Here is a 115343-nt window from a genome sequence, read left to right as displayed (position 1 = left end):
CGAGCCCCCGGTACAGCTCGTCCAGCGCTCGGCCCGTCTCCTCCGGGTCGGCGTCCGGGTCCAGCCGGGCGGGGTTGGACATCGCGGTGTCGATCGCGCCCGGGCAGATGGCGTTGACCCGGATCCGCCGCGGGGCCAGCTCCAGCGCGGCCACGCGGGTCAGCCCGAGCACGGCGTGCTTCGTCGCCGCGTACGCGCCCACGGCCGCCATGCCGGTCAGCGCCGTGTAGGAGGCGGTGTTGACGATGGTGGCGCCGGCCGCGAGTTCGGGCGCGACGGTCTTCATCCCGAGGAAGCAGCCGACCTGGTTGACCTGCACCACCTGCATGAACTCCGCCAGCGGGGTGTCCACCAGGGCGTTGAAGCGCAGGACGCCCGCGTTGTTGACGAGCCCGTCGAGGCGCCCGTACGCCCGCTTGACCTCGGCCACGGCCCGCCGCCAGCCGTCCTCCGTGCCCACGTCGAGGTGGACGTAGAGCGCGCCGATCTCCTCCGCGAGGGCCGACCCCCGCTCGTCCAGCACATCGGCCACGGCCACCCGGGCGCCCTCCGCTCGGAACAGCCGCGCCTCCTGCTCGCCCTGTCCGCGCGCCGCCCCGGTGACGAGGACGACCCGCCCGTCCAGCTTGCCCATACCGTCTCCTCAGTCCAGCCGGGGCGCGACCTCGTCCCCGAACACGCCTATCTGGTCGATGAGTTCGGCCCGGCTCCGGCTGCGCAGCCGGACCTGCACCTGGTGCGCGCCCAGCGCCCGGTAGGCGCGCAGCGACACGGCGATCTCCTCCGGGGGTCCGGCGAGGGTGCGCGGGCCGACGTCCCAGCCGGGCCGGCCGACGTACAGCGGCCCGGCGAGGGCGCCGACCGTGTACGGGCCGTCGCGTCCGGCCTCCTCGCGCAGCCGCCGGATCCGGGCGGCCCGCTCGGCCAGCCGTCCGGGCGGGTCCCCCTGCGGCAGCCAGCCGTCGCCCTTCAGCGCGGCCCGGCGCACGGCGGCGGGCGAGGAGCCGCCGACCCACAGGGGGACGTGCGGCTGCGCGGGGCGGGGGCGCTGGCCGAGCCCGGCGAAGTCGTAGTACGTCCCGTGGTGCTCGGGGAACTCCTCGGGGCCGAGCGCGGCCCGCAGGGCGTCCATCGCCTCGTCCAGTACGGCCCCGCGCCGCGCGAAGTCCGCCCCGAGCGCCTCGAACTCCTCCCGGACGTGCCCGGCGCCCACTCCGAGGATCAGCCGTCCGCCGGAGAGGTGGTCCAAGGTGGCGTACTGCTTGGCGGTCGGCAGCGGATGGCGCAGTCCGACCACGGCCACATGGCTGAGCAGCCGGATCCGCGTGGTGACGGCGGCGAGGTGGGCGAGGGTGGCCACCGGGTCGTACCAGACCGTGCCCATGGCCCCGGCGAGGCGGCGCGGGATGGCCACGTGGTCGCAGCAGGCGACGTAGGCGAACCCCGCCGCCTCGGCCGCGCGGGCGACCGCGACCAGGTCCCCGGGGCCGGCGGCGGCCTCCCACGGCTCGGCGTACAGGGTGCTCTGCGACTGCACGGGCAGCTGGATGCCGTACGCCAGGGCGCTCACCGCCACAGCCCCCCGGGGGCGAGCCCCAGCAGCTCGATGGCGTTGCCCCGCACGATCCGCTCGACCACGTCCGGCGCGAGATGCCCCATCTGCGCCTCGCCGACCTCGCGGGACTTCGGCCAGGTGGAGTCGGAGTGCGGGTAGTCGGTCTCGTACAGGACGTTGCCGGCGCCGATGGCGTCCAGGTTCCGCAGCCCGAAGGCGTCGTCGAAGAAGCAGCCGTAGACGTGCTCGGCGAACAGTTCGGACGGCGGCCGGCGCACCTTTTCGGCGACCCCGCCCCACCCCCGGTTCTCCTCCCACACCACGTCCGCGCGTTCGAGGATGTAGGGGATCCAGCCGATCTGTCCCTCCGCGTACATGACCTTGAGGTTCGGGAAGCGCTCGAACTTGCCGCTCATCAGCCAGTCGACCATCGAGAAACAGCAGTTGGCGAAGGTGATGACAGAGCCGACGGCGGGCGGGGCGTCGGCGGAGGTGGAGGGCATCCGGCTGCTGGAGCCGATGTGCATGGCGATCACCGTGCCGGTCTCGTCGCAGGCCGCGAGGAACGGGTCCCAGTCGTCGGTGTGCACCGACGGCAGGCCCAGGTGCGGGGGTATCTCGGAGAAGGCGACGGCCCGCACCCCGCGCGCGGCGTTGCGGCGCACCTCCCGGGCGGCCAGCTCCGCGTCCCACAGGGGGACGAGGGTCAGCGGTATCAACCGCCCCTTTGCCCGCGGCCCGCACCACTCCTCCACCATCCAGTCGTTGTAGGCGCGCACGCACAGCAGGGCCAGCTCCTTGTCGGCGGCCTCGGCGAAGGTCTGCCCGCAGAAGCGGGGGAAGGTCGGGAAGCACAGGGCGGACTGCACGTGGTTGACGTCCATGTCGGCGAGGCGCGCGGACACGTCGTACGACCCGGCCCGCATCCGCTCGTACGTGATGACCTCCAGCCGGACCTCGTCCCTGGGGTATCCGACGGCGGTGTCCAGCCGGGTCAGGGGCCGGCGCAGGTCCTCGTAGACCCACCAGTCGCCGACCGGCCCGTCGTCGCCCGGGGTGCCCATGACGGGCTTGAAACGGCCGCCGAGGAAGGTCATCTCCTTCAGCGGCGCCCGCACGATCCGGGGCCCGGCCTCGCGGTACCGCGCCGGCAGCCGCTCCTGCCACACGCCGGCGGGCTCCACGGTGTGGTCGTCAACGGAGATGATCGGCGGGAACTGTGTGGTCTCCATGCGGTTCACGGTAGCGCCGATCTGACGGACCGTCAGCTACGCGTACGGGCCGTTCCCGGCGCGCCAAGGGGTGTGAGAACCCTGTGGAACGCGTGAGGGCCTTGTGTCCCGTGGCCGTGCCCTTGTGATCGGTGTCTCGCACGGCTGACGCAACCGCCCGGAACAAGGCAAACTGACGGGGTTGTTCGTGATGCCGAGGGGGACGAACGCATGGACGGTGGGCCGCGAGTACCCGAGCAGCGGCGCGCCGGCTCCGCGGCCACCGCGGAGACCGGAACGCTGCGCTTCGGCGTGCTCGGTCCGGTGCGGGCCTGGCGCGGCGAGAAGGCGCTCGGCACGGGCTCCCCGCAGCAGCGCGCCCTGCTGGCCGCGCTGCTGCTGCGGGAGGGCCGTACGGCCACGGCGGCCGAGCTGATCGACGCGCTCTGGGGATCGGAGCCGCCGTCCCAGGCGCTGGCGGCGGTGCGCACGTACGCGTCCCGGCTGCGCAAGGTCCTGGGCCCCGGGGTCCTGGTCAGCGAGTCCGGCGGATACGCCGTACGCGGACTGGGCGAGGGCGCGCTGGACATGTCGGTGGCGCAGGACCTGGCGGCGGAGGCGGAGAAGGCGCGGGGCGCCGGCGACCTCGGCACGGCCCGCGGGCTGCTGCGGCGGGCGCTGGAGCTGTGGGACGGCGAGCCGCTGGCCGGGGTGCCCGGCCCGTACGCGGAGAACCAGCGGGCCCGCCTGGAGGAGTGGCGGCTGCAACTCCTCGAATCCCGCCTGGACATGGACCTGGAGCAGGGCGGCCACGCCGAGGCGGTCTCGGAGCTGACCGCCCTGACCGCGGCGCACCCGCTGCGGGAGCGGCTGCGCGAACTCCTCATGCTGGCGCTGTACCGCAGCGGCCGGCAGGCGGAGGCGCTGGCGGTGTACGCGGACACCCGCCGCCTGCTGGCCGAGGAACTGGGGGTCGACCCGCGCCCGGGGCTCAGCGACCTCCAGCAGCGCATCCTGCGGGCGGACCCGGCCCTGGCGGAGCCCTCGGCGCCGGTGCCGGAGCAGGCGGCGGCGCCGGTCCGGCCGGCCCAGCTGCCCGCGACGGTGCCCGACTTCACCGGCCGCGCGTCCTTCGTCGCGGATCTGAGCGCCGTGCTGTCCTCCGCGTCCGAGGCGGAGGGCCGGGTGATGGCGGTGTCCGCGCTGGCCGGTATCGGCGGCGTCGGCAAGACGACCCTGGCGGTGCACGTGGCCCACCGCGCGCGGCCCGCCTTCCCCGACGGACAGCTGTACGTCGACCTCCAGGGCGCGGGCCCCCGTCCGGCCGAACCGGAGACGGTCCTCGGCTCCTTCCTGCGGGCGCTGGGCACGGCGGACTCGGCGATCCCGGACTCCCTGGAGGAGCGGTCGGCGCTGTACCGGTCGGTGCTGGACGGCCGGCGGGTGCTGGTGCTGCTGGACAACGCCAAGGACGCGGCCCAGGTACGGCCACTGCTGCCCGGCACCGAGGGCTGCGCGGCCCTGGTGACCTCCCGGGTCCGGATGGTGGACCTCGCGGGTGCCCAGCTCGTCGACCTGGACGTGATGTCCCCCGACGAGGCCCTGTCCCTGTTCACCAAGATCGTGGGCGAGGAGCGGGTGGCGGCGGAGCGGGAGGCCGCGCTCGACGTCGTCGCGGCCTGCGGCTTCCTGCCGCTGGCGATCCGCATCGCCGCGTCCCGCCTGGCGGCCCGCCGCACCTGGACGGTCTCGGTGCTGGCGGCCAAGCTCGCCGACGAACGGCGCCGGCTGGACGAGCTCCAGGCAGGCGACCTCGCGGTCAAGGCCACGTTCGAACTCGGCTACGGCCAGCTGGAGCCGGCCCAGGCCCGCGCCTTCCGCCTGCTCGGCCTGGCCGACGGCCCCGACATCTCCCTGGCCGCCGCGGCGGCGGTCCTGGACCTGCCCCCGGAGGACACCGAGGAACTCCTCGAGTCCCTGGTCGACACGTCCCTCCTGGAATCCGCGGCCCCCAACCGCTACCGCTTCCACGACCTGGTCCGCCTCTACGCCCGCGCCTGCGCGGAACGCGACGAGGCCCGGCCGAGCGAGCGGGAGGCGGCGATGTCGCGGTTGCTGGACTTTTATCTGGCGACGGCCGCACGGGTGTACGCGATCGAACGCCCGGGGGACCGGACGGTGGACCACTTGGAGCCCACCTCGTATCGCGGACTCGAGTTCAGCAGCAGATCCCAGGCTCTGGACTGGCTCTTCGCGGAGGCCCAGTCCCTGCTGGCCTGCGCCCAGCAGCAACAGGCGCACGGACGCCTACGGCGCGCGGTCGACCTGCTGTGGGCCGCCAAGGACCTTGCCGAATCGGGAGCGAACGGAAAGCAGTACGAGTCTGCCGCCCTGGCGCTTCGGGACGCGGCCCGGGCGGCAGGTGACACCCGCGCGGAGGGGCGAGCGCGTACCGCGCTGTCGAACGTCCATCTCGCCGCGGGCCGTTACTCGGAAGCGGATCAGGAAGCCCGGCGCGCCATGGAACTCGCCGTGGCGGCAGCCGACACGACTCCGATCAGCTGGGCCTCCACCGATCGGGGGATCATCGCCCTCAACCGGGGCCGCTATGAAGAGGCCGAACAGCTGCTGACCATGGCGCGAGACGGATACCGCAGCGACGGCAACCGATCCGGTGAGGCCGGCGCCCTGTGCAACTTGGCACAACTCCATCAGCGTATGAACCGCACGCACAGCGCCATCGCCCTCGCCGAAGAGGGCGTCCAGATATACCAGCAGCTCGGGTTCAATCTCCGGCTCGCCAACGCCAGGTACTCGTTGGGCGTCGCGCTGACGCGAGCAGGGCGCCTGTCGGAAGGTCTGGCCGAACTCAGCGACGCGTTGTCGATGTTCGCCAACAATCGTCAGCGCTTGTGGGAGGGAACGACCCACTTCCGCATCGCTCAACTTCACCTGGCTGCCGGAAGTCCCGCCGAAGCCGCTCAGCACGCCGAACAGTCCCTGGCCATCGGGTTCATCGGTGGTGATCTCATCCGCGGCAGCGTCCTGAACACCCTGGGCAAGGCCCTGCACGCCTTGGGCCAGACCGACCGGGCGCGAGCCTGCTGGCACGAGGCGCTCCTTCTTCTGGAGGAGTCCCAAGTACCCGAAGCATCCGAGGTGCGGAGACTGCTGACGCCTTTGAACACGACGTGATCCACTTCTCGGGCGCGTTCATCGAACGTTTATGACGAACCGGCATGCTCAAACCAACGATCCGTCGCGTCGGGGGGCAGGCGGGTCGGGTGAGCCCACCCGGGCTCTGGCACATTCCTCTGTCCGGCGATACTCGGGGGAATCGCCGGACAGAGGCGCCACACGACTTGCACGTCTTTTCAGGGAGCGTGACCATGAGCAACGCCGAGAAGCAGCCGACGGACATCACGACGGTGGAGAACCACTCGCCCGCACCGCCGGTCGCCATCGACGCGACGAAGCAGCAGGGCATCCAGCCCGACCAGGCCGCCGATACGGACATCACCGTCCTGGAGAACCACTCGCCGATTGCGCCCGCTCTGGACCTGAACGCCAAGTAAGCCACCAACCCGACGGGGGATCGGCCGCGGCGGCGCGGAGGGGGAGCCGTCGCGGCCGAGGTGAGCACGGGGGGCCGAGGGGCCGGGCCTGGGGGGCTCGGCCCCTTGGCATGTCGGGGTTCGGGGGTGGGTGGTCAGGGGTGCGCCCGTAGGTTTCTCAGGTCCCCCTTCAGCACCTTTCCGCTCGCGTTCCGGGGCAAGGACCGCAGGAATCGCACCGTTCTCGGGACCTTGTAGTTCGCCATCTCCCGGCGGGACCAGGTGATCAGGGCGTCGGGGGTCAGACGGGAGCCGGGGCGGGGGACCACGTAGGCCCTGGCGACCTCGCCCAGGCGGGGGTCGGGGACGCCGATGACCGCCGCTTCCGTCACGTCGGGGTGGGTCAGGAGGAGGCGTTCTATTTCGGCGGGGTAGGCGTTGAAGCCGCCGACGACGAACATGTCCTTCAGGCGGTCGGTGATGCGCAGGTTGCCCGAGGGGTCCAGGACTCCCACGTCGCCCGTGCGCAGCCAGCCGTCCGGGGTGACGGCCTCGGCGGTGGCCCGGGGATCGCCGTCGTAGCCGCGCATGACGGTGAAGCCGCGGACCAGGACCTCGCCGGGAACGCCGGGCGGCAGTGGTGTGCCGTCGGTGTCGGCCACCCGCACCTCGGTGCCGGGGATCGCCCGGCCGGAGGTGGCGGCGATCACGGCCGGGTCGTCGCCGCGGCGGCACATCGTGACGAGGCCGGACGCCTCGGACAGCCCGTAGGCGGTGAGGACCGTCGCCACGCCCAGCTCCGTACGCAGGCGTTCCACCAGCGACAGCGGCACCACCGACGCGCCCGTCACCACCAGCCGCAGCGTCGACAGGTCGTGGGCGTGCCGGGCCGGGTGGTCCAGGAGCTGCTGGTGCAGGGCCGGCGGGCCGGGCAGGACGGTGACCGCTTCCGTCGCGATGTTCGCCAGCGCCGTCTCGGCGCCGGACACCGGCTGCGGGATGATCGTCGCCCCGCGGGTCAGGCACGCGATCACCCCGGCCTTGTAGCCGAAGGTGTGGAAGAAGGGGTTGACGATCAGGTAGCGGTCGCCGTGGCGCAGGCCCGCGAGGTCGGCCCAGATGTCGTAGGCGCGCAGGGTCTGGCCGTGGGTGGTCACCACGCCCTTCGGGCGGCCCGTCGTGCCCGAGGTGTAGATGATGTCCGACGGGGTCGTGCCCGTCAGGTGCCCGCCGCGGGCGCGGACCTCCGCCGCGGGCACGCACTCCCCGGCCGCCAGGAAGTCCTTCCAGGTGCGGAAGGACGGGGGCGCGTCCGGCGCGAAGACGATCACCTGTTCCAGGTCGGGCAGGGCCGGCAGGGGGCGGTCCGCCGCCGGGCCGGTGCCGGCCGCCCGGCGCAGGGCCGCCACGTAGGACGTGCCGAGGAAGGTGCCCGTCACGAACAGCAGCCGGGCCCGGCTGCGGCGCAGCACGTCCGCCGCCTCGGCCCCCTTGAAGCGGGTGTTCAGCGGGACCAGGACGGCACCGGCGCAGACCGCGCCGAGGGCCGCGACGATCCACTCCGCCGAGTTGGGGGCCCAGACGGCCACCCGGTCGCCGGTCCGTACTCCGCTCGCCAGGCAGGCCGCCGCCGCGCGCTCCACCCGGGCGCCCAGTTCGGCGTAGCCGATCCTGGTCCGGCCGTCGGCCACGGCCTGCGTGTCCGCGTACCGTTCGGCCGCCGACCGGACCAGTTCCGGGATGGTCTCCCACTCGCTCACGGACCGCCCTCCCCCGTGCGGAGACATCTGCTGACAGTCCGTCAGGTTAGCTGTAATCTGACGGACTGTCAGGAGAGGGGTTTCCCATGGCAGCACCAGGGAGAGCACCGGGGATCAAGGACGCCGTCGCCATCGTCGGGATCGGGCAGACCGCGTTCGCCCGGCGCCTCGCCGAGGACGAACGGACGCTCGCCTGCCGGGCCGTGCTCGCCGCGCTCGACGACGCGGGGATCGCGCCCGGCGAGGTCGACGCGCTCGCCTCCTACACCATGGAGGACACCGACGAGGTGGAGCTGGCGAAGGCCGTCGGGTTCGGGGACCTGACCTTCTTCGGCAAGGTGGGCTACGGAGGCGGCGGTTCCTGCGCGACCGTCGCGCACCTGGCCGCCGCCATCGCCTGCGGGCAGGCCACCGTGGGCGTGGCCTGGCGGTCGCGCAAGCGGGGCAGCGGGCCCCGGCCGTGGACGAACACGACCGCGCAGCTGCCCACCCCGGCCCAGTGGACCCGCCCCTTCGGGCTGCTGCGGCCCGCCGACGAGGTCGCCATGCTGGCCCGGCGCTACATGCACGAGTACGGCGTCACCCGCGACCACCTGTTCAACGTGGCGCTGGCATGCCGCAACCGGGCCAACCAGAACCCGGCCGCCGTCATGTACGACCGGCCGCTGACCCGCGAGATGTACATGACCTCCCGGTGGATCAGCGAGCCGCTGTGCCTGTACGACAACTGCCTGGAGACGGACGGGGCGCTCGCCTGCGTGGTCGTCGGTCGGGAGCGGGCCCGGGACTGCCGGCAGCGGCCCGTGTACGTGCACGCCGCCGCCCAGGGGCTGCCCGCCCAGCACCACGGCATGGTCAACTACTGGACCGACGACCCGCTCACCGGCCCCGCCTGGACCGCCGCCCGGCACCTGTGGAGACAGTCCGACCTCACCCCGCGGGACGTCGACGTGGCGCAGATCTACGACGCCTTCACCCCGCTGATCCCGCTGTCCCTGGAGGGCTACGGCTTCTGCGCGCGCGGCGAGGGCGGCGCCTTCACCGAGCGGGGCGCCCTGGAGACCGGCGGCCGGCTGCCGGTCAACACCGGCGGGGGCGGGCTCGGCGAGGCCTACGTGCACGGCTTCAACCTGATCACCGAGGGCGTGAAGCAGCTGCGCGGGACCAGTACCGCCCAGGTGCCCGGCGCCGCCACCTGCCTGGTCACGGCCGGTGAGGACGTGCCCACCTCCGCCCTGCTGCTGAGGAGCTGACCGCCATGCTGACCCCCGTCACCGACGCCGACGGCGCGCCTTTCTGGGAGTACGCGGCCCGCGGCGAGCTGCGCGTCCAAGCGTGCGCCGACTGCGGCGAACCCCGCTTCCCGCCCCGGCCCTGCTGCCCGCACTGCCGGTCCTTCGCGAGCGAGTGGCGGCCGGTGCCGGGGCGCGGGCGGGTGTGGTCGTACGTCGTGCCGCATCCCCCGCTGCTGCCCGGCTACGCGGAGCAGGCGCCGTACAACGTGGTCGTCGTGGAGCTGGCGGAGCACCCGCGGATCCGGCTCGTGGGGAACGTGGTCGCGCACGCCGGGGCCCGGCTGGACTCCGTCGATCCCGGCCGGCTGCGGATCGGCGCCCGGGTGCGGGCCGTCTTCTCCGGCGGGCTGCCGCAGTGGGTGCTCGCGTGAACGGCGTCCGCCTCGATGTCGACGAGGACACCCGGGTCGCCGTCGTCACCCTGGACCGGCCGGACCGGCTCAACGCCATCGACCTGGAGACGGCCGACGGGCTGAGGGACATCTGGCGGACGTTGCGGTTCGCGGAACGGGTGCGGGCCGTCGTGCTCACCGGGGCCGGCGAGCGGGCCTTCTGCACGGGGATCGACCGGGACGCCGTGGTGCCGCAGCCCCCGTCGCCGTACATGCAGGACGATCCGCTGCTGGACGTAGGGCCGAAGGCGAACGGGCTGTGGAAGCCGGTGGTGGCCGCCGTGCGCGGGATGGCCTGCGGCGGGGCGTTCTACCTGCTGGGCGAGAGCGACTTCGTCGTGGCCGACCCGACGGCCGTCTTCTTCGACCCGCACACCACGTACGGCATGGTCAGCGCCTACGAGTCCGCGCTGATGGCGCTGCGCATGCCGTACGGGGAGGCCGCGCGGATGATGCTCATGGGGACGGCCGAGCGGATCTCCGCACGGCGGGCCCACGAGACCGGCCTGGTCTCCGAAGTGACCGAGGAGGGCGGCGCGCTGGCCGGTGCGGTGCGCTGTGCCGCCGTGCTCGCCGGGTATCCGCCCGAGGGGGTGCAGGGGACCGTGCGGGCGCTGTGGGCGGCCCGGGAGGCGGCGCTCGCGCAGGCGTTCGCGCAGGCGCCGCACCTCGTCGCGCTGGGCAATCTGCCGGCCGCGCGCCAGGCGGAGCTGTTCGCCGGCCGGCGGCGGGAGTACCGGGTGCGCTAGCCGGCGTCACGGGGTGCGCGCCGGCCGGTGCCCGGGTGCCTCACGCGGTCCGGCCGGTGCCCGGGTGCCTCACGCGGTCCGGCCGGTGCCCGGGTGCCTCACGCGGTCCGGCCGGTGCCCGGGTGCGTCACGCGGTCCGTGCCGTGCCCGTGCCCTTCTCCGCGTCCAGCGCGTACACGCACCGGTCCTTGCTGCACGCGTAGACCACGCCGTCCTTGACCACCGGGGAGCCGGTGATCTCGCCGCCGGTCGCGAGCTTCCAGCGCAGCCGGCCGTCGTCGGCCTTCAGGGTGTACAGGAGGTGGTCGGTGGAGCCGAAGTGGATACGGCCCTCGGCCACGGCGGGCGCGCCCACGACGTCGCCGCCCGCCTGGAAGCGCCACTTGGGGGTGCCGGTGACCGCGTCCAGGGTGTACAGGCCCTTGCCGCTGCCGACGTGCACGTGCCCGGCGGCGACCAGCACCGGCTCCACGGAGGAGCGGGCCTCGGTGGCGATGCGCCAGCGGTCGCGGCCGTCGGCGGCGTCGAGGGCGTAGACCGTGCCGAGGTAGTCGGCGAGGTAGACCCCGCCGCCGGTGACGGCCGGGCCGGGGGCGAAGGCGGGCGGGCTGAGGAAGACCGCCGGGGCCTCGAAGTGCCAGCGCACCCGGCCGCTCACCGCCTCCACGGCGAGGACGCGGGTGCCGGCGCTGATGTAGACGCACCCGTCGGGCGCCGGGGCCAGGCGCACCGGGACGCCGCCGCAGGAGGCCGCGTCGCCGATGGGGTACGACCAGCGCTCCTCGCCGGTGCGGGCCTCAAGGGCGCGCAGCCGGGCGTCCTGCCAGACGTAGACCGTGCCGTCGTGCACGACCGGGCCCGCCTCGGGGGACTCGAAGTCGGTCTGGCAGCCGGTGATCTCCCACAGCTTCCGCCCGCCGGTCGCCTCCCACGCCTGGACGCCGCCGCCGCGGGTGCCGGTGACGACCGTGCCCCGGTCGGCCTTGAGGCAGTACACCCAGGCGTCCGTGGGCAGCCGCCACAGGTCGGTGCCCTCGCGGGCGTCCAGCGCGTACAGGGTGGGGCCGTCGGAGGCGTGGATGCGGCCGTCCGCCACCGCCATCGACCAGGCGACGTCCCGGGTCTTGAAGCGGCGGCGGCCGGTGGACACGTCCAGGGCGTGCACCTCGAAGGAGGTGACGTAGACCAGGTCGCCGGCCACGGCCGGGGTGCCCCACACGTCGTTCGACATGCGGAACCGCCAGGGCCGCCAGCCGCTCGCGGGCTCCGGGGGCGCCGGCGGGACGGGCGGTACGGCGGGGTCGGCGGTGGCCACGCCGGGGCGGGGCCGGGACCAGCTGGCCACCAGGCCGGCCTCGGGCGGCGGCGCCTTGACGGCGGCGGCGCGGGCGTCGGCGACCCGGGGGCCGGGGCCGATGGGCACCGAGGCGCCGGCCAGCCGGACCGGGCCGGTGTCGGGGGCGCCGGCCGGGACCGGCACGGGGGCCGAGGGCGCCACCGGCATGGGCACGGGGGCCGAGGGGGCCGCCGGTACGGGCGCGGGGCCCGGCATGGACACGGGCGCCGGGGGCGGTACGGGGACCGGGGGGTCGTACGGCGGGGGCGGGGGCGCCGTCTGCCGGACGGCGCCGCGCGGGCCGCCGGCCGGGGCCGGGGCGGGCCGGCCGGCGGGGCGTCCGCCGCGGCGGGCCTCGATCAGCGCGACGGCCTTCTCCGGCAGCCAGGCGGAGGCGGTGCCGCTGTCGTCGGAGCCGGAGCCGAACAGGTGCGGGGCGAGCTGGGCCTGGAGGTCGGCCGGGGTGGGCCGGGCGGTGGCCTCCATCTGCATGCACGCCTCGATCAGCGGGCGCAGCTCCTCCGGCAGGCCGGTGAGGTCGGGGCCCTCGCGCAGCAGCATGAAGACGGTCTCGACCGGGTTGGCGCCGTGGAAGGGCGGGTGTCCGGTGGCGGCGAAGACGAGGGTGGAGCCGAGGGAGAAGACATCGCTGGCGCCGGTGACGCTGCGGGAGTCCTTGGCCTGCTCCGGAGACATGTAGGCGGGGGTGCCGACGGCGACGTTCGTCATGGTCAGCCGGGTGTTGGAGACCCCGGAGGCGATGCCGAAGTCGATCACCCGGGGGCCGTCCTCGACCACGAGCACGTTGGAGGGCTTCAGGTCGCGGTGGACCAGCCCGGCGCCGTGGATGGACTGCAGGGCCTCGGCCACGCCCGCCGCGAGCCAGCGAACGGCCTGCGCCGGCAGCGGCCCGCACTCGTTCACTATCTCTTCCAGCGAGGGCGCGGGGACGTAGGCGGTGGCCAGCCAGGGCACGGCGGCGCGCGGGTCGGCGTCGACCACGGCCGCGGTGTAGAAACCGGAGACCGCGCGGGCCGCCTCCACCTCACGGGTGAAGCGGACCCGGAAGAGCTGGTCCTCGGCCAGTTCGGTACGCACCGTCTTGATCGCCACGCGCCGGCCGGACGCCGAGCGCGCGAGATAGACCAGCCCCATGCCGCCGGCCCCCAGCCGGCCCAGCACCTCGAACGGCCCGATCCGCCGCGGATCGTGCTGCGTCAGCTGATCCACCACTTGCCTGCCACCTCCCCGTACGAGCCGCGCCACCCCATATGTACGCGACCGAAGTGCAGCGTCTCACCACCGCACCGCCATGGCGGCACGCACCCCGATTCTTCCTGGCCGGGCGGCTGGTTGCGAACCCGGTGACAGTCGGGGTGTCTCACATTAATTCATCCCAAAAGCGGATGGATCACCGCTGGAGCAGCGCGAACGAAGCCCCCTGATTGTCGGTGACGACGGCCACCGTGCCGTACGACGTCGTGAAGGGCGGCGCCTGCACCCGGCCGCCGAGCCGCTGGACGGCCCCGAGGGCGCCGGCCAGGTCGGTGACCCCGAAGTGGGCGACGAAGTGCGGGGGCATCTCGGCCGGGAACACCTCGGTGACGTCCGCGCGGCCGAAGTCGGGCGCGGCCCCGGAGCCGAACAGGGCGTCGTGGAAGAGGTCGCCGTAGAAGGCGTTGGCGGCGGCCGTGTCCCGGGTGTACAGCTCGGCCCACACGAAGGCGCCCGGCGCGCGCCGCCGCCCGAAGCCGCGGTGTGTGCCGGGCTGCCACAGGCCGAACACCGCGCCCCCGGGGTCGGCGGCCAGGGCGGCGGTGCCGAGGTCGCCGACCGGGTACGGGTCCGTGATCATCCGGCCGCCGGCCGCCGTGAGCCGCCGGGCGAGGGCCCCGGCGTCCGGGGTGGCGAAGGAGACCGTCCAGACGGTGGGCATGCGGCCGTCCGTCTTGGGGGCCAGCGCGGCGACCCGGTCCCCGTCCAGCAGCGCCCACACCGCGGAGCCGTACGCCTCCTGGAAGGTCCACCCGAAAAGCTCACCGTAGAACCGCTTGCCCGCCTCGACGTCGGGCAGTTGGGCGTCGACCCAGCAGGGGACGCCCTCCCCGTATGTCTCTTCGTTCGTGGATGCCCTGTTTTCGGCCATGCGGCAAAAGTAACCGGGACACGCGCACGCCGCAGACCAGGCACACCACCCCCGATCCCCCCGCGCACCCCATTTGCAGTCGGCCGAATCGCGCTCCCATCACCCCTCGGTAAGCTGACGGCATGACAGGACAAGTGCGTACCGTCGACGGCCGCGTGGCCGGCCGGCGTGGGCAGGCGACCCGGCAGAAGCTGCTCGACTGCCTCAGCGAGATGCTCAGCTCCTCCCCCTACCGGGACGTCAAGGTCATCGATGTCGCCCGGAGGGCGGGCACGTCGCCCGCGACCTTCTACCAGTACTTCCCCGACGTCGAAGGCGCCGTCCTGGAGATCGCCGAGCGGATGGCGGCCGAGGGCGCGGGGCTGACCGAACTGCTCGAAGGTCGCACCTGGACCGGCAAGTCGGGCTGGCAGACCGCGCAGGAACTCGTGGACGGGTTCCTGGACTTCTGGCGCCGCAACGACGCGATCCTGCGGGTGGTGGACCTGGGCGCGGCCGAGGGGGACAAACGGTTCTACAAGATCCGCATGAAGATCCTGAACTCGGTCAACAACTCCCTGGCCGACTCCATCGCGGAGCTCCAGGCCAAGGGCCGGGTGGACAAGGACGTGAACCCGGCGGCGGTGGCCGGTTCGCTGGTCGCGATGCTCGCGGCGGTGGCGGCCCACCAGAAGGGGTTCACCTCCTGGGGCGTGAAGCAGGCCGAACTCAAGCCGAACCTGGCGCTGTTGGTGCACCTGGGCGTGACCGGCAAGAAGCCGTCCAAGTAGGCGTCCGCGCCCCTCTCACCCCTTTGTGAAGATCCAAGTCCTGTCTCGCGGGCGGTGGTTCATCCCCTGAACCACCGCCCGCCGCCTATGCGGGCAGCGGACGGTCCCGCACCACGTGCTTCATCACCAGCGTCGAGGTCAGCCGCTGCACCCCCGGCAGGGTCGCCAGCCGCTCGTCGTACAGCCGCTGGAAGGCGGCCAGGTCGGCGGTGGCCACCCGGAGCAGGTAGTCCGGTTCGCCGAACAGCCGCTGGGCGTCCAGCACATGCTCCAGTTCGCCGACCGCCCGCTCGAACTCGGCGACCGTGTCCCGGTCCTCCTGACGCATCGACACGAAGACCAGCGCCTCGAAGTTCAGGCCGAGCGAGGCCGGGTCCACCACCGCGCGGTAGCCCTGGATGGCGCCGGCCCGCTCCAGTTCGCGCAGCCGCCGGTGGCAGGGGGAGACGCTGAGCCGCACCCGGGCGGCCAGCTCGGTCACGGTCAGCCGCCCGTCCTGCTGAAGCTCGGCAAGGATTTTCCGGTCCACGTCGTCCATGAGGAAGATTTTTGCGCACAACTCGTGATCACGAGCAAACTTCGGAAACACTTTCGGGTAATTCGCGCCTAATGTGCCCGACATGGACTCGGGACTGCTCTTCTCCTTCCTCGCCGTGGACCTGCTGCTGGTGTGCGTACCGGGCGCCGACTGGGCGTACGTCATCACGACCGCCCTGCGCGGCGGCCGGATACCGCGCGCGGTGGCGGGTCTGGTCTGCGGCTACGCCCTCCACACCGCCCTGGCCACAGCGGGCCTGGCGGTCCTGGTGGCCGGCTCCCCCGGCCTGCTGACGGCCGTGACGGTGGCGGGCGCGGGCTACCTGCTGTGGCTGGGCTGGGGAGTGCTGCGCCGGCCGGCGGTGCCCGGGGCGACGGGACCGGCATCCGCCCGGACGGATGCGGGCGCGGCACCGGCGACCGACGCCCGCCCCTTCCTGCGCGGTGCGACGATCAGCGGTCTCAACCCCAAGGGCCTGCTCCTCTATCTCTCCGTGCTCCCCCAGTTCCTCACCCTGCGCGGTGCGCACCTCCCCGTCCCGGCACAGACGGCGGTGCTCGGCCTGCTCCACATGGCCTGCTGCGCGGCCGTCTACCTCACCGTCGGTGCCCTCGCCCGCGCCCTCCTCGCGGCCCGCCCGGCGGCGGCCCGCGCGGTGACCCGCACGTCGGGCGCGGCGATGCTGGGCATCGGAGCGTTCCTGCTGGTGGAACGGCTGGCGACGCTCTAGCGTTCCCGTGCCTCGACGGCCGCTCCCGGCACACGCGGGGTCAGCCGGAAGAGGCGGATCTCCCGCTCCACCCGGGACTGGTACACCGCGTACGGCGGCCAGAGGGCGAGGGCCGCCTGCCAGGCCGCCATGCGTTCCGCTCCGGTGAGGAGGCGGGCCGTGACCGGGATGTCCCGGCCCCGCCAGTTGACCGTCGCGTCGGGGTGGGTGAGGAGGTTGCGGGTCCAGGCGGGGTGGGCGGGGCGGCCGAAGTTGGAGCCGATCAGCAGCCAGCCGCCGTCCGCCTCCGGTACGCAGGCCAGCGGGGTGCGGCGGGGCAGTCCGCTGCGCGCACCGGTGGAGGTGAGGATCACCCCCGGCAGCATCCGCGCACTGAGCAGCACCCGGCCCCCGGTGAGCCGGTGCACGGCCCGGTCGAGGGCGGGGATCACCCGGGGGGCCGCCTTGGCGAAGAGCCGGGTGGAGGACACCTGCTGGACGAGGCGGAGACCGAGGGGTCGTTCACGCTGGGCGAGTGGCTCGGGGCCGGTGGCGCGGGGCTCGGGGCCGGTGGCGCGGGCCATCAGACGACCACCTCGCCGCCCGCGCAGGGCCCCGCGGGCAGGCCGTCCGGCTGCCACCTCCCCGGCATCCCGACCGCACCCGCGCCCGCCGCCCCACCAGCCGAAGGCGTCCCCACCACCGCACCGCCCACCCACGCACCAGCGGCCCCTCCCCCCACGCGCGACCCCGCTCCCCCACCGCCCATGAGCAAGCCCGTCCCCTCACCGCTCATGAACAACCCCGCCCCCTCGCCCCCCGTGAACAACCCCTCCCTCTCGGCCGCCCGGGCGCGCAGGCGGTGGGGCGGTCCGAAGAGGAGTTCGTCGGCGGCCGCTCGTTTGAAGTAGAGGTGGGCGTCGTGTTCCCAGGTGAAGCCGATGCCGCCGTGCAGCTGGACGGCCTCGGCGGCGGCGTGCCGCAGGGCCTGAAGGCACTGGGCGAGGGCGAGGCCGCCCGCGCCCGGACCGCGGGCCGCCGCCCACGCGGCGTGGTACGCGGTGGAACGCGCCGCCTCCACGGCCACGTACACGTCCGCCAGCCGGTGTTTGACGGCCTGGAACGAGCCGATGGGCCGCCCGAACTGCCTGCGCTGACAGGCGTGTTCCACGGTCCGCTCCAGCACCCGGCCGGCCGCCCCGACGGCCTCGGCGGCGAGGACGGCGGCCACGGTGTCCCCCGTCGCGGCGAGGGCGGGGAGCACGTCGGTCTCCTCGGAGCCCAGCAACTCGGCCGGCACGTCGCGTAGTTGGACGCGACCTTGCGGCCGGGTGGCGTCCAACGCGGTCTGCCGGGTCCGGGTCAGGCCCGTCGTCCCGGCCGGCACCAGGAACAGCAGGGTGCGCGAGCGGGCGAAACCCCCGGTGTGCGCGGCGACGAGCAGCAGCCCCGCGCTGTGCCCGTCCAGTACCTGTGCCACCTCGCCGTACAGCCGCCAGCCGCCGCCCGCGCGCCGCGCCTGCACCCCGCCGGCCCGGCCGCCGCCCGCACGGTAGCCGTCGTTGGCGCCGGTCAGGTCCAGGGCGGTGGCGAGGGCGGGCCCGGCGACGGCGAGGGCGGCGGTGAGGGAGCCGGTGGCGAGGCGCGGCAGCAACTCCGCGCGCTGGGCGTCGGTGCCGAGGGCGAGGATCAGCGGGGCGGCGAGGACACAGGTGGCGAGGAGCGGGGAGGGGGCGAGCGCCCGGCCCGTCTCCTCGCAGGCCAGGGCCAGTTCGGTGACCGAGCAGCCGACACCGCCGCAGACCTCCGGGAGGGCGAGGCCGGGCAGGCCGAGGCCGTCGGCGAGGGCGGACCACAGCTGAGGGTCGTAGCCGGACGGGGAGTCGACGGCGGCCCGGACCGCGGCCGGACCGCAGCGGTCGCCCAGCAGCTCCCTCAGGGTCCGGCGGATCTCCTGCTGCTCGGCGGTGAGGCGCGTGTCCATGGCCTTCCCTCCTCATCTGACGGGGCGTCATATTAGGTGGGTCGCGGCGAGAAGCCCAGAGGGAGGAGTCCGCTCATGAGCCACGGGAGCCGGAGGGTGGCGGTGGTCGGCGCGGCCCTCGCCGACTGCGGGCGGCTGGACGACGCCACGCCGTACGCCCTGCACGCCCAGGCGGCCCGCCGGGCCCTCGCGGACGCCGGTCTGGACCGCGCCCGGGTGGACGGCTTCGCCTCGGCGGGCCTCGGCACGCTGGCGCCGGTGGAGGTCGCCGAGTACCTGGGCCTGCGCCCCACCTGGGTGGACTCCACCTCGGTCGGCGGCGCCACCTGGGAGGTGATGGCGGCGCACGCGGCGGACGCGATCGCGGCGGGCCACGCCCGGGCGGTGCTGCTGGTGTACGGCTCGACGGCGCGGGCGGACATCAAGGCGGGCCGGCGTACCGGCACGCTGTCCTTCGGTGCCCGCGGCCCGCTCCAGTTCGAGGCACCGTACGGCCACACGCTGATCGCCAAGTACGCGATGGCGGCCCGCCGGCACATGATCGAGTACGGCACGACGGTCGAGCAGCTGGCCGAGGTGGCGGTGCAGGCGCGGGCGAACGCGGCCCTGAACCCGGAGGCGATGTTCCGCGACCCGGTCACGGTCGACGACGTGCTGTCCGGCCCGCTGATCGCCGATCCCTTCACCCGGCTCCACTGCTGCCTGCGCTCGGACGGCGGCGCGGCGGTGCTGCTGGCGGCCGAGGAGTACGTACGGGACTGCCGCACCGCCCCGGTGTGGGTCCTCGGCACCGGCGAGCACGTCTCCCACGCCACCATGTCCGAGTGGCCGGACTTCACCCTCTCCCCGGCGGCGGTCAGCGGGCGCCTGGCCTTCGCGCGGGCGGGGGTCGGACCGGCGGAGATCGACTTCGCGGAGATCTACGACGCCTTCACCTACATGACCCTGGTGACCCTGGAGGACCTGGGCTTCTGCGCCAAGGGCGAGGGCGGTGCCTTCGTGGCGGGGGGCCGGCTGCGGGTACGGGGCGGGGAGCTGCCGGTGAACACCGACGGGGGCGGCCTGGCGGCCCAGCACCCCGGGATGCGGGGACTGTTCCTGCTGGTGGAGGCGGTACGGCAACTGCGCGGCGAGGCCGGGGAGCGCCAGGTGCGGGCCCGGGACGGCGCCCTGCCCCGGCTGGGCGTGGCCTCGGGCACCGGCGGCTGGTTCTGCTCCTCGGGGACGGTGGTGCTGGGCCGCGAGTGAGCACGGGACAGTGGTGCCGGGCCGGGAGTGAGCAGGGGACGGTGGTGCCAGTCGGGGGGAGCACGGGACTGTGAGGCGGTCCACCGGTGCCTGCGGGACTGGGCGCGGCACCGGCGGTGATACTCCCCCCATGGCACAGTACGATCTTCACGAACTGCTCCGCTCGCTGCGGGTCTGGGACCCCGAGGTCACCCGGCTGCCGCCGTTCGACCCGGACACCGCCCCGCCCACCCCGCTCGCCCTGTTCACGGACTGGTTCGCCGACGCGGTGGCGGCGGGGCAGCCGGAGCCGCACACCATGTCGCTGGCGACCTCGGACGAGGAGGGCCTGCCGGACGTGCGGATCGTGATGCTGCACGGTGCCGACGCGGACGGCTGGTCGTTCGCCACGCACGCCACCAGCCGCAAGGGCCGTGCGCTGGCCGCCCGGCCGCATGCGGCCCTCGCCTTCTACTGGCCGGTGCTGGGCCGCCAGGTACGGCTGCGCGGACCGGTCGCCGCCGCGCCGGCCGAGGAGAGCCAGGCCGACCTGCACGCGCGGTCCACGGGCGCGCTGGCCGCCGCGCTCACCGGCCGGCAGAGCGAGGAACTGGACTCGCTCACGGAGCTGCACCGGGCCTCCGAGGCGGCCTGGGAGCGGGCCCGGGAGAACCCGGCGGAGCCGTCGCCGACCTGGACGCTGTACCGGCTGCGCCCGCAGACCGTGGAGTTCTTCCAGGGCGACCCGCAGCGGCGGCACGTACGCCTGGAGTACCGCAGCACCGGGTTCGGCTGGAGCCGGGCGCTGTTGTGGCCGTGAGGGGCCCGCGTCCCAGCGACCGATGGGCGCGCGTGCTCCGTCAGAGCGGTGGCACCGCCGGCCGGAACACCGGAATGCCCTCCCGGAAGGTCACCGTCAGCGGCATCCCGGCCCGTACCGCGTCCGGTGGGCAGTCCACCAGTTCCGTCATCATCCGGGGGCCCTCGGCCAGGTCGACCACCGCGGCCAGGTAGGGGGTCCGGGCGGTGAACGGCGGGAGGTCGTTGTGGTGGACGGCGGACCAGGTGTAGAGGGTGGCCCGGCCGGCCGCGTCCTCCCAGGTCACCTCCTCGCTCCAGCAGTGCGGGCAGAACTCCCGGGGGTAGTGGTGGGCCCGGCCGCAGACCCCGCAGCGGCGGATCAGCAGCCGGCCCCGCGCCGCCGCTTCCCAGTAGGGGCGGGTGAGGGCGTCGGGCTCGGGCAGGTCGGGGCGCGGGCCGGTCGTCACAGCCACCCCAGCGCCGCGTCGAGCGACCAGGTCTGCCAGGACACGCCGAAGAGGCCGACGGCGGAGATCAGGGCCATCATCGAGTTCTGGCCCTGTTCCGCCCAGTCGTGGATCATCAGCACGAAGTAGACGGCGTTCAGCAGCAGGCCGCCGATCAGGGCGGCCGGGGTCAGGAACCCGGTGATCAGGCCGAGTCCCAGGGCCAGTTCGGCGTAGGCGACGACGTAGGCCATCAGCTTCGGGCGGGGACCCACCACCGTCTCGAAGCCCGCTCGGACCGGCGCCCAGCGGTGTCTCGCCGCCACGTCCGCGGCCCAGGCGATGCCGCTGCCCCGCTCGAACCACGCCTTCTTGTCCTTGTGCCGCCAGCTCTCCAGCCACCACAGGCCGAGACCGATCCGCAGCACCGCGAGCCACTGCGCGCCGTCGAGCCATATCGAGTCCATGAATCTGACGGTACGTCAGACCGCTGAGGATGCCCACCCGCGAGTCGGCCCGCTCCAACGGTCTTGCGGGGCCGGTTCGTTCACATCCGGCGCCCCCTTCCCGTACACCCGTGATCAATCCGCAACCAATTCCGGGCTTGACCGAGACCCATCAACCGGGTGGGTGGTTACGCTCCCGCTCATGGCCGCCTCCCACCCCGCCGACGTCCCCCGTCCGCCGGTCCCCGCCGACCCTCCGGTCTATGTGATCGGCGCCGGACCGGGCGGCCTGGCCGTCGCCCGGGAGCTGCGGGAGCGGGGCGTGCGGGCCGTGGTCCTGGAGAAGTCCGACCGGGTCGGCGCCTCCTGGCGCGGCCACTACGACCGGCTGCGGCTGCACACCACCCGGCGGCTGTCCGCGCTGCCCGGCCTGCCGATGCCCCGCAGGTTCGGGCGGTGGGTGTCCCGGGACAACGTGGTGCGCTACCTGGAGAAGTACGCCGAACACCACCGGCTGGAGATCGTCACCGGGGTCGAGGTGCACCGCGTGGAGCGGACCGCGGACGGCGCCGGGTGGCTGCTGCGCGCCTCCGGGGGGCGGGAGCTGACCGGCAGCGCGGTGGTCGTCGCCACCGGCTTCAACCACACCCCGCGGCTGCCCGACTGGCCGGGCAGCACGGAGTACGCCGGGGAACTGCTGCACGCCGCCCGGTACCGCGACGCCACTCCCTACCGGGGGCGGGACGTGCTCGTCGTCGGCGTCGGCAACACGGGCGCGGAGATCGCCGTGGACCTGGCGGAGGGCGGGGCCGCGCGGGTGCGCCTGGCGGTGCGCACGCCCCCGCACATCCTGCGCCGCTCCACCCTCGGCTGGCCCGCCCAGTACACCGGCGTCCTCGTCCGGCGGCTGCCGGTGCGGCTGGTGGACCGGCTCGCGGGGCCCGTGGGGCGGCTGAGCACTCCCGACCTGTCCGCGCACGGGCTGCCGCGCCCGGACACCGGCCTGTACAGCAGGGTGAAGCAGGGCGCGATCCCGGTGCAGGACGTCGGCCTGGTCGACGCCGTCCGTACGGGCAGGGTGGAGGTCGTGGCCGCCGTGGAGGCGTTCGAGGGCGACGCGGTGGTCCTCGCCGACGGCAGCCGGATCACGCCGGACGCGGTGATCGCGGCCACCGGGTACGTCCGCGCGCTGGAGGGTCTTGTCGGACACCTGGGGGTGCTGGACGGGCGCGGCCGGCCGGTGGTGCACGGCGGCCGCACCTCCCCGCGGGCGCCCGGCCTGTACTTCACCGGGTTCACCAACCCGATCAGCGGGATGCTGCGGGAGCTGGCGATCGACGCGGGACGGATCGCGAAGGCGGTGGAGAAGTCCGCCGGGACGACGGCGGCGAAGGCGGTGGAGACATCTGCCGGTACGCCGGCCGCGAAGGCGGTCGTGAAGCCGGCCGCGAAGGCGGTCGTGAAGCCAGTCGTCAAGCCGACCGTGAAAAAGCCGAAGTAGCCCGCCGGTAACTTTGCCTCCCGGGCCATTCCTGACTCCTCGTCAGTTCAGTAACCTGACACAGCGTCAGTTAGTGCTGTCTCACAGGGAGGCGGGCGGAACGATGCTCGGATCGACCCACGGCACCCTCACCACCGACTCCCGCCAGGCCCGGGTCATCGCCTGCGGTGAGCAGCGGCCCGGCCCCGCCGTCCACGACCGGGTGGCGGACCTCGACGTCAGCGGACGCCCGCTGCACGCGGACGTACCCGACCTCGCCCGGTTCTTCCGGCCCGGGTCCGTCGCCGTGATCGGGGCCTCCGACGCCGAGGGGCGGCCCAACACCGGCATCACCCGGCAACTGCTCGACTGGGCCGGCCGGGTCGGGGCCCGGGTGCACCCGGTGCACCCGACCCGCGGGTCCGTCTTCGGCCTGCCCTGCGTCCCCTCCGTCGCCCGGCTGCCCGAACCGGTCGACCTGGCCGTGCTGCTGGTCGCCGACCCGCTGCCGGTGATCGGTGAACTCGCCGATGCCAAGGCGCGGTTCGTGGTCGTCTTCGCCTCCGGGTTCGCCGAGACCGGGCAGGCCGGCGCCGAGGCCCAGGAACGCCTCGCCGAGGCGGCACGGGACGCCGGGGTGCGGCTGCTCGGCCCCAACACCAACCTCAACGCCTTCGAACGGTTCCGGGAGGACCTGACCGGGCCCGCCATCGCGCTGATCACCCAGTCCGGGCACCAGGGCCGGCCCGTCTTCGCCCTCCAGGAACTGGGCATCCGGCTCTCCCACTGGGCGCCCACCGGCAACGAGGCCGACCTGGAGACCGCCGACTTCCTGTCCTGGTTCGCCGAGCGGCCCGAGGTCGGCGCGATCGCCTGCTATCTGGAGGGGCTCAAGGACGGCCGAGCCTTCCTGCTGGCCGCCGACCGGGCCGCCCGGCGCGGGGTGCCGGTGGTCGCCGTGAAGGTGGGCCGGACCGAGGCCGGCGCCCGCACCGCCGCCTCGCACACCGGCAAGCTCACCGGCGCCGACGACGTGGTGGACGCGGCCCTGCGGCAGTACGGCGTGATCCGTGTCGACGCCCTGGACGAACTCCAGGACACCGCCGCGCTGCTGGCCCGGGCCCGGCCGCCGCGATCGGACGGGGTGGTCGTCTACTCCATCTCGGGCGGCACCGGAGCGCACGTCGCCGACCTCGCCACCGGCGCGGGGCTGCGGCTGCCGACGCTGTCGGCGGAGAAACAGGCCGAGCTGCACCAGTGGATACCGGACTACCTGAACGTGGCCAACCCGGTGGACAACGGCGGCCACCCGGTGGGCGACGAGCGAGGCCGGAAGATCATCGACGCGCTGCTCGCCGACCCGGCCGTCGGGGTGCTGGTCTGCCCGGTCACCGGCCCCTTCCCGCCGCTCAGCGACCGGCTGGTGCGCGACCTGGCCGACGCCGCCGAGGAGACCGACAAGCTGGTGTGCGTGGTGTGGGGGTCACCGGCCGGGACCGAGCCGGCGTACCGGGAGGTGCTGCTCGGCTCCTCCCGCGTGGCCACCTTCCGCACGGTCGGCAACTGTCTGCGCGCCGTCCGCGCCTGGCTGGACCACCACCGCTTCACCGGCGGCTACCGCTCCCCGTTCGACACGGCCCCGCGCACCCCCTCCCCCTCGTTCCGCAAGGCGGAGGCACTGCTGCGGCCGGGCGCCCGGCTCAGCGAGCACGCGGCCAAGCAGCTGCTGCGGGCCTACGGCATCCGGGTGCCGCGCGAGCAGCTCGTGACCAGCGCGGCGGCGGCCGTGCGGGCGGCCGGGCAGGTGGGCTACCCGGTGGTGATGAAGGCCTCCGGCGCGCGGATCGCGCACAAGACCGAGCTGGGCCTGGTGAAGATCGGCCTGACCTCGGCGAGCCAGGTCCGCGACGCCTACCGGGAGCTGACCGACATCGCCCGCTACGAGGACGTCGGGCTGGACGGCGTCCTGGTGTGCCAGATGATCGAGCGGGGCGTGGAGATGATGGTCGGCGTCACCCACGACGAGCTGTTCGGGCCGACGGTGACGGCCGGGCTCGGCGGCATCCTGGTGGAGGTGCTGCGCGACACGGCGGTCCGCGTCCCGCCCTTCGGCGAGGAGCAGGCCCGCGCCATGCTGGACGAGCTGCGCGGCCGGGCCCTGCTGGGCGGGGTGCGGGGCCGCCCGCCGGCCGATGTGGACGCGCTGGTGGAGGTCGTCCTGCGGGTCCAGCGGATGGCCCTGGAGCTGGGCTCGCACCTGGCCGAGCTGGACATCAACCCGCTGATGGTGCTGGACCGGGGGCAGGGCGCGGTGGCGCTGGACGCGCTGGTGGTGTGCCGGTGACGGGCGACGTGCGGCACGAGGTGTGCGACGGGGTCTCGTACCTCACCCTGGACCGCCCCGAGGCGCTGAACGCCCTCACCCCGGACATGCGGGAGCGGCTGATCGGGCTGCTGGCCCGGGCGTCGGCCGATCCGGCGGTACGGGCGGTGGTGCTCACCGGCACCGGACGCGGCTTCTGCGCGGGCGCGGACCTGCGGGGCGGGGCCGGTGCGGGTGGGCGGGCGACGGGGGGCTCGACGCCGGTGCCGGGGGACGGAGCGCGGACGGCGGAGGACTCGACGCCCGTGCCGGGAGACGGAGCGCAGGGAGCGGGGGCCGCGGCACCGGGAGACGGGGCGCGGGTGGTGGGGGATGTGGCGCGGGTGCTGCGGCTGGGCGCACAGCGGCTGATCGCGGCCGTGCTGGACTGCGAGAAGCCGGTCCTGGCGGCGGTGAACGGCACGGCGGCCGGGCTCGGCGCGCATCTGGCCCTGGCCTGCGATCTGGTGCTGGCCGCCGAGTCGGCCCGGTTCATCGAGGTGTTCGTGCGGCGCGGCCTGGTCCCGGACGGCGGCGGCGCCTATCTGCTGCCCCGGCTGGCCGGCCCGCACCGGGCGAAGGAGCTGATGTTCTTCGGCGACGCGGTGGACGCGGGACGGGCCGAGCGGCTGGGCCTGGTCAACCTGGTCGTCCCGGACGCCGAGCTGGCGGCGACGGCCCGCGCGTGGGCGGCCCGGCTGGCCTCGGGGCCGACGCGGGCACTGGCCCTGACCAAGCAGCTGGTGAACGCCTCCCTGGACGACGGCCGCGCCGCCGCGTTCGCCGCGGAGTCCTGGGCCCAGGAGATCAACATGACGACGCGGGACGCCCGGGAGGGGCTGCGGGCGTTCACGGAGCGCCGGGCGCCGCACTTCGACGGCCGCTGACCTTCCCATCTCACGGTCCGTCAGTTTCAATGAGGCAATGATGGGTCACGCGGGGGCGGCGGCGGCCGCCGTGCGGTACCTGGGACCCGGGCCGGTGGAGCCGCCGGCCCGGCCGCGGTTGCGGTGCGTCCCGGCGGACGAGCGGGCATCGGAGGACGGGCGGGCGCCGGTGGACGAGCGCGCCCCGGTGGACCCGGCGGAGTTCCGCCGGGTGCTGGGGAACTTCGCCAGCGGTGTCACGGTCGTCACGGCCCCGGCGACGCGGGAGACGCGGGACGGTCCGGGACCGGCCGGTTTCGCCTGCCAGTCCTTCGCCTCCCTCTCCCTCGACCCGCCCCTGGTCTGCTTCATGGTCGGCCGCGCCTCCACCACCTGGCCGCGCATCGCCCGCGCCGGGGTGTTCTGCGTCAACGTGCTCGGCGCCGGGCAGGACGAGCTGTGCCGGGCGTTCGCGGTGAGCGGCGCGGACAAGTTCGCCGGGGTCGCCCACGACCCGGCGCCCGTCTCCGGCGCGCCCCGGCTGGCCGGCGCCGTCGCCTGGATCGACTGCGCCGTGCACGCCGTGCACACCGGGGGCGACCACCTCATCGTCGTCGGCCGGGTGACCGCCCTCGGCACCGACGGCACGGACCGGCCCCTGCTGTTCCACCGGGGCCGGTTCGCCCGGCTCGCCGACGACTGAGCCCCGGTCAGCGCGGCACCAGCCGCCACAGGGACGTGACCTCGGCGGCGCGGGCCGCGTGCAGCGGGTCGCGCGGGTCGGCCGCCCGGGGGTGGCGCGGGCGGGTGCCGATCCGGCCGGCGATCCGCAGCCCCGCCGCCTCGATCGCCGTCAGCAGGTCGTCCCGGGTGCGCAGACCGAGGTGTTCGGCCAGGTCGGAGAGGATCAGCCAGCCCTCCCCGGCCGGCTCCAGACGCTCCGGCAGGCCCGTCAGGAAGGCGCTCAGCATCCTGCCCGACGGGTCGTACACGCCCTGCTCCAGCGTGGAGACGGGGCGGCCCGGCAGCCAGGGCGGGTTGCAGACGACGAGACCGGCCCGGCCGGGCGGGTAGAGGTCCGGGCCGGTGACCGTGATGCGGTCCGCCAGCCCCAGCCGGTGCGCGGTGTCCCGGGCGCAGGCCCGGGCCCGGGGGCTGATGTCCGTGCCCACCACCCGGCCGACCCCGCGCCGGGCCAGGACGGCCGCGAGGACACCGGTACCGGTGCCGAGGTCGAAGGCGGTGCGCACGGGCGGCAGCGGGGCCCGCGCCACCAGGTCGACGTACTCGCCGCGCACCGGCGCGAAGACGCCGTAGTGCGGGTGGACCCGGGCGCCCAGCGCGGGGACCTCGACGCCCCGCTCCCGCCACTGGTGGGCGCCCAGGACGCCCAGCAGTTCGCGCAGCGGGATCAGGCGCGGGCCCTCGGGCGGGCCGTAGGCGGCGGTGCAGGCGGCCCGGACGTCGGGGGCGCGGCGCAGGTCCAGGCCGTGGTCCGGCTCCAGCAGGACGGTGAGCCGGCCCAGTACCCGGGCGCGGTGCGCGCGGAAGCGGCGCTGGAGGCGGAAGGTCTCGGCCGGCGCGGCGGCGGGACCGGGCGCCGTCCGGTCGACGCGGCGCTCCAGGGCGCGCAGCAGGTGGCGCGCGCCCGGGTAGTCGCCCCGCCACAGCAGTGCGGTGCCCTCGCAGGCGAGCCGGTAGGCGGTGGCGGCGCGGATACGGTCGTCGGCGACGACCAGGCGGCGGGGTGCGGGCAGTCCGCTCTCAGAGTGCCAGCGGGCGGGCAGGGGTTCGTCGGTGGTCCGGTCGGTCTTCGACACGGTGTGCTCCTCGGGGTGTTCCGGCGTGGGCGGGCACGAGGAACACGTCGAAGAGGACCATGCCGAGTGTCACGGGACTTTCCTTTCGCTGCTGGTGCGTTCAGGATACGGCGGGCGCGACGGCCGGGGCCGTGCGCCGTATGACCAGGGACATCAGGGCGGCCGCCGCGCACAGCGTGCCGGAGGCGTACCAGACCAGGTCGTAGGAGCCGAAGACGTCCCGGGCGACGCCGCCGAGGTAGGCGACGAGGGCCGCGCCGATCTGGTGGGCGGCGAGCACCCAGCCGAAGACGATGGCGCTGTCCTCGCCGAACTGCTCGCGGCACAGGGCGAGGGTGGGCGGGACGGTGGCCACCCAGTCCAGTCCGTAGAAGATGATGAAGAAGATCATCGACGGCTTTATGGAGGGGCCGAGCAGCATCGGCAGGAAGAGCAGGGACAGTCCGCGCAGGGCGTAGTAGACGGCGAGCAGGCGGCGGGGTTCGAACCGGTCGGTGAACCAGCCGGAGGCGATCGTGCCGACGACGTCGAACACGCCGATGACCGCGAGCAGCGAGGCCGCCGTCGTCACGGGCATGCCGTGGTCGTGCTCGGCGGGCACGAAGTGGGTCTGCACCAGGCCGTTGGTGGAGGCACCGCAGATCGCGAAGGTGCCGGCCAGCAACCAGAAGGTGCCGGTGCGCACGGAGCCGGACAGCACGGTGAGCGTACGGCGGGCGGCGCCGGTGACCGGCGGCGGCTTGGGCACGAACTCCCGTGCCCCGTAGGGCTTCTCGCCCAGGTCGGCCGGGTGGTCGCGCAGCAGCAGCCAGACCAGGGGGACCACGGCCAGCGCGGTCAGCCCGACCGTGACCGCGGCGGGCCGCCAGCCGTGGTCCTCCACCACCCAGGACAGCACCGGCAGGAAGACCAACTGGCCGGAGGCGGAAGCCGCGGTGAGGATGCCGCTGACCAGGCCGCGCCGCTCGGTGAACCACCGGTTGGTGACCGTCGCGGCGAACGCCAGCGCCATGGACCCGGTGCCCAGCCCCACCAACAGTCCCCAGCACAGCAGAAGTTGCCAGGGGGCCGTCATCCACACGGTCAGCAGGGAGCCGAACGCGATCACGGTGAGCGCGGCGGCGACCACCCGGCGGATGCCGAAACGATCCATCAGAGCCGCGGCGAACGGCGCGGTCAGCCCGTACAGGGCCAGGTTGATGGAGACGGCCGCGCCGATCGTGCCGCGCGACCAGCCGAACTCCTGGTGCAGCGGGTCGATGAGCAGACCGGGCAGCGAACGGAAGGCCGCCGCGCCCGTGATCGTGACGAAGGTGACGGCGGCGACGAACCAGGCGCGGTGCACTCGGCGGCGCGGGGCGGGCGGGGCTTGGACAGGGGTGGCGGCTGGGCTTGTCTGAGTCACGTCACGAGATTCCGTTTTTCGCACCTGTCACATCGAGTGGCCCGAAGGACAGCATTCGCTAGGATCGGGCCATGACCTCCGAAGGGGATTTCCGCCCGCACCGGGTCGCCGTCCTCGCTCTGGACGGCCTGCTGCCCTTCGAACTGGGCATCCCGCACCGGATCTTCGGCCGGCCCCGGGACGCGCTGCGGCGCCGCCTGTACGAGGTCGTCACCTGCTCCGTCCGCCCGCCCGGCCGGGTCGACACGGACGCCGACTTCACCCTCCACGTCCCGCACGGCCCGCAGGCGCTGGCCACCGCCGACACGGTGATCATCCCGGCCTCGTACGAGCTGGGCCCGGTCTACGAGGAGGGCCGGCTCACCGACGAACTCGCCATCGCCCTCTCCCATGTCCGCCCCGGCACCCGGCTCGCCTCCATATGCACCGGCGCCTACGTCCTCGCCGCCGCCGGCCGTCTGGACGGCCGCCCGGCCACCACGCACTGGGCCGACGCCGAGCGGTTCCAGCGGATGTTCCCGAAGGTCAAGGTGGACGCCAACGTGCTGTTCATCGACGACGGCGACGTGCTGACCTCGGCCGGGGTGGCCGCCGGGATCGATCTGTGCCTGCACATGGTCCGGCGCGACTTCGGTTCGGCGGTCGCCAACGAGGTCGCCCGGATCACGGTCGTACCGCCCCACCGCGACGGCGGCCAGGCCCAGTACGTGCAGCGCCCGGTGCCCGATCCCCAGCTCGCGACGACGGCGACCGCCCGCGCCTGGGCGCTCGGCCGGCTGCACGAGCCGATCCAGCTGCGGGACATGGCCGCACAGGAGGCGATGTCGGTGCGCACCTTCACCCGGCGCTTCCGCGAGGAGGCCGGCATCAGCCCCGGCCAGTGGCTCACCCAGCAGCGCGTGGAGCGGGCCCGGCAACTGCTGGAGTCCACCGAGCTGTCGATGGACCAGGTGGCCCGGGAGTCCGGCTTCGGCACGGCCCAGTCGATGCGCCAGCACCTACAGGCCGCGCTGGGCGTCACCCCCACCGCCTACCGGCGCACCTTCCGCACCGCCGGCGGCACCGAGCGCCCCGTCCGCACCGGCCCCGGCACCGGCACCGCCACCGGCACCCCGCGCTGACCGGCCGACGCGTATCTCACCCCACCACCCGACCGCCGTCAGCAGCAGGGTCAGGGACACGCCCGCCAGGATCGCCGTCGAGGGCGTGGTGTGCGGCAGCAGGGCGCCGGCGAGCGAGCCGGTGGCCGCGTACCCGGCGCCGACGGCGGCGTACATGACCGAGTAGCCGGCCGCCAGGGCGTGCGGCGGGAGCGCCTCGCGCAGGGACAGGTTGCGGGTGAGCAGCGCTCCGGACTGGAGCAGTCCCGCCACGGCCAGCGCCACCGCCATGCCCGGTGCCGCCGGTATCAGGGCGACCAGGCACACCGCGGCCGACATGCCCGCCATCAGCACCACGCTGCGGGTGGCGAGCCGGCCCGGCCAGGACCGCAACCCGTACGCGAAGGCGCCCGCGGCGGAGGCCACCGACATCACCGTCAGCAGCGGGCCCGCCCAGCCCACGCCGATCCCGCGCTGTTCGAGCAGGGCGGGCAGGACCAGTTCGGCCAGCGACAGCAGGGACAGCCCGGCCGCGCCCGTGACGTACACCGGCCAGGCGCGGGCCAGCACCCGCAGCTTCGAGGCGCCCCGCCCGCCGGCCCCGTCCGGCTCCGCCGCCCAGCCCGCCGGCAGCAGCCACAGGCCCAGCGCGGCGGCCGCCATCAGGGCGGCTTCGAGCAGCAGCGGCAGGCGGGGGCCGACGCCGAGGGCGAGGCCGGTGACGGCGGCCGGGGAGACGGCCCAGACGCCGAAGGTGAGCATCGACTCGACGGACAGCGCCTGGGCCGCCGCGTGCCGGGGGACCAGGGAGGTGAGCAGGGCTCGCAGCCCGCCGGGCACCGCGGCGGGACCGGCCCCGGCGAGGAAGGCGAAGGCGGCGAGCAGCGCGGCGGGCGCGGCCGCGAACGCCCCGAGGCCGGCGAAGCCGACGGCGCCCGCGACCAGACCCGCGGCCAGGTGCGGGCGGGCCCGGCCGGGGTCCAGGCGCATGCCGAGCACCGGGGCACCGACGATCTCGCCGATGACGTAGGCGGCGGCCAGGGCCGCGCCCAGCGCGTAGCCGCCGGGGCGCTCACGGACCAGGAAGACCAGCGCCAGCGGGGCCATCGCCACCGGCATCCGGGCGCCGACGGCCACCAGGGCCCAGGTCAGGACCCGCCGGGAAACGACTTCGCGGTAGCTCATGCCTCGACGGTAGGGGGCGGCGCCGACAACCGCCTCCCCCATTTCCGGCGCCTGTGGATAACTCCGCCCGGCCGCTCCGCCATTGTCCGGTCCGGCCCTCGCGTCCGCGCACAAAGCGCACTGCCCTTCCGCGACCTGACGCCCCGCAAGGCCGCCTCAGAACGTCAGTACCACCCGTGCCACCCGTCCCTCCTCCGCGTCCGTGCGGGCCTTGGCGAAGTCCTCCACCGGGTGGACGGCCGTCACGAGTTCGTCCAGCAGCAGGTGGCCCTGGCGGTACAGCTCGGCGTAGCGGGCGATGTCCCGTTGCGGGCGCGAGGAGCCGTAGCGGCAGCCGAGGATCGACTTGTCCAGGTAGAGGGCGGAGACCGGGAAGGACGCCTCGGCCCCGGCGGGCGGCACGCCGAGCAGGACGGCCTGGCCGTGCCGGTCGAGCAGGCCGACGGCCCGCTCGACCAGCTCCACCCGTCCGACGCACTCGAAGACGTGGTCGGCTCCGGTCGGCAGCAGGTCCCGGACGTCCTCCGCCGAGGTCAGGAACTCGGTGGCGCCGAACCGCCGGGCCACCGCCTCCTTGGCCGGGTCGGCGTCCACGGCCACGACGGCGGCGGCGCCCGCGAGCCGCGCGCCCTGCAGGACGTTCAGCCCGACCCCGCCCGCGCCGATGACGACCACGCTGTCCCCGTGCTCCACCCGGGCCCGGTTCAGCACCGCGCCGACGCCGGTGAGCACCCCGCACCCGAGCAGCGCGGCGGACGTCAGGGGGATGTCCGGCGGTATCCGCACCGCCTGCACGGCCTTGACGACCGTACGTTCCGCGAAGGCGGAGCTCGCCGCGAACTGGTGCACCGGGCCGGTGCCCCGCCGGAACGGGGTGCCCGGGCGTCCGATCGCCCGCCGGCACATGGTGGGCCGGCCCCGGTCGCAGTCCGGGCAGGTGCCGCAGTTGGCGAGCGTGGACAGGGCCACGTGGTCACCGGGGGCGACATGGCCGACTCCGGCGCCCACCGCCTCCACGATCCCGGCGCCCTCGTGCCCCAGCACCACCGGCACCGGGAACGGAATGGTGCCGTCCACCACCGACAGGTCGCTGTGGCACAGCCCGGCCGCCGCGATCGCCACCAGCACCTCGCCCGGCCCGGGTTCCCGGACCGCGAGATCGCCGACGACCTCGGTCCGGCTGCCGTCGAACACCACCGCGCGCATCACACGGCCCCCTTCGCCTCAGCCGGCAGGCCGAGCACGCGCTCGGCGATGATGGTGCGCTGGATCTGGTCCGAGCCGCCGTAGATGGTGTCGGCGCGGCTGAACAGGAACAGGTGCTGGGCCGCGTCGATCTCGTACGGCGCCCCGGCCGACCAGTCGGCGGGCCCGACGGCCGCTCGCGCTCCCCTGACCTGGACCGCCAGTTCGCCCAGCCTCTGGTGCCAGTTCGCCCACAGCAGCTTGGCGACGCTGGGCGCCCCCTGATCGCCCGGGCCGCCGAGGGTGCGCAGGGCGTGCAGCCGCATGGCGCGCAGCTCGGCCCACTGCCGTATCAGCCGGGCGCGCAGCACGGGGTCCGCCGCGGCCCCGGTCTCGACGGCCGTGGCCACGACCTCGGCCAGCTCCCGGGCGAAGCCGATCTGCTGGGCCAGGGTGGACACCCCGCGTTCGAACCCGAGCAGGCTCATCGCCACCCGCCAGCCCTGGCCCTCCGCACCGACGACGTGCTCCACGCGCGCGCGTGCCCCGTCGAAGAAGACCTCGTTGAAGTCGCTGGTGCCGGTCAGCTGGCGGATGGGCCGCACCTCGATCCGGCCGGGCTGGTCCATGGGCACGAGCAGGAAGCTCAGCCCGTGGTGGCGGCGCGAGCCCGGGTCGGTCCGGGCCAGCACGAAGCACCAGTCGGCCTCGTGGGCGAGCGAGGTCCAGGTCTTCTGCCCGCTGATCCGGTAGTACGCCCCGTCCCGGACCGCTGCCGTGCGCACCCCGGCGAGGTCCGACCCGGCGCCGGGTTCGCTGTAGCCCTGGCACCACAGTTCCTCGCCGGCGGCGACGGGCGGCAGGAACCGCCTCTTCTGCCCGGTGTCGCCGTGCGCGAGGAGGGTGGGGGCGAGCAGGTTCTCGCCGATGTGCCCGGAGCGCGGCGGGGCGCCGCAGCGGGCGTACTCCTCGGCCCAGACGACCTGTTGGGTGAGCGTGGCGGTGCGGTTGCCGTACCCGGCCTCGGACCAGCCGAGCCCGATCCAGCCGGCCGCGCCGAGCGTCCGCTCCCAGTCACGGCCGCGCGTGGCCGCGCCCCGGTGGGCGGTCAGCCAGGCGCGGGCCTCGGCGCGGAACGCCTCGTCCCGCGCGCCGAAGTCGAAGTCCATGCCGCCGCCTCAGGCGTTGGGCCGCGCGCCGCCGCGCGCGGCCCGCTCCATGGCCGCCACCTCGTTCAGCAGCGGCATCGGGTCGGTGCCCACCGTCCCCGGCAGGAACTCCGCGATGCGCTCCGGGGTCCAGTGACCGTCCTCGGCGTAGGCGGCGCGCAATTCCCTGGGCTGGGCCCACACGGCGATCTTCGGCCCGGCCACGGTGTACACCTGCCCGGTGATGCCCTGGGCGGCGGCCCGCTCGGACAGCAGGTACACCACCAGCGCGGCCACGTCCTCGGGCTCGCCCAGTTCGGCCAGGCGCGTGGGCACGCCCGCCGACATCCGGGTACGGGCCACCGGCGCCACCGCGTTGGCGGTCACCCCGTACTTGTGCAGGCCGAGCGCGGCGCTGCGCACGAGCGAGATGATCCCGCCCTTGGCCGCGCTGTAGTTGGCCTGGGAGACGGAGCCCTGGTGGTTGCCGCTGGTGAAGCCGACGAGGGTGCCCGAGCGCTGTCCGCGCATGACGGCACTGGCGGCCCGGAACACGGTGAACGTGCCCTTCAGGTGGGTGGCGAGGACCGGGTCCCACTCCTCCTCGGTCATGTTGAACAGCATCCGTTCCCGCAGGATGCCCGCCACGCACACGGCTCCGTCGAGGCGGCCGTAGGTCTCCACGGCCGTGTCCACGACCCGCTGTCCGCCGGCCATGGTGGAGATGTCGTCGGCGACCGCGACGGCCTCGCCGCCCGCCGCCGCGATCTCCTTGACGACGGCCTCGGCGACCTCGCTGGTGGGCGAGGCGCCGTCCACCGCCACGCCGTAGTCGTTGATGACGACCTTCGCGCCCTCGGCCGCCGCCGCCAGCGCGACCGCCCGGCCGATCCCGCGCCCGGCACCGGTCACGGCGACCACCTTGCCTGCCAAGAAGTTCCCCACGCCCGGCCCCTTCCCGCGGTTTCTGACGGTCCGTTAGATTCTATGGCCCGGCGGACGCGCGGACACAAGCCCCGGGGAGGCACCGGATGGCACTGCCCAAGGAGTTCCACGAGATCGCCCGGCGCGTGAACAACTGGGGGCGCTGGGGGGCCGGCGACGAGACCGGCACCCTGAACCTGATCACCGACGAGGTGGTGCGGGCGGCGGCCGGCGAGGTGCGCACCGGCCGGCGGGTCCCGCTGGCCCTGCCGCTGCGGCAGGACGGGGTGCAGACCGGGGTGATCCCGGGCCGGGTCAATCCGCTGCACGCGATGGTGCAGCTCAACCAGGAGCTGTTCGGCCCGGGGACCGTGGCGTGCAGCGACGACGTGGTGACGATGGGCCTCCAGGCGGGCACCCACTGGGACGCGCTGCCCCATGTCTCGCACTCCGGGACGCTGTACAACGGGCGCCCGGCGGACACGGTCACCGCGCACGGCGGCGCGGAGTTCGGCGGCATCGACAAGGTGCGGCACCTGGTCTCGCGCGGGGTGCTGCTGGACGTGGCGGGCGCGCGGGGCGTGGAGCGGCTGGCCGGGGGCCACGCGGTGACGCCGGAGGACCTGGAGGAGGCCGAGGAGTTCGGCCGGGTCCGGGTGCGGGCCGGGGACGTCGTACTGGTGCGGACCGGGCAGGTGCGGGTGTATCTGGCCGGGGACCGGCACGGGTACGGTCATCCGTCGCCGGGGCTGTCGGTGCGCTGCCCGGAGTGGTTCCACGCGCGCGATGTGGCCGCGGTCGCGAACGACACGCTGACGTTCGAGATCTTTCCGCCCGAGATCGAGAATCTGTGGCTGCCCGTGCACGCGCTGCATCTGGTGGAGATGGGCATGCCGCAGGGCCAGAACTGGAATCTCGAAGAATTGTCCACAGCCTGTGGAGAAACCGGCCGGTACGCGTTCCTGCTGTCGGCGATGCCCGAGCCGTTCGTGGGCGCGACGGGCACGCCGGTGGCACCGGTGGCGGTCCTGTGACCGGCGGCACCGGTGCGCCAGTGGGCATCTCAAGAACGTCGGTGCGCCGGCGGCCGTCTCGTGAACGGCGGGGTACCGGTGGCCGTCTCGTGAACGGCGGGGTACCGGTGCGCTCGCGGCCCCCGTCCCGTGAACGGCGGCACCCGGGCCGCTACACCGCTTCGAAGGCGAAGCCCTCGTACGCGGGCAGTCCGCCCCCGTACGCCAGCGCGGCGTTCCGCCGGGGCGGTGAACAGCGGTCCAGTTCGCACCAGATGCTCTTGCCGGCGCCCTCGGGGCTCCAGCCCCAGCGGTCGGCGAGACACTCCACGAGGGCCAGGCCCCGCCCGCCGGTGGCGTCGTCGCCGGCACACCGGGGCTGGGGCGCCCGCGAGCTGGTGTCGGCGACCTCGACCCGCACCGGGGCCGGCGTGCCGTTCCCGGCCGCCGCGCCCGGCAGGCACAGCCGCAGCACGGCCGGCCGGCCGGTGTGCACCACGGCGTTGGTCACCAGCTCGGAGACGAGCAGGATCAAGGTCTCGGCCAGCGGCTCGTCCGCCGTTATGCCCGACCCGGCGAGCCGCGAGCGGGCCCACCGCCTGGCCCGCCCCACCTCCGCGGGGTCGGGCCGGATCTCCAGCTGCACTCGAAGCACCTGCACCGCTCACACCATCCGAACCGGCGGACACATGACCCCGCACCGTCCGCGCGCCACGGCGTCCGCCGCGGCGACGATCACGACGAGGGCCACGATCGTAGCCATTTTCTGCATGGCCAGAACAACGACCAGAGCCGGGAGTCACGGACTGTGACTCCCTTACTGCACAGCATGGTTGACTGACAGTCACGCCAACAAGCGCTTCGGGCATATTCCCGCGCGAAGGAGTACGTATAGGGGATACTGTGCGACGCTCGTGACGCCGAGTCGAACAAACCCGGGGCCGAATCCCCAACCGCCGTGCGAGCAGCGGCGGGCGCCACTTGGCCCGAAATCGACCCGGGGCGGCACCGGCCCGGCCCGCTCGCGCGGTCCCGCGCCGCGCCCCCACCGTACCGGAGCGGCCGGGCGACCACGCACCGTGACGAGCCCGCCGGAGGTCGTCACCGGTTGTCGCGCAGCGTTACCTATGAGCGCCACGACCGAAATATCATTGGCCAACGCTTCACCGTCGACGACCGGCGGAAACCGCCACCGGCTCAGTCCGCCAGCGCGGCGGCCAGCCGTTCCTCGCTCCACGCGCTCCCTCCGGCCCTCCGCGCCCGCACCCAGGCCCGCTTCAGGTGCAGGTGCACATCCGCCTCCCAGGTGAACCCCATGCCGCCGTGCACCTGGAGACAGTCCCGGGCCCCCCGCACGGCGGCCTCGTCGGCGAGCAGCCGGGCGGCGGCGATGTCGGCGGGGTCGGCGGTCACGGCGGCGGCGTAGACGGCGGCCCGGGCGGTCTCGGCCCGCACCAGCAGCTCCGCGCACAGGTGCTGCACGGCCTGGAAGGCCCCGATCGGCCGCCCGAACTGCTCCCGCGTCCGCGCGTACCCCACGGCCAGCTCGCACACCCGCCCGGCCGTCCCCAACTGCTCGGCGGCGGTGAGGAGAACGGCGACCGGATCGGGCGCGGGAGAACGGGATTCCGGTAGCCGGTGCAGTGGTGTCAGCGGGTCGACGGACCGCAGGGGCACGGCGTCCCGGGCGTCCCCGCGCACGGTGTCCGCCGCGTCCAGCCACTCCACCAGCTCCCCGTCCACGGCCGTCACGACCGTCTCTCCGTGCGCCGCGCCGGGTACGGCGTCCGCCGCGAGGTGGGTGGCCACGAGGGGGCCGGGCAGCAGGGCCCGGCCCGCCTCCTCGAAGACCAGGACGGCCTCCGGCAGGCCCCCTCCGGCCCCGCCGTCCGCCTCCGGCAGCCGCAGCGAGAAGAACCCGGCGGCGCCGAGGGTGCGCCACAGCGCCCGGTCCAGCCGGCCCGGCGCGTCCACGGCCGCCCGCAGCCGCTCCCGCCCGAAGCACCGCCCCAGCAGCTCCCGCACCCCCGCGCGCAGGGCGAGTTGGTCGTCGTCGAGCCGGAATCGCACGGTCATCTCCCCCTGGGCAGGCCGAGGATGCGCTCGGCGACGATGGAGCGCTGGATCTGCGAGGTGCCGGCGGCGATGGTGTACGCCAGCGCCGACAGCCGGTCCGGCACCCAGGGCCGGTCCAGGTCGAGGGCGTCGGCGCCCAGGACGTCGGCCGCGGTGTCGTACAGCTCCTGACGGGCGTGCGAGTAGCGGAGCTTGAACACCGAGCCGCCCGCGCCCGGGACCCCGCCGCTCGCCTCCGCCTCGCTCACGTTCCACTGGACCAGCCGCCACAGCGCCCGGAACTCCGCCTCCAGCCGGACGAGCGCGCGGCGCAGCACGGGATCGTCCCAGCGGCCGTTCTCCCGGGCGGCGCGGGCGAGTGCGGCCAGCACCCGGCGGCAGGCGACGACCTCGCCGGCGAAGGCGGTGCCGCGCTCGAAGGAGAGGGTGACCTGCGTGACCCGCCAGCCGTCGTTCTCCTCCCCCACCCGGTGGGCGACCGGCACCCGCACCTCGTCCAGGAACACCTCGGCGAACTCCGCCGGCCCGGCGAGCGTGCGCAGCGGCCGTACGGTGACCCCCTCGGCGTCCATGGGCAGCGCCAGCCAGCTGATGCCCCGGTGCCGGGGGGCGTCGGGGTCGGTGCGCACCAGCAGTTCGCACCAGTCGGCGACCTCGGCGTGCGAGGTCCAGATCTTGGACCCGGTCACCACGTAGCAGTCACCGTCCCGCCACGCGCGCGTGCGCAGCGACGCGAGGTCGGAGCCCGCGCCCGGTTCGCTGAACCCCTGGCACCACACCTGCTCGCCGCGCAGGATCGGCGGCAGCCAGCGCGCCCGCTGCCCGGCGGTGCCCTCGGCGGCGATCGTGGGCCCGGCGTGCAGCAGCCCGACGAAGTTGGCGCCCACGTAGGGCGCGCCGGCCCGTTCGGTCTCCTCCAGGAAGATCAGCCGCAGGACGGGCGAGGAGTCCCAGTGCACACCGGCGTACCCGGCGTCGTACAGCATCCGCTGCCAGCCCAGGTCGTAGGCGCGGCGGGCGGGCCAGTCGTCCGGGGGCGGCTTGGCGGGCAGGCCGGGCAGGGCCGTGGCGAGCCACGCGCGCAGCCGGGCCCGGAACTCCTCTTCCTGCGGGGTGTAGGAGAGGTCCATCAGTCCAGGTCCAGGCCGAGCATGCGGATGGCGTTGCCCCGCATCAGCTTGTGCACGGTCTCGTCGTCCAGGTCCTTCACGTGGTCCAGGGCGACCTCCTTGGTGTGCGGGAAGGTCGAGTCGACGTGCGGGTAGTCGGTCTCGAAGGTGGCGTTGTCGCGGCCGACGGCGTCCAGCGAGGCGACACCGTGCCGGTCGCGGAAGAAGCAGCAGTAGATCTGCCGGTAGTAGTACGTCGACGGCGGCTCGGGCACCAGGTCGCGCACCCCGCCCCAGGCGCGGTGCTCCTCCCACACGTCGTCGGCGCGTTCCAGGGCGTACGGGATCCAGCCCATCTGGCCTTCCGAGTAGGCCAGCTTCAGCCGCGGGAAGCGCACCAGGACGCCGCTGAAGAGGTAGTCCGTCATCGAGGCCATCGCGTTGTTGAAGCTCAAGGAGGCCTGCACGGCGGGCGGCGCGTCCGGGGAGGCGGCGGGCATCTGGGAGCTGCTGCCGATGTGCATGGCGACGACCGTCCCCGTGTCCTGGCATTCGGCGAAGAAGGGGTTCCAGTAGCCGGAGTGGATGGAGGGCAGCCCGAGGTGGGTGGGGATCTCGGAGAAGGTGACGGCCCGCACCCCGCGCGCGGCGTTGCGCCGGATCTCCGCGACGGCCAGCTCCACGTCCCACAGCGGGACCAGGCACAGCGGGATCAGCCGGCCGCCGCTGTCCCCGCACCACTCCTCCACCATCCAGTCGTTGTAGGCGCGGACACAGGCCAGGGCGACCTCCTTGTCGTGGGCCTCGGCGAAGGTCTGCCCGCAGAAGCGCGGGAAGGTGGGGAAGCAGAGGCTGGCCTCGACGTGGTTGAGGTCCATGTCCGCCAGCCGCGCCCTGGGGTCCCAGCAGCCGCGCCGCATCTGCTCGCGGGTGATGCCCTCCAGGGTCATCTCGTCCCGGTCGAAGCCGACGGCGGCGATGTTGCGCTTGTACGGGAACTTCAGGTCCTCGTAGATCCACCAGTCGGTGGGCGGGCCCTCGGGGTCCATGGTGATCTGGTACTTCCCGCCCACGTAGGCGAGTTCCCCGATCCCGGCGGTCAGCGGCCGGGGTCCGCGGTCCCGGTAGCGGGCGGGCAGCCAGGTCTCGAAGAGGTGGGCGGGTTCGATCACGTGGTCGTCGACGCTGATGATGCGGGGCAGTTCTCTCGCCATGGTCCCCTCCGCCGGACGGTACTTATCTGATGGTCCGTCAGTTAGCATCTCAGCTGACGAGTCGTCAGCCAAGCAGGGGGCAGCCATGAACGAGACCCCGCACACCCTCGCCTCCGCCCGCACGCTGTGGGAGCTGGTCACCCGCCGCGCCGCGCTCACGCCCGGCCGCCCGGTGCTGCTCCAGGAGGACCGGGCGCTCACCTTCGGCGACCTGCGCGTCCGCGCCGAGCGCGTCGCGGCCGGCCTGTACGGCATGGGGGTGCGCCCCGGCACGGTGGTCGCCTGGCAGCTGCCCACCCGCGTCGAGACCGTCCTGCTGTCCCTGGCGCTGGCCCGCCTGGGCGCCGTGCAGTCCCCGCTGATCCCCTACTACCGGGACCGGGAGGCCGGCTTCGCGCTGCGCGCCACCGAGGCGGAGTTCTTCGCCGTACCGGGCGTCTGGCGCGGCCACGACCACACCGCGATGGCCCGCCGGCTCGGCGCGCCGGGCGTGTTCGAGGCGTACGGCACCCTTCCCGACGGCGACCCGTCCGTGCTGCCCCCGCCGCCCGCCGAGGGCACCTCGGTCCGCTGGATCTACTGGACCTCGGGCACCACCTCCGACCCCAAGGGCGTGCTGCACACCGACCGCTCCCTGATCGCCGCCGGCTCCTGCCTGGCCCACGCGCTGCGCCTGACCCCGCACGACGTCGGCTCCATGGCCTTCCCGTACGCCCACATCGCCGGGCCCGACTACACGGTGATGCTCCTGCTGTACGGCTTCCCGGCGGTGCTGTCCGAGCGGTTCGCGCTGCCCGGCGCGCTCGCGGAGTACCGGCGGCACGGGGTGACGGTGGCGGGCGGCTCGACGGCCTTCTACTCGATGTTCCTGGCCGAGCAGCGCCGGCGGCCGGGCGAGCGGCTGCTCCCCTCGCTGCGGCTGCTCGCGGGCGGCGGCGCGCCCAGGCCGCCCGAGCTGTACCACGCGGTGGTCCGCGAACTGGGCGTGCGGCTCACCCACGGCTACGGCATGACCGAGGCCCCGATGATCACCATGGGCGATCCCGAGGACACCCCGGAGAACCTGGCCACGACGGAGGGCCGGCCCGGCGAGGGCATGGAGATCCGGATCGTCGACGGCGAGATACGGCTGCGCGGGGAGGCCGTCTGCCAGGGCTACCTGGACCCCGCCCAGACGGCCGCCGCCTTCGACGCCGACGGCTTCCTGCGCACCGGCGACCTGGGACACCTGACCGCCTCCGGGCACCTGGTCCTCACCGGCCGCCGCAAGGACGTGATCATCCGCAAGGGGGAGAACATCTCCGCCAGGGAGATCGAGGACCTGCTGGCCGCGCACCCGGCGGTGACCGACGCGGCGGTGATCGGCCTGCCCGACCCCGAGCGCGGGGAACTGCTCTGCGCGGTTCTCGAACACCGGCCGGGCACCGCGCGGCCGACCCTCGCGGAGATCGTGTCCTTCCTCCGGGCGGCCGGCCTGTCCGTGCACAAGCTCCCGGAACGGCTGGAGGTGCTGGCCGAGCTGCCGCGCGACGACACCTTGCGCAAGGTGCTCAAGTACCGCCTCAGGGAACGGTTTTCGCACTCCTGAGGAAGACGCCGCGACACCGGTCCCGGTTGTCCTCCTCCGGGACCATTCGCCGCGCGCCGTCTCCGACCCCAGGCGTGCCGAACGCGACTTCAGGGAGGATTCGCCCGACTCCCGTGCGCGCGAGGGTGGATGGGACTTCTGTCCACCTACCCGAGGACGTCCTTCGTGCGAAGCAGTAGAACCGCCTCCCTGCTGGCGGCCGGTGCCGCCGCCGTCATGGTGCCCGTGCTCCTCCCGGCCACCGCCTCCGCCGCCCCGTCCGCCGCCGGCGATCCCCTCGGCCGGTACCTCGCGCAGAAGCCCGCCTGGCACCGCTGCGACCCGGAGACGCCGGCCTCCTTCCAGTGCGCCACGATCAAGGTGCCGCTCGACTACAGCCGCCCCGGCGGCAAGAAGCTCGACCTCGCGATATCGAGGTGGAAGACGAGCACCAAGAAGCAGCACCGGGGCTCGCTGCTGCTCAACCCGGGCGGCCCGGGCGGCTCCGGCCTCGACATGCCCCTGTACATAGGGGGCGAACTGCCCGCATCCGTGAAGAACACCTACGACCTCGTCGGCTTCGACCCGCGGGGCGTCGGCGCGAGCTCCCCCGTCGGCTGCGGTCTGACCGCCAAGGAGCAGGACTGGCAACGCCCGTACAAGAAGGCCACGTTCGCCAAGGACGTGGCGTGGGCCCGGACCGTCGCCGAGAAGTGCTACGCCAGGCAGGGCGACAAGCTCCGCCACATCTCCACCCGCGACACCGCCCGCGACATGGACGTGATCCGCGCCGTGCTCGGCGAGAAGAAGATCTCCTACCTCGGCTATTCGTACGGCACCTACCTCGGCGCGGTCTACACGCAGCTGTTCCCCCACCGCACCGACCGGATCGTCCTGGACAGCGCCGTCGACCCGGCCCGGGTCTGGCGCGGCATGATCCAGGTCTGGGCGGAGGGCGCCGAACCCGCCTTCACCCGCTGGACCGAGTGGACCGCCGAGCGGAACTCCGCCTACGGGCTGGGCGCGACCCCGAAGGCCGTCCGCAAGACCTTCTACGACCTGGTCGCCCAGGCCGACCGCAAGCCGATCGACGTGGAGGGCACGCGGATGACCGGTGACGACATCCGCCTCACCAGCCGCGCCGCGTTCTTCAGCGTGCGGGACGCCGCCGAGTGGGTCGTCACGCTGAAGAAGGCCGCCGCGGGCACGCCCGCCGGCCGGGGCCTGAGGACGCCGGCGCCCGTTCCGCCGTCGTTCGCCCGTGCCACGCCCGAGGACAACGGCGAGGCCGCCTTCTGGTCGGTCCTCTGCGCCGACCAGCGCGACTGGCCGCGCGACCCGGAGCAGTACCGCGCCGACGCGATCCGCGACAAGAAGAAGTACCCGCTCTACGGCGACTTCGGCTCCTCCATCAAGCCGTGCGCCTTCTGGAAGACCGGCGGCGAGCCCACCACCAAGGTGGACAACAAGGTCCGCGCGCTGATCCTGCAGAACGAGTGGGACTCCCAGACGCCGCTGACCAGCGGGCAGGGCCTGCGCCGTGCCATGAAGGGCGCGAAGATGGTCACCGTCGCCGGGGGTGTCGGACACGGCGTCTACGGCAACAAGTCGTGCGCCGACAAGACGGCCACCACCTACCTGACCACCGGCAAGCTGCCGTCGAAGGACATCACCTGCAAGGCCACGCCTCAGGCGGCCGAGCGCGGCAGCCTGCTCCCGCTGCCGCTCCCGGGCTCCCGCGGCCTGCCGGGTCCGGACAGCCGGTTCTGACGCCGGCCGTTCCGGCGCCGGTCACATCCGGCTGAGGCTCGCGGCCGCGTACAGCACGTCCCGGATCGCCCGGCGGTCGCCCGTCTGGCCCGCCGCGGCGTCCTCCGGGGACACGTGTCCGGCCGCGAGCTTGCAGAACTCGGCGCCGTCGAGCACCACACGGGCCACCTCCAGTTCCGCGGAGCCCTGTGCCGCCGGTGAGTCCAGCGGGATCAGCCACTCGCCTCCGGCGTCGCCCTCGATCTCCAGCCGCAGGCTGCGGCCGGGCGCCCCGGCCGGCACCAGGTGCGGGGTGTGGCGGGCCGGCTCGGACAGGCCCGCGCGGCGGCGCTCGGCGAGCACCGTCGGCAGCACGCGGGCCGCGAGGCCGATCATCCGGTGCAGGTGCCGGGGCGTCGGCGCCGCGTACGGGTAGTCCACCGCCTTGGCGATGTCCTCGGCGTGCACCCAGCACTCGAAGGCCCGGTCCAGCATCGCGTCGTGCAGGGGCAGCGTGAACTCGCCGTAGGACACCGGCAGTCCGCCCGTGCGGCCGCCGGTGAAGGACACCGTGCGCACCAGGGCGTGGCTCTGCTCCCGCCAGGCTCCGCGCACCGCGTGCGCCGGCGGCAGGTGCGCGGACCGCCAGTAGGCCTCCGTGCGGCCGGCCGGTCCCGCCGCGCCCGCTCCGGTCGGGCCGGCGGACCGGCCCAGCGGGTCCGCGAGGCCGAGCGCGGCGGCGATCAGCCCGTCCACCGCGAGCAGGTGCGCTATGACCCCGGCGACGGTGGTCCGGCGGACGACCGGGACGTCGTTCTCGAACCAGCGCAGTTCCACCGGCGCCTGCCACTCCGCGTCCTTGAAGTCCTGGAGCAGCGCGTCCAGCCGGGCGGTCTCGGCGTCGTACGGCGCGGCCCAGTCGGGGACCGGGATGCGCGGCGGCCGGCGCCGCAGGCAGCTCTCCAGGACCCGGGTGCGCAGACCGGGGTCCAGGTCCAGGCTCTCCGGCTGGTGCAGCAGGCCGACCGCCTCGCGCAGCCGGCGGGCCTCGTCGGCGCAGGCACCGCAGCCGCCCAGGTGTTCCTCCACGGCCGCCGTCTCCGCGGCCGAGCAGGCGGCCAGCGCCCAGGCGCCGAGCAGCGACTTCAGGACGTCGTGCGACAGGTCGAGCGGCGGCACGGGTACGCGGTCCCCCAGGTCGGCGCGGCCGGACGGCGGAAACCCGCCGTCCTCCACGGAGGTTCGGGGCGTGGGTATGCGCGGAGCGGGCCCGGCCCCGGAGCGTCCGGAGCCCGCGGCGGCACCGCCCGGCGGCCCGAAGCGCCCTCCGGAGCCGGCCGGGCCGCGGTGCACACCAGTGCCGCTTTCGCGGTGCTCCCCGGGCCCGTCCTCGTCCCGGCGGCCGTCGTCCGCCGCGCCGTGGGCGTTCTCGTGCGCCTCCTCGAAGCGGTGCGGGCCGTTCACACCGCACCCCGGTATCCCGGCGGGGTGCCCGCGTCGTGGGCGGTGGCCAGGAGCTGGAGGCCGAGGCGGAGCCGGCGGCGGGCCTCGTCCTCGGTGACGCCGAGGTCGGCCGCGGTCTGGCGGTAGTCGCGGCGCTGGTTGTAGGCCAGGTCGAGGGCGGCCCGCAGCGGGGCGGGCATGGAGTGGACGATGTAGTCGGCGCGGGCGGCGACCGAGGCGCGCCGGACCGTGCTCTCCCGTGCCTCGCGCAGCGGCTGCTCCAGTTCCTCCCGGGCCCGCAGCCGCTGTACGGCGAGCCGCTGGGTGACTTCCGCGAGCCAGGAGCGCAGCGGGCCCTCCTTGGGGTCGTAGGTCTCGGGATGCTCCCAGACGTGGGCGAAGACCTCGCGGGTGACGGAGTCGGCGGCCCGCTCGTCGTCCAGGACGCGGTGGGCCAGATTGTGCACGAGGGAGGCGAACCGGTCGTACATCTCGCCGAGGGCCGCCGCCTCACCACGGGCGAGCCGCTGCTGCATCTTGCGGTCCCACCGGGGCGACAGGTCGTTCCTGGCCATGCGGTCCCCTCCCCTCACCGTCTGCCGGCCACCGGGCCGGTCGGCCCGCCCTCTCGAATGTAGACGGCCCCTCCGACAGCGCACGCCCCTTTGTGCCAATGTGCGCCCCTGAAGCCACCTCCCGTGATAGTGCCCTCTTCACACAACCTTCACGCGAGACACGCGCACACTTGATCAAAGACGATCGTTGATGACTGAAATAAGCCCCTTATTGATCACCCGCCGTTTGCGGCTTCACGTTTCAGGGAACGGCCGCTGGGCAGCCGCGCGAAAGGAAACGTAGGAACTGCTTCCGTTTCCGGGCGGTTCCGGGACATCCCGCGAGCGGAGGGGCATGGCCGTGGCATTCAAGGTGACCGGCGTCGAGCAAGGCCGGTGGGCCGTGCTCCGGGTCTCCGGGGAACTGGACCTGATGACCTCGCCGGTGCTGCGCCAGCACGTGCACGACGCCGTCGCCGAGGGACACCACAGCCTCGTCGTCGACCTCTCCGACGTGTTCTTCTGCGATTCCAGCGGGGTCGGCGTCCTCATCGCCGCCCGCCGGCTCATCCGCTCCTGCCAGGGCCGGCTGCGGCTGATCCTGCCGGACCGGGGCGCCGTCGACGGCTCGCACGTCAACCGCGTCCTCGGCGCGCTCGGCGTCCGCCGGCTCTTCGACGTCCACCCCGACCTCGACTCCGCCACCACGGACGAGGCGGGACCGCTGTCCGCCTGAGCACCCGCCGGGTGTGACGACGTCCCGGTCCGGCCACGGCGTTGTCGCGGGATTCACCCGGTCTTGGCACAGTCGTCGGTTTTCCGCCATCCGACGGCCACCGGCGTCGTACGCTCCCAGCCAGGCCCCACGGACCCACCGGTCCCGCGGCCCCCCTGTACGACGCACACGTAAGGCGGCCCCCACACATGGTCAGCACCGAGTACGAACGCCGGATCGCCGCCCGGTTCGCCGGCCTCGACCAGGACGGCAACGGTTACATCGACCGCGAGGACTTCAGCGCGGCGGCCAAGGCCCTGCTCACCGAGTTCGCCGTGCCCGCCCGCTCCGCCACGGGCCAGGCGCTGTACGCCGGCGCGGAGGCGTTCTGGCAGGGCATGGCCGGCATCGCCGACCGGGACGGCGACCAGCGCATCACCCGCCAGGAGTTCGTCACCGGCGCGGTCAAGCGGCTGCGCGACAACCCCGGCCGGTTCGCCGAGATCGCCCGCCCCTTCCTGCACGCGGCCCTGGCGGTGGCGGACACGGACGCCGACGGGCGGATCACCGTCCCCGACGCCGCCCGCGTCCTGCGCGCCCTGCGCGTGCCGGCCGGGCCCGCCGGGACGGCCGCCGCCGCGCTCGACACCGACGGCGACGGAAGGATCGACGAGCGGGACGTCGTCCCGGCCTTCGCCCGCTACTTCACGGTGCCCGAGCAGGCGTGAGGGCCGCCCTCAGCGCCCGGGTTCAGGCGAACACCACGGTCCGGCGGCCGTTGAGCAGGATGCGCCGCTCGGCGTGCCACTTGACGGCCCGCGCCAGCGCCTGGCACTCCACGTCCCGGCCGATGGCCACCAGCTGGTCCGGCGTCACACCGTGCCCGACCCGCTCGACCTCCTGCTCGATGATCGGCCCCTCGTCCAGGTCCGCGGTGACGTAGTGCGCCGTCGCACCGATCAGCTTCACGCCCCGGGCGTGCGCCTGGTGGTACGGCTTCGCGCCCTTGAAGCTCGGCAGGAACGAGTGGTGGATGTTGATGATCCGGCCGCTGAGCTGCTTGCACAGGTCGTCCGAGAGGACCTGCATGTAGCGGGCGAGGACGACCAGTTCGACCCGCTCCTCGCGCACCAGCTCCAGCAGCTGGGCCTCGGCCTCGGGCTTGGTGTCCTTGGTGACCGGGATGTGATGGAAGGGAATGTTGTACGAACCCACCAGCTCTTCGAAATCGGTGTGATTCGACACCACGCCGGCGATCTCCACCGGAAGCGCGCCGATCCGCGCCCGGAACAGCAGGTCGTTCAGGCAGTGCCCGAACTTGCTGACCATGAGCAGGATGCGCATCTTCTCGTCGGCCCGGTGGATCTGCCAGTCCATGTGGAAGGAGTCCCCGACCGCGGCGAAGCTCGCCCGCAGCTTCTCGACCGTCACCGGGGCCTCGGCCGAGAAGTGGACGCGCATGAAGAACAGGCCCGTGTCGTGGTCGCCGAACTGCTGGCTGTCCTCGATGTTGCAGCCGGTCATGAACAGGTAGCTGGACACGGCGTGCACGATGCCCTGCTTGTCCGGGCAGGAGAGCGTCAGGACGTACTGGTCGGCCGGGGCGGCGGCGGAAGCTGACTGATTTGTCATGCACTACAGGTTCCCATACCGGCCACCCCGCGCGTGCCGCCATCCGCTAAACAGCGCGTGCCGCCATCCGCTAAACAGAACGCGTGAGAATGCGCAGGACCTCCAGGCTCTTCGGGGCCGTGTCCGGGTCGTCCCCGTCGCTCACCGACATCCGCACGTGCGCGTCCCGCGCCGCCCGCACCGCGTCCGGCCAGCCGGGGTGGTCCAGGTACGCGGCGACCGGCGCGTCCGGGCCGACCTGGTGCATGATCCGCAGCAGCCGCAGCACGGCGGTGTCGACGAGCGCCGCCTCCTGCGAGTCCCGGAATATGGTGCCGACGTACTTCTCCGCCGACCAGTTGTCCAGCCAGGTGTCCTCCACCAGCCGGTACACGGCGTCCGTGACGTCGCCGTAGCCGTCGACCCCGGCCAGCCAGACCTCGCGCTGGAACAGCGGGTCGGAGAGCATGTGCAGCGCCGAGCGCACATTGCTGCGCCACCGCCACCACGGCATGTCGTTGAGGGGCATGCCGCCCATGGTGGAGGAGCGGCGGCCACGACGGGAAGAGTTCTCCGAACCTTGCACGGTCACCGATCGTACGTTCCGCGCCCGCCACCGCCCACCGGCCCCCGTAATTCACCCCGCCGTCACCCGTCGTTGACCAAGGGTCACTCAGGGGTTAGCGGTGTGAGGGAATCGTGCGTGTCCATGACCGGCAGGCGACGCACTCGCTCCCTCCCCGTTCCCGCCCCTTCCCGCTCCTCCCGCCCCGTCCGGGCCGGCGCCCTCGCCGCGTGCGCCGTGGCCCTGTGCGTGTCGCTCACCGCCGCGTGCGGGCTCGTCCCCGGTGCCACGGGGGGCTCCGGGGACGCGCCGGTCACGGTGATGACCTGGGCCCCGCAGGACACCGACGCGACCAACAAGCCCGGCATGCCCGCCATGGCCCTCGCCTACGCGAAGTGGGTCAACGCGCACGGCGGCGTGGGCGGTCGCGAGCTGAAGGTGCTGACCTGCAACGACCACAACGACAGCGTGGGCGCCGCAAGGTGCGCCAAGCGCGCCGCGGCCGAGCACGTGGTCGCCGTCGTCGGCTCCTACAGCCAGTTCGGCGACTCCTTCCTCGCCCCGCTGGAGGGCGCCGGCATCCCCTACATCGGCGGCTACGGCGTCACCAACGACGAGTTCACCGGCACCATGTCCTACCCGGTCAACGGCGGCCAGCCCGCTCTGCTGGCCGGCCTCGGCAAGGCCCTCGCGGCCGGCTGCGGCAACGTCGCCCTGGTCCGCCCCGACAGCATCGCCGGCGACCAGCTGCCCGCGCTGCTCGACGCCGGCCTCAGGGCCGGCGGGCACGCGGACGCCGGCGACCAGCTCGCCGCCGAGGACGCCACCGAGTACGGCGACCAGGCCGAGCGGGCGCTGCGCCACGCGACCGCGGACCCGGCCCGCGAGGGCTGTGTGGTGCCCGCGCTCGGCGACCGCACGGACACCTTCATGGACTCCTTCCGGCGGGTCCGCGCGAGCCACCCGGACGTGCGCACGGCGACCGTCCTCGGCAGCGTCGACCAGACGGTGATCAACGCCACGGGCGGGGCCTTGGGCCCGTACGAGGGGGCGTACGTCACCGGCTGGTACCCGGCCGCCTCCGATCCGCGCTGGGCCCCGATGAAGAAGGTGATCAGCGAGGCCGCCTTCGACGACGACCGCATCGACCCCGCCGACGCCGGGGTGCAGACCACCTGGATCGCCTACACCGTGCTCCGGGCCGTCCTGGAGGAGATCGGCGACGGCGAGGTGAGCCCCGACGCCGTGCGGCGCACCCTCAACGACGGGCTGCGGGTCTCCACCGGCGGCCTCACCCCGACCCTGAGCTGGCCCTACGCGGGCAGGCTCGCCGCGGTCGGCTTCCCGCGGCTGGTCAACGCCGACGTCACCCTCCAGGTGGTCCGCGACGGCAGGCTGGTCTCGGCCGGGGAGCGCGTCGGCGACAAGAACGGGGTCTTCGACATGACGCCGGTCCTGGCGCGGGCCGAGGTGCCCTGACGGGTCCCGGCGCCGGGCCCCGCCGGGGGCGTCACAGCTGGGTGGGCTGGCGCTGGGTCAGACCGTACTGCCGGGCGATCGCGTTCCACAGCGGGGCCGCCTTGCCCTTCTGCTCGGTCGCGGTCTTGCTCTGCTGGTTGCCCGCCTGGGTCTCGCCGGTGGAGCGCGCCTGCCCCTTGTGGCAGCCCTTGCGCCCCTTGACCTGGTCGGCCCAGGCCGCGTAGTGGTTGTCGGCCGCGGCGGACGCCTGCCAGGCCCTGGTCAGCGCGTCCCGCAGGTGGCCCTGGGCGTGCAGCTTGTCCGTGGGCAGCTTGTTCAGCCGGGTGACCAGCTCGCCGCGCTGCCGGGCCGCGTCCCGCAGGTCGGCCGCGGCCTGGTCGAGGTTGTCGCACTTGCGGACGTCGGCCACCGCCTGGATCACGGCGGCCCGGCTGCTGCCGCTGTCCGCGAGCAGCTTGTCCAGTTCCACCGCCTGCTGCCGGGCGGGGTCGGCGCTGGGCGAGGGGGAGTCCGAGCCGGCCGGGGACGCGGCCACGACCGGGGTGTCGTCCCCGCCCGCGTCCTTGGTGTCGCCGCCGCCGGCGCTGAGCAGGGCGCCGGCGCCCACGCCGACCACGATCAGGCCCACCGCGGCGGCGGCGATCAGCGGCACCCGCGACCGGCCACGCCGTCCGCCGCCGTCGTCCGGCCCGCGGTCGTACGACGGCGACGCCGGGCGGTACGCGGACGGCTCCGGGCCGGGGTAGGCGCCCGGCTGCTCGACGACCGGGAGCTGCTGGGTGGAACCGGCCGGGCCGTCGTCGCCCGCGGGGCCGCCGCGGAAGAGGTTGTCGAACTCGGCCGGCGGCTGCCGGTCCGCGGCCGGCACCGGCGCCTGGACCTGGGTTTCGGCGGCGTAGGGCGGGATGTACTGCGTGGCCTCCGCGTCGGAGGGCGCGGGCCCCGGCTGCCGGGGCGTCCGGCCGAGGTAGCGGGTCTCCTCGGCGCCCGACTCCGGCGGCAGCGCGCCGGAGGCCACCGGCGGGATGTACTGGGTGGCCGCCTCGTCACCGGGGCCTGCGGGAGCCGCGCCGACCGGCGGGAGGTACTGCGTGGCGCCGTCGGCCGGCGCGGCCTGCACGGGCGGTATGTACTGGGTGGCGCCCTCGTCGGCGCCGCTCCGGGCGGTGACCGGCGGGAGGTACTGCGTCGCGGCGTCGGCCGGCGGGGGCAGCGGGCCGCCCGCGGCGGACGGCGTCGGCGGGGCGGGCGACGCCGGATACGGCTGCCCAGGGTACGGCTGCTGGTTCTGCTGCCCGGGATGCGCCTGCTGAGGCTGCGGGTTCTGCTGTGCCTGGTACGGCTGCTGGGGCTGCTGGGGCTGCTGACCCGGATACGACTGCTGGGGCTGCTGGGGCTGCTGACCCGGATACGACTGCTGGGGCTGCTGGGGCTGCTGACCCGGATACGGCTGCTGGGGCTGCTGGTACGGGCCGGGCGCGCCGTAGCCGGGCTGCGGGGGCGTGCCGTAGGCGCCGGGGGCGGCCTGGGAGTCGCCGTAGCCGGGTGTCTGGCCGCCGTAGGACGGGGCCGGGGCCGGGGCGCCCTCCGGGGGCAGCGGGCCGGGGCCCGCGGCGGACGGCGGCTGCTGCCCCTGGCCGGTCCACTGCGGGGCCGCCGCCGCGGGCCAGCCCTGGCCCGGCGCCGGCGCCTGCTGCCCGGGACCCCAGGAACCGTCCCAGGACTGTCCGCCGGCCGGGGCGGAGGGCTCGGGCGGCGCGGTCGTGCCCGGCAGCAGGGGCTCGCCTCCGTCCGAGGGCAGCACGATGCCTTCGCGCGCGGGCCGCGCCGAGGGCTCCTCGCCCTGTCCACTCTGCGTCACCGGGACTCCTACTAATGGGGGACCTTGTGAATCGTCGGCACACGCTACCGGGTCCCCCGAGCCGGGTGCCAAGCAGCTCAGGACGTGATCTGCCGTGCTGTGACGGCGATAACAGCGCCGGCCCCGCGGCGCGCCGCGCACGGCACCCGGCGCCCACCGGGTGCCGTTCCCGTGCGTTCACCGTGCCGCGGGGCCGTTGTTCACGCGGCCTGCTGGAGTTCGAGGCGGGCCCCGAACTCCCGTACCACCGCCTCCTCCTGGAACGGCTCCAGGCGCTGCTGGAGGTCGTCCAGATACTCGGCGCCCCGGTTGGAGCGCAGTGTCTCCAGCAACTCCACCGCTCTCATACCGGTGTTGCAGGCCTGCTCGATTTCGCGCTGCTGCACCTGGGCGGTGGCGAGCAGCACATAGCCGATGGCGCGGCGGCGGGCCCGGGAGGCGGGGTGCCCGGCCAGCGACTGCTCGGCGTACCGCGCCGCCTGCTCGGGCTGCCCGAGGTCGCGGTGGCAGTGCGCCAACTCGTCGGCCAGATAGGCCTGGTCGAAGTGCGCGATCCACGCCGGGTCGTCGCCGTCGGCGGCGTCGGCGCGCTCCAGCGCCGCCACCGCGCGTCCGCCGGCCGCCTGTGCCGCGCGCGCGTCGCCGAGCAGGGCGTGCCCGCGCGCCTCGGCGGCGTGGAACATCGCCTCCGCGCGCGGGGTGACATGCCCGCGCGCGCCCTCCTGCGCCGCCCGCGCCAACTGGGCGATCTCGCGCGGGTTCCCGAGCTGCGCGGCGAGGTGGCTCATGGAGGCGGCCAGGACGTAACCGCCGTACCCGCGGTCTCCCGCGGCCTGGGCGAGGCGCAGCGACTGGATGTAGTACCGCTGGGCCAGGCCCGGCTGGCCGGTGTCCACCGCCATGTACCCGGCCAGTTCGGTCAGCCGGGCGACGGTGGCGAAGAGTTCGCGGCCGACCGCCTCCCGGTAGGAGCCCGCGAGCAGCCCGGACACCACGCTGTTGAGGTAGTGCACGACGACCGGGCGGACGTGCCCGCTGCCGTACTGGTGGTCGAGGTCCACCAGCGCCTGGGTCATGGACCGCACGGCGGCCACGTCGGACTGGCCCACGCGCGGGCCCGCCTGCCGGGCCACCTGGGTGTCCGGCGCCGAGATCAGCCAGTCCCGGCTGGGCTCGACCAGCGCGGAGGCGGCGACGGAGGAGCCGGACAGGAAGTCCCGGCGTCCCACGTCGCTGCGCCACAGCTCGCAGACCTGCTCGATGGCTCCCAGTACCGTCGGCGAGAACTGGAGGCCGACCCCCGAGGCGAGATTCTTGCCGTTGGCCATGCCGATCTCGTCGATCGTGACCGTCCGGCCGAGCTTGCGCCCGAGCGCCTCGGCGATGATCGCCGGGGCCCGGCCCCGTGGCTGCTGGCCGCGCAGCCAGCGGGCCACGGACGTCTTGTCGTAGCGCAGGTCGAGGCCGTGCTCGGCGCCGCACATGTTGACCCGCCGGGCCAGCCCGGCGTTCGAGCACCCCGCTTCCTGGATGAGTGCCTGCAGCCGTTCGTTCGGCTGCCTCGCCACGAGAGGCCTTGCGGCCATGTGCTTACCCCCTGCGTTGCGGTCCCTGGAGCGTGTTCGACCGACCCTGCGGAGCCCGCGGCTCCGTCCCGGTCGGTCCGGTCGGGACGATCACTGCCCAGTAGACATACCGTCAATGCGCGACATGTGCGGTTTGCCGGAAGTAATGGAGGATGCCGGCCCACTCCCTGGCTACCCCGCCCACGCCGGGCTTCCTCGCGCGCGCCCCCGGCCGTGCCTCCATGCGCCCCGGCCGTCGAAACGATGCTCCTCCCCCGCGCGCGCCCGGGGCCGTAACCCCAGGTGGGCAAGGGAGTTGAGAGGAGCGTGGAAGAGACGATCGCGGGCGCCGAGAACACGCAGATGACCGGTCAGATTCCGCGGCAGCGCGGGGCATCGCTGCTGGAGACCGCCGTACGCTACGCCGAGGAGCGGCACTGGGACGTGGTGCCGGGCACCTGGCTGGAGACCGCCGGCGGCACGCAGCGCTGCTCTTGTGGTGAGGTTGCCTGCCCCGCGCCGGGCGCGCACCCCGCGCGCCCCGACTGGGCGACCCAGGCGACCGGCAGTGCGACCGTCGCCCGCCGGATGTGGCAGAAGCAGCCGGCGGCGTCGATCCTGCTGCCGACGGGACGGACGTTCGAGGCGGTGTCCGTCCCGGAGAGCGCCGGGTTCCTGGCGCTGGCCCGGATGGAGCGGATGGAACTGACGCTCGGTCCGGTCACGCTGACCCCGGACCGGCGGATGCAGTTCTTCGTGCTGCCGGGGGCCTCGGCGAAGGTGGCGGATCTGGTGCGGCGGCTGGGCTGGTCGCTGCCGTCACTGGACCTGGTGGCGCTGGGCGAGGGCGCGTACGTGGCGGCGCCGCCCACCCGGTTCGGGTGCCGGGGCGCCGTGCAGTGGGCCCGCCGCCCGACCCCGGCGAACCGCTGGCTGCCGGACGTGGAGGAACTGATCTCCCCGCTGGCCTACGCCTGCGGAAGGGATCGCTGATCCGTTCCCCTCTCGAACGCGCGCCCTGAAACTCCGTTTTCGCGGTCAACACCCCTCATTTGAGTGACACCGCGCGATGAATGATCGCCGTGTGTGAGGGGATCTTCCTGGCAGGAGGCGGACCGCTCGGGGAAAAGCCGGTCCGAGGGGGATGACCCTGAGAGCTCGGGGCTCCGGGTCAGCAACAGGGGAGGACAGGCCCCGGCGCCACACGGCGCCGGGGCCCCTGCTCGTCCGGGGCCCCCGCTCGTCCAGGGGCCCGGCTCAGCGCTTGGCCACGAACACGTGGGAGGCGACGTCCGCCTCCAGCTCGGCCGCCTCGCCGCCGCTGCCCACGAGCACACCGCCGGGCGACTCGGTCACGCTCACCACCGAGCCGGGCTGCACGCCCGCCCGCCGCAGCGTGTACATCAGCTGCGCGTCCGTCTGGATCGGCTCCCCGATACGGCGCACGACGACCGTCTTGCCGTCCGTGCCCGCGTCCAGGTCGGCCAGCGAGACCATGCTCTCGTCCAGGAACGGGTCCGCGCCGTCCTTCTCGCCCAGCTCCTCCAGGCCCGGGATGGGATTGCCGTACGGCGACTCGGTGGGGTGCCGCAGCAGCTCCAGCACCCGCCGCTCCACGGCCTCGCTCATCACGTGCTCCCAGCGGCACGCCTCGGCGTGCACCTGCTCCCACTCCAGCCCGATCACGTCGACGAGCAGGCACTCGGCCAGGCGGTGCTTGCGCATCACGCGCGTCGCCAGCCGGCGCCCCTCCTCCGTGAGCTCCAGGTGCCGGTCGCTGGCCACGGACACCAGGCCGTCGCGCTCCATGCGCGCCACCGTCTGGCTCACCGTCGGCCCGCTCTGGTCCAGCCGCTCCGCGATGCGGGCGCGCATGGGGACGACGCCTTCCTCTTCGAGTTCGAGGATGGTGCGGAGATACATCTCCGTGGTGTCGATCAGTCCGGACATACGTGCCCCTCGATTACCTCTGCCGGCAGCCCGGCGCGTGCGCGGCCCCCCTGGACATCAATTCTGCCGGATCCCACTGACAACCGGGCGGCAGCAGGGAAACAGGGCTGTTCGGAGGGGGAACGGGCCGTTTGTCGGAGACGAGCGCGCGGGCCGGTCGCCCCCACGCGGGGCGATCGTAGCGCGGCCCCGGCCCGGCCGCCGCGCCGCATCCGACGGCGGCGGACGCGACCGTATTGACACCGTGATGGTCCAGACCGCACCGTGATCCGCGACACAGACGCTGCGAAGGGGCAACGCATGAGCGACGGCACGCCTGCCGACCTGTTCTTCGACGCCGCCATCGGCCTGCTGCAACGGGTCCGTGACGAGGAGGCCGAGGCGATCACCGCGGCCGGCGCCCTGCTCGCCGACACCGTCGCGGCCGGCGGCCGCCTGTTCGCGTTCGGCGCCGGACACTCCTCACTGGCCGCCCAGGACGTCGTCTACCGCGCGGGCGGCCTGGCCCTGATGAACCTGCTCGCCGTCCCCGGAGTCGTCGGCGTCGACGTCACCCCGGCCACCCTCGGCTCCGCCCTCGAACGGGTCGACGGCCTGGCCGGCGCCGTCCTGGACACCTCACCGGTGCGTGCCGGGGACACCCTGGTGATCATCTCCCTGTCCGGCCGCAACGCCCTGCCCGTGGAGATGGCCCTGGGCGCCCGTGCCCGCGGCCTGAAGGTCATCGGCGTGACCTCGGTGGCGTACGCCGCCGAGACCACGTCCCGGCACGCCACCGGCACCTTCCTGAAGGACCACTGCGACATCGTCCTGGACTCCAAGATCGCCGTGGGAGACGCCGAACTCACCCTGGACACCATCCCGGCGCCCTTCGCCCCGGCCTCCACGGTCGTCACCACCGCCCTGCTCCAGGCCGTCATGGCGACCACCGCCGCCGCCCTCGCCGACCGCGGCATCGAGCCGCCGCTGCTGCGCTCCGGCAACGTCGACGGCGGACACGAGTGGAACGGCCGGGTGATGGCGCAGTACGGCGACCGGATCTTCTACCGCCGCTGACCCCGCACCGCGCGCCGCACCCCGGGGGCCCGCCGCCCGCCGGGCCTACCGCCCGCGTACGGCCTCCGCCAGGTCCAGGGCCGCCGCGATCCGTACGGCGACGTCCTCGGCGTAGGCCGTGTCGGCGCGCTCGAAGCGGCTGCGGCCGGCGCCGCGCAGGAAGGTCAGCACGCCCAGAGTCCGCCCCCGGCTGCGCAGCACTGCGCACAGCGCGTACACCGCGTCGCCGGGCCACTGTCGCTCCAGCGCCCACTCCCGGGCCCGCTCGGCCGGCACCTCGCCGGCCTCCGCGCGCACGGTCCCGGCCCGCCGCACGCACTGCCGCGCCGGATGGTCCTCGGGGTAGCGCACGGGCAGTCCGGCCGCGCCCGTCAGCAGGCTCGGTCCCGGCGCCCCGGCGGGCGTGGCGGCGAGCCGCACCAGCCGGACCGGTTCCACGTCGCCCCCGCCCTCCGCGCGCGGGCCGTCCGCCAGCCGGTCGACCAGGGCATGGTCGGCGAACCCGGCGAGGGCGAAGTCCAGGTGGACGACGGCCGCCTCCGCCGGGTCCTCGCACTCGGCGGCGGCCCGGGCCGCGCGGTGCAGCTGGTTGGAGCGGAACCGCAGCAGGGCCGCCTCCTGCTGGTCCTGCCTGGCCTCGGTGACGTCCTGGAACAGCCAGCCGACGCCGAGCGGCACCGGCTCCTCGGCGAGCGGCGAGGCCAGCCGCAGGAACCCGTTGCGCCAGCAGCGGCGCCGCTCGCCCTCGGGCGTGCGCACGACGACCCACATCTCGGCGGGGGCGGGCGGCGCGCCTTCGGCCAGGACGTGGGTCAGCGCGGCCTCCAGCTCCTGCGCGCCCTGCCCGAGCAGTTCGCCGAGCGGCCGGCCCAGCGCCGAGGTCCGTCCGACGCCCAGGGCCCGTGCCGCGTAGGCGTTGACCACGGCGGGCCGCAGATCGGCGTCGACGAGGACGACCCCCCAGGCGGCGTCCTCGAACAGCGCCTCGCTCAGCGCGATGGACCGCTCCAGGTCGATCTGCGCGTGCACCTCGCTGAACGCGCAGTACACCCCCGCGGGTTTCCCGTCGGGCCCGCGCACGGCGGCCGACTGGGTGCGCACGAGAATCCGCCCGCCGTCCTTGGTCACCAGCGCGAACTCGTGCACCTGGCGGCCCGGCGCGTGCATCGCCGACATCAGCCGGGCCTGCACCTCCTCGGCGTCGGCGCTGCGCACCGCCCACCCGGCGAAGCCGTGCCGCCCGACGGCCTCGGCGGCCGTCCAGCCGAGGATCCGCTCGGCCTCCCGGTTCCAGTGCGTGACGACCCCGTCGGCGTCGAACGCGCACAACGCCGCGTCCATCCCGTCGAGCAGTGCGGCCAGCAGGTCGGAGCCCGGCGCACCGGGCTCGTCCGGCCCCAGCTCGTCCGTGGCCCCACTCCGCCGCGAAGCACTCACCTGGACCCCCTGGAAACTGCCTGCGCGCCCGTACACACGGCGCCCGGTTCCCTCACCGGCCTTCATTCAACTGGAACGTGACCCAGCACACACCCTGTTCCCGCAAGAAAAAACAGTTGAGTGCGTCCCGGGTGCTTCTTACGCTGTCGGTACACGAGAAGGGAGGTGGTTCGGCAGATGTATGACAACCGGACGCGTGAGGTGGCTGCGGGCTAGCGGCCCGACACCACACCATGTGCGGTGCCGGACCAGCGCGTGAGAGATGCGCGCAGCCGGCCCAATCCCAAGCAGTCACCCGACCCGCGGGCTGCCGGTACGTCCGGCCGGCTCCTCCCTGGAGGAACCCAGCCCGCGGGTCGTCTGCGTTTTCCGCGCCCCCTGCCCGCGCGTGCCCCCCGAGTCAGGGGCTGAGGCGCTCCACCGTCCAGGTGCCGTCCGGCCGGGCGGTGTAACGCAGCCGGTCGTGGAGGCGGTTGGCGCGGCCCTGCCAGAACTCGACCGTCTCCGGGGTGATCCGGAAGCCGCCCCAGTGCGGGGGCACCGGGACCTGTTCGTCCTCCGGGTAGCGGGCCTCGAGTTCGGCGTAGGCGGCGTCCAGTTCCGAGCGCGAGGCGATCACCGTGGACTGGGCGCTGGCCCAGGCGCCCAGCTGGGAGCCGTGCGGGCGGGTGCGGAAGTAGGCGGCGGTCTCGTCGCGGCCGGTGCGCCGGGCGGTGCCGGTGACGATGACCTGGCGGGCCAGCGGGTGCCAGGGGAAGAGCAGCGAGACGTGCGGGTTCCCGGCGAGGTCGAGGGCCTTGCGCGAGCCGTAGTTGGTGTAGAAGACGAAGCCCTCGGTGTCGTACTGCTTCAGCAGGACCGTGCGGGAGCTGGGGCGGCCGGCCGCGTCCACCGTGGAGACGACCATGGCGTTGGGCTCGTAGAGCGTCCCGTGCAGCGCGGCCCGGGCGGCGTCCTCGAACCAGCGGGCGAACTGGTCCATCGGATGGGTGGCGAGGTCCTCCTCGGCGAGGCCGTCGGCCCGGTACTGCTTGCGCATGGCAGCGGGGTCGAGAACGGGGTCCGGAAGCGGGTCGCGATCGGTCACGCGGTCATCTTGCCGTATAGAACGGGTATGGCACGCGGTGTCGTGTGGTCTCCCCAACCGTGGCACCGGGCGTTATCGTGCTGCTCCCTTTGCGGTTGGGTTGACCATGGGTGACCGCCGGCGCGCCGAGGCATCACCGGGATGACCACCGCCACACTTCACGAGGAGCCGCCTGATGTCCGACTTCGTACCCGGGCTCGAAGGAGTCGTCGCGTTCGAGACGGAGATCGCCGAACCGGACAAGGAGGGCGGCGCCCTGCGCTACCGGGGCGTCGACATCGAGGACCTGGTCGGTCACGTCTCGTTCGGCAACGTGTGGGGGCTGCTGGTCGACGGCGCCTTCAACCCCGGTCTGCCGCCCGCCGAGCCGTTCCCGATCCCGGTGCACTCCGGTGACATCCGGGTGGACGTGCAGTCGGCCCTCGCCATGCTCGCCCCCGTGTGGGGCCTGCGGCCGCTGCTCGACATCGACGAACGCCAGGCCCGCGAGGACCTGGCCCGCGCCGCGGTCATGGCCCTGTCCTACGTCGCCCAGTCCGCGCGCGGGCAGGGTCTGCCGATGGTGCCGCAGCGCGAGATCGACAAGGCGAGCTCGGTGGTGGAGCGGTTCATGATCCGCTGGCGCGGCGAGCCGGACCCCAAGCACGTCGCGGCCGTCGACGCCTACTGGACCTCGGCCGCCGAACACGGCATGAACGCCTCTACATTCACCGCCCGGGTCATCGCCTCCACGGGCGCCGACGTCGCCGCCGCGCTGTCGGGCGCGGTGGGCGCGATGTCCGGTCCGCTGCACGGCGGCGCGCCCTCCCGGGTGCTCGGCATGATCGAGGAGATCGAGCGCACCGGCGACGCGCAGGCGTACGTCAAGGCAGCCCTGGACCGGGGCGAGCGGCTGATGGGCTTCGGGCACCGGGTCTACCGGGCCGAGGACCCGCGCGCCCGGGTGCTGCGGCGCACGGCGCGGGAGCTGGGGGCGCCGCGGTTCGAGGTGGCCGAGGCGCTGGAGAAGGCCGCGCTGGAGGAGCTGCACAACCGGCGGCCGGACCGGGTGCTGGCCACGAACGTGGAGTTCTGGGCGGCGATCACGCTGGACTTCGCCGAGGTGCCGGCGCACATGTTCACCTCCATGTTCACGTGCGCCCGCACCGCGGGATGGTCCGCGCACATCCTCGAACAGAAGCGCACGGGACGGCTGGTGCGGCCTTCCGCCCGGTACGTGGGGCCGGGGCCGCGCAGCCCCCGGGACATCCAGGGATACGAGGGGATGACCCGCTGAGAGGGAGCCCGAGGAGGTGATCAGGCCGGTGCCGGCAAGTCCCGGTGGTGCCGCTCCGCCACCAGCGGGTGGGCCCTGAGCTTGCCCTTGAGTTCGTTGTAGCCGTACTCGGCGTACAGGGGGTTCGCCGGGTCGGCGGTGACGCCGGGGGCCTTTGCGGCGTGCGGGAAGGGCAGCGGGTCGATCCGCGCGTCCAGGCGGGGGTTGTAGAAGAACGGCACCGAGTAGCGCTCGGTGGCGCCGGGCGGGCTGACGACGCGGTGGTTGGTGGCCAGCAGATAGCCGTTGGTCGCCACCTCCAGCAGTTCGCCGAGGTTGACGACGAAGGCGCCCTCCAGGGGCGGCACGTCGTGGAAGCGGCCGTCCTCGCGCTGGACCTGGAGGCCGCCGACGGTGTCCTGGAGCAGCAGAGTCAGGAACCCGTAGTCCTTGTGGGCGCCCACGCCCTGGCCGGTGCCGTCGGCCGCGCTGCCGGGGTAGCGGACGAGCTTGAGGTGCGGGTGGGCGTGCTCGCCGAAGACCGGGTCGTAGAAGCCTGCCGGGGCGCCGATGGCGGTCAGCAGTTCGCGCAGCAGCCGGTGGGCGACCGCGCTGAGCCGGTCGATCCAGGCGAGGGCGGCGGTGCGCAGCCCGGGCAGCGCGGCGGGCCACTGGTTGGGGCCCTGGAGCCACCAGTACGGGGGCTCGCCGGGGCCGGGGACACGGGCCGGGCGCTCGGCGCCGATGTCGAGCTGGTCGCGCCAGTCGCGGGCTCCGCCGGTGCGCTCGTCGCCGGTGCGGGTGTAGCCCCTGAAGTGCGGCGAGTTGACGTTGTCGAGGGCGAGCCGGTCGGCCTCGGGCAGGGCGAAGAAGGCGCGCATGGCGGTGAGCAGCGCGTCCGTCTCGGCCCGGGTCACGCCGTGCCCGACGAGCTGGAAGAAGCCGACGTCGTGGGCGGCGCTGTGCAGCTGGGCGTGGAGCAGGGCGCGGGCCTGGGGGCCTCGGCCGGCGGCCGACAGGTCGATGATCGGAAGCTGGTCGTACGACATCGCTGTGTGCGTGGTCATGGTGCGTCCGCGGGTGTACGGGGCACGGCCGGCCGCCGAGGGGTACGGGCGGCCCCCGGTGCCGGGAAAAGGAAGAAAAAGAGAGATGCAGGGGGCTGTCAGGCGGCGAGGTGCCGACAGCCCGTGCTCGTGACGCGCACGTAGTCCACGTGGCGGCGGCGGACGAGCATCGGAAGCATGGGCCAAGGGTAACGCGCCGCGTGAGGAGTGCCGCCGTACGGACGGTTCAGCCCAGGGCGTCGTCCAGCAGGGCCGCCCACTGGGCGACGACCCGTTCGCGGCGGGCGGTGTCGTCGGTGAGGAGGTTGGCCAGGCCCAGGCCGCGGGCCATGTCGAGGAGGCCCTGGACGGTCTCGCGGACGCCGGGGCGGGACTCGTCGGCGCCGAGGAGTTCGACGGCTATGCGGTGGGTCTCGCGGCCCACCCGGGCCTCCAGCTCGGTCACCCGCGGGCGCAGCTGCTCCTCGTCGGAGGCGGCGACCCACAGGTGCAGGGCGGCGCGGAAGAGCGGGCCGGTGTAGAGGTCGACGAGGGCCGCCACGACGGCCCGGCGGTCGGCGGGGCCGTCCGGGAACAGGGCGCGCAGCGCCAGCGAGCGCTCCTCGGAGACGTACTCGACGGCCGCGGTGAAGAGGTCTTCCCTGGTACGGAAGTGGTGCTGGGCGGCGCCCCGGGAGACACCGGCGCGTTCGGCGACGACGGCGACCGTGGAGCCCGCCCAGCCGCGCTCGGCGAGGCAGGCCACGGCGGCCTCCAGGAGCCGCTGCCGGGTGGCCCGGCTGCGGTCCTGCTTGGGAACGCGCTCGCGTTCGGTCGTCCTCACACCACCCATGCCGCATCACGTCTTTCCAGGAAGGCCGTCATCCCCTCCCGGGCGTGGCCGGAGGAGAACAGCCGGGCCGTCAGCGCGGTCAGCTCGGCCGCGTCCCGGTCGAATGTCTCCAGCACCCTAGCCGTGAGCAGCCGTTTCGTCTCGGCCAGGGCCTCGGGGGAGGCCCGGCGCAGGCCGTCCAGGACGGGGGCGAGGGCGTCGTCCACGTCGTCCGCCGCCGCCGTCAGCAGGCCCAGCGTCACGGCCTCGGCCGGGCCGAAGCGTTCGCCGGTGAGGTAGTAGCGGGCCAGGGCGCGGGGGTCGGCGCGCGGGAGCACCGGCAGGGAGATCACGGCGGGGGCGACGCCGATGCGCACCTCGGTGAAGGCGAAGGTGGCCGCGGCGGAGGCGACGGCGATGTCACAGGCGGCGAGCAGGCCGAGGCCGCCGGCCCGGACGTGCCCGGTGACCCGGGCGACCACCGGTTTGGGCAGTTCCACGATCCGCCGCAACAGGGCCACGAGGGCGTCCGGGGCGGGCGGGTCGCGCAGGTCGGCGCCGGCGCAGAACGTCGTGCCGGTGTGGGTGAGGACCACGGCCCGCACCCCGGGGTCCTCACCGCAGTCGGCCAGGGCGTCGGCGAGCCCGGTGACGAGGGCCGCGGACAGGGGGTTGCGGGTCTCGGTGGCGTCGAGGCTGAGCGTCTCCACGGCACGCGCGCGGGTGCGGCCGATGGGCGCGGTGGGGTCGGTCATGTGTACTCCCTGAATCGCCGGCCGGTCATGCGCGCTCCCGTGAGTTGCCGGCCGGTCATGCGCGCTCCCTGAGCTGCCGGCCGGTCATGCGCGCTCCCTGAGCTGCCGGCCGGTCATGTGTACTCCCTGAGTTGCCGGCGCAGGATCTTGCCGGAGGCGGCGCGGGGGACGGTGTCGGTGAAGGTGACCCGGCGGACGCGTTTGTAGGGGGCGACCCGTGCGGCGACGAACTCCAGGACCTCGTCCTCGGCCGGGCCGTCGGCGCCGGGGTGGCGGACGACGAAGGCGTGCGGGATCTCGTTGCCCTCCTCGTCGCGGGCGCCGATCACGGCGGCGTCGGCGATGCCGGGGTGGGTGAGCAGCAGGGCCTCCAGTTCGGCCGGGGCCACCTGGTAGCCCTTGTACTTGATGAGCTCCTTCACCCGGTCCACGACGAACAGCCAGCCGTCCGCGTCGACGTGTCCGACGTCCCCGGTGTGCAGCCAGCCGTCGGGGTCGATCAGGGCGGCGGTGGCGTCGGGGCGGCCCAGGTAGCCCTTCATCACCTGCGGGCCGCGGATCAGGATCTCGCCGGGCTCGCCGGTGCCGAGGTCGCGGTGCGGGTCGTCCAGGGAGACGATCCGCATCTCGGTGCCGGCGACGAGCCGTCCGACCGTGCCGGCGGGGGCCTCGCGCAGCCGGTCCAGGGGGACGACGTGGGTGCCGGGCGACAGCTCCGTCATGCCGTACGCCTGACCGATCGGGGGCAGGCCGAGCCGTTCGGAGCAGGCGCGGGCGAGCCGGGCGTCCAGCGGGGCGGCGGCGCTGATGACGTACTTCAGGCAGGAGAGGTCGTAGCGGCCGACCGCCGGGTGCTTGGCGAGGGCGAGGACGATCGGCGGGGCCACGTACAGGCCGGTGACGCGGTGCTCGTCGATGGCGGCCAGGAAGGTCTCCGGATCGAAGCGGGGCAGGACGACGACGGTGGCGCCCTTGCGCAGCGGCCCGTTCATCAGCGCGGTGAGGCCGTAGATGTGGAAGAACGGCAGGACGGCGAGGACGCGGTCGCCGGGGCCGGCCGGGACGGCGGAGTCCAGCTGGGCGAGGTTGGTGGCGATCTGCCGGTGGGTGAGCATGACGCCCTTGGGGGTGCCGGTGGTGCCGGAGGAGTACGGCAGTACGGCGATGTCCTCGGCCGGGTCGATGGCGATCCGGGGTTCGGGGGCGGTGGTGGCGAGCAGGTCGGTCAGCGAGCGGTGGCCGGGCGCGCTGTCGCACACCAGGATCTCCCGTACGCCGCCCGCGAGTTCGGCGGCCCGGCGGGCGGTCTGGAGCAGCGGGGAGACGGTGACGATCCAGCGGGCCGCGCTGTCGCGCAGCTGCCGGGCGAACTCCTCCGCCGTGGCCAGCGGGTGGGCGGTGGTGACGGTGGCCCCGGCGCGGGTGGCGGCGTAGAACGCGAGCGGGAAGGCGACGGTGTTGGGGCTGTGCAGGGCGAGGACATCGCCCTTGCGGACGCCGGTGCCGGCGAGGACGGCGGCGAGGCGCCGGTGGAACCGGTCCACCTGCTCGTACGTGAGCGTGGTGCCGTCCGTGCCGTCGATCAGGGCGGGCTGGTCGCCGAAGCCGGCCGCATGGCCCAGGACGGCGTCGTGGATGGGGAGTTCTACGGGCGGAACGTCTGCGTACTCGCTGCGGAACACGGTTCCTCCTCGCGCCGGACCGCTCAGTACGACTTGGGCAGGCCCAGGCTCTGGTGGGAGACGTAGTTGAGGATCATTTCCCGGCTCACCGGTGCGATACGTGCCACGCGGGCCGCGGTGATGAGCGAGGCGAGCCCGAACTCCCGGGTGAGGCCGTTGCCACCGAGGGTGTGCACGGCCTGGTCGACGGCCCGCACGCAGGCCTCGCCCGCCGCGTACTTGGCCATGTTGGCGGCCTCGCCCGCGCCGATGTCGTCCCCCGAGTCGTAGAGAAGGGCCGCTTTCTGCATCATCAGCCGGGCCAGCTCCAGGTCGATGTGGGCCTGCGCCAGGGGGTGGGCGATGGCCTGGTGGGCGCCGATGGGGGCCTTCCAGACCGTACGCTCGCGGGCGTACTCGACGGCCCGGCCGAGGGCGTAGCGGCCCATGCCGATCGCGAACGCGGCCGTCATGATCCGCTCGGGGTTCAGCCCGGCGAACAGTTGCAGCAGCCCGGCGTCCTCGTCGCCCACGAGCGCCTCCGCGGGCAGCCGGACGTCGTCCAGGGTCAGCTCGAACTGCTTCTCGGCAGCGTTGAGTTCCATGTCGATGGGGTGCCGATGGAAGCCCTCGGCGTCCGTGGGGACGATGAACAGGCAGGGCTTGAGGCTGCCGGTGCGGGCGTCCTCGGTGCGGCCGACGACGAGCACGGCGTCGGCCATGTCGACACCGGAGATGAAGACCTTGCGGCCGGTGAGCAGCCAGTCGGTGCCGTCCCGGCGGGCCGTGGTGGTGATGCGGTGGCTGTTGGAGCCGGCGTCGGGCTCGGTGATGCCGAAGGCCATGAGCCGGGTGCCGTCGGCGAGGCCGGGCAGCCACCGCCGCTTCTGCTCCTCGGTGCCGAAGCGGGCGATCACCGTGCCGCAGATGGCGGGTGACACGACGAGCATGAGCAGAGGTGAGCCGGCGGCGCCCAGTTCCTCGAGCACGATGGAGAGTTCGGCTATGCCGCCGCCCCCTCCCCCGTACTCCTCGGGCAGGTTGACGCCGAGATAGCCCAGCTTGCCCGCGTCGGACCAGAGTTCGGCGGGGGGTTTGCCCGCGGCGACCGTGCGGGTGACGTAGTCGCGGCCGTAGCGCTTGCCGAGGGCGGCTACCGCGGCGCGCAGGGCCTTGTGCTCTTCGGACTCGATGACGCTGGTCATGGGGCTCCTAGGAAGGGATTTCCTGCACTACTGCCAGGACCGTGCCCGGCTCGACCTGCTGTCCGGGCCTGGCGTGCAGGGCGGTGAGGGTCCCGGCGGCCGGTGCCGAGATCAGGTGCTGCATCTTCATCGCCTCCACCCATATGAGCCCCTGGCCGGCCCGCACCGTCGCGCCTTCGGCCAGGCCCTCGGCGATCCGGACGACCGTGCCCGGCATCGGGGCCACCAGGGAGCCGGGGGCGAGCCGGGCGACCGGGTCGGGGAAGCGGGGCAGGGCGGTGAGGCGCGTGGAGTTGACGTGGACCTGGTCGCCGTAGCGGGCGACGGTGAACTTCCGCCGTACGCCGTCGATGTCCAGGACGACCAGCCGGGCGTCGGCGTGCACGACCCGGACCCCGTCGGCGGCGAGGCCGTCCCGGGTGTGCCGGTAGCGGACCTCGTGCTCCTCGCCGCCCATCGCGTACCGCTTCACCTGCGGCTGCGAGGGGACGTTGCGCCAGCCGCCGAACCGGGAGCGGCCGTGGGCGTCGGCGAGGGCGGCGGCCAGGGGGGCGTACGGGTCGTGGGCGGGCGTGGTCAGCGCGCCGAGGTGGCGGTCGTAGAAGCCGGTGTCCATGCGGGCCGCGGTGAACTCCTCGTGCCGCAGCGAGCGCACCAGCAGGTCCCGGTTGGTGACCGGGCCGTGGATCACGGCCGACTCCAGCGCGCCGGCGAGCCGGCGGATCGCCTCGGCCCGGGTGGGGGCGTGGGCGACGACCTTGGCGAGCATGGCGTCGTAGTGGACGCCGATGGTGTCCCCGTCGGTGTAACCGGTGTCCAGGCGGACGCCGTCCGGTACGGCGAGCCGGTGCAGGGTGCCGGTCTGCGGGGCCCAGTCACGGGCCGGGTCCTCGGCGTAGAGGCGGGCCTCGACGGCGTGGCCGCGCGGGTGCGGGGGCTCGGTCCCCAGGGCGTGGCCCTCGGCGATCCGGATCTGCTCGGCGACCAGGTCCAGCCCGAACACGGCCTCCGTGACGGGGTGTTCCACCTGGAGGCGGGTGTTCATCTCCAGGAAGTGGGCGCGGCCGTCGGCGACCAGGAACTCGACCGTGCCAGCGCCGGTGTACGACACGGCGCGGGCGGCGCGTACGGCCAGCGCGCGCAACTCCTCCGCGAGCCCAGGAGTGAGCCCGGGCGCCGGGGCCTCCTCGACGACCTTCTGGTGCCGGCGCTGGAGGGAGCAGTCGCGGGTGCCGAGCGGCCAGACGGTGCCGTGGGCGTCGGCGAGGATCTGCACCTCCACGTGCCGACCGCGCTCCAGGTACGGCTCCACGAACACCTCGCCGTCACCGAAGGCGCTCGCGGCCTCGGCGCGCGCGCCCTCCAGGGCGGCCCGCAGCTCCTCCAGGCGGCGCACGATCCGCATCCCGCGCCCCCCGCCGCCCGCCGCCGCCTTCACCAGCACCGGAAGGTCCGTCTCGGTCACCTCGGCCGGGTCCAGCGGGGCGAGGCCCATCAGCCGTTTGGCGCGGGTCTTGGACGCCATGGCCTCGATGGCCTCCGGCGGCGGGCCGATCCACACCAGGCCGGCGTCCCGCACGGCGCGGGCGAAACCGGCGTTCTCGGAGAGGAAGCCGTAGCCCGGGTGCACGGCGTCGGCCCCGGCGGCCAGGGCCGCCTGCACCACCCGGTCGCCGCGCAGGTAGGTGTCGGCGGGCGCCGCGCCCGGCAGCCGTACCGCCGTGTCGGCCACGCGCGCGTGCAGCGCGTCCGCGTCGGCGTCGGAGTGCACCGCGACCGTTCGGATGCCCAGCTCACGGCAGGTGCGGAAGACGCGGCAGGCGATCTCGCCCCGGTTCGCGACGAGCACACTGGAAATCATGGGGTCCCTCACATCCGGAAGACGCCGAAGCCGCCGCGCGCGCCCTCGTAGGGCGCGGTGTGCAGGGCGGACAGGCACAGGCCGAGGACGGTACGGGTGTCGCGCGGGTCGATGACACCGTCGTCGTACAGCCGCCCGGACAGGAACATCGGCAGCGACTCGGCCTCGATCTGCTGCTCCACCATCGCGCGCAGGGCCGCGTCCGCCTCCTCGTCGTACGGCTGCCCCTTGGCCGCCGCCGACTGCCGGGCGACGATCGACAGCACGCCCGCGAGCTGCTGCGGGCCCATGACGGCGGACTTGGCGCTGGGCCAGGCGAACAGGAACCGGGGGTCGTAGGCCCGGCCGCACATGCCGTAATGTCCGGCGCCGTACGACGCCCCCATGAGCACCGACAGATGGGGCACCCGGCTGTTGCTCACCGCGTTGATCATCATCGAGCCGTGCTTGATGATCCCGCCCTGCTCGTACTCCTTGCCGACCATGTAGCCGGTGGTGTTGTGCAGGAACAGCAGCGGGATGTCGCGCTGGTTGGCGAGCTGGATGAACTGGGCGGCCTTCTGCGACTCGGCGCTGAACAGCACGCCCTGGGCGTTGGCCAGGATGCCGACCGGGTAGCCGTGCAGGGCGGCCCAGCCGGTGACCAGGCTCGTGCCGTACAGCGGCTTGAACTCGTCGAAGTCGGAGCCGTCCACGATCCGGGCGATCACCTCGCGCGGGTCGAACGGGATCTTGAGGTCCTCCGGGACGATGCCGAGCAGTTCCTCGGGGTCGTACTTCGGCGGCTCGGCCGGGCCGGGGTCGGGGTGGGCCTTGCGGTGGTTGAGGCGGGCCACGACGCGGCGCGCCTGGCGCAGCGCGTCCGGCTCGTCCAGCGCGAAGTAGTCGGCGAGCCCGGACACGCGCGCGTGCATCTCGGCGCCGCCCAGCGACTCGTCGTCGCTCTCCTCGCCGGTGGCCATCTTCACCAGCGGCGGCCCGCCGAGGAACACCTTCGCCCGCTCCTTGACCATGATCACGTGGTCGGACATGCCGGGGATGTACGCGCCGCCGGCGGTGGAGTTGCCGAAGACGACGGCGATGGTCGGGATGCCGGCCGCGGACAGCCGGGTGAGGTCGCGGAAGATCGCCCCGCCGGGGATGAAGATCTCCTTCTGCGACGGCAGGTCGGCGCCCCCCGACTCCACCAGGCTGATGCAGGGCAGCCGGTTGGCCAGGGCGATGTCGTTCGCGCGCAGCGCCTTGCGCAGGCTCCAGGGGTTGCTGGCGCCGCCGCGCACGGTCGGGTCGTTGGCGGTGATCAGGCACTCCACGCCCTCGACCACCCCGATCCCGGTGACGAGGGAGGCGCCCACGGGGTACTCGCTGCCCCAGGCGGCCAGCGGGGACAGTTCCAGGAACGGGGTGTCGGGGTCGAGCAGCAGCTCGATCCGCTCCCGGGCGAGCAGCTTGCCGCGCTTCCGGTGCCGGGCGACGTACTTCTCGCCGCCGCCCGCGAGCGCCTTGGCGTGCTCGGCCTCCAGGCCGGCGAGCTTGGCGAGCATCGCCTCGCGGTGCGCGCGGTGCTCGGGGGCGGCGGGGTCGACAGCGGTCCGCAGGACGGTCACAGCAGGGCCTCCGGGATGTCCAGGTGGCGGGAGCGCAGCCATTCGCCGAGGGCCTTGGCCTGCGGGTCGAAGCGGGCTTGCGCGGCGACGCCGGCGCCGAGGATGCCCTCGACCACGAAGTTGATGGCGCGCAGGTTCGGGAGCAGGTGCCGGGTGACGGGCAGGTCCCGGCTCTCGGGGATCAGCCGCCGGAAGGTGTCGGCCGTCAGCGTGTGGGCGAGCCACCGCCAGGCGTCCTCGGAGCGGGCCCACACCCCGACGTTGGCGTTCCCGCCCTTGTCCCCGCTGCGGGCGCCGACGACCAGACCGAGCGGCGCCCGCCGGGCCGGCCCGGCCGGGAGGGGTTCCGGGAGGGGCGGGTCCGGTACGACGGCCAGGGGGCGCGTCTGCCGGGGCGGGGGTACGGGGACGCGGCGGCCGTCGTGGAGCACGGCCACGTGGGAGACGGACACGGGGGCGGTGGGTACGGTGCCCATGTCGGGAGCGGGCTCCTGTGTGGCGGCCACATGTGTGGCGCCCACATGGGGCACGTACACATCCTCGAAGACCCCATAAGGTGAGCCCTTCCCGGGTGGGGCCAGCACATGGAAGCCGGGGTAACTGGCCAGCGCCAGCTCCACCGCGGCCCCGCTCAGCGCGCGCCCCACGACCTGCTGGTCCGGGTCGCGTACGACGAGCCGCAGCAGCGCGCTGGCCGTCTCCTCGGTGTCCGCGTCGGCCCGGTCGGTGCGCACCAGCTCCCACCGCACCTCGCTGGGCGGCGACTTGGCGAGCGCGTCCGCGAGCTGCTCGCGCACCAGCGCCGCCTTGGCCTCGATGTCGAGCCCGGTGAGGACGAAGACGACCTCGTTGCGGAAGCCGCCGAGCCGGTTGAGCCCGACCTTGAGCGTGGGCGGTGGCGCCTCCCCTCGCACCCCCTCGATCCGCACCCGGTCCGGCCCCTCCTGGACGAGCCGTACGGTGTCCAGCCGGGCCGTGACATCGGGTCCGGCGTACCGGGCACCGCCGGTCTCGTACAGCAGCTGGGCGGTGACCGTGCCCACGTCCACGAAGCCGCCCGTGCCGGGGTGCTTGGTGATCACGCTGCTGCCGTCGGCGTGGATCTCGGCGAGCGGGAAGCCGGGCCGGCGTACGTCCCCCTCGGCGAAGAAGGCGTAGTTCCCGCCGGTCGCCTGGGTGCCGCACTCCAGCACGTGTCCGGCGGCGACGGCGCCGGCGAGCCGGTCGTGGTCGTCCGGCCGCCAGCCGAAGTGCGCGGCGGCCGGCCCGGTGACCAGCGCCGCGTCGGTCACCCGGCCGGTGACCACCACGTCGGCGCCCGCCCGCAGGCACTCGGCGATGCCGAAGCCCCCGAGGTAGGCGTGGGCGGCGAGAGTGCCGGGGTAGGCGGCGGTCAGGTCGTCGCCCTCGACGTGCGCGACCCGCACCGGGATGCCGAGCCGGTCCGCCAGCCGCCGTATCTCCCCCGCTAGTCCGGCGGGGTTGAGGCCGCCCGCGTTGGTGACGATCCGCACGCCGCGTTCGTGGGCGAGGCCCAGGCAGTCCTCCAGCCGGCGCGGGAAGGTGCGGGCGTATCCGGCGGACGGGTCCTTCAGCCGGTCGCGGGCGAGGATGAGCATGGTGAGTTCGGCGAGATAGTCACCGGTGAGGACGTCGACCTCGCCGCCGGTGAGCATCTCGCGCAGGGCGTCGGAGCGGTCGCCGTAGAAGCCGGAGAAGTTTCCTATGCGCAGCGGTTTCACCGGGCGGCTCCCTGTGCCGGGCGGTCGGACTCCTCGGCCCTGCCGTCGGCCCGCCGCGCCGGCCCGTCGGCCGCCGTGCGCGGGCGGCCGGTGCCCGGCGGGCCCGCGAAGGCCTGGGCGATGCCGAGCCAGCGGTCGGCGTCCGGGCCCGTGGCCGTCAGGGCGAGGTCGGCGCGGTGGGCGCGCTGGGTGACCAGGAGGCAGAAGTCGAGGGCGGGGCCGGTGACGCGCTGCGCGGCACCCTCCGGGCCGTACGCCCACACCTCGCCCGAGGGCGCGAGCAGTTCGACCCGGAACTCCTCGGCCGGCGGGGTCAGCCCGCGCACCCCGTAGGCGAAGTCGCGGGTGCGTACCCCGAGCCGGGCCACATGCCGGAGCCGGTCGGTGGGTGGGCGCACCACACCCAGGGCGTCGGCGATGTCCAGGCCGTGGGCCCAGGTCTCCATGAGCCGGGCCGTCGCCATGGAGGCTGCCGACATGGGCGGGCCGTACCAGGGAAAGCGGGCGCCGGGCGTAGCGGCGAGCAGTGCCTCGCGCAGGGCGGCGCGCCCGGCGCGCCAGGCGGCCAGCAGGTCGGCGGGCGGGAGCGCGGCGCCCTCCTCGGCCCCCTCGTCCACGAACGAGCCGGGGGCGGCGAGCGCCTTCTCCACCAGCGCCCGGAAGGCATCCGGGTCGGTGACGGCGAGCAGTGCCGAGCGGTCGGTCCAGGAGAGGTGCGCGATCTGGTGGGCGACGGTCCAGCCGGCCGCGGGAGTCGGCAGCTCCCACTGCTCCGGCCTCAACTCGGCCACTAACAGGTCGAGTTCACCGCTCTCGGCACGCAGGTCGTCGATGACGGGCGTCGGGTCGGCCATGGGGGGAGCATGGCAGCGCCGCGTGAAACAATCAAGCGTGCTTGCATGATTCAGGCCGTCGTCACATCGCTTCCAGCGGTGGGTAGACCGGCTCCCAGCGGGCCGCCCGCACCGTCGCCCCGACATCGTCCAGGGCGGCCCGGGCGACCCCCTCGTCCATCGCGGCGCGGGCCACGGCCACCGCGACCGCCTCCGACGTGGCGCGCAGCTCGCGGATCGGCGGGAGGAGGGGCGCGTCCAGCCGGGAGACCTCCGCGTCGGCGGTCCGGCGGGCCACCGCGTCGGCCGCCGCGCGCAGCATGCGGTCGGTGACCCGCGAGGCGCGGGCGACGATCGTGCCGAGCCCGAGGCCGGGGAAGACCAGCGCGTTGTTGGCCTGGCCGATCTCGTACGTCGTGCCGTCCCGCCGCACCGGCGGGAACGGGCTGCCGGTGGCCACCAGCGCCCTGCCGTCGGTCCAGTCGAGCAGGTCGGCGGGGGTGGCCTCGGCCAGGTCGGTCGGGTTGGACATGGGCAGGATGATCGGGCGCCGGGTGTGCCGGGCCATCTCGCGGACGATCTCCTCGGAGAACGCGCCGCCCTGGCCGGAGGTGCCGATGAGAGTGGTCGGGCGGACCCGGCGGACCACTTCCGCCAGCGGGACGCCGGGCAGGTTCTCGTCCCGGTGCCAGCCGTCGGTCTCGGCGGCGGGGCGGGCGTACGGCCGCTGGGCGTCGCCGAGCCGGTCGCCCTGGTCGTCGGTGAGCAGGCCGTACCGGTCGACGCACCAGAAGCGGGCGAGCGCCTCGGCCTCGGACAGGCCCTCGGCGATCAGGGCGTCCCGCAGCTGGTCGGCGACGCCGGTGCCGGCGGTGCCCGCGCCGAAGACGACGATCCGGTGCTCGGGCAGGGGCACGCCGGCCGCGCGCACCCCGGACAGGACGGCGGCGAGGTTGACGGCGCCGGTGCCCTGGATGTCGTCGTTGAAGGTGCGGACCCGGTCGCGGTAGTGGTCGAGGATGCGGCGGGCGTTGGCGGTCCCGAAGTCCTCCCAGTGCAGCAGGGCGCCGGGGAAGAGCCGGGTGGCGGTGGTGACGTAGGCGTCGATGAAGGCGTCGTAGGTGTCGCGGTCGACGCGGGGGTGGCGGTTGCCGAGGTAGAGGGGGTTGTCGAGGAGTTCCCGGCGGTTGGTGCCGACGTCGAGCATGACGGGCAGGGTGCGGCGCGGGTCGATGCCGGCGGCGGCGGTGTAGACGGCGAGCTTGCCGACCGCGATGTCGATGCCGCCGACGCCCCAGTCCCCGATGCCGAGGATGCCCTCGCCGTCGGTGGCCACGATCAGGTCGACGTCGCCCGCGCCGAGGCCGCTCGCGCGCAGGGAGCGTTCGATGTCGCCGGGGGCGTCCACGGAGAGGTAGATGCCGCGCGGGCGGCGGTACTCGGTGCTGTAGCGGCGGATCGCCGTGCCCACGGTCGGGGTGTAGACGATGGGCAGCATCTCTTCGAGGTGGTCACCGACGAGCCGGTAGAAAAGCACCTCGTTGCGGTCGTGCAGCGCCGTCAGGTTCACGCTCTTGGCCAGGTCGTCCGGCTGCTGGCGGAACTGGCCGTAGGCGCGCTCGGCCTGCTGGTCCTGGGTGAGCACGCCGGGCGGGACCAGCCCGACGAGGTCCAGGGCCCGGCGCTCCGCCTCCGTGAACGCCGTACCGCGGTTGATCCGGGGATCGCCGAGCACGGCACGCCCACGGGCGGTGACCTTCATGAGCCCACTTTTACACGGGGCTGACTTTTCTGCGCTGTTGAACGACCACTTACAGTGACGATCGTGGACTACTGCCCCTCGGCCGGCAGCGCGGCCTTGCCCCGGCCTATCTGGGTGCGGACCGCGCCGATGCTCGCGGCGATGACCAGGGCGATGGCCGCCGCCTCGGCGGGCTTGAGGGACTGGCCCAGGACGAGGAAACCGGCCGTGGCGGCGATGGCGGGTTCCAGGCTCATCAGGATGGCGAAGGTGGAGGCCGGCAGGCGGCGCAGGGCCAGGAGTTCGAGGGTGTAGGGCAGGACCGAGGAGAGCAGGGCCACCGCCGAGCCGAGGGCGATGGTGGTGGGGTTCAGCAGGCGGGTGCCGGCCTCGGCGATGCCGAGCGGGAGGAAGAGCAGGGCGGCCACGGCCATGGCCAGGGCCAGGCCGTCGGCCTGGGGGAAGCGGCGGCCGGTGCGGGCGCTGAAGACTATGTAGGCCGCCCACATGGCGCCGGCGCCCAGGGCGAAGGCGACGCCTATGGGGTCCAGATTGCCGAACCCTCCGCCGCCGAGCAGGAAGACGCCCGCGAGGGCGAGGCCGGCCCAGAGCGCGTTGAGCGCGCGGCGGGAGGCGAGGACGGACAGGGCCAGCGGGCCGAGGACTTCGAGGGTGACCGCCGGGCCCAGCGGGATACGGTCGACCGCCTCGTAGAACAGGCCGTTCATCGCGCCCATGGTGATGCCGAAGACGATCACCGTGCCCCAGTCGGCGCGCGAGTGGCCGCGCAGCCGGGGGCGGCAGACCAGGAGGAGGACGATCGCCGCCGCGACGAGGCGCAGGGTCACCACGCCCAGCGCGCCCGCCCGGGGCATCAGGGTGACCGCCAGCGCGCCGCCGAACTGCACCGAGATGCCGCCGGCCAGCACCAGCCCGACCGGACCGAGGGAGCCGAACCGGCCGGGAGTGCGTGGAGCGGACGCCCCTGGTGACGAGGGGGACGCTGGTGACGTCGAGTTCGCGGCGCTGGGGGTGTTGACGGTGCTCACGGCGGTCCCGGTGCTGGATCGGATCAGATCATGTACATCTCCATGTACTACCGAGTCCAGGGTAATAGACTCCGTCAGGGGTGTGAACCCTTTATGGAACTGACCTGGATGGTGCGTCCCTGGGCCGAGGGAGAGCCGGGCCCCGGTCACCGGGTGCCGTCCGCCCGGTCCAGGGCCTGTGCCAGTACCTCCGCCAGGTGGCGGCCCCGGACGCCGGCGAGCTGGTCCAGCTGGGTGCGGCAGGAGAAGCCGTCGGCCAGGATCACCGTGTCCTCGGACGCCTGCCGCACCGCGGGCAGGAGCTGCTCCTCCGCGCAGGCCCGGGAGACGTCGAAGTGGCCTTTCTCGAAGCCGAAGTTTCCCGCCAGGCCGCAGCAGCCCCCGCTCAGTTCGCCGGTGAGACCGGCGGCGGCGCGCAGCCGGCGGTCCGCGCTGTCGCCGAGCACCGCGTGCTGGTGGCAGTGGGTCTGCCCGGCCACCGGACGGTCGACGGCGGGCGGGGTCCAGTGCGGGGCGTGCCGCTCCAGGGTTTCGGCGAAGGTGAGGACAGCGGCGGACAGCCGGGCGGCCCGCGGGTCGTCGGGCAGGAGTTCCGGGAGGTCGGTGCGCAGGGCGGCGGCGCAGCTCGGCTCCAGGACGACGACCGGCGCCCCCGCCCGCAGCACCGGTTCCATCAGGTCCAGGGTGCGGCGCAGCACCGTACGGGCGCGGTCGAGCTGGCCCGTGGAGACGTAGGTCAGGCCGCAGCAGACCCGGGCCCGGCGGGCGGTGAGCAGCGCGGCGGCCGACCTGCTCCTGCCGTCGCCGATCGTCCCCTCGCGCGGCAGCAGCGTCGGCGGGAGCGCCACCCGCAGCCCGGCCGCCTCCAGCACGCGGACGGCGGCCCGCCCGACGGACGGTGCGAGGTGCTCGGTGAAGGTGTCGGGCCAGAGGACGACGAGGGTGCCGGGGGTGGGAGGGGGCGCGGGGGCAGGGACCGGTGTGGGGATGGAGGTCGGAGTAGGGGCGGGGGCCGGAGTAGGGGCGGGGGCCGGAGTGGGCGTGGAGGTGGGGTGGTCGCCGGCCACGGAAGCCGGACGGCCCCCCGCGCCCTCGGTCGGCGAGCCCCCTGTTCCCCCGGACGACGAGCCCCCCGCACCCCCGGCCGGCAAGCCCCCTGTTCCCCCGGACGACGAGCCCCCTGTTCTCCCGGACGACGAGCCCCCCGCACCCGGCGCCGTCGGCCTTCGCTTGCGCCACCACGCGGTGAACGTCTGGGGCGCCAGGCGGGGGATGTCCCGTTCCGGGGCTGTTCCGGCCAGGTGTTTGCCGAGGCCGGCCAGGGGGCGGACGGCCGCCAGGGTGTTGAGCAGCGGGGCCAGGTGGGCGCGGGACGCCCAGCGGAGCCATTCCGGGAGGCGGCCCATGCTGTGGTGGGCGGCCGGGCGGCGGCGGCCGGCGTAGTGGTGGTACAGGAACTCCGCCTTGTAGGTGGCCATGTCCACTCCGACGGGGCAGTCGGAGCGGCAGCCCTTGCAGGACAGGCACAGGTCGAGGGCGCCCAGGACCTCACGGGACTGCCAGCCGTCGGTGACCAGGTCGCCCGCGAGCATCTCGTGCAGCAGCCGGGCCCGCCCCCGGGTGGAGTGCTCCTCCTCGCCGGTCGCCCGGAAGGAGGGGCACATGACGGCCGGGCCGGAGACGGTCGTCGTACGGCACTTGGCCACGCCGACGCAGCGGCGGACGGCCGCGCCGAAGTCGCCGCCGTCGGCCGGATAGGCGAAGGCCACGTCGACCGGCCGGCGGGGCAGTACCGAGAAGCGCAGGTTCTCGTCCAGCCGGGCCGGGCGGACCAGCATGCCGGGGTTGAGGAGGTCGTCCGGGTCCCACACCGCCTTGGCCCGCTCGAACAGAGCGACCATGTCGGCGCCGTACATCCGCGGCAGCAGTTCCGCGCGGGCCTGCCCGTCGCCGTGCTCCCCGGACAGGGAGCCGCCGTGGGCCACGACCAGGTCGGCCAGTTCCTCGGAGAAGCGGCGGAAGCGGCCGACGCCTGACTCGGTGAGCAGGTCGAAGTCGACGCGGACGTGGATGCAGCCGTCGCCGAAGTGGCCGTACGGCGTGCCGCGCAGTCCGTGGGCGGCCAGCAGTGCGCGGAACTCGCGGAGGTACCCGCCGAGGCGGGCGGGCGGGACCGCGCAGTCCTCCCAGCCGGGCCAGGCCTCGGAGCCGTCGGGCATCCGGGTGGCGGTGCCGGCCGCGTCCTCGCGGATGCGCCACAGACTCCGCTGGGCGGCCGGGTCGGTCACCACCAGGGAGTCAACGACATCGGCCGCGCGCACGACCTGCTCCGCACGCGCGCGGGCCTCGGCCGCAGTCGCCCCGCCGGTCTCCACGAACAGCCAGGCGCCTCCCCGGGGCAGCCCGGCACCGGCCGGCACCAGGTCGGCGGCCATGCCCTCCACCGTGAGCGGGCCGAGCGGCAGCAGGCCCGCGGCAGCCTCGGCGGCGGCGCTCTCGTCGGCGTACGCCAGCACGGCCAGCGCCCGCGCGCGGGGGCTGTCGACCAGGCGGACCACGGCCTCGGTGAGGATGCCGAGGGTGCCCTCGGAGCCGCAGAAGGAGCGGGCGACATCCGCGTCCTTCTCGGGCAGCAGCGCGTCCAGCGCGTACCCGGAGATCCGGCGGGGCAGGTCCGGGAATCCCGTCCGCAGCCGGGCCAGTTCTCCCTCGGCCAGCTCGCGCAGCCCGTCCGGGGCGCCCGCCCACCCCTGCCCGAGCCGCAGCCGCCGCCCGCGCGCGGTGATCACGGACAGCTCCCGCACGCTGTCCGCGGTCGTGCCCCAGGCGACCGAGTGGGAGCCGCAGGAGTTGTTGCCGATCATTCCGCCGAGCGTGCACCTGCTGTGCGTGGAGGGGTCGGGGCCGAACCGCAGTCCGTGCGGGGCGGCGGCCTCCTGGAGCCGGTCCAGGACGAGCCCCGGCTGCACGACGGCCGTGCGGCTGCCCGGGTCCAGCTCCAGCAGAGCGGTCATGTGCCGGGTGAAGTCCAGCACCACGCCCGTACCCGTCGCCTGCCCGGCGATGGACGTGCCGCCGCCACGCGCCACCACCGGCACCCCGCGCTCCCGGCACACCTCCAGCACGGCGGCCACGTCGTCGGCGTCTGCCGGGGCCACGACGCCCAGCGGGACCCGCCGGTAGTTCGACGCGTCCATGGTGACCAGCGCCCGGGCGGTCACATCGAACCCGACCTCGCCCCGGACGGCCTTGCGCAGCGCCCTCGCGAGCGCGGCGGCATCCGTGACATCCGTGTCTCCGATGCCCCCGCTGTCCCCGATGTTCCCTGCGACATCCCCACGATCCGTCATGCGTCCAGGATGCATCCGGCCACGCACAGTCACGGAAAGTTTTCCACAGGCGCGCACTAATAGTCGTACGACATCACAAGTCCACGACCTGGTGATCTCGTCTCATCGAACGGACAGAACTCCACCCGGGCTTCTCCCAGCGGCTAACCTCCTCCCGTGGCCGACATCCAGATTCCCGCTGACATCAAGCCCGCCGACGGACGTTTCGGCGCGGGCCCCTCGAAGGTGCGGACCGAGGCGCTGAACGCCCTCGCCGCCACCGGCACGTCCCTGCTGGGCACCTCCCACCGTCAGGCGCCGGTCAAGAACCTGGTCGGCAAGGTCCGCGAGGGCATCTCCGAGCTGTTCTCCCTGCCCGAGGGCTACGAGGTCATCCTCGGCAACGGCGGCTCCACCGCCTTCTGGGACATCGCCACGCACGGCCTGATCGAGAACAAGTCCCAGCACCTGAGCTTCGGCGAGTTCTCCTCCAAGTTCGCCAAGGCGGCCAAGCTCGCGCCCTGGCTGGCCGAGCCCACCGTCATCGCCGCCGACCCCGGCACCCACCCGGAGCCGAAGGCCGAGGCGGGCGTCGACGTCTACGCCTTCACCCACAACGAGACCTCCACCGGTGTCGCCATGCCGATCAAGCGGGTAGCCGGCGCCGACGAGGGCGCGCTCGTCCTCGTGGACGCCACCTCCGGCGCGGGCGGCCTGCCGGTCGACATCGCCGAGACCGATGTCTACTACTTCGCGCCGCAGAAGTCCTTCGCCTCCGACGGCGGCCTGTGGATCGGCGTGTTCTCCCCCGCCGCGATCGAGCGTGCCGAGCGCGTCCACGCCTCCGGACGCCACGTCCCGGAGTTCTTCTCGCTCCCGACGGCGATCGACAACTCCCGCAAGAACCAGACGTACAACACCCCGGCCCTCGCCACCCTCTTCCTCCTCAACGAGCAGCTGGAGTGGCTGAACGGCCAGGGCGGTCTCGCCTGGTCCACGGCCCGCACGAAGGACTCCTCGACCCGCCTGTACACCTGGGCCGAAGAGTCCAAGTACGCCACCCCGTTCGTCTCCGACCCGGCCAAGCGCTCCCAGGTCATCGGCACGATCGACTTCGCCGACGAGATCGACGCCGCCGCCGTCGCCAAGGTGCTGCGCGCGAACGGCATCGTGGACACCGAGCCGTACCGCAAGCTCGGCCGCAACCAGCTGCGGATCGCGATGTTCCCGGCGATCGACCCGGCGGACGTCGAGGCGCTGACGAAGTGCGTGGACTACGTGATCGAGAAGCTCTGACTTCTCGACCTACGAACCGAAGGGCGCCCGGTACCCACCGGGCGCCCTTCGTGTTTTGGGCCGCTGCACAGGATGGAATTCACCTCGTTTTAACCGCACCTCTGTGCCACATTTCCCGGAACAATCGCGGAGATCAGGGTTCCGGTTCCTGTCGAAATTTCGTGACAATAGGGAGACAGTGGTGTCGTATTCCCCTACTTATCGTTTTCTCGTCGCCGCTCCGACGAATCCTGTCTTCCGCTCTCGCGCCCGCTTGAGGAGCCCTTTCATGTCCGCGTCCGCACGCCGCCGTGCTCTCATGACCGCCTCGGTCCTCCTGACCGCCCTCGGCACCACCGCCGTCCTGCCGGTGGCGACCGCCTCCGCCGCCCCCACCGCCAAGGCCGCCCCCAAGCCCAACCCCGCCGCCCGTTACGCCGGCAAGGCCGTCGCCATCGGCAAGGACATGGTGGCCGTCCTGCGCAACGACCCCAAGGCGGGCGGCCCCGAGGCGTGGATCCGTGCCGTGCCGGAGAACTGGCGCTCGGGCGACCCCTACATGAACCGCGTCCTGGCCGGGCTCGACCGCGGCCACGTCACGGCCACGCAGCGCGGTCTCTCCCTGCGGCTGGTCGACCCCAAGGGCGCCAAGCCCGCGCTCCGGGTGACCGGCGGCAAGGGTGGCCCGCGCACCTACGCGCTCCCGAAGGTCGGCACCCCCGACGCCCGGGGCTGCACGATCATCACGCAACACTTCATCGGGGCCGGGACCGTCGCCGTGCTGAGCAACGGCCTCAACGGTCCCTCGGCCTTCTTCAAGGACGCCGGCGACGGCACGCGCGTCGCCGGGGTCGTCAACCGCGCCCACCCCTCGCTGCCCAAGAGCGCCGGGTTCCTGGCCCAGATCGTCGACCCCAAGGGAGCGGCGCCCAAGCTCCGCACCAACATGGAGGGCGGCGGCCACCCTGCGTCCACCACGCCGTTCCCGGCTCCCGGGTGCGTGAAGTAACGCCGCCTTCTCGCCTACGCCTACGACGACGAAGGGCGCCCGGTACCCACCGGGCGCCCTTCGTGTGTGCGATGCGTCATGCGAACTGCCGGATGAAGGCCCGCCAGCTATCGCGGGAGAGTCCTGGAGGTATCCGACCCTGACCGGGACCGGCTGCCCTTGCCCCGCTGCCCCAGCCCGGACGAGGAGGGTGGGCGCGGGCTGGCGCTGGTGGACGCGCCGGCCGACGCATGGGCGCGGCCCGCTTCACACTCCCGCCCTCGGAGGCCCCCCACGTTTTGGACCACCCGTAACACAACAGGGGGCCTCAGACCTTGAGACTCCGCCGCACCCGGGCGATCACCTGCTGCGCCTCCGCGCCGAACACCGCCGACTCCGCGAAGGTGTCCCACACGCGGCGATACAGAGCGATCGTTTCGGCGTCGTCCAGCCAGAGTTCGGCGTGCCAGTCCTCGACCACGACCAGGCGTTCGTCCAGCACATCGAACGAGTTCCCCATCGTCAGGGGCAGCGTGCCGTCCAACGGAAGGATCCCCAGGTTGACGGTGTCCATGCCCACCACGCCCAGCAGGCGGTCGAGTTGGGCCGCCAAAACGTCCGGCGGACAGATACGGCCCCACAGCACGCTTTCAGGCATGAGCAGGTTCAACCGCTTGCCCGGCCGGTACAGCCACTCCTGCCGTTTCATACGGGCCCGCACCGCGGCTTCCGTGTCCCTCGGCGACTGCTGGAGTGTGGCGTGCCGCTCGAAGACGTGCCTGGCGTAGTCGGCCGTCTGGAGAATGCCGCTGACGGCGGCGGTGCTCAGCGCGTGCTGTGTCGTGCTGTTGGACACGAGGGTGTTCCAGGTTTCCTGGACCGGAGCGTGTCCTGCCGCGAGCTGACGTCGCCACGATCGAATGTGGCTCTCGAAGCCCCGTAGCCGGGACCGCAGTTCCGGGAACACGGCAGGCTGCCCGACGGCCTCGGCCCATGCTCGAAGGTCGTCGTCCGTGGGGGTCTGCCTGCCGTTCTCCAGCTTGCTGACCTTCGACTGCCGCCATCCCAGCCGCTGCGCGAGCTGGACACCGGTGAGCCGACCTTCAGGCCCGTCCACACGCAACTCCCTGAGCCTACGGCCCAGTTCCTCACGCGCCCTCTGATAGTCCGTACTCACCGGTCACCCGTGCTAGCCCTTACGCGTCACTGCCCATCTCCGCCGTGAACTGCTTCCACGGTACGGCGTGGTGCCAAGCAGCATCCCGCACCATGCAGCAGCGCACCACCTCTGCGGGCTCGGTAATCAGGTCCACGTGCGTGAGCTGGTCGTCGTCATCGAACCGCAGCAGCGCGATGAGCCGGCTGTCGAACAGCCAGAAGTCCTCGGCGGGGAGCCGCAGCCGGTCCGCGTCGGCACGCCACAGGTTGCGGATGTCCTCGCCCATGACGCCGTTCCGCCTGGCGTTGTCGAGGAGGTAGAGCTGGCCCGTGGTCGGCGGCTGGTCCACAATGCGCACGCGTTCGACGCGCTTGCCCTGGTCGGTCTGCTTGCGGATCGCCTCGCAGTACGGGCTGTCGAACGTCCAGTCGGCTCGTCCCGTCTCCACGAACTGCTGCCAGTTGTCGTTGGTCTCGTCGCTGGCGTATCGGCGGCGCGTCTCCAGGCGCCATGCCGTGTGCTCGAATTTCTCGAACAGGCCGCCGAACTCGTCCAGATCGATCGTCCGCACCTGCCGCGTCCGCTCCTTCGGGGTCCAGTCGACCAGCAGGTCCCTCGGAACCACGATCGCGACCTCTCCCTCCGAGAGGTGCTGGAGCTGTGCGATGTCTTCCGGATCCGTGAGCGGAGGACCGTGCACGACGACCTCCCCGCTGTCCAAGTCCTCATGCACGGAGGGACATCCACCGCTGCTGCTCCCCGTCCCGTTGAACCGCAACCTGCGCGCCACGCGCAACCACCCCCTGGGTGTCGATAAAGCTGGCGCACACAGCATCTCGGTGTCTCTGAGTGAATGTCCATGCATCCAGAGTGACTACGTGAGAATAACGAAGAATATTCGCCCCCTTTCTCCCTGCCCTCCCCCTACGGTCGTCGCCGAAGCCACCCCACCTCCACCTAGGGAGACCCGGTGACCCCCACGACCAATGCCCGACCCCGCTCCCCGGCCCAGCTTCCCCCCGGCTTCGACGCGTGGCTGCTCGACTGCGCCCCCGTCGCCGGCTGTGACGTCTGCGGAGCGAACTGGCGGCAGTTGCTCGCCTGCAAGCAGGCCGGGAACATCACGCAGGCCATGTGCCACGCCACCGAGATCCGGGACCACCCTTCGGGCGTGCACGTCCGCCCCTCTTCCCCCAAGAACTCCCGCCCACCCCGGGCGGCGGCGGTCGGACACGGCCGTAACAGCGGAGCAGGAAGGTACAGCGATGGTGAACGGAAGTGACCTGTACGCGCTCGACCTCGGTGGCGCCCCGTTCCTCAAGGCGTGCGGTGGGAACACCCACCCGGACGGCGAGTCCTGCGTGACCCTCGCCCGGATCGGCGAAGACGCCTGGGCCCTCGGTGACAGCAAGCGGCCCGACATGGAACCGCTGCGGTTCACCACGAACGAGCTGAGCGCCGCCGGTATCGATCCGGCCCGCTTCGGTCTGGCCCACTGAGCCTCGACCGATCCAGGAAACCCAGCCGGTTCCGGGGCGGCGTCGTCCCGGAACCGGCCCGCACAGCACACCGAAGAGGACCCGGGTGCACCACCACGCCTACCTCTGGACCGGCCCCAAATCCCGCTTCGACGAAGAAGCCTTCCGGCGCCCGCCCCATCCCCAGCCGCCCCCGCCCACCAGCAGTCCGGAGCTGATCCAGCGATACCGGCTGGCCACCGCCGAGTTCACCACCTGCGACCTGCCCCCGCTGGAGACCGCGTACTGGCTGGTCAAGCCCCACTCACTCGTCAAGGGAACCTGGTCCGAGCCGTCGGCCGCCGCCGCCTGGCTCGGGGAGCGGCTCACCGAGTACGCGCCCCGGTTCGCCGCCGAAGCGCACCGCGCCCCCGGCCGCCTGGCCGCCCTGCTCGCCTCCGCCGCCGACCGGCTGGCGGCCGGCGGTGACATCTCGCTCGGGTTCTACCTCGAACGGCCCGTGTTCCTCTCCGTGGCCCTGGTGGGCTGCGCTCCCCATCGCGCCCGCCCGGACCTGCCCTGCCCGCTCGGCGCATGACGAGGGCGCCCGGTGCCGTACCGGATGCTGCACACCGCCCGGCCGCCGTTCGCCCGGTCAGCTCCGCCGCAGCCGGCGCAGTCCCAGGAACGCCGCCACGCCGACGGCCAGGATCACGGCGCCCACCTTCAGGCTCGGAGTGCCGCCCTCGTCCCCCGAATCGTCGGAACCCCCCTCGCCCGACGGCGACCCGGCGTCCGGGCGCTCGGGCGCGTCGGCCGCCTGTACGGAGCTTTCCGCGCCCTCGCTGCCGTACATCAGCTTCGTACCGTCGGCGGAGTACGACACGGACTCGCCCTGCCCCTGGAACGGCACGTCCAGCCGCCCGCGCCGCTTGATCCGGCCGTCGTTCCAGTCGTAGTAGACGCCCCCGAAGTAACCGCGCACGGCGAACTGCCTGCCGTCCGGGGAGAACGCGGCGTCGGTGGCCCACAGATCGACGGGCGCGACCTGGCGGAAGACGTTCGCGCCGGACGTGGAGAGGGCGGCCGGACCCTCGTACAGGTGCCCGCCCTCCTCGTTCTTGTCGATGATGTACACCCGCCCGGTCTTCGGGTGGACGAGCAGCGACTCCGCGTCGCGCGGTCCGTCCGCGTACTTCACCACGTACTGCGTGGCCGTCACCGTCTGGTCCGTCAGCCGCTCCGGCTCGGGCAGCTTGTAGATCCACACGTACGGCCACTTCCCGCCGAAGTTGTCGCCGATGTCGCCGACGTAGATCTGGTTGTCCGGCCCGATGGAGATGGCCTCGACGTCGCGCGGCGAGCCGATCCCGCGCAGGGTGATCCGGGCGACGGTCCGGCCGGTGGCGCTGTCCACGGCGTACAGGTACGGCCCGTCGTCGCTGTCGTTGTGCGTCCAGTAGACGCCCGGGTGCTGCCGGGAGGCGGCGAGCCCGCTGGACTCGGTTATCCGCGGGTCCTTGATGGTGAACCCCTTGTTCCCCTTGTTCTCCTTGTTCCCCGCGCCCTCGGCGGTCCCGGTGGCGGAGGCGGGCAGCGCGCAGGCACCGGCGAGCAGCACCCCGGCGAGTACGGCGAACGATCGACGCATGAACCAAGCCTGCCATCCCCGGAGGGGGTCCGGGGGAGGTGGTCGGCCTCACGCACCCCGGCGGCCCGCGGGCCCCGGCCATCGTCCATGATGAGCCGATGCTTAGGTTCATGCCCGTGGGCGACTCCATGACGATCGGGAGCGCGGGCGAGCACACATGGCGTTACCGGCTGTGGCGGCACCTGTGCGGGACGTACGGCGGCCCGTTCACCTTCGTCGGCCCGCGCGAGACGCTCTACGACCAGCGGGCCGGCGCCCCGACGTCCCTCGCCTACGCCGAACCCGGCTTCCCCCGCGGCCATCTGGCGGGCTGGGGCGAGGGCTGGATGCACATGGCCCCGCTGATCGGCGAGGCGGTGCGCGCCCACCGGGCCGACGTGCTGCTGGTCTCCCTCGGCCTGATCGACCTGGGCTTCTACACCAACGCCGAACAGACGGACGAGAACGTACGGGCGTTCGTCGCGAGGGCGCGGGAGGCCCGCCCGCGGATACGGATGGTGCTGCTGCCCGTCATACCCAACGTCCGGGCCGCTTCCGACGCGCCCTTCGCCGAGCAGGTGGACCGCTTCAACGACCTGCTCGCCAAGACCGTCGCCGACCTGGACGAGGCACGGTCGCCGCTGCTGCTGGCCTCGCTGCCCGAGGAGTGGGACATCCACACCGACACCTACGACGGCACCCATCCCAACGCGAGCGGGGAGCACCGGATCGCGGGGGCGTTCGCAGGGGCGATGTGGGAGGCGTGGGGGGTCGGACGGCCGTACGAGGACTGATCAGGTCGGATGAAATCCGGCGTTACGCGGGCGTGGTGCCTATCGTTGTACTGCGCGGCTGCCCGGTCCGTGAGGAAGCCGGGGAGGAGCGCCAAGTGACCGTCCTGGACGACAGGATCGACATGGCCGACGCCAACACCGAGCGTCTTGACGAGTGGTTCGAGCTGCTCGAGCGCATGCCCGTCCCCGAGGGATACAGGGTCGAGATCGTCGGGGGCAACGTCCACATGACGCCACAGCGGGGCACACACTGGAGCATCATCCGCCGGATCGTGCGGGCGCTGGAGGACAGGTTCGGTATGGACATCCAGGTGTTCTCCGACGTCCGCATCGACTTCCCAGGTCACGAGAACGGCTTCTGCCCGGACGTCGCCCTGCTCAAGGACTCGGCGCGCATGGACGACGCAGGCCACTGGCAGCACCAGGACGTCGAATTCGTCGCCGAGGTCATTTCCAAGGGCACCGCGGCGAACGACTACGGCCCGAAGAAGGCCGCCTACGCCGCCGCCGAAGTCCCCCTGTATCTCATCGTCGACCCCTACAAGGGCATGTGCTACGTCTACACGCAGCCCAAGGAGAACGACTACATCACGCGGACGAAGGTCGCCTTCGGTGAGGACATCGACCTGACCGGCACCGTGATCGACCTCGTGCTCAAGACCGACGGCTTTCCCCGCGACTAGTCCCGCCCCCAGGCGTACAGCCCCGGTGGTCTGCCGGTACCGCCGACCACCGCGGTGACACGGGTCACATGCCCCGCCCTGTCACACCGGCGCTCCCGCCGGCATCTCGTGGGTGACAGAACGCCGCGCCCCGCGTCCGCGCGGCACCCACTCCCCTGCGAGGACGACACCATGACCGGTCCCATGACCACGGCTCCCCGTATCGACCTGACCGCCAACGGCCTCGGCGCCAAGCTCGGCAAGCGGTTCGCCACCCTCGGCCTCGGCGTCACGCAGTCGGCGCTGCCCCGGCGCACCCAGGAGCTGGTGATGCTGCGCGCCAGCCAGATCAACGGCTGCGGTTACTGCGCCGACCTGCACACCAAGGAGGCCACGGCGGCCGGCGAGACCGCGACGCGGCTGCACCTGGTGGCCGCCTGGCGCCACTCCACCGTGTTCACCGAGGCCGAGCGGGCCGCGCTGGCGCTCGCCGAGGAGGGCACCCGGCTCGCCGACGCCCACCAGGGCGTGTCCGAAGCGACCTGGCAGGAGGTCCGCGCGCACTACGACGAGGAGCAGACCACGGCGCTGGTGTACCTCGTCGCCGTGATCAACGCGGCCAACCGGCTCGGCGTGATCACGCACCACCGGGGCGGCTCCTACGAACCCGGCATGTTCGACCGGCCGCAGGGCTGACCGGCACCTCGCGCGCGCCCGGTTCCGGGCGCGCGCGACGGCAGGAGCTTGCCTAGAGCGCACTCCAGGTCGTTGGCTTGTGGACCATGGAGTACACGCAGCTCGGACGCACAGGACTCAAGGTCAGCCGGCTCGTCCTCGGGACGATGAACTTCGGTCCGGAGACCGACGAAGCCGACAGCCACGCGATCATGGACGCGGCGCTGGACGCGGGCATCAACTTCTTCGACACCGCCAACGTGTACGGCTGGGGCGAGAACAAGGGCCGGACCGAGTCCATCATCGGCAACTGGTTCGCCAAGGGCGGCGGCCGGCGCGAGAAGACCGTCATCGCCACCAAGGTGTACGGCAACATGGGCCCGGACGGCGCGACGGTGTGGCCCAACCACGACAAGCTCTCGGCGCTGAACATCCGGCGCGCGGTGGACGCCAGCCTGAAGCGGCTCAAGACCGACTACATCGACCTCTACCAGTTCCACCACATCGACCGGGACACGCCGTTCGAGGAGATCTGGCAGGCGATCGACGTCCTGGTCGGGCAGGGCAAGATCCTCTACGTCGGCTCCAGCAACTTCCCCGGCTACAAGATCGCCCAGGCCAACGAGGCCGCCGCCCGCCGCGCCGGCACCATCGGGCTGGTCAGCGAGCAGTGCCTGTACAACCTGGCCGAGCGGCGCGCCGAGATGGAGGTCATCCCGGCCGCGCGGGACTACGGCCTCGGGGTCATCCCGTGGTCGCCGCTGCACGGCGGTCTGCTCGGCGGGGTCATCAAGAAGGAGGTCCAGGGCGGTCGCCGTGCCTCCGGCCGGGCCGCCGAGACCCTCAAGGACCCGGCGGCCCGCGCGCGGATCCAGGCCTACGAGGACCTGCTCGACAAGCACGGACTGGAGCCCGGCGAGGTGGCCCTGGCCTGGCTGCTCACCCGCCCCGGCATCACCGGCCCGATCGTCGGCCCGCGCACCGCCGGACAGCTGGAGTCCGCGCTGCGCGCCGTGGAACTGGAACTGAGCGAGGACCTGCTGACCGCCCTGGACGAAATCTTCCCGGGCCCGGGCCCGTCCCCGGAGGCCTTCGCCTGGTAGCCACAGAGGGGCCGGCGCCCCGAAAGGGGCGCGGGGAACTGCGCGACCAGCCAGGCACAGCCCGCAGCCGAAAAACGGCCCCGCGGTTCCCCGCCCCTCTCCCCCAGGCCCGCCAAAGGCGCCCCGACAGGGGCGCGGGGAACTGCGCGACCAGCCACAACCGACCCGCAGCCGAAGAAACAGGCACCCATACCCGGCAACGGCACCCCGCAGGGGCCCGCGGGGAACTGCGCGACCAGCCACGGACAACCCGCACCCGAAGAACGGCCGCGGTTCCCCGGCGCCCTTTTCCTACCGCATGGCCGACGCCACAGCCACCACCACGAACATCAACACAAGCGCACCGGCCATGATCCGGTTCCGGGTTTTCGGGTCCACGTATTCGAGACTAACCGGCCCCGCCCAGCGCCCACCGCCCGACCGCCTCGTACCGCGGCTGCTCCCCCGGCACCCCGGACGCCGGCAGCCGGCTGCGCATCAGCACCAGGTCGGCCACGGTCCAGGTGTCGCCGGAGAACTCCGCGAGCGCGGTGACGTACGGCCGTACGTCCACCGCGTGCCGGCTGCGGGCCAGCGTGAGATGGGCCTTGTACCGCCGGTGCTCCCCGCCCGGCAGCCCCGCCTTCCGCGCCGCCGCCTCCGCCCGCCCGGCCAGCAGCCGCAGCTCCGCCACGTCGCCCCGGGCGCCCACCCACAAGGCGCGGCCCTGGCCGAACTGGCCGCCGCCCGCGAGCGCGAGGGTGAACGGCGCCGCCCGGTGGGCCGCGCGGGCCAGCCGGTCCGCCAGGGCGGGTACGGCGTCGTCGGGGACCTCGCCGTAGAAGGCGAGCGTGAAGTGCCAGCCGGGGCGGCCCGTCCACCGCAGCCGGCCGGCCCCCGGCAACTCCCGCAACCGGTCCACCTCGGCGGCGAGTTCGTCCGCGATGTGCTCCGGGGGCAGTACGGCGGCGAAGAGTCTCATGGCCTCACGATCCCAGACCCGGGCGGGCATGATGGGACGATGACGATCACCATCCGTGAAGGCGGCCCCGACGATCTGCCCGCGATACTCCGCATGCTCGACAGCGGCGTGGAGTGGCTGGTCTCACAGGGGCGTACCCGTCAGTGGGGCACGGAGCCGCTCTCCGGGAACAAGACGGCCCGAGCGGTCGAGCGGGCCGTGGCCGAGGGCACCACGTACATCGCCGAGATCGACGGGGAGCCGGCGGCCGCTCTCGTCCTCGCCGACGGGCCCGGCGCCCATCTGGCCCATCTGCCGGCGCCCGGCGAGCCCGAGCGGTACATCCGCTGGCTCGCCTCCGACCGCCGCTTCAAGGGCCGGGGCGCGGGCGGCGCGCTGCTCGCGCACGCCGCCGAGGTGACCCGGCGGGCGGGCGTGGGCCTGCTGCGGGTGGACTGCTACGCCGGTGACGACCGCAAGCTGGTGGCGTACTACGAGGCCAACGGCTTCACCCCGACGCACGCCTACACCCACGGCCCGGACGCCTGGCCGGGGCAGGTGCTGGCCCGGAGGGTCGGCTAGGCCCTCCGGGGCACCGCGGGGCTGCCTACGCGGCCGTGGCCAGCCGTTCCCGTTCGCGCGGGACGAAGCGGACGCTCGGGTGGCCGTGGTGCCAGCCGACCGCCAGCCGCAGGCCGCCGATGCGGGCCAGGACCAGGCCGACGGCGCCGGCCGCGAGCGCCGAGATCACACCGCCGACGGCGAAGCCGGCCCGGGCGCCGTAGGTGTCGGTGATCCAGCCGACCACCGGCGCGCCCAGCGGCGTACCGCCCATGAACACCATCATGAACAGGGCCATCACCCGGCCGCGCATGGCCGGGTCGGTGCCCATCTGCACGGCCGTGTTCGCGGTGACGTTCACCGTCAGTCCGAACACCCCGATCGGCACCATGAGCAGCGCGAACAGCCAGTACGACGGTGCCGCCGCGGCGACGATCTCCAGCGTGCCGAAGGCCAGCGCGGCGGCGATCAGCACGCGCAGCCGGGCCGTGCCGCGCCGGGCGGCCAGCAGGGCGCCGACCAGGGAGCCGACGGCCATCAGGGTGTTGAAGAGGCTGTAGGCGCCGGCGCCCGCGTGGAAGACGTCGTCCGCGTAGGCGGTCAGCCACACCGGGAAGTTGAAGCCGAAGGTGCCGATGAAGCCGACCAGGACGATGGGCCAGATCAGCTCCGGCCGCTTGGCGACGTAGCGCAGGCCCTCGCGCAGCTGGCCCTTGCCGCGCGGCGCGCGCTCGACCACGTGCAGTTCGCGGGCGCGCATCAGCAGCAGGCCGGTGATGGGCGCGGCGAAGGACAGGCCGTTGACGAGGAACGCCCAGCCGGTGCCCACGCCGGTGATCATCAGGCCGGCCACGGCGGGGCCGACGAGCCGGGCGGACTGGAAGTTCGCCGAGTTCAGGCTGACCGCGTTCTGGAGCTGGTCGGGGCCGACCATCTCGGAGACGAAGGACTGGCGGGCCGGGTTGTCCACCACCGTGGCGAGGCCGACGGCGAAGGCGGCGACGTAGACGTGCCAGACCTGGACCTGCCCGGACAGGGTCAGCGCGGCGAGCGCGAGCCCGGTGGCGCCCATCGCGGACTGGGTGACCAGCAGGGTGGGCCGCTTGGGCAGGCGGTCCACGAGGACCCCGCCGTACAGGCCGAACAGCAGCATGGGCAGGAACTGCAGGGCCGTGGTGATGCCGACGGCGGCCGAGGAGCCGGTGAGGCTGAGGACCAGCCAGTCCTGGGCGATGCGCTGCATCCAGGTGCCGGTGTTGGAGACGACCTGGCCGGCGAAGAAGAGGCGGTAGTTCCGGATCCTCAGCGAGCTGAACATCGAGGACTTGCCGGAAGCGGGCGCGGTGGTGGTAGGGGTCGGTGCGGGGGCGGAAGGTATTCCGGATCCCGTACTCAACAGGATTCGCCTCCTCGGTCGGTGCGCTTACAGGTGTGCGAGTTTCTCCAGCACGGGGGCGGCGGCGCGCAGGGCGGCCCACTCGTCCTCGTCGAGGCCCTCGGCCAGGCCGGCCAGGAAGGCGTTGCGCTTGCGGCGGCTCTCTTCGAGCATCGCCTCGGCCTGTTCGGTCTGGGTGACCACCTTCTGGCGCCGGTCCTCGGGGTGCGGCTCCAGCCGGACCAGTCCCTTGGCTTCGAGCAGCGCGACGATGCGGGTCATCGACGGCGGCTGGACGTGCTCCTTGCGGGCCAGTTCACCCGGGGTGGCCGAGCCGCAGCGGGCGAGGGTGCCGAGCACCGACATCTCGGTGGGGCTCAGCGACTCGTCGACCCGCTGGTGCTTGAGCCGACGGGACAGCCGCATCACGGCGGAGCGGAGGGCGTTCACGGCGGCAGCGTCGTCGCCATGGGTAAGGTCCGGCATGTTCTTTAGCGTAACTCATTACTCTTACTAAAGACCACTCGGGCGGGCCCGTGCCGCCCGTGACGCCCGCCACTGGATCCCGCGCCCGCCCGGCGGAAAAGGAACGAGCGCCCGGACCGTGGTCCGGGCGCTCGTGCGGAAGGGGATTCCTGCGGGCTCAGGTGAGGCCCAGGGCCGGCATCAGGTAGTAGAAGGCGAAGACGGCCGAGACGACGTACATCGCCGGGGGGATCTCCCGGGCCCGCCCGGCGGCCAGGCGCAGCACCGTGAAGGCGATGAAGCCCATGCCGATGCCGTTGGTGATCGAGTAGGTGAACGGCATCATCAGCATCGTCACGAAGGCCGGCATGGCGATGGTGTAGTCCGCCCAGTCGATCTCCTTGATGGAGTTCGACAGGATCAGGAAGCCCACCGCGAGCAGTGCCGGGGTGGCCGCCTGGGACGGGACCATCGTGGCGATCGGCGTGAGGAACAGCGCGACGGCGAAGAGGCCGCCCGTGACGACGTTCGCGAGGCCGGTGCGCGCGCCCTCGCCGACGCCCGCCGTGGACTCCACGAAGGCGGTGGTGGCCGAGGCGGAGCTGGCACCGCCGGCCGCGACCGCGAAGCCGTCGACGAAGAGGACCTTGTTGATGCCCGGCATGTAGCCCTCGGCGTCGGTCAGCTTGGCCTCGTCGCTGATGCCCATGATCGTGCCCATCGCGTCGAAGAAGCACGACAGCAGGACCGTGAAGACGAACAGGATGCCGGTCAGGATGCCGACCTTGTGGAAGCCGCCGAACAGGCTGACCTGGCCGAGCAGGCCGAGGTCGGGGGTGGAGACCGGGTTGCCCGGCCACTTCGGGACGGTCAGGCCCCAGGACGGGACGGTGGCCACCGCGTTGATGATCAACGCGACCACGGTCATGCCGACGATGGAGAGCAGGATCGCGCCCGGCACCTTGCGGACGATCAGCGCGAAGGTGAGCAGCGCGCCGAGGACGAAGATCAGCACCGGCCAGCCGGTGAGGTGACCGCCGACGCCGAGCTGGAGCGGGACGGTGGTCTGGGCGGCGTCCGGCATCCGGGTGACGAAGCCGGAGTCGACCAGGCCGATCAGCATGATGAACAGGCCGATACCGATCGAGATCGCCTTGCGCAGGCCGAACGGCACGGCGTTCATCACCCGCTCGCGCAGGCCCGTGGCGACCAGCAGCATGACCACGAAACCGGCCAGCACGACCATGCCCATGGCGTCCGGCCAGGACATGCGCGGCGCGAGCTGGAGCGCGACGACCGAGTTCACGCCGAGGCCGGCGGCGAGCGCGATCGGCACATTGCCGATGACGCCCATCAGCAGCGTGGTGAACGCGGCCGACAGCGTCGTGGCCGTCACCAGCTGACCGTTGTCCAGCTGGTGGCCGTACATGTCCTTCGCGCTGCCGAGGACGATCGGGTTCAGCACGATGATGTACGCCATCGCGAAGAAGGTGGCGAGACCGCCCCGGACCTCACGGCCGACGGAGCTGCCGCGCTCGGAGATCCGGAAGTAGCGGTCGAGGAAGCCGAAGGCGGGAGCACCGCCCGGCCTCTCGGGGGTGGGGACCTTGGCAGGTGCCGAGGTGGACATGCGTGACCTCATCACCAACGGGGTTCCCCCGAGCCCTGTTGGAGTTTCATACGAGCGGAAGCGGCCAAAGACAAACGGCTCCAGTATGAACGTATGAGTCATAGATCGCTATCTCCGCGCGTAGACAGCGGCGGCGCATAAGCTGTGCGCATGGCTAAGTGGACCCCCAAGCACGAGGCGCCGGAGCCCCTGGAGGGCCCCGTGGTCGCCACCATCACCGGCGGCACGATCGTGTGGTTCGTCCTCTTCCTGGTCCAGCTGCCGTTCTACGGCTGGTTCGACGACCACGGCCACACCTGGTGGCTGTGGACCTGCCTGGCCGGCGGCGGCCTGGGGCTGATCGGCGTCTGGTACGTCCGCAAGCGGGACGCGGCGATCAAGCGGGCCGCTGCCGCGCCGGATCCGGCCACCCGGTAACGGCCGGCGCCGGCGGGCGGGCGGCGAGTGCCCCGGCGCCGGTGGGCGGTCGGGCGCGTCCGCACGTACCGTCGAATGCATGAGCCACATACGCGCGGACGCGGAACTCGATCCGGCGCGTCCGGTGCCGTCACCGAGGACCCGCCCGGCCGGGCTCGGCCCCGCCGAGGTCGCCGAACGCGTCGCGCGCGGCCAGGTCAACGACGTGCCGGTGCGCAGCAGCCGCTCGCTGGGGGAGATCGTCCGGGCGAACGTCCTCACCCGGTTCAACGCGATCATCGGTGTGCTCTGGCTGATCATGCTGGTCGTCGCGCCGATCCAGGACAGCCTGTTCGGCTTCGTGATCCTCGCCAACACCGCCATCGGGATCGTCCAGGAGTGGCGGGCCAAGCAGACCCTGGACTCGCTCGCGGTGATCGGGGAGGCCCGGCCGACGGTACGGCGGGACGGCGTGGCGCTCCAGGTGGCCACCGGTGAGATCGTCCTGGACGACCTGATCGAGATCGGCCCCGGCGACAAGATCGTGGTCGACGGGGTGTGCGCGGAGGCGGACGGGCTGGAGATCGACGAGTCGCTGCTCACCGGCGAGGCCGACCCCGTCGTCAAACGCCCCGGCGACCAGGTCATGTCCGGCAGCTTCGTGGTCGCGGGCAGCGGCGCCTTCCAGGCCACCAAGGTCGGCCGCGAGGCCTACGCCGCCCGGCTCGCCGAGGAGGCCTCCCGCTTCACGCTGGTCCACTCCGAGCTGCGCAGCGGCATCTCCACCATCCTCAAGTACGTCACCTGGATGATGGTCCCGGCGGCCGTCGGGCTGGTCGTCACCCAGCTCGTCGTGGAGAACAACGACCTCAAGGACGCCGTGGCCCGCACGGTCGGCGGGATCGTGCCGATGGTCCCCGAGGGACTGGTGCTGCTCACCTCCGTGGCCTTCGCGATCGGCGTCATCCGGCTGGGCCGACGGCAGTGCCTGGTGCAGGAGCTGCCGGCCATCGAGGGCCTGGCCCGCGTCGACACCGTCTGCCTGGACAAGACCGGCACCCTCACCGAGGGCGGCATGGACGTCACCGGACTGCGGCCGCTGAACGGGGCGGACGAGTCGTACGTCCGCAAGGTGCTCGGCGCGCTCGGCGAGTCCGACCCGCGGCCCAACGCCTCCCTCCAGGCGATCATCGACGCCTTCCCGGACAGCGAGGAGTGGCGCTGCGTGGAGTCGCTGCCGTTCTCCTCCGCCCGCAAGTACAGCGGGGCCGCGTTCAGCGAGGGCGACGGCGAGACCAGTACCTGGCTGCTGGGCGCCCCGGACGTGCTGCTCGCCCCCGACGACCCGGCCCTGGCCGAGACCGAGCGGCTCAACGAGCGGGGGCTGCGGGTGCTGCTGCTGGCCCGCGCGCGCCGGGACCTGGACGACCCCGAGCCGGCCCGGGACGCCCGCCCCACCGCCCTGGTCGTCCTGGAACAGCGGCTGCGGCCGGACGCCTCGGACACCCTGCGCTACTTCGCCGAGCAGAACGTGCGGGCCAAGGTCCTCTCCGGGGACAACGCGGTGTCGGTCGGCGCTGTCGCCGCGAAGCTCGGCCTGGAGGGTACGGCGGTGGACGCGCGGCGGCTGCCCGCCGACCCGCCGGCGATGGCCGAGGCGCTGGACGAGGGCACGGTGTTCGGGCGGGTCACCCCGCAGCAGAAGCGGGACATGGTGGACGCGCTCCAGTCCCGTGGCCGTACGGTCGCGATGACCGGGGACGGCGTGAACGACGTGCTGGCCCTGAAGAGCGCGGACATCGGGGTCGCCATGGGCTCCGGTTCCGAGGCCACCCGGGCGGTCGCGCAGATCGTGCTGCTGGACAACAGCTTCGCGAGCCTGCCCTCGGTGGTCGCCGAGGGCCGCCGGGTGATCGGCAACATCACGCGGGTGGCGACGCTGTTCCTGGTGAAGACCGTCTACTCGGTGCTGCTGGCGGTGCTGGTGGTGTGCGCGCAGGTGGAGTACCCCTTCCTGCCCCGCCACCTGACCCTGCTGTCCACGCTCACCATCGGCGTCCCGGCCTTCTTCCTGGCCCTCGCGCCCAACACGGAACGGGCCAGACCGCAGTTCGTGCGCCGGGTGATGCGGTACGCGGTCCCCGGCGGGGTGGTGGCCGCGGCGGCGACCTTCCTGACGTATCTGCTCGCCCGGCACCACTACTCCGGCCCGGGCGCGCTGGACGCGGAGACCAGTGTGGCCACGCTGACCCTGTTCCTGGTCTCCATGTGGGTCCTGGTGATCATCGCCCGCCCCTACACCTGGTGGCGGGTGATCCTGGTGGCGTCGATGGGCGTGGCCTTCCTGCTGGTCCTCGCCGTCCCCGCGCTCCAGGACTTCTTCGCGCTGAAGCTGGTCGGCGTGACGATGCCGTGGACGGCGGTCGGCGTGGCGGCGGTGGCGTCCGGGGCGCTGGAGTACCTGTGGAGATGGGTCGGCCGCCGTTTCCCGGTCTAGCCGGGCCCGTCGGCCGATGGCCGGAAATCTCCTCACCGAAATCACCTATCAGGGTGACGGCCGTATGGGTGACGCGGCGGGCCGGGCAGAGCGACTGGTGCCATGCACGTCCGGCATCCGTGACCAGCAGTGGGAGTCATCATGTCGATGATCCAGACCGGCTCGCTCCAACTGTCCTCCAACCAGCCCATCGAGACCCAGGGCGGGGACACCTCCACCTTCACCCGGGTCACCTTCCCGACGCCCTTCCCGGCCGGGTCGACGGTGGTCGTGGTGGCCCAGACCCAGACCTTCAACGGCCCCGAGACGCCGGGCATCCGGCTGCACGACGTCAACCGCGAGGGGTTCCTGATCCGCTTCAACGAGCTGAACCTCAACGCCACCACCCGCAGCGACGGCCGGCACGTCACGGAGACGGTCGGCTGGATCGCCAGCACCGTCTGACGCACGCGCACGGGTGCCCCGGCCGCCGCCGGGGCACCCGTGCCCGCGCCTCTCAGCGCACGTCGACGTGATCGCCCGGGGCGCTGACGGCCGAGGTGGTGGACGTGCCGGAGAAGCGGTAGCGGTAGGAGCCGTCGGAGCCGGCCGTCACCGTCGCCCGCAGGGCGCCGTTGGCGGAGGAGGTGAGGGTCTTGACGGTGGTGTAGGTGCCGCTGCCCGCCTTGCGGAACTGGAGCCTGACGGACCGGCCGCCGAAGGCGACCCAGGTGCCGTGCGGCCAGTCGGCGCGGGTCAGCCTGCCGGTGACGGTGATCGTCCGGCCCTTCTTCACCGGCTCCGGGGTGGCGTCGGCGGTGAGCCTCGCGGCGCGGCGGACCGGGACGGTGCCGAGGTCCGTCCGCCACGTGTCGGCGCCGGTCTTCCTGTCGACCGCGACCCCGCCCGTCTTCCAGGTGCCGGCGTCGGAGTCGTACAGCTCGCGGGCGGGGATGGTGAGCGTGGCCCGGCAGTTCGCGGTGGTGGAGTCCACCTTGGTGCAGGTGCCCGGGTCGTCGCCGGCCACCTGGGTGTCGGCGTACTTCGCCGACTTGCCGCGGTAGAGCACCGGGCCGGTGAGGATGCCGGACATCGACACGGTCGCGGGGTGCGTCACGGTGTAGGTCGCCTTGACCCGCACCGTGGAGGTGGCACCGAGGGTGATCGCCTTGCCGCCGTTGACCGACATGTTCGAGAAGGTGACGTTCGGCGCCGCGGGGGCCGCGTGGGCGGCGGGCACGGCGAGGGCGGAGAGGGCCAGGGCGCCGGAGACGGCGGCCGCGGTGGCACGGATGCGCATGTGTGGTCCCTTGGAGGGAGAGGGGGATCGTGGAGTCGGCCGACTCACGCGATCAGATCCCCGCCACACGCCCCGGTTTCCACGGTTCAGGCCCTTCACGGCCGGGTTCGGCCCACCGAATACCCCCGGGTGGCGCAACCCGGGGGTACGGGCCGGGGCCCCGGGCCCGGAACCGCTGTCCGGGCCCGGGGACACCGGCGACTTACTTCACGTCGATGAAGTCGGCGGCGGAGTTGACCGCGGCGGTGGCGGAGTTGCCCGCGTAGGAGAAGCGGTAGTAACCGTCGGCCGAGGCCTTGACCGTCGTCTTCAGGTTGCCCTTGGAGTCGGCCTTGACGGTCTTGACCGTGGTGTAGCCGGTGGTGCTCTTCTTGCTGTACTGGAGCTTCACGGACTGCGAGCCGTAACCGGCGTACTTCAGCGACTCCCAGTCGGCGCGGGTGAGCGCACCGGTGACGGTGATCGTCTTGCCCTTCTTCACCGGCTCCGGGGTGGCGTTGGCGGTCAGCTTGGCGGCGCGCTGGAAGGAGAAGGAGCCGGCCTTCTCCTTCCAGATGAAGTCGCCGTCCTTGGCCTCGACCATCGCGTCCACGTACCAGGTACCGGCGTTCTTGTTGCTGAGGTAGTCCGTCCTCGGGTCGATCTTCACCGAGGCGGTGCAGGTGGAGGTCGTGGCGTTGACCTTGGTGCAGGCGGGCTTGCCGGTGGTCTCGATGCCGTAGCCCGGACCGAAGAGGTCGAACGCGTCGGCGCCCTTGATGCCCGAGTTGTCCGTCGCGGTCACGCTGACCTTGACGGTCACCGCGCCGGAGGTACCGATCTGCACCTTGTTGTCGCCGTCCACGACCACCTTGGTGATCTTGACGTTGCCGACACCGATGTCGGCCTGGGCGGCCGGCACGGCGAGGGCGGACAGGGCCAGAGCGCCGCTCACGACGGCGACAGAGGCACGGATGCGCATGTGTTTCCCCACGTTCAGATCAGGGAGTCGGGATGACTCCGCTGATCTGACCCGGGGTGGATGTGAAAGGTTGTACTAGTGATGTGAAATTTTCGTGGACTCGATGGACAGGGCCACTCCGGGGGTCAGTCGAACCACCGGTCCCGGGCCAGTTCCTCCGTGCGCGACGGGTCCTCCAGCAGCGCGGCCACCTCGAACCGGCGCGGCCACTGCCCCGCCGCCCAGGCCAGCCCCGCCGCGACCCCCTCCAGGGTGGCCGCGTGCAGCACGCCGTCGTCGGTCAGCCGCCAGTCGATCTCCACGCCGTCCACGACGAGTTCCTCGTGCTCGACGTAGGCCGCGGGCGTGCGCGGCCCGAGCAGCACCCGCACCGACTCCGGCACATCGTGCTCGGCCCCCTCGGAGTGCACCTCGCCGGTGACGGACTCGCTCAGCCGGCGCACCTGGAACAGCTCGGCCAGCTCGGCGGCGCGCGCGGGCCGCACCGGCAGCAGCGGCACCCCGGAGGTGAACGGCAGCAGGTCCGGGGAGTCGACGACCACGGCCGAGGTGGCGTCCACGACCTCCACGCGCCCGTCGACCACGGCCCGCAGCTCGTCCGGCAGGGTCACCCGCTCGGGCTCCAGCTCCGCCAACGCGCTGTACAGGCCGTGCAGTTGGGCGGGCGTGACCGGGCGCTCCGGGTCGGCGAGCCGGTCCAGGAGCTCGGCCGCGCCGCCGGGCTCGTCCAGCAGCGCGCCCACGGAGGTGCGCACCCCGAGCGCCCGCAGCACCTGCTCGTCCTCGAACCCGGTCGCGTCCGCCTCGTCGTACAGCCCGCGCAGCAGCGGGTCCCCGCCGGCCGCGAGCAGCCCGGCCGGGCGCCGCCCGTCGAGCACCGGGTGCCCGCGCAGCCACCACGCGGTGTACGGCCGCACGGCCTCGTGGGTGCCGTCGGGCAGCAGGACGCGCACAGGCTGGGTCAGGGCGTCCCGCAGCGGCGGCCGGGCCAGCAGGGCGAGCGCCTCCGGCCAGTGGTCGTCGTCCACGAGCTCCAGGTCGCGTACGGCGACGAGTTCGGTGGCGACGGGCGGCACCGGGCTGTCCGGGAACCGGTCGAGGATGTCCTCGCACCACACGTCCACGGCGTCCAGCAGCCCGGCGTCGTCGGGCTCGGCGAAGTCGCTATCGCGGGGCTCCAGTTCGTCCGGGTCGAGGACGACGTCGGTGGCGCGGACCAGCGCGAAGTCCGCCAGCACGCCGCACGCGGTGAGCGGCTGCTCGCCCCACCGCTCGGCCAACTCCGCATCCACCGCCGCCAGTTCCCCCTCCCGGATGACCCGGGCGAAGGGGCTGCCGGGAAACACCAGTTCACCGGCGGGCGCGAGCTCACCGTCCTCGTCGGGCAGCGCGAGCGCACCCAGCCAGGGCTCGTCGCCCGGCTCCAGCCCCGCGTCACGGACCAGGCCGAGCACGGTCTCGGCCAGTTCCTCGGCGTCCGGCGCGTCCTCCTCCCAGACCAAACCGCCGTCCTCGTCCAGGGAGCCCGCCACGGCGGCCCGCACCTGCGGGGTGGTCAGCACCGCGCGGGGGGTCGCGGGCAGCGCGCCCAGCTTCTCCAGCAGCGGGTGCGCGGCGTCCGGGTGGGCGACCTTCAGCCCGAGCCGCCCGAGCACGTCCGGGTCGATCCGGGCGGCGTCCGGGGTGGGCAGCAGCACCTGCCGGGGGCCGATGGTGGTCCTGTTGTCGGCCAGCGGCACCGGCAGCCCGGACAGCCGCTCCGGGTCGACCCCGGCGAGGCTGTCGTACAGCCGCCGCCACCACTGCGGCTCCTTCTCCAGCCCGGCGAGCCGGTCGACGGCGTCGGCGAGCGGCAGCCGGGCGACACCGAGGGTGCGCAGCTCGGCGCGGCGCTCCAGCCCCGCCGGCAGCAGGGTGGGCAGCACCTCGGCCAGCACCCGTACGGTGTCGGCGCCGGCGCCCTCCACGACCTCGGCGTCCCGGGGGCGCAGCGCCTCCGGCAGCTCCTCGTCGCCCTTCGGCGCGACGGCCGGCGGCAGGAAGGCGGTGCGCGGCAGCCGCTCCAGCACGGCCTGCCGCAGCGCCCCGTCCAGCGCGCCCTTGCCGAGCGGCCCGGGCACGAGGTCGATGATCCCCTCCCCGACCGGCCGCCACTCCGCGAGCAGGGCGGCGTAGGCGTCGGCCGCGCGCTGTACCAGGAAGTCGGTGAGCGGTCCGGGCGCCGCGTGCCGGCGGGTGGTGTCCAGTGGGAAGGAGGCGATGAGCAGCGCGGGCACGCCCAGCGGCTCGTCGCTCGGGGTCGGCGCGTGCACGACCGGGCTGGTACGGGGCCGGGCCGGGGCACCGTACGTGTCCACGGGTACGGCCCAGGTCACCGACCAGTGGGGGCGCAACCGCTCCTCCACGGGCCGGTCGGCGAGCAGGTCGGGGGTCAGCGGCCCGTGCGCGGACGCGGTACGCCAGTGGGTGACGCCGTCCCGGGAGTCCTCCACGACCGTGAAGGCACCGTCGGTACGGCGGCCGAGGGTGCGCGGCTCCTGCCCCTCGATCTCCACGACGACCTCCGTCAGCCCCGGCAGGGCGAGCAGCAGGGCGTCGTCCACCCCGGCGAGCAGCCGCTCGGCGAGATCGGCGGCGGCGGCGTCGCGCAGGGGCAGGATGACGGCGGTGTCGTACGGCTCGGGGGCGGTGCCCTCGGCGGCGAACGGCAGCCGCAGCAGGGGCACGTGGCCCTGCCGGCGGCGCACCTCGTCACCCAGTCCGGGGCTGTGCCGGGCGACCTCGGCGGCCAGCTCCCGGGCCTCGGCGAGGGACCAGCGCACGCCTCCGTGCCGGCCGACGATCGCCGGTTCGTCGGTGACGGCGAGTACGGCGGCGAAACCGACCCCGAACCGGCCGACGGCGGCATGCGTGTCCTCGGCGCCACGTTTCGCGGAGGCGCGCAGCGTGGACAGGGACTCGACACCGGCCGCGTCCAGGGGGGCGCCGGTGTTCGCGGCCACGAGCACGCCGTCGCGGAGGGTGAGCCGGAGCCGCCCGGCCGTCCCGGCGCGCGCGGCGGCGTCGGCGGCGTTCTGCGCCAACTCGACGACGAGCCGGTCCCGGTAACCGCCGAGGACGAGATCCTCCTCGGCGTTGGCGTCCTCCCGGAACCGGGCGGGACTGGTCGCCCAGGCGTCGAGGACCCCGCGCCGCAGCCGGGCCGTCCCGAACGGATCGGCCCCCTCCACCGCCGGCCGCACGAACTTGCTCACGATCACTCTCCATCCTCCGCGTGAGGACGAAGGTACAGCGCGGAGGGGTTGGGGGCCGAAGGGGAGTGAGCGGAGGGACGAGGTCCAGGTCGGGGTCGGAGGGCGGAGGTCTGAGGTCGGAGGCCGGCCGCTTGAGGGGTGAGGTCGGTCGGGGTGCTCGGGGGGAGTCGGAGTGGGCGGTGTGGTGGCGTGGCCGTCGGGCCGCTCGCTTCCCGGCCAGTGTCGGGCTTCCACGAGGCGAGTCAAGGGCGCGTCCCGCGTCGGCTGCGCCGATGGCCCTCCGGGCCACCCTTGACACACCTCGCTCCAGCCCGGGGAAGAAGCGAGCGAGCGGCCGAAAGAACAGTGGCCCACCCCGGCACCGGACCCAAGGGTGGGCTACAAGGCCCCGTCGGCAGGGCCACGCACCCGCACCTCACCAGCACGCCGGGCGGTCTCAGCGGCTTGCGGCCCGGTGGCGGGTGCGCGGTCGCGTCTCGCCAGCACGCCGGGCCGGTCAAGCGGCCTCAGGCCCGGTGGTGAGCACGCGATCGCGTCTCGCCTGCACGCCGGGCCGGTCAAGCGGCCTCAGGCCCTGTGGTGAGCACGCGATCGCGTCTCGCCTGCACGCCGGGTCGGTTCGGCGGCTTGCGGCCCGGCGGGCGGACCCTGCGGGCGAGCGGCCATCTCGCGAACCGGGGCGGCGGACGACAGCTACCGCCACAACAGCCCAGATACGCGAGGAGCGAGGAGGCGAGGGACAGGGGACCTAGTTATGGACAAGCAGTCCAAAACAACCCACCCCCAGACCCACCACCCCACCACCCAGCACCCAGCACCCAGCACCCACCCGTCACCCATCACTCCCCACCCATCACCCACCACTCACCCGTCACCCATCACTCCCCACCGATCACCCGTCACCCCCATCACCCCCGGCGCCACCACACACCACCCACCAACCCGCAAGCCGCCAAACACACCCGGCGTGCAGGCGAGGCGCGAGCGCGCATCCCCGACCCACGATGCGAACGCAGCCCACCGCAGGGCCCAACCAAGTCCAGCCGGCCACTTTCCCCTGGCCGCCCGCTCGCTTCTCCCCCGTGCTGGAGCGAGGTGTGTCAAGGGTGGGCCGAAGGCCCATCGCCGAAGGCGACGCGGAACGCGCCCTTGACTCAGCTCGCGGAGGCACGACAATCGCCGAGAAGCGGGCGGCCCCACGGCAACCATGGCAACACCGGTCCGTATACGACCCCGACTCCCGGACACCACCGGACATGCGCGGACAGTGACTCTACGCAACCGCTCCGTCACTCTTCAGCAGCGTCGAAAACGGACACGCTGAGTACGTGAACCGCGAACCCCCCACCCCTGCCCCGAACTTCTCGATACAGCTGTCCCCCACCCCGCGAGGGGCCCGGCTCGCCCGCCTCCTCGCCACGGAGCAACTCCGCTCCTGGGGACTGCCCATGGACCCCGCCGCCCTGATCGTCGCGGAGCTGGCCGCCAACGCCGTCGTCCACGGCCGCGCGGCCGGGCGGGACTTCCGGCTGACGCTGTACCCCGTAGGGGACGTGCTGCGGATCGAGGTGACCGACACGCGGGGTGACCGGCTGCCGGAGCGGGTCCGCCCCGCGCCGGACGCCGACTCCGGACGCGGGCTGCTGCTCGTCGACGCCTTCGCGGACCGCTGGGGTACCGCGCCGGGGCCCGCGCCACGCAAGACCGTATGGGCCGAGGTGCGGGTCGGCTCAGGGGACGTGGCGGCGGTAGACCTGCCGGGAGCCGCCTTCCGGGCCGGGGGCCGCCGGCTCGGCCGGGGTGAAGCCGAGGCGCTCGTAGAACACGCGCGCCCCACTGGCCACCGCACCGGGGTGGTCCGCGCCGAACGTGACCACCTCCACGGTGGCCGGACCGCGGACCCATCTGCGGAACGCGTCCGACAGCAGCGCGCTCCCGACGCCCCGCCCCCGCGCCCCGTCCGTGACGACCAGCCAGTGCACGTGGTGGACCGGCGGAGCGGCACCGAAGAGGACGGCGCCGAGGAGGCCGGAGGAGGACTCCTCCGACGCCACCAGCGCCGTACCGGTACCGATGCTCTGCCGTACCGCCCGGGTGAAGCCGGGGTCCGCCACCATGGGCCCGAACCAGTGCTCCACCTGGGACGCCAGCCCGAGGAAGCCGGGAAGGTCCTGTTCCTGCGCCGTTCTGATGATCACCGGGGCAGTCTGGCAGCGGAGGCCGCCGTTCAGGAGTGGCCCAGCTCCGCCGTCTCGTCGTCGCCGGTCTCCGGGACCGAGCCGGAGTCACGGGCCGGGCGGAGCGGGAAGGGGTCGACCCGGGTCTCGTCGATGACCGGCGCGGCGGGCTGCGGGGGCTTGGGCATGACCGCCGCCTCCGAGTGGCCGCCGCAGCCGTAGGCCAGGGAGACCACCCGGCCGTCCGCCGGCGAGAACTCGTTGGCGCACACGCCGAACGCCTGGCCGAGGGAGCCGCCGATGGGGGTGAGGAAGCCGCAGCTGACGCAGGTGGCCGGAGCCGCCTGGGCCATCGGGGTCTTCGGGCCGTACGCCTCCTCCCAGCGGTCGGCCGCGATGTGCAGGCCGTAGCGGGAGAGCACGCGGGCGCGGCGCATGCCCAGTTCCTCGGCGACCGCCGCGATCGAGCCGCGCGAGGGCGTCGTCAGCTGGACGGCGGGGGTGCCGGGGGTGACGTCGGCGTCCTCCGCCTCGGCCAGTTCCCGCATCTCCTCGGAGACCGCCGAGTTGGGCGGCGGCTCCTCCTCGCCGATATAGCCCGGCTCCAGGCGCAGGTCGTCCTGGTCGGTGGGGAGCAGGTCGCCGGGGCCGAGGTCGCCGGGGCGCAGGCGCTCGCTCCACGGCACCCACTCGGGGGCGAGGAGGGCGTCGGGGCCGGGCAGGAGGACGACCTCGTCGAGCGTGACGATCCTGGCGCGGGAGGCGCGGGCCACCGTCACCGCCCAGCGCCAGCCCCGGTAGCCCAGCTCCTTGCACTCGAAGAAGTGCGTGACAACGCGGTCACCCTCCGAGACCAGGCCCGTGTGCTCGCCGATCACCCCGGGCGCGGCGGCCTCCTCGGCGGCGGCGCGGGCGAGGTCGACGGCCTCGGCGCACAGGCGGTCGGGGGTGCGGCTTCGCGTTGTCGCTGCGCTCACAGGTATCGCTTCTCTCCTACGCCGTCTCGTCGAGTGCGGCTGCCTCCGGCGGTTTCGCCTACGGAGCGGACCTGGGGACCGCATCGACGTCTGCATCCGCGCGCCCGGGCGCACCTCTGCCATCCATTCTGCGTTATGGCTGAGACAGGCACGCTACACCGGGCGGGATTCGTGCATTTTCCCACCCGGACCGTATCCGGCGCCACGCCGTCCACCCGTGCTGCCCGCCGTACGCCGCCGTCCGTGCCGTACCGCGCTGTCCGGCCCGGTCCCAGGGCACTATGAACGTCGTGGCAGCCACGGGCAAGGCGAGTGGTCGGGGCGGCGGTTCGGGCCGGGTGGGCGGCGCCGTCCGCGCGGTCGGCCGTGCCCTGCGCTTCCCGGTCACCGGCACGGCACGCGGCATCCGCAGGGCCACCCACGCCCACGGCGCGGGCGAGTCGGGCCTCGGCAAGCTGATCGAACTGCACGCGGTGAACGGCGCCGGGGACGTCATGGTCACCGTGGCGCTGGCGTCGACCGTGTTCTTCTCCGTGCCCACCGACGAGGCGCGCGGCCGGGTCGCGCTGTATCTCGCCATCACCATGGCCCCGTTCACCGTGCTCGCCCCCGTCATCGGACCGCTCCTGGACCGGTTGCCGCACGGGCGGCGGGCCGCGATGGCGGGCGCGATGCTGGCCCGGGCGCTGCTCGCGCTGGTCATCTCGGGGGCGGTGGCGAGCGGCGCGCTGGAGCTGTATCCGGCCGCGCTGGGCGTACTGGTGGCCTCCAAGGCGTACGGCGTCATCCGCAGCGCCGTCGTACCGAGGCTGCTGCCACGAGGCTTCTCCCTCGTGAAGGCCAACTCCCGGGTCACCCTCGCCGGACTGCTGGCCACCGGGGCCGCGGCTCCGGTGGCGGCCGGGCTGCACGCGCTCGGCGACCCCTGGCCGCTGTACGGCGCCTTCGTGATCTTCGCTGCCGGGACGTTTCTGTCGTTCTCCCTGCCGCCCAAGGTGGACTCGGCCAAGGGCGAGGACGTGGCGCTGCTCGCCTCCGGCCCCCTGCGTCCGCCCGGGGAGCGGGCCAGACGGCCGGGGCTGCGCTCGGTCGGGCCCGCCGTCACCTACGCGCTCGGCGCCAACGCCTCCCTGCGCTGCCTGTCCGGCTTCCTGATCTTCTTCCTGGCCTTCCTGCTGCGCGAGCATCCGCTGGCCGGGCAGACCGCGGCGGTCTCGCTCGGCATCGTGGGCGTCGCGGCGGGCGCGGGCAACGCGCTGGGGACGGCCGTGGGCGCCTGGCTCAGATCCCGCGCCCCGGAGATCATCATCGTGACCGTCGTCGCGGTGGTGCTCGGCGTGGCGCTGCTCGCCGGCCTGTTCTTCGGGGCGTTCCCGGTGGCCTGTCTGGCGGCGGTCGCCGGGTGCGCGCAGGCGCTGGGCAAGCTGGCGCTGGACGCGCTGATCCAGCGGGACGTGCCGGAGGCGGTGCGCACCGCGGCTTTCGCCCGCTCGGAGACGCTGTTGCAGATGGCGTGGGTGTTCGGCGGCGCGGTCGGCATCGTGATGCCGCTGGACGGCACGGTGGGGCTGCTGGTCGGCGCCGTCTTCGTGGCCGCCGGCTGGCTGACCACCCTGCGCGGGCTGCTCGCCTCGGCCCGGGGCGGCGGCTGCCCGGCACGCGCGACCTGACGAACCGGCCGCCGGCGCACGTGGCGTAACGAACCGGGCACGCCGTACCCCACGTGGGCGGACGGCTCCGGGCGCCCGATAGCCTTCGGCCATGACCACGCTGCAATCCGCTGTGCGACGCCGCCGCGCCGTCGCCGTTGCCGGCGCCGTTTCCGCCGGACTGCTCGTCCTGTCGGCCTGTGACAAGCCGACCCCTGTCGCGACGGTCACCGTCGGCGGGAACTCGGTCAACTCCGAGGCCCTGTGCTACAACGACGGCGACAAGCTGTCCGCCGACTCGCTGAAGGACTGCGTCAAGAACACCGACGACGTGAAGTCGATCGAGGTCGGCCAGGACGACACCGTCCGCATCGGCGTCGACCCGAAGATCGCGGACGAGGGCTGGTTCGTCCTGGTCAACGGCCGTCCGGCCACCGACCTCAGCCACAACACGTACCGCACGATCCCGGGCAACGCCTTCTTCAAGGCCCAGTACGGCACGGAGGGCGAGACCAACTCGCTCGCGATCCAGATGGGCGAGAAGGAGAACAAGGGCATGTGGTCCTTCAAGCTGAAGGACGGCAACGAGAAGGCCGAGGACTGACCACGCCCCCCGTTCCCGTGCTCATCGCCACCGCGGTCCCCGTCGAGCGGGACGCGGTGGCGGGGGCGCTGCCCGCGCCGGCCGAGGAGGTACGGCTGCCGGGCGCGGTCCTGTGCCGTACCGGTGCCGGCTGGGACCTGCTCGCCGCCGGTGTCGGACCGGCGCTCGCCGCCGCCTCCACCGCCGCCGCGCTGACCGCCGCCGCGCTGGCCGGCCGGCCCTACGGCCTGGTCGTCTCGGCCGGGATCGGCGGCGGTTTCCAGCCGGACGCGCCCGTCGGCTCGCTCGTCGTCGCCGACGCGATCACGGCGGCCGATCTGGGCGCCGAGACCGCCGACGGCTTCCTCCCGGTCACCGAACTCGGCTTCGGGACCGTCACGCACCGCCCGCCGGAATCAGCCGTACGAGTCGCCGCCGAGGCCCTCGGCGCCCGTACCGGCACGGTCCTGACCGTTTCCACGGTGACCGGAACCGCCGCCCGCGCCGCCGCCCTGCGGGCCCGGCACCCCGGCGCGCTCGCCGAGGGCATGGAGGGGTTCGGGGTGGCGGAGGCCGCCGCCGCGCAGGGGGTACCCGCGCTGGAGATCCGTGCCGTCTCCAACCCGGTGGGACCCCGGGACCGCGCCGCCTGGCGCATCGGCGACGCCCTCGCCGCCCTCACCGAGGGCTTCGGGAAGCTCGCGCCCGCATTGGAGAGTTGGAACCCACATGACCACCAGTGAGCAGCGGTCCCTGCCGATCGCGTACTCCCCCTGCCCGAACGACACCTTCGTCTTCGACGCCCTCGCCCACGGCCGGGTGCCCGGCGGACCCGCGCTGGACGTGACGTTCGCCGACATCGACATCACCAACGGCATGGCCGAGCGCGGCGAGCTGGACGTGCTGAAGGTGTCGTACGCCGTGCTGCCCTACGTCCTCGACGAGTACGCGCTGCTGCCGTGCGGCGGCGCGCTGGGGCGAGGCTGCGGGCCGCTGGTGCTCACGCGGGAACCACAGGCCGATCTGACGGGCCGTACGGTCGCGGTGCCGAGCGAGAAGTCGACCGCCTACCTGCTGTTCCGGCTCTGGGCGGCGGACACCCTGCCCGGCGGGGTCGGCGAGATCGTGGTCATGCCGTTCCACGAGATCATGCCGGCCGTACGCGACGGCAAGGTGGACGCGGGCCTGGTCATCCACGAGGCCCGGTTCACTTACCAGGACTACGGGCTGCACAAGCTCGCCGACATGGGCGAGCACTGGGAGCGGACCACCGGGCTGCCGATCCCGCTCGGCGCGATCATCGCCCGGCGGTCGCTGGGCGCGGACACTCTCACCCGGCTGGCCGAATCGATCCGCACGTCCGTGCGCATGGCCTGGGACGACCCGGAGGCCTCCCGGCCGTACGTCATGGCGCACGCCCAGGAGATGGACCCGGCCGTCGCCGACCAGCACATCGGGCTGTACGTCAACGAGTTCACGGACGACCTCGGCGAGGACGGCTACGCGGCGGTGCGGGGGCTGCTCACCCGTGCGGCGGCCGAGGGGCTGCTGCCGCCCCTCGGCCCGAAGGCGCTGGACTTCCCCTGAGGAAGCCCGGGCCGGGTCAGACGTCCAGCTGGTCGGCGACCGCGCGGAGCAGGCCGGCGATCTTCTTGCCGGAGGCCTTGTCCGGGTAACGGCCCTTCTCCAGCATCGGGGTGATGTTCTCCAGAAGGGTGGTCAGGTCCTGCACGATCGACGCCAGCTCGTCCGGCTTCTTGCGCTGGGCGGCGGCGACCGACGGCGTCGGGTCGAGCACGTTCACCGACAGCGCCTGGTCACCGCGCTGACCGGCGACGACCCCGAACTCCACGCGCTGTCCCGGCTTGAGTGAATCGACTCCGGCGGGGAGAACCGAGGAATGGACGAAGACGTCACCGCCGTCGTCGCGGGAGAGAAAGCCGAAGCCCTTCTCGCTGTTGAACCACTTGACCTTGCCGGTAGGCACGTCTGTCCTCGTCCTCGTACTCGTTGGGAAAACTACTTCGGAAACTGCTCTTGATAGCACTAGAGCGGGTCGACCATGACCCGCCGATACCAAGGCTAATGGTCTTCGGGCGGGTGACAAGACGTCCCCCGGTTGTTCTCTCGCGCAGGGAACTACCCTGGTCCGGTGCGTGACAAAACCCAAGCGAATTCCGCCGCGCCCGGTGACCGACTGATCCGGGCCGGTGCCGTCGTCTTCTTCCTCGGGGCCGTGGCCACCCTGGTCACGGTGGCCCCGCTCTTCCTCGGCGCGAAGCCTTTTCCGACCTACATGTTCGGTCTGAGCATGCTCATGGCCGTCGGATTCCTCGTCGCCGGTGCCGGTGTGCTGCGCTCGGTCGCCGCCGGACGGCGTCAGGCGCGGGGGGCCGCCCCGAGCGCCTCGCGGTAGCCGTCCAGCCATTCCGGGAAGGCGGGAAGACCGGCCAGGACGACGTCCGCGCCGGCCGCGCCCAGCTCCTCGGACGGGCACGGTCCGGTCGCGACGGCGACCGAAAACGCACCTGCGGCGCGGGCCCCGCGGACGTCTCCGACGTGGTCGCCGACGTATACGGACGCGCCGTGCTCGCGCAGCGCCTGCGCCTTCCGCTCGGCCCACAGGTCGCCGACGACCACGTCCGGCTCGATGCCGAGGTGGGCGAGGTGCAGTTTGGCGTTCGGCTCGTACTTCGCCGTCACCACCAGCGTCCGCCCGCCGGCCGCGCGCACCGCGTCCACCGCCTCCCGGGCGCCGGGCATCGCGGTCGTCGCGGCGATGGCTATGGAGGGGTACATCGCCCGGTACATGTCGGCCATCTCGGGCACCCGCTCCAGCGGGAACCAGTGGGCCAGCTCCTCCACGAGCGGCGGACCGAGCCGGGTCACCGCCAGATCGGCGTCGATGAACGTGCCGGTGCGCTCCGCCAGGGCCCGGTAGCAGGCGCGGATGCCCGGGCGGGAGTCGATGAGGGTCATGTCCAGGTCGAAACCGACGGTCAGGGTGGAGGCCATGGGGGACATTCTGCCGGGTGCGGACGGGTAAGACCGGGCGGGCCCGGGCCGTGCGCCCTCTGGGCGGCCAGGCCGTAGCGCGGTCGCCTTCGCCCCGGCGCTACCCCTTCCGCTGCGAGCGCCACACCAGGTACAGCGCCGAGGCCACCGCCGCGCCCCGGACCACCCACGGCCAGGTGTCGCCGATCGCGTCGCTCATGTGGCCCTGCGGGATCGGGGTGCCCCAGCGGCCGTCGGTGCGGCCCCACAGCCAGAGCAGGCCCGCCGCGACCGCCGCGCCGGGCAGGATCATCACCGCCCACTTGGTCTCCGCGGGCGTCAGCCGCCGGGAGCCGTAGGCGATGGCCCAGCCGAGCAGCAGGGCGAACCAGTTGCCGAGGACGGCGCCGGCGACCAGCGCGGCGGCGGCCAGCAGCAGTAGCGGGTTGGACCAGCCGGACAGCGGCCCGCGGGCGGGAGCCCCGGCGGCCTCGGCCGGGCCGGCCTTGGCCGGTGCGGCCTTGGCGCGGGCCGGCAGCAGTCCGCGCAGCCGGCGGCGCGGGGCGGGCGCCGGCTCGGCCTCCGTCGGGGCCTTGCCCTCGGTCTCCGCGGGGGCCGGCCCGGCCTCCCGAGGGGGCCGTTTGAGCAGCTCCGGGATCTCCACCCCGCCGACGAACCCCGGCACCGGGTCGGCGTCCGCCACCGGGCCGTGCACGCGCCACCAGTCGGGCGGTGCCGTGCCGTCGCCGAGTTCGTGCGCGGGGGCGAGGTGCGGCGGGGCCGGCGCGGCCCGGGCCGCGGGCGGCGGTCCGGGCTCGGCGGGGCGCGGGCCCGGTACGGCCCGCCGCAGTCCCTTGGGCCGCTCCCGCCGGGCCGCCCGCTCCTCGGCGGAGGGCTGGGCCGGTACGGCGGTGGCGGGCGGCTGCGGGGCGCCGTCGGGCGTGCCCGCCGCCGTGACCACCTCGTCCGGGCTGCCCAGGCGGTCCAGGATGCGGCGGACGGCGGCGGGCGAGTCCACCGTCGCCTTCGCCCGGTGCCGGTCGATCTCGTTGCGCAGCTCCGACACGAGCCGCATGCGTGCCGCCGACGGCAACTGCCGCTGCTGGGCGATGTCACCGACGCGGCTCAGATACTCGTAGACGACCTGATCGCTCTCGATCCCCACGGAACCCCTCCGGGGTGCGCCGACTGGAAACCCCGGGAGGGACGGTACCGCTTCCCGGTGGATGCCCTCGGCATATGGGTTGTCCGCTAACGTTGACCGGATGAGCCCCGAGGCCCACTCAGCCCCTCGGTCCCTCGCGGAGGCACTGCGCGCGCGGGACGACTCCTCCCTCGCCGCGCTGCTGCGCAGCCGCCCGGACCTCGTCACCCCCGTGCCCACCGATGTCACCCAGCTCGCCACGCGCGCCGGCACCCGTGCGTCGGTGCTGCGCGCCCTGGAGCGGCTGGACCGGTTCGCGCTCCAGACGGCCGAGGCGCTGGCCGTCGCCCCGGACCCGGCGTCGTACGACACCCTGCTCGGGCTGATGGCCGGCGACGCGGGCGACCCGGCCGTGGCCGGCGCGCTGCCGCGGGCCCTCGGCACCCTGCGCGAACAGGCGCTGGTGTGGGGCGGGGACGACCGGCTGCGGCTGGTACGGACCGCCCGCGAGGTGCTGGCCCCCTCCCCGCAGCACCCGTCTCCCACCGGGCTCGGGCCGACCGTGCAGGAGGCCACCTCGGGCATGTCCCCGGGGCGGATCCAGGAGATCCTGACGACGGCCGGGCTGCCGTCGACGCACGACCCGGTGTCCGCCGTGGCCGCGCTGACCGCCCTGTTCACCCACCGCAAGAAGCTGGCCAAGCTGCTCGCCAAGGCCCCGGAGGCCGCCCGCGAGGTGCTGTCCCGGCTGGAGTGGGGGCCGCCGTACGGGCAGGTCACCGCGGATCCGGCGGCCCATCTGCGCTGGCTGCTGGACCGTGGCCTGCTGCTGCCGACCACGCCCGGCACGGTCGTGCTCCCCCGCGAGGTCGCGCTGCACCTGCGCGCCGGCCGCGCCCACCGGGCCCCCGAGCCGCTGCCGCCCGCCGTGGTACCGGCCGCGACGCACAGCCCGCGGGTGGTGGACGCCACCGCGGCCGGGCAGGCGTACACCGCGCTGGCCACGGTGGAGGAGCTGCTGAAGGAGTGGGACGAGGGCGGCCCGGCCGTGCTGCGGGCGGGCGGGCTGAGCGTCCGCGACCTGAAGCGGACGGCCGTGGCCCTGGACGTCTCCGAGCCGGTCGCCGCCTTCTGGGTGGAACTGGCGTACGCGGCCGGCCTGGTCGCCTCCGACGGCGAGGCCGACGAGCGGTACGCGGCCACCCCCGCCTACGACGAGTGGCTGGAGCAGCCGCCGGCCGAGCGCTGGGTCCGGCTCGCCCAGGCGTGGCTGGCGGCCACCCGGACTCCGGGGGTGGTCGGCGGCCGGGACGCCAAGGACCGGACGCTGTCGGCGCTCGGCCCGGGGCTCGACCGGTCCGCCGCGCCCGAGGTACGGCACCGGGTGCTGGCCCTGCTGGCCGGGCTGGGGCCGGGCGCCGCCCCGGACGCCGAGTCGGTACTGGCCCGGCTGCGCTGGGAGCGTCCGCTGCGGGGCGGCCGGCGGGACGGCGAGGAGGACCTGCGGTCCCGGCTGGCCCGCTGGACCCTGTCGGAGGCGGAACTGCTGGGCCTGACCGGCCGGGGCGCCCTCTCCTCCCACGGGCGCGCCCTGCTGGGAGCGCCCCCCGCGGCCGACTCGGGCTCCTCGACGGCCGAGGTGCCGGCCGCGGGGTCTACTCCGGCCGGCGGGCGCGGTGCCGTCGAGACCGCTCAGGCCGACACGTCCGGAGCCGGCGACCCCGGATCCCCCGCCTCCGGCGGTCCCGGGGACAAGCTTCCCGTGCACCGCCACCGGGTCCCCGACCGGCTCGTGCCGCCGTCCGGGCCCGAGCAGGCCGTCGCGGGGGCCGCGGCCGCGCGGCTGCTCGCGCCGTTGCTGCCCGAGCCCCTGGACCACGTGCTGCTCCAGGCCGACCTGACGGCGGTCGCGCCCGGCCCGCTGCGGCGCCCGCTCGCGGACGTGCTGGGCGTGCTCGCGGACGTGGAGTCCAAGGGCGGGGCGACCGTGTACCGGTTCACCCCGGCGTCCGTCCGCCGCGCCCTGGACGCCGGCCGGACCGCCGCCGACCTGCACGCCTTCCTCACCGAGCACTCCCGCACCCCGGTGCCGCAGCCGCTCGCCTATCTGATCGACGACGTGGCCCGCAGGCACGGCCATCTGCGGGTCGGCGCCGCATCGGCGTACGTCCGCTGCGACGACGACGCCCTGCTGAACGAGATCCTCGCCGACAAGCGCGCCGCCGCCCTGCGGCTGCGCCGCCTCGCCCCGACCGTGCTGGCCGCGCCGACCGACCCGGCGACGCTGCTGGAGGGGCTGCGCGCGATGGGGTACGCGCCCGCCGCCGAGTCCGCCGAGGGCGATGTGCTGATCGCCCTCGCCCACGCGCACCGGACCCCGCCGCGCACCGCGCCCGAGCCGGTGCCGGACGGGCCGCCGGCGCCCGACGCGACGCTGCTCGCGGCGGCGATCCGCGCGATCCGGGCCGGTGATCTGGCCGCCACCACTCCGCGCAAGCCCGTCGGCGAGCCCCTGGCGGGCGGCGAGCTGCCCCGCACCTCCTCCGCCGAGACCCTGGCCACCGTGCAGGCCGCCGTCCTGACCGGCGACTCGCTGTGGATCGGTTACGTCAACGCCGAGGGCGCCGCCAGCCAGCGGGTCATCTCGCCGGTCCGGGTGGAGGGCGGCTTCGTCACGGCCTACGACCACACGGCGGACGAGGTCCGCACCTACCCCCTGCACCGGATCACGGGGGTGGCCGAACTGGCGGAGGACTGAGCCGGCCCCCATCGACGCCACGCCCACCCGGGCCCCGCCGCCGGCAGACCGCCCCGGAAGCCCGCGACCAGCGCCTCCGGCCGGCAGCCCGGCCCGCGCCAGCGCCGACATGGCGTGGGTCGACGTTCCCGCACCGTTGGGCACCGGTCCCCGCGATACAGCACCGGTTCCCGGTAGGGGGACTGCGCGCGGCGCGGCTCGCCGGGCGGTCGCGGGCGCCGGGGACGCTGCTTCTGCATGGGCACAGCCCGCACCCCAGCGTCCAGTCCGGCAGTCCGGCAGTCCGGCAGTCCGGCAGTCCGGCAGTCCGGCAGTCCGGCAGTCCGGCAGTCCGGCAGTCCGGCGATGATGATCATCACCCCCGCCCGGCAGTCCGGCGGCACGTGACCGGCGCTCCCGGCCCGGGCCCGGCGTCCCCGTCCCAGACGCCGAACCCGCCAACCACGCCGTCCGTACCCCGACCTGGCAACGCCGCCCCACCGACCGCACCCGTCAGTCGGCAGAAGCCCGACCGGACACCCCCGCCCGACCCCGGCCCCCGGGCCGCGCCACACCCCCTCAGCAGTCTCCGACCGGAGCGTCCTCCCGCAGGCCGTAGCGGGCGCGGGCCGCGGTTTCCAAGGGGGTGGACGACATGTCGGCGCGCAGGGCGAGTGTGCGGCGGCCGAAGTGGGACTCGGTCCAGTCCGCGTTGCCCGCGCCGTCGGGAGCCTGCTCGCGCGAGACCACCCGGTAGCGGCCGTCGGCGGCCCGCGCCAGCCGCAGCACCTGCGGGACGTGTCCGCCGCCGCACTCCACCAGACCGCCGTCGCGCACCCCGTACTCGACGCACAGCGTGTCGACGCCCGCCCGCACCTCGTCCCCGTGCCGCTCCAGGCCGACCGGCTCGGCCCGGCAGAACCAGTGCGCCTCCAGCGCGGGCACCTCCTCGCCGTACCCGGTGCCCCGCTGCTCCGCCGCCAGCCGGGCCTCGATCACCGGCCGGACCTCCGCCCACAGCCGGGCATCGACCTGCCCCGGCCGCATGGCCCAGACGCCGCTGCCCACCAGCACCACCACGGCCCCCGCGCCGGTCGCCCATCTGACCGCTGTCATTCCACGCCCTCCCCTCGGCCCCCGTCGCAGGCGTAGACCCGTGGGGACGGGACGGGGTTGCACAGTGCGCGGCCTCCGGACAAACCCGCCCGATGAGGCACACTGGACGTTTGGCCGTTGTGGAAAGGGTGTGCCGCGCGTGAATGGTCCACTGATCGTCCAGTCCGACAAGACCCTGCTGCTGGAAGTCGACCACGAACGGGCCGACGACTGCCGGCGGGCCATCGCCCCCTTCGCCGAGCTGGAGCGGGCCCCCGAGCACATCCACACCTACCGGGTCACCCCGCTCGGCCTGTGGAACGCGCGCGCCGCCGGGCACGACGCCGAGCAGGTCGTGGACGCCCTGGTGCAGTACAGCCGCTATCCCGTGCCGCACGCGCTGCTCGTGGACATCGCCGAGACGATGGACCGCTACGGCCGGCTCACCCTCAGCAAGCATCCCGCGCACGGCCTCGTCCTGACCACGACCGACCGGCCGGTGCTGGAGGAGGTGCTGAAGTCCAAGCGGATCGCCCCGCTGGTCGGCGCCCGGATCGACCCGGACACGGTCGTCGTGCACCCCTCCGAGCGCGGGCAGATCAAGCAGACGCTGCTGAAGCTGGGCTGGCCGGCCGAGGACCTCGCCGGCTACGTCGACGGCGAGGCGCACCCCATCGAGCTGCTGGAGGACGGCTGGGCGCTGCGCCCGTACCAGAAGCAGGCCGTGGAGAACTTCTGGCACGGTGGCAGCGGTGTGGTCGTCCTTCCCTGCGGCGCCGGGAAGACGCTGGTCGGCGCCGGGGCGATGGCCCAGGCGAAGTCGACCACGCTGATCCTCGTCACCAACACCGTCTCCGCCCGGCAGTGGAAGCACGAGCTGGTGAAGCGGACCTCGCTGACCGAGGACGAGATCGGCGAGTACAGCGGCACCAAGAAGGAGATCCGGCCGGTCACCATCGCCACCTACCAGGTGCTGACGACCAAGCGGAAGGGCGTCTACCCGCACCTGGAGCTGTTCGACTCCCGGGACTGGGGGCTGATCGTCTACGACGAGGTGCATCTGCTGCCCGCGCCCGTCTTCAAGTTCACCGCCGACCTCCAGGCGCGCCGCCGGCTGGGGCTCACGGCCACCCTGGTGCGCGAGGACGGCCGGGAGTCGGACGTCTTCTCCCTCATCGGGCCCAAGCGGTTCGACGCGCCGTGGAAGGAGATCGAGGCGCAGGGCTATATCGCGCCCGCCGACTGTGTCGAGGTCCGGGTGAACCTGACCGACTCCGAGCGGCTGGCGTACGCGACGGCCGAGGCGGAGGAGAAGTACCGCTTCTGCGCCACCACCGCGACCAAGCGGAAGGTCACCGAGGCGATCGTCCGCCGGTTCGCAGGGCAGCAGGTCCTGGTCATCGGCCAGTACATCGACCAGCTCGACGAGCTGGGTGAGCATCTGAACGCTCCTGTCATCAAGGGGGAGACCTCCAACGCCCAGCGAGAGAAGCTCTTCGACGCCTTCCGTGAGGGCGAGATCAGC

Annotated in this window: 100 protein-coding genes and 2 pseudogenes (2 of these 102 only partly in view); 44 read left to right on the top strand and 58 right to left on the bottom strand. The window is 73.7% G+C overall.

The features are described 5' to 3' along the window. The 3 genes in view from Srubr_RS34045 to Srubr_RS34035 are tightly spaced (at most 9 nt apart) and all read right to left on the bottom strand, a layout consistent with a single transcriptional unit that may run on beyond the window. Positions 1–634 carry the 5' portion of an SDR family NAD(P)-dependent oxidoreductase gene (locus tag Srubr_RS34045; protein WP_189992252.1) on the bottom strand. Its footprint begins 137 nt before the window's first position, so the window shows 634 of its 771 coding nt (coding positions 1–634); it begins with the start codon at positions 632–634; its stop codon lies beyond the left edge, outside the window. 9 nt (positions 635–643) lie between these two features. Continuing rightward, positions 644–1561 carry a TIGR03619 family F420-dependent LLM class oxidoreductase gene (locus tag Srubr_RS34040; RefSeq protein WP_189992758.1) on the bottom strand — a complete coding sequence of 306 codons (918 nt, stop codon included), beginning with the start codon at positions 1559–1561 and terminating at the stop codon, positions 644–646. A gap of 5 nt (positions 1562–1566) precedes the next feature. Beyond that, positions 1567–2787: an amidohydrolase family protein gene (locus Srubr_RS34035; protein WP_189992254.1), complete on the bottom strand. Its 1221-nt coding sequence runs from the start codon at positions 2785–2787 to the stop codon at positions 1567–1569. A gap of 210 nt (positions 2788–2997) precedes the next feature. Here Srubr_RS34035 and Srubr_RS34030 point away from each other — a divergent pair, with 210 nt between their 5' ends. Both Srubr_RS34030 and Srubr_RS34025 read left to right on the top strand, forming a co-directional pair. Continuing rightward, on the top strand, positions 2998–5961 hold the full coding sequence (locus Srubr_RS34030) for an AfsR/SARP family transcriptional regulator (protein ID WP_189992256.1): 2964 nt from the start codon (positions 2998–3000) through the stop codon (positions 5959–5961). 194 nt (positions 5962–6155) lie between these two features. After that, a complete protein-coding gene (locus Srubr_RS34025; RefSeq protein ID WP_189992258.1) occupies positions 6156–6341 on the top strand; it encodes a hypothetical protein in 186 nt (61 codons plus the stop codon). Positions 6342–6475: 134 nt separating this feature from the next. Here the strand turns inward: Srubr_RS34025 and Srubr_RS34020 are convergent, their stop codons facing one another. Next, a complete protein-coding gene (locus tag Srubr_RS34020) occupies positions 6476–8080 on the bottom strand; it encodes a FadD3 family acyl-CoA ligase (protein WP_373313419.1) in 1605 nt (534 codons plus the stop codon). An 86-nt stretch (positions 8081–8166) separates the two neighbouring features. On the opposite strand from Srubr_RS34020, the gene Srubr_RS34015 reads away from it, so the two are divergent. The 3 genes from Srubr_RS34015 to Srubr_RS34005 are packed head-to-tail and all read left to right on the top strand — an operon-like array spanning position 8167 to position 10516. After that, positions 8167–9333 (top strand): lipid-transfer protein, encoded by a 1167-nt coding sequence (locus Srubr_RS34015; protein WP_189992261.1) that lies wholly within the window; start codon positions 8167–8169, stop codon positions 9331–9333. Between the two features lie 5 nt (positions 9334–9338). Next, entirely contained in the window at positions 9339–9746 is a 408-nt protein-coding gene (locus Srubr_RS34010) for a Zn-ribbon domain-containing OB-fold protein (protein WP_189992262.1), read from the top strand. Beyond that, a complete protein-coding gene (locus Srubr_RS34005; RefSeq protein WP_189992264.1) occupies positions 9743–10516 on the top strand; it encodes an enoyl-CoA hydratase/isomerase family protein in 774 nt (257 codons plus the stop codon). Before Srubr_RS34010 ends, Srubr_RS34005 begins: the two co-directional genes overlap by 4 nt. 127 nt (positions 10517–10643) lie before the next feature. Here the strand turns inward: Srubr_RS34005 and Srubr_RS34000 are convergent, their stop codons facing one another. Both Srubr_RS34000 and Srubr_RS33995 read right to left on the bottom strand, forming a co-directional pair. Then, on the bottom strand, positions 10644–13085 hold the full coding sequence (locus Srubr_RS34000) for an outer membrane protein assembly factor BamB family protein (protein WP_189992266.1): 2442 nt from the start codon (positions 13083–13085) through the stop codon (positions 10644–10646). A gap of 178 nt (positions 13086–13263) precedes the next feature. Continuing rightward, positions 13264–13998, bottom strand: a complete 735-nt coding sequence (locus tag Srubr_RS33995; RefSeq protein WP_189992268.1) for a VOC family protein — start codon at positions 13996–13998, stop codon at positions 13264–13266. Positions 13999–14132: 134 nt separating this feature from the next. Between Srubr_RS33995 and Srubr_RS33990 the strand changes: the two genes are divergently transcribed. Then, the gene (locus Srubr_RS33990; RefSeq protein WP_030611909.1) at positions 14133–14768 is read left to right on the top strand and encodes a TetR family transcriptional regulator; all 636 of its coding nucleotides are present in this window, start codon (positions 14133–14135) and stop codon (positions 14766–14768) included. An 85-nt stretch (positions 14769–14853) separates the two neighbouring features. Here Srubr_RS33990 and Srubr_RS33985 read toward each other — a convergent pair whose 3' ends face one another. Beyond that, complete coding sequence (locus Srubr_RS33985) at positions 14854–15306, bottom strand: Lrp/AsnC family transcriptional regulator (protein WP_189992269.1); 453 nt, start codon at positions 15304–15306, stop codon at positions 14854–14856. A gap of 82 nt (positions 15307–15388) precedes the next feature. Between Srubr_RS33985 and Srubr_RS33980 the strand changes: the two genes are divergently transcribed. After that, positions 15389–16036, top strand: coding sequence for a LysE family translocator (locus Srubr_RS33980; protein WP_189992272.1), 648 nt, complete (start codon positions 15389–15391; stop codon positions 16034–16036). Here Srubr_RS33980 and Srubr_RS33975 read toward each other — a convergent pair. Both Srubr_RS33975 and Srubr_RS33970 read right to left on the bottom strand, forming a co-directional pair. Beyond that, positions 16033–16599: a nitroreductase family deazaflavin-dependent oxidoreductase gene (locus Srubr_RS33975; protein ID WP_189992274.1), complete on the bottom strand. Its 567-nt coding sequence runs from the start codon at positions 16597–16599 to the stop codon at positions 16033–16035. The two genes, Srubr_RS33980 and Srubr_RS33975, sit on opposite strands and share 4 nt — an antisense overlap. Beyond that, positions 16599–17999, bottom strand: a complete 1401-nt coding sequence (locus Srubr_RS33970; RefSeq protein ID WP_189992276.1) for an acyl-CoA dehydrogenase family protein — start codon at positions 17997–17999, stop codon at positions 16599–16601. Before Srubr_RS33970 ends, Srubr_RS33975 begins: the two co-directional genes overlap by 1 nt. A 75-nt stretch (positions 18000–18074) precedes the next feature. Between Srubr_RS33970 and Srubr_RS33965 the strand changes: the two genes are divergently transcribed. Together Srubr_RS33965 and Srubr_RS33960 are read left to right on the top strand one after the other, a co-directional pair. Further along, positions 18075–19247, top strand: coding sequence for a thiolase C-terminal domain-containing protein (locus Srubr_RS33965; protein ID WP_189992278.1), 1173 nt, complete (start codon positions 18075–18077; stop codon positions 19245–19247). Positions 19248–19377: 130 nt separating this feature from the next. Beyond that, positions 19378–20046, top strand: coding sequence for a pyridoxine/pyridoxamine 5'-phosphate oxidase (locus Srubr_RS33960; protein WP_189992280.1), 669 nt, complete (start codon positions 19378–19380; stop codon positions 20044–20046). A gap of 40 nt (positions 20047–20086) precedes the next feature. Here the strand turns inward: Srubr_RS33960 and Srubr_RS33955 are convergent, their stop codons facing one another. Both Srubr_RS33955 and Srubr_RS33950 read right to left on the bottom strand, forming a co-directional pair. Beyond that, positions 20087–20494: a Zn-ribbon domain-containing OB-fold protein gene (locus Srubr_RS33955; RefSeq protein WP_189992760.1), complete on the bottom strand. Its 408-nt coding sequence runs from the start codon at positions 20492–20494 to the stop codon at positions 20087–20089. Continuing rightward, positions 20491–20940 carry a DoxX family membrane protein gene (locus Srubr_RS33950; protein WP_189992282.1) on the bottom strand — a complete coding sequence of 150 codons (450 nt, stop codon included), beginning with the start codon at positions 20938–20940 and terminating at the stop codon, positions 20491–20493. The genes Srubr_RS33955 and Srubr_RS33950 overlap by 4 nt, the downstream gene beginning before the upstream one ends. A gap of 181 nt (positions 20941–21121) precedes the next feature. Here Srubr_RS33950 and Srubr_RS33945 point away from each other — a divergent pair, with 181 nt between their 5' ends. From Srubr_RS33945 to Srubr_RS33930, 4 genes are all read left to right on the top strand, one after another. Next, positions 21122–22420 (top strand): flavin-containing monooxygenase, encoded by a 1299-nt coding sequence (locus tag Srubr_RS33945; protein ID WP_189992284.1) that lies wholly within the window; start codon positions 21122–21124, stop codon positions 22418–22420. 103 nt (positions 22421–22523) lie between these two features. Further along, the gene (locus Srubr_RS33940) at positions 22524–24743 is read left to right on the top strand and encodes an acetate--CoA ligase family protein (protein WP_189992286.1); all 2220 of its coding nucleotides are present in this window, start codon (positions 22524–22526) and stop codon (positions 24741–24743) included. Beyond that, a complete protein-coding gene (locus Srubr_RS33935; RefSeq protein ID WP_189992288.1) occupies positions 24734–25648 on the top strand; it encodes an enoyl-CoA hydratase/isomerase family protein in 915 nt (304 codons plus the stop codon). The genes Srubr_RS33940 and Srubr_RS33935 overlap by 10 nt, the downstream gene beginning before the upstream one ends. Positions 25649–25688: 40 nt before the next feature. Beyond that, a complete protein-coding gene (locus tag Srubr_RS33930; RefSeq protein ID WP_189992762.1) occupies positions 25689–26330 on the top strand; it encodes a flavin reductase family protein in 642 nt (213 codons plus the stop codon). 7 nt (positions 26331–26337) lie between these two features. Here Srubr_RS33930 and Srubr_RS33925 read toward each other — a convergent pair whose 3' ends face one another. Both Srubr_RS33925 and Srubr_RS33920 read right to left on the bottom strand, forming a co-directional pair. Further along, entirely contained in the window at positions 26338–27447 is a 1110-nt protein-coding gene (locus tag Srubr_RS33925; protein ID WP_189992290.1) for a methyltransferase, read from the bottom strand. A gap of 100 nt (positions 27448–27547) precedes the next feature. Further along, a complete protein-coding gene (locus Srubr_RS33920; protein ID WP_189992292.1) occupies positions 27548–28852 on the bottom strand; it encodes an MFS transporter in 1305 nt (434 codons plus the stop codon). A gap of 71 nt (positions 28853–28923) precedes the next feature. Between Srubr_RS33920 and Srubr_RS33915 the strand changes: the two genes are divergently transcribed. Next, a complete protein-coding gene (locus Srubr_RS33915) occupies positions 28924–29973 on the top strand; it encodes a GlxA family transcriptional regulator (protein WP_189992294.1) in 1050 nt (349 codons plus the stop codon). A gap of 285 nt (positions 29974–30258) precedes the next feature. Here the strand turns inward: Srubr_RS33915 and Srubr_RS33910 are convergent. The 4 genes and pseudogenes from Srubr_RS33910 to Srubr_RS33895 form a co-directional block, all read right to left on the bottom strand. Continuing rightward, a pseudogene (locus tag Srubr_RS33910) lies at positions 30259–31059 on the bottom strand (MFS transporter); the annotation flags it as partial. A gap of 234 nt (positions 31060–31293) precedes the next feature. Further along, a complete protein-coding gene (locus Srubr_RS33905) occupies positions 31294–32343 on the bottom strand; it encodes an alcohol dehydrogenase catalytic domain-containing protein (RefSeq protein ID WP_189992295.1) in 1050 nt (349 codons plus the stop codon). Further along, positions 32343–33491: an acyl-CoA dehydrogenase family protein gene (locus tag Srubr_RS33900; RefSeq protein ID WP_189992297.1), complete on the bottom strand. Its 1149-nt coding sequence runs from the start codon at positions 33489–33491 to the stop codon at positions 32343–32345. The genes Srubr_RS33905 and Srubr_RS33900 overlap by 1 nt, the downstream gene beginning before the upstream one ends. 9 nt (positions 33492–33500) lie before the next feature. Then, positions 33501–34415: an SDR family oxidoreductase gene (locus tag Srubr_RS33895; protein WP_189992299.1), complete on the bottom strand. Its 915-nt coding sequence runs from the start codon at positions 34413–34415 to the stop codon at positions 33501–33503. 86 nt (positions 34416–34501) lie between these two features. Here Srubr_RS33895 and Srubr_RS33890 point away from each other — a divergent pair, with 86 nt between their 5' ends. Beyond that, complete coding sequence (locus tag Srubr_RS33890) at positions 34502–35428, top strand: cyclase family protein (RefSeq protein WP_189992300.1); 927 nt, start codon at positions 34502–34504, stop codon at positions 35426–35428. Positions 35429–35579: 151 nt separating this feature from the next. Here the strand turns inward: Srubr_RS33890 and Srubr_RS33885 are convergent, their stop codons facing one another. The 4 genes from Srubr_RS33885 to Srubr_RS33870 form a co-directional block, all read right to left on the bottom strand. Next, positions 35580–36053 (bottom strand): ATP-binding protein, encoded by a 474-nt coding sequence (locus Srubr_RS33885; RefSeq protein WP_189992764.1) that lies wholly within the window; start codon positions 36051–36053, stop codon positions 35580–35582. A gap of 551 nt (positions 36054–36604) precedes the next feature. Next, a complete protein-coding gene (locus tag Srubr_RS33880) occupies positions 36605–37477 on the bottom strand; it encodes an acyl-CoA dehydrogenase family protein (protein ID WP_189992766.1) in 873 nt (290 codons plus the stop codon). Between the two features lie 2 nt (positions 37478–37479). Next, complete coding sequence (locus tag Srubr_RS33875) at positions 37480–38613, bottom strand: acyl-CoA dehydrogenase family protein (RefSeq protein ID WP_189992302.1); 1134 nt, start codon at positions 38611–38613, stop codon at positions 37480–37482. Beyond that, a complete protein-coding gene (locus tag Srubr_RS33870) occupies positions 38613–39806 on the bottom strand; it encodes an amidohydrolase family protein (RefSeq protein WP_189992304.1) in 1194 nt (397 codons plus the stop codon). The genes Srubr_RS33875 and Srubr_RS33870 overlap by 1 nt, the downstream gene beginning before the upstream one ends. Positions 39807–39891: 85 nt before the next feature. Between Srubr_RS33870 and Srubr_RS33865 the strand changes: the two genes are divergently transcribed. Both Srubr_RS33865 and Srubr_RS33860 read left to right on the top strand, forming a co-directional pair. Next, positions 39892–41394: a class I adenylate-forming enzyme family protein gene (locus tag Srubr_RS33865; RefSeq protein WP_189992306.1), complete on the top strand. Its 1503-nt coding sequence runs from the start codon at positions 39892–39894 to the stop codon at positions 41392–41394. A 165-nt stretch (positions 41395–41559) separates the two neighbouring features. Then, complete coding sequence (locus Srubr_RS33860; protein WP_373313422.1) at positions 41560–43143, top strand: alpha/beta hydrolase; 1584 nt, start codon at positions 41560–41562, stop codon at positions 43141–43143. A gap of 21 nt (positions 43144–43164) precedes the next feature. On the opposite strand, the gene Srubr_RS33855 is transcribed toward Srubr_RS33860, so the two are convergent. Together Srubr_RS33855 and Srubr_RS33850 are read right to left on the bottom strand one after the other, a co-directional pair. Continuing rightward, entirely contained in the window at positions 43165–44586 is a 1422-nt protein-coding gene (locus Srubr_RS33855; RefSeq protein WP_373313423.1) for a zf-HC2 domain-containing protein, read from the bottom strand. Next, on the bottom strand, positions 44583–45140 hold the full coding sequence (locus Srubr_RS33850) for a sigma-70 family RNA polymerase sigma factor (RefSeq protein ID WP_189992311.1): 558 nt from the start codon (positions 45138–45140) through the stop codon (positions 44583–44585). The genes Srubr_RS33855 and Srubr_RS33850 overlap by 4 nt, the downstream gene beginning before the upstream one ends. Positions 45141–45474: 334 nt before the next feature. On the opposite strand from Srubr_RS33850, the gene Srubr_RS33845 reads away from it, so the two are divergent. Together Srubr_RS33845 and Srubr_RS33840 are read left to right on the top strand one after the other, a co-directional pair. Continuing rightward, positions 45475–45855 (top strand): STAS domain-containing protein, encoded by a 381-nt coding sequence (locus Srubr_RS33845; RefSeq protein WP_181795815.1) that lies wholly within the window; start codon positions 45475–45477, stop codon positions 45853–45855. A gap of 188 nt (positions 45856–46043) precedes the next feature. Beyond that, complete coding sequence (locus tag Srubr_RS33840; RefSeq protein WP_189992313.1) at positions 46044–46562, top strand: EF-hand domain-containing protein; 519 nt, start codon at positions 46044–46046, stop codon at positions 46560–46562. A 22-nt stretch (positions 46563–46584) separates the two neighbouring features. Here the strand turns inward: Srubr_RS33840 and purU are convergent, their stop codons facing one another. Both purU and Srubr_RS33830 read right to left on the bottom strand, forming a co-directional pair. Then, entirely contained in the window at positions 46585–47466 is an 882-nt protein-coding gene (gene purU, locus Srubr_RS33835; RefSeq protein ID WP_189992315.1) for a formyltetrahydrofolate deformylase, read from the bottom strand. Between the two features lie 70 nt (positions 47467–47536). Beyond that, positions 47537–48037, bottom strand: a complete 501-nt coding sequence (locus Srubr_RS33830) for an SCO4402 family protein (protein WP_189992317.1) — start codon at positions 48035–48037, stop codon at positions 47537–47539. Between the two features lie 117 nt (positions 48038–48154). Between Srubr_RS33830 and Srubr_RS33825 the strand changes: the two genes are divergently transcribed. Beyond that, positions 48155–49489 (top strand): ABC transporter substrate-binding protein, encoded by a 1335-nt coding sequence (locus Srubr_RS33825; protein ID WP_189992319.1) that lies wholly within the window; start codon positions 48155–48157, stop codon positions 49487–49489. A gap of 31 nt (positions 49490–49520) precedes the next feature. Here Srubr_RS33825 and Srubr_RS33820 read toward each other — a convergent pair whose 3' ends face one another. Together Srubr_RS33820 and Srubr_RS33815 are read right to left on the bottom strand one after the other, a co-directional pair. After that, positions 49521–51350, bottom strand: coding sequence for a hypothetical protein (locus Srubr_RS33820; RefSeq protein ID WP_189992321.1), 1830 nt, complete (start codon positions 51348–51350; stop codon positions 49521–49523). A gap of 200 nt (positions 51351–51550) precedes the next feature. Beyond that, on the bottom strand, positions 51551–52936 hold the full coding sequence (locus tag Srubr_RS33815) for a transcriptional regulator (protein WP_189992323.1): 1386 nt from the start codon (positions 52934–52936) through the stop codon (positions 51551–51553). 306 nt (positions 52937–53242) lie between these two features. Between Srubr_RS33815 and Srubr_RS33810 the strand changes: the two genes are divergently transcribed. Further along, positions 53243–53908 carry a bifunctional DNA primase/polymerase gene (locus Srubr_RS33810; protein ID WP_189992325.1) on the top strand — a complete coding sequence of 222 codons (666 nt, stop codon included), beginning with the start codon at positions 53243–53245 and terminating at the stop codon, positions 53906–53908. A 264-nt stretch (positions 53909–54172) separates the two neighbouring features. Here Srubr_RS33810 and Srubr_RS33805 read toward each other — a convergent pair whose 3' ends face one another. Next, entirely contained in the window at positions 54173–54865 is a 693-nt protein-coding gene (locus Srubr_RS33805) for a metal-dependent transcriptional regulator (RefSeq protein WP_189992327.1), read from the bottom strand. Between the two features lie 300 nt (positions 54866–55165). On the opposite strand from Srubr_RS33805, the gene Srubr_RS33800 reads away from it, so the two are divergent. After that, a complete protein-coding gene (locus Srubr_RS33800) occupies positions 55166–55921 on the top strand; it encodes an SIS domain-containing protein (protein ID WP_189992329.1) in 756 nt (251 codons plus the stop codon). A 45-nt stretch (positions 55922–55966) separates the two neighbouring features. On the opposite strand, the gene Srubr_RS33795 is transcribed toward Srubr_RS33800, so the two are convergent. Together Srubr_RS33795 and pdxH are read right to left on the bottom strand one after the other, a co-directional pair. Then, entirely contained in the window at positions 55967–57358 is a 1392-nt protein-coding gene (locus Srubr_RS33795; protein ID WP_189992331.1) for a PAS domain-containing protein, read from the bottom strand. A 400-nt stretch (positions 57359–57758) separates the two neighbouring features. Next, positions 57759–58445 (bottom strand): pyridoxamine 5'-phosphate oxidase, encoded by a 687-nt coding sequence (pdxH, locus tag Srubr_RS33790; RefSeq protein ID WP_189992333.1) that lies wholly within the window; start codon positions 58443–58445, stop codon positions 57759–57761. Between the two features lie 175 nt (positions 58446–58620). Between pdxH and Srubr_RS33785 the strand changes: the two genes are divergently transcribed. Then, positions 58621–59721 (top strand): citrate synthase 2, encoded by a 1101-nt coding sequence (locus Srubr_RS33785; RefSeq protein ID WP_189992335.1) that lies wholly within the window; start codon positions 58621–58623, stop codon positions 59719–59721. A 20-nt stretch (positions 59722–59741) separates the two neighbouring features. Here Srubr_RS33785 and Srubr_RS33780 read toward each other — a convergent pair whose 3' ends face one another. The 12 genes from Srubr_RS33780 to Srubr_RS33725 form a co-directional block, all read right to left on the bottom strand. Continuing rightward, complete coding sequence (locus tag Srubr_RS33780) at positions 59742–60767, bottom strand: isopenicillin N synthase family dioxygenase (RefSeq protein ID WP_189992337.1); 1026 nt, start codon at positions 60765–60767, stop codon at positions 59742–59744. A gap of 226 nt (positions 60768–60993) precedes the next feature. After that, complete coding sequence (locus Srubr_RS33775) at positions 60994–61599, bottom strand: TetR/AcrR family transcriptional regulator (RefSeq protein WP_189992339.1); 606 nt, start codon at positions 61597–61599, stop codon at positions 60994–60996. Beyond that, positions 61587–62333, bottom strand: a complete 747-nt coding sequence (locus Srubr_RS33770) for an enoyl-CoA hydratase family protein (protein ID WP_189992341.1) — start codon at positions 62331–62333, stop codon at positions 61587–61589. Before Srubr_RS33770 ends, Srubr_RS33775 begins: the two co-directional genes overlap by 13 nt. Positions 62334–62446: 113 nt before the next feature. Next, positions 62447–64015 carry a 4-coumarate--CoA ligase family protein gene (locus Srubr_RS33765; RefSeq protein WP_189992342.1) on the bottom strand — a complete coding sequence of 523 codons (1569 nt, stop codon included), beginning with the start codon at positions 64013–64015 and terminating at the stop codon, positions 62447–62449. Positions 64016–64038: 23 nt separating this feature from the next. Next, positions 64039–65199 carry an acyl-CoA dehydrogenase family protein gene (locus tag Srubr_RS33760; RefSeq protein WP_189992345.1) on the bottom strand — a complete coding sequence of 387 codons (1161 nt, stop codon included), beginning with the start codon at positions 65197–65199 and terminating at the stop codon, positions 64039–64041. A 7-nt stretch (positions 65200–65206) separates the two neighbouring features. Beyond that, a complete protein-coding gene (locus Srubr_RS33755) occupies positions 65207–67060 on the bottom strand; it encodes an acetyl/propionyl/methylcrotonyl-CoA carboxylase subunit alpha (protein ID WP_189992347.1) in 1854 nt (617 codons plus the stop codon). Between the two features lie 8 nt (positions 67061–67068). After that, positions 67069–68667 carry an acyl-CoA carboxylase subunit beta gene (locus tag Srubr_RS33750; protein ID WP_189992349.1) on the bottom strand — a complete coding sequence of 533 codons (1599 nt, stop codon included), beginning with the start codon at positions 68665–68667 and terminating at the stop codon, positions 67069–67071. Next, positions 68664–70409, bottom strand: a complete 1746-nt coding sequence (locus Srubr_RS33745; RefSeq protein ID WP_189992351.1) for an acyclic terpene utilization AtuA family protein — start codon at positions 70407–70409, stop codon at positions 68664–68666. The genes Srubr_RS33750 and Srubr_RS33745 overlap by 4 nt, the downstream gene beginning before the upstream one ends. Continuing rightward, positions 70406–71263, bottom strand: coding sequence for a TIGR03084 family metal-binding protein (locus tag Srubr_RS33740; protein WP_189992353.1), 858 nt, complete (start codon positions 71261–71263; stop codon positions 70406–70408). The genes Srubr_RS33745 and Srubr_RS33740 overlap by 4 nt, the downstream gene beginning before the upstream one ends. Positions 71264–71324: 61 nt before the next feature. Next, on the bottom strand, positions 71325–73004 hold the full coding sequence (locus tag Srubr_RS33735) for an NAD-dependent malic enzyme (RefSeq protein ID WP_189992355.1): 1680 nt from the start codon (positions 73002–73004) through the stop codon (positions 71325–71327). A gap of 68 nt (positions 73005–73072) precedes the next feature. Then, entirely contained in the window at positions 73073–74032 is a 960-nt protein-coding gene (locus Srubr_RS33730; RefSeq protein WP_229926561.1) for an EamA family transporter, read from the bottom strand. Positions 74033–74178: 146 nt separating this feature from the next. Then, the gene (locus Srubr_RS33725; protein WP_189992357.1) at positions 74179–77382 is read right to left on the bottom strand and encodes an FAD-binding and (Fe-S)-binding domain-containing protein; all 3204 of its coding nucleotides are present in this window, start codon (positions 77380–77382) and stop codon (positions 74179–74181) included. 156 nt (positions 77383–77538) lie between these two features. Between Srubr_RS33725 and serC the strand changes: the two genes are divergently transcribed. Both serC and Srubr_RS33715 read left to right on the top strand, forming a co-directional pair. Next, positions 77539–78657 (top strand): phosphoserine transaminase, encoded by a 1119-nt coding sequence (serC, locus tag Srubr_RS33720; RefSeq protein WP_189992359.1) that lies wholly within the window; start codon positions 77539–77541, stop codon positions 78655–78657. Positions 78658–78925: 268 nt separating this feature from the next. Then, on the top strand, positions 78926–79645 hold the full coding sequence (locus Srubr_RS33715) for a hypothetical protein (RefSeq protein ID WP_189992361.1): 720 nt from the start codon (positions 78926–78928) through the stop codon (positions 79643–79645). 307 nt (positions 79646–79952) lie between these two features. On the opposite strand, the gene Srubr_RS33710 is transcribed toward Srubr_RS33715, so the two are convergent. Both Srubr_RS33710 and Srubr_RS33705 read right to left on the bottom strand, forming a co-directional pair. After that, complete coding sequence (locus Srubr_RS33710; protein ID WP_189992363.1) at positions 79953–80801, bottom strand: helix-turn-helix domain-containing protein; 849 nt, start codon at positions 80799–80801, stop codon at positions 79953–79955. Between the two features lie 19 nt (positions 80802–80820). Continuing rightward, a complete protein-coding gene (locus Srubr_RS33705; protein WP_189992364.1) occupies positions 80821–81573 on the bottom strand; it encodes a DUF6879 family protein in 753 nt (250 codons plus the stop codon). Positions 81574–81753: 180 nt separating this feature from the next. Here Srubr_RS33705 and Srubr_RS33700 point away from each other — a divergent pair, with 180 nt between their 5' ends. The 3 genes from Srubr_RS33700 (at position 81754) to Srubr_RS33690 (ending at position 82838) form a co-directional block, all read left to right on the top strand. After that, a complete protein-coding gene (locus tag Srubr_RS33700; RefSeq protein WP_189992367.1) occupies positions 81754–82065 on the top strand; it encodes a hypothetical protein in 312 nt (103 codons plus the stop codon). Beyond that, entirely contained in the window at positions 82049–82282 is a 234-nt protein-coding gene (locus Srubr_RS33695) for a DUF397 domain-containing protein (protein WP_189992369.1), read from the top strand. Before Srubr_RS33700 ends, Srubr_RS33695 begins: the two co-directional genes overlap by 17 nt. An 85-nt stretch (positions 82283–82367) precedes the next feature. Continuing rightward, the gene (locus tag Srubr_RS33690) at positions 82368–82838 is read left to right on the top strand and encodes a hypothetical protein (protein ID WP_189992371.1); all 471 of its coding nucleotides are present in this window, start codon (positions 82368–82370) and stop codon (positions 82836–82838) included. A gap of 57 nt (positions 82839–82895) precedes the next feature. Here Srubr_RS33690 and Srubr_RS33685 read toward each other — a convergent pair whose 3' ends face one another. Then, on the bottom strand, positions 82896–83891 hold the full coding sequence (locus Srubr_RS33685) for a WD40 repeat domain-containing protein (RefSeq protein ID WP_189992373.1): 996 nt from the start codon (positions 83889–83891) through the stop codon (positions 82896–82898). A 98-nt stretch (positions 83892–83989) separates the two neighbouring features. Here Srubr_RS33685 and Srubr_RS33680 point away from each other — a divergent pair, with 98 nt between their 5' ends. The 4 genes from Srubr_RS33680 to Srubr_RS33665 all read left to right on the top strand — a co-directional run bounded on the left by Srubr_RS33680 (position 83990) and on the right by Srubr_RS33665 (position 87104). Next, complete coding sequence (locus Srubr_RS33680; RefSeq protein WP_189992382.1) at positions 83990–84664, top strand: SGNH/GDSL hydrolase family protein; 675 nt, start codon at positions 83990–83992, stop codon at positions 84662–84664. Between the two features lie 95 nt (positions 84665–84759). Further along, positions 84760–85347, top strand: a complete 588-nt coding sequence (locus Srubr_RS33675; RefSeq protein WP_189992772.1) for a Uma2 family endonuclease — start codon at positions 84760–84762, stop codon at positions 85345–85347. 183 nt (positions 85348–85530) lie between these two features. After that, positions 85531–86022 carry a carboxymuconolactone decarboxylase family protein gene (locus tag Srubr_RS33670; protein WP_189992774.1) on the top strand — a complete coding sequence of 164 codons (492 nt, stop codon included), beginning with the start codon at positions 85531–85533 and terminating at the stop codon, positions 86020–86022. An 86-nt stretch (positions 86023–86108) separates the two neighbouring features. Then, positions 86109–87104: an aldo/keto reductase gene (locus tag Srubr_RS33665; RefSeq protein WP_189992384.1), complete on the top strand. Its 996-nt coding sequence runs from the start codon at positions 86109–86111 to the stop codon at positions 87102–87104. A gap of 388 nt (positions 87105–87492) precedes the next feature. Here the strand turns inward: Srubr_RS33665 and thpR are convergent, their stop codons facing one another. Further along, positions 87493–88065, bottom strand: a complete 573-nt coding sequence (thpR, locus tag Srubr_RS33660) for an RNA 2',3'-cyclic phosphodiesterase (protein WP_189992386.1) — start codon at positions 88063–88065, stop codon at positions 87493–87495. Positions 88066–88104: 39 nt separating this feature from the next. Between thpR and Srubr_RS33655 the strand changes: the two genes are divergently transcribed. Then, the gene (locus Srubr_RS33655) at positions 88105–88626 is read left to right on the top strand and encodes a GNAT family N-acetyltransferase (RefSeq protein WP_189992387.1); all 522 of its coding nucleotides are present in this window, start codon (positions 88105–88107) and stop codon (positions 88624–88626) included. A gap of 25 nt (positions 88627–88651) precedes the next feature. On the opposite strand, the gene Srubr_RS33650 is transcribed toward Srubr_RS33655, so the two are convergent. From Srubr_RS33650 to Srubr_RS33640, 3 genes are all read right to left on the bottom strand, one after another. Beyond that, positions 88652–90001 carry an MFS transporter gene (locus tag Srubr_RS33650; protein WP_189992388.1) on the bottom strand — a complete coding sequence of 450 codons (1350 nt, stop codon included), beginning with the start codon at positions 89999–90001 and terminating at the stop codon, positions 88652–88654. A 27-nt stretch (positions 90002–90028) separates the two neighbouring features. Next, positions 90029–90466 carry a MarR family winged helix-turn-helix transcriptional regulator gene (locus Srubr_RS33645; RefSeq protein ID WP_030612070.1) on the bottom strand — a complete coding sequence of 146 codons (438 nt, stop codon included), beginning with the start codon at positions 90464–90466 and terminating at the stop codon, positions 90029–90031. Positions 90467–90623: 157 nt separating this feature from the next. Beyond that, the gene (locus tag Srubr_RS33640; protein WP_189992389.1) at positions 90624–92075 is read right to left on the bottom strand and encodes an NCS2 family permease; all 1452 of its coding nucleotides are present in this window, start codon (positions 92073–92075) and stop codon (positions 90624–90626) included. Positions 92076–92225: 150 nt separating this feature from the next. Here Srubr_RS33640 and Srubr_RS33635 point away from each other — a divergent pair, with 150 nt between their 5' ends. The 3 genes from Srubr_RS33635 (at position 92226) to Srubr_RS33625 (ending at position 95412) form a co-directional block, all read left to right on the top strand. Continuing rightward, entirely contained in the window at positions 92226–92492 is a 267-nt protein-coding gene (locus tag Srubr_RS33635; protein WP_189992390.1) for a DUF2530 domain-containing protein, read from the top strand. Positions 92493–92571: 79 nt separating this feature from the next. Next, positions 92572–94968, top strand: coding sequence for a cation-translocating P-type ATPase (locus tag Srubr_RS33630; protein ID WP_189992391.1), 2397 nt, complete (start codon positions 92572–92574; stop codon positions 94966–94968). Between the two features lie 141 nt (positions 94969–95109). After that, entirely contained in the window at positions 95110–95412 is a 303-nt protein-coding gene (locus Srubr_RS33625) for a hypothetical protein (protein WP_189992392.1), read from the top strand. A gap of 52 nt (positions 95413–95464) precedes the next feature. Here the strand turns inward: Srubr_RS33625 and Srubr_RS33620 are convergent, their stop codons facing one another. From Srubr_RS33620 to Srubr_RS33610, 3 genes are all read right to left on the bottom strand, one after another. Then, on the bottom strand, positions 95465–96247 hold the full coding sequence (locus Srubr_RS33620) for a hypothetical protein (RefSeq protein ID WP_189992393.1): 783 nt from the start codon (positions 96245–96247) through the stop codon (positions 95465–95467). Positions 96248–96449: 202 nt separating this feature from the next. Beyond that, on the bottom strand, positions 96450–97208 hold the full coding sequence (locus Srubr_RS33615; protein WP_189992394.1) for a calcium-binding protein: 759 nt from the start codon (positions 97206–97208) through the stop codon (positions 96450–96452). Positions 97209–97333: 125 nt separating this feature from the next. Continuing rightward, positions 97334–100462 (bottom strand): sacsin N-terminal ATP-binding-like domain-containing protein, encoded by a 3129-nt coding sequence (locus Srubr_RS33610; RefSeq protein ID WP_189992396.1) that lies wholly within the window; start codon positions 100460–100462, stop codon positions 97334–97336. A gap of 1328 nt (positions 100463–101790) precedes the next feature. Between Srubr_RS33610 and Srubr_RS33605 the strand changes: the two are divergent. After that, positions 101791–102186, top strand: a pseudogene (locus tag Srubr_RS33605) (ATP-binding protein); the annotation flags it as partial. Positions 102187–102192: 6 nt separating this feature from the next. Here the strand turns inward: Srubr_RS33605 and Srubr_RS33600 are convergent. Both Srubr_RS33600 and Srubr_RS33595 read right to left on the bottom strand, forming a co-directional pair. After that, positions 102193–102660: a GNAT family N-acetyltransferase gene (locus Srubr_RS33600; protein ID WP_189992397.1), complete on the bottom strand. Its 468-nt coding sequence runs from the start codon at positions 102658–102660 to the stop codon at positions 102193–102195. Positions 102661–102689: 29 nt separating this feature from the next. Then, positions 102690–103616 carry a DUF3027 domain-containing protein gene (locus tag Srubr_RS33595; protein ID WP_189992399.1) on the bottom strand — a complete coding sequence of 309 codons (927 nt, stop codon included), beginning with the start codon at positions 103614–103616 and terminating at the stop codon, positions 102690–102692. Positions 103617–103897: 281 nt separating this feature from the next. Between Srubr_RS33595 and Srubr_RS33590 the strand changes: the two genes are divergently transcribed. The 4 genes from Srubr_RS33590 (at position 103898) to Srubr_RS33575 (ending at position 107435) form a co-directional block, all read left to right on the top strand. Beyond that, complete coding sequence (locus Srubr_RS33590) at positions 103898–105286, top strand: MFS transporter (protein WP_189992401.1); 1389 nt, start codon at positions 103898–103900, stop codon at positions 105284–105286. Between the two features lie 91 nt (positions 105287–105377). After that, entirely contained in the window at positions 105378–105869 is a 492-nt protein-coding gene (locus Srubr_RS33585) for a DUF2771 family protein (RefSeq protein WP_189992402.1), read from the top strand. Positions 105870–105892: 23 nt separating this feature from the next. Continuing rightward, positions 105893–106591, top strand: coding sequence for a futalosine hydrolase (locus Srubr_RS33580; protein WP_189992776.1), 699 nt, complete (start codon positions 105893–105895; stop codon positions 106589–106591). Then, positions 106578–107435, top strand: coding sequence for a 1,4-dihydroxy-6-naphthoate synthase (locus Srubr_RS33575; protein WP_189992404.1), 858 nt, complete (start codon positions 106578–106580; stop codon positions 107433–107435). The genes Srubr_RS33580 and Srubr_RS33575 overlap by 14 nt, the downstream gene beginning before the upstream one ends. Before the next feature lie 16 nt (positions 107436–107451). Here Srubr_RS33575 and Srubr_RS41735 read toward each other — a convergent pair whose 3' ends face one another. After that, a complete protein-coding gene (locus Srubr_RS41735) occupies positions 107452–107835 on the bottom strand; it encodes a cold-shock protein (protein WP_189992406.1) in 384 nt (127 codons plus the stop codon). A gap of 165 nt (positions 107836–108000) precedes the next feature. Here Srubr_RS41735 and Srubr_RS33565 point away from each other — a divergent pair, with 165 nt between their 5' ends. After that, positions 108001–108264 carry a hypothetical protein gene (locus Srubr_RS33565; RefSeq protein WP_189992408.1) on the top strand — a complete coding sequence of 88 codons (264 nt, stop codon included), beginning with the start codon at positions 108001–108003 and terminating at the stop codon, positions 108262–108264. Here the strand turns inward: Srubr_RS33565 and Srubr_RS33560 are convergent. Beyond that, positions 108228–108872, bottom strand: a complete 645-nt coding sequence (locus tag Srubr_RS33560) for an HAD family hydrolase (RefSeq protein ID WP_189992410.1) — start codon at positions 108870–108872, stop codon at positions 108228–108230. The two genes, Srubr_RS33565 and Srubr_RS33560, sit on opposite strands and share 37 nt — an antisense overlap. Before the next feature lie 91 nt (positions 108873–108963). Then, positions 108964–110007 (bottom strand): hypothetical protein, encoded by a 1044-nt coding sequence (locus Srubr_RS33555; RefSeq protein WP_189992412.1) that lies wholly within the window; start codon positions 110005–110007, stop codon positions 108964–108966. Positions 110008–110107: 100 nt separating this feature from the next. On the opposite strand from Srubr_RS33555, the gene Srubr_RS33550 reads away from it, so the two are divergent. Then, positions 110108–112744 (top strand): helicase C-terminal domain-containing protein, encoded by a 2637-nt coding sequence (locus Srubr_RS33550; protein ID WP_189992415.1) that lies wholly within the window; start codon positions 110108–110110, stop codon positions 112742–112744. 558 nt (positions 112745–113302) lie between these two features. Here the strand turns inward: Srubr_RS33550 and Srubr_RS33545 are convergent. After that, positions 113303–113839: a hypothetical protein gene (locus Srubr_RS33545; protein WP_189992418.1), complete on the bottom strand. Its 537-nt coding sequence runs from the start codon at positions 113837–113839 to the stop codon at positions 113303–113305. Positions 113840–113978: 139 nt separating this feature from the next. Between Srubr_RS33545 and Srubr_RS33540 the strand changes: the two genes are divergently transcribed. Further along, on the top strand, positions 113979–115343 hold the 5' portion of the coding sequence (locus Srubr_RS33540) for a DNA repair helicase XPB (RefSeq protein ID WP_189992422.1). 285 nt of this gene lie beyond the right edge of the window; only the first 1365 of its 1650 coding nucleotides appear in the window; its start codon is at positions 113979–113981; its stop codon lies beyond the right edge, outside the window.

The organism is Streptomyces rubradiris (genome assembly GCF_016860525.1).
In the GTDB taxonomy this organism is placed as follows: domain Bacteria; phylum Actinomycetota; class Actinomycetes; order Streptomycetales; family Streptomycetaceae; genus Streptomyces; species Streptomyces rubradiris.
This window is presented reverse-complemented; position numbering and strand designations above follow the sequence as displayed.

Coding starts and splice junctions, on each gene's coding strand:
- Srubr_RS33685 (WP_189992373.1), bottom strand. CDS start 83,891: ATGCGTCGATCGTTCGCCGTACTCGCCGGGGTGCTGCTCGCCGGTGCC.
- Srubr_RS33715 (WP_189992361.1), top strand. CDS start 78,926: ATGTCCGCGTCCGCACGCCGCCGTGCTCTCATGACCGCCTCGGTCCTC.
- Srubr_RS33725 (WP_189992357.1), bottom strand. CDS start 77,382: ATGACGGATCGTGGGGATGTCGCAGGGAACATCGGGGACAGCGGGGGC.
- Srubr_RS33695 (WP_189992369.1), top strand. CDS start 82,049: ATGGTGAACGGAAGTGACCTGTACGCGCTCGACCTCGGTGGCGCCCCG.
- Srubr_RS33680 (WP_189992382.1), top strand. CDS start 83,990: ATGCTTAGGTTCATGCCCGTGGGCGACTCCATGACGATCGGGAGCGCG.
- Srubr_RS33620 (WP_189992393.1), bottom strand. CDS start 96,247: ATGCGCATCCGTGCCACCGCGGCCGCCGTCTCCGGCGCCCTGGCCCTC.
- Srubr_RS33850 (WP_189992311.1), bottom strand. CDS start 45,140: ATGGCCAGGAACGACCTGTCGCCCCGGTGGGACCGCAAGATGCAGCAG.
- Srubr_RS34030 (WP_189992256.1), top strand. CDS start 2,998: ATGGACGGTGGGCCGCGAGTACCCGAGCAGCGGCGCGCCGGCTCCGCG.
- Srubr_RS33840 (WP_189992313.1), top strand. CDS start 46,044: ATGGTCAGCACCGAGTACGAACGCCGGATCGCCGCCCGGTTCGCCGGC.
- Srubr_RS33825 (WP_189992319.1), top strand. CDS start 48,155: ATGACCGGCAGGCGACGCACTCGCTCCCTCCCCGTTCCCGCCCCTTCC.
- Srubr_RS33870 (WP_189992304.1), bottom strand. CDS start 39,806: ATGGCGAGAGAACTGCCCCGCATCATCAGCGTCGACGACCACGTGATC.
- Srubr_RS33735 (WP_189992355.1), bottom strand. CDS start 73,004: ATGAAGGTCACCGCCCGTGGGCGTGCCGTGCTCGGCGATCCCCGGATC.
- Srubr_RS33970 (WP_189992276.1), bottom strand. CDS start 17,999: ATGGACACGCGCCTCACCGCCGAGCAGCAGGAGATCCGCCGGACCCTG.
- Srubr_RS33900 (WP_189992297.1), bottom strand. CDS start 33,491: ATGGACTTCGACTTCGGCGCGCGGGACGAGGCGTTCCGCGCCGAGGCC.
- Srubr_RS33770 (WP_189992341.1), bottom strand. CDS start 62,333: ATGACCGACCCCACCGCGCCCATCGGCCGCACCCGCGCGCGTGCCGTG.
- Srubr_RS33755 (WP_189992347.1), bottom strand. CDS start 67,060: ATGATTTCCAGTGTGCTCGTCGCGAACCGGGGCGAGATCGCCTGCCGC.
- Srubr_RS33785 (WP_189992335.1), top strand. CDS start 58,621: ATGTCCGACTTCGTACCCGGGCTCGAAGGAGTCGTCGCGTTCGAGACG.
- Srubr_RS33980 (WP_189992272.1), top strand. CDS start 15,389: ATGGACTCGGGACTGCTCTTCTCCTTCCTCGCCGTGGACCTGCTGCTG.
- Srubr_RS33630 (WP_189992391.1), top strand. CDS start 92,572: ATGAGCCACATACGCGCGGACGCGGAACTCGATCCGGCGCGTCCGGTG.
- Srubr_RS33550 (WP_189992415.1), top strand. CDS start 110,108: ATGAGCCCCGAGGCCCACTCAGCCCCTCGGTCCCTCGCGGAGGCACTG.
- Srubr_RS33805 (WP_189992327.1), bottom strand. CDS start 54,865: ATGTCCGGACTGATCGACACCACGGAGATGTATCTCCGCACCATCCTC.
- Srubr_RS33865 (WP_189992306.1), top strand. CDS start 39,892: ATGAACGAGACCCCGCACACCCTCGCCTCCGCCCGCACGCTGTGGGAG.
- Srubr_RS33625 (WP_189992392.1), top strand. CDS start 95,110: ATGTCGATGATCCAGACCGGCTCGCTCCAACTGTCCTCCAACCAGCCC.
- Srubr_RS33985 (WP_189992269.1), bottom strand. CDS start 15,306: ATGGACGACGTGGACCGGAAAATCCTTGCCGAGCTTCAGCAGGACGGG.
- Srubr_RS33890 (WP_189992300.1), top strand. CDS start 34,502: ATGGCACTGCCCAAGGAGTTCCACGAGATCGCCCGGCGCGTGAACAAC.
- Srubr_RS33905 (WP_189992295.1), bottom strand. CDS start 32,343: ATGCGCGCGGTGGTGTTCGACGGCAGCCGGACCGAGGTCGTCGGCGAT.
- thpR (WP_189992386.1), bottom strand. CDS start 88,065: ATGAGACTCTTCGCCGCCGTACTGCCCCCGGAGCACATCGCGGACGAA.
- Srubr_RS33585 (WP_189992402.1), top strand. CDS start 105,378: ATGACCACGCTGCAATCCGCTGTGCGACGCCGCCGCGCCGTCGCCGTT.
- Srubr_RS33875 (WP_189992302.1), bottom strand. CDS start 38,613: ATGGACCTCTCCTACACCCCGCAGGAAGAGGAGTTCCGGGCCCGGCTG.
- Srubr_RS33545 (WP_189992418.1), bottom strand. CDS start 113,839: ATGACAGCGGTCAGATGGGCGACCGGCGCGGGGGCCGTGGTGGTGCTG.
- Srubr_RS33640 (WP_189992389.1), bottom strand. CDS start 92,075: ATGTCCACCTCGGCACCTGCCAAGGTCCCCACCCCCGAGAGGCCGGGC.
- Srubr_RS34015 (WP_189992261.1), top strand. CDS start 8,167: ATGGCAGCACCAGGGAGAGCACCGGGGATCAAGGACGCCGTCGCCATC.
- Srubr_RS33780 (WP_189992337.1), bottom strand. CDS start 60,767: ATGACCACGCACACAGCGATGTCGTACGACCAGCTTCCGATCATCGAC.
- Srubr_RS33775 (WP_189992339.1), bottom strand. CDS start 61,599: ATGGGTGGTGTGAGGACGACCGAACGCGAGCGCGTTCCCAAGCAGGAC.
- Srubr_RS33670 (WP_189992774.1), top strand. CDS start 85,531: ATGACCACGGCTCCCCGTATCGACCTGACCGCCAACGGCCTCGGCGCC.
- Srubr_RS33930 (WP_189992762.1), top strand. CDS start 25,689: ATGGGTCACGCGGGGGCGGCGGCGGCCGCCGTGCGGTACCTGGGACCC.
- Srubr_RS33995 (WP_189992268.1), bottom strand. CDS start 13,998: ATGGCCGAAAACAGGGCATCCACGAACGAAGAGACATACGGGGAGGGC.
- Srubr_RS33915 (WP_189992294.1), top strand. CDS start 28,924: ATGACCTCCGAAGGGGATTTCCGCCCGCACCGGGTCGCCGTCCTCGCT.
- Srubr_RS33645 (WP_030612070.1), bottom strand. CDS start 90,466: ATGCCGGACCTTACCCATGGCGACGACGCTGCCGCCGTGAACGCCCTC.
- Srubr_RS33635 (WP_189992390.1), top strand. CDS start 92,226: ATGGCTAAGTGGACCCCCAAGCACGAGGCGCCGGAGCCCCTGGAGGGC.
- Srubr_RS33760 (WP_189992345.1), bottom strand. CDS start 65,199: ATGACCAGCGTCATCGAGTCCGAAGAGCACAAGGCCCTGCGCGCCGCG.
- Srubr_RS33615 (WP_189992394.1), bottom strand. CDS start 97,208: ATGCGCATCCGTGCCTCTGTCGCCGTCGTGAGCGGCGCTCTGGCCCTG.
- Srubr_RS33665 (WP_189992384.1), top strand. CDS start 86,109: ATGGAGTACACGCAGCTCGGACGCACAGGACTCAAGGTCAGCCGGCTC.
- Srubr_RS33655 (WP_189992387.1), top strand. CDS start 88,105: ATGACGATCACCATCCGTGAAGGCGGCCCCGACGATCTGCCCGCGATA.
- Srubr_RS33960 (WP_189992280.1), top strand. CDS start 19,378: ATGGCACAGTACGATCTTCACGAACTGCTCCGCTCGCTGCGGGTCTGG.
- Srubr_RS33575 (WP_189992404.1), top strand. CDS start 106,578: ATGACCACCAGTGAGCAGCGGTCCCTGCCGATCGCGTACTCCCCCTGC.
- Srubr_RS33845 (WP_181795815.1), top strand. CDS start 45,475: ATGGCCGTGGCATTCAAGGTGACCGGCGTCGAGCAAGGCCGGTGGGCC.
- Srubr_RS34010 (WP_189992262.1), top strand. CDS start 9,339: ATGCTGACCCCCGTCACCGACGCCGACGGCGCGCCTTTCTGGGAGTAC.
- Srubr_RS33965 (WP_189992278.1), top strand. CDS start 18,075: ATGAGCCACGGGAGCCGGAGGGTGGCGGTGGTCGGCGCGGCCCTCGCC.
- Srubr_RS33950 (WP_189992282.1), bottom strand. CDS start 20,940: ATGGACTCGATATGGCTCGACGGCGCGCAGTGGCTCGCGGTGCTGCGG.
- Srubr_RS33940 (WP_189992286.1), top strand. CDS start 22,524: ATGCTCGGATCGACCCACGGCACCCTCACCACCGACTCCCGCCAGGCC.
- Srubr_RS33815 (WP_189992323.1), bottom strand. CDS start 52,936: ATGGCCGCAAGGCCTCTCGTGGCGAGGCAGCCGAACGAACGGCTGCAG.
- Srubr_RS33800 (WP_189992329.1), top strand. CDS start 55,166: ATGAGCGACGGCACGCCTGCCGACCTGTTCTTCGACGCCGCCATCGGC.
- Srubr_RS34035 (WP_189992254.1), bottom strand. CDS start 2,787: ATGGAGACCACACAGTTCCCGCCGATCATCTCCGTTGACGACCACACC.
- Srubr_RS33590 (WP_189992401.1), top strand. CDS start 103,898: ATGAACGTCGTGGCAGCCACGGGCAAGGCGAGTGGTCGGGGCGGCGGT.
- Srubr_RS33560 (WP_189992410.1), bottom strand. CDS start 108,872: ATGTCCCCCATGGCCTCCACCCTGACCGTCGGTTTCGACCTGGACATG.
- Srubr_RS33740 (WP_189992353.1), bottom strand. CDS start 71,263: ATGGCCGACCCGACGCCCGTCATCGACGACCTGCGTGCCGAGAGCGGT.
- Srubr_RS33945 (WP_189992284.1), top strand. CDS start 21,122: ATGGCCGCCTCCCACCCCGCCGACGTCCCCCGTCCGCCGGTCCCCGCC.
- purU (WP_189992315.1), bottom strand. CDS start 47,466: ATGACAAATCAGTCAGCTTCCGCCGCCGCCCCGGCCGACCAGTACGTC.
- Srubr_RS33975 (WP_189992274.1), bottom strand. CDS start 16,599: ATGGCCCGCGCCACCGGCCCCGAGCCCCGCGCCACCGGCCCCGAGCCA.
- Srubr_RS34025 (WP_189992258.1), top strand. CDS start 6,156: ATGAGCAACGCCGAGAAGCAGCCGACGGACATCACGACGGTGGAGAAC.